Annotated in this window: 95 protein-coding genes, 4 pseudogenes and 1 riboswitch (1 of these 100 cut by a window edge); of the genes and pseudogenes, 51 read left to right on the forward strand and 48 right to left on the reverse strand. The window is 58.5% G+C overall.

Translation table 11 applies throughout. From position 1 onward, the window contains the following. Positions 1-324, forward strand: partial view of a metal ABC transporter ATP-binding protein gene (locus tag ACVWZF_RS01170; RefSeq protein WP_011431817.1) — the final stretch only. 477 nt of this gene lie to the left of the window's left edge; only the last 324 of its 801 coding nucleotides appear in the window; the start codon falls outside the window, past its left edge; it ends in the stop codon at positions 322-324. Positions 325-334: 10 nt separating this feature from the next. Further along, positions 335-1171, forward strand: coding sequence for a metal ABC transporter permease (locus tag ACVWZF_RS01175; protein WP_011431818.1), 837 nt, complete (start codon positions 335-337; stop codon positions 1169-1171). Here the strand turns inward: ACVWZF_RS01175 and ACVWZF_RS01180 are convergent. Beyond that, complete coding sequence (locus tag ACVWZF_RS01180) at positions 1140-1991, reverse strand: hypothetical protein (protein WP_011431819.1); 852 nt, start codon at positions 1989-1991, stop codon at positions 1140-1142. The two genes, ACVWZF_RS01175 and ACVWZF_RS01180, sit on opposite strands and share 32 nt — an antisense overlap. A gap of 110 nt (positions 1992-2101) precedes the next feature. Continuing rightward, positions 2102-2338: pseudogene (locus ACVWZF_RS01185) on the reverse strand (RNA-guided endonuclease InsQ/TnpB family protein); the annotation flags it as partial. A 173-nt stretch (positions 2339-2511) separates the two neighbouring features. On the opposite strand from ACVWZF_RS01185, the gene ACVWZF_RS01190 reads away from it, so the two are divergent. The 4 genes from ACVWZF_RS01190 to gloB all read left to right on the forward strand — a co-directional run bounded on the left by ACVWZF_RS01190 (position 2512) and on the right by gloB (position 4376). Continuing rightward, positions 2512-2691: a 50S ribosomal protein L32 gene (locus ACVWZF_RS01190; protein WP_011431820.1), complete on the forward strand. Its 180-nt coding sequence runs from the start codon at positions 2512-2514 to the stop codon at positions 2689-2691. A gap of 111 nt (positions 2692-2802) precedes the next feature. Further along, the gene (locus ACVWZF_RS01195; RefSeq protein WP_011431821.1) at positions 2803-3219 is read left to right on the forward strand and encodes a J domain-containing protein; all 417 of its coding nucleotides are present in this window, start codon (positions 2803-2805) and stop codon (positions 3217-3219) included. Positions 3220-3346: 127 nt separating this feature from the next. Beyond that, a complete protein-coding gene (locus ACVWZF_RS01200; protein WP_011431822.1) occupies positions 3347-3610 on the forward strand; it encodes a DUF3143 domain-containing protein in 264 nt (87 codons plus the stop codon). 7 nt (positions 3611-3617) lie between these two features. Then, positions 3618-4376, forward strand: coding sequence for a hydroxyacylglutathione hydrolase (gloB, locus tag ACVWZF_RS01205; protein ID WP_011431823.1), 759 nt, complete (start codon positions 3618-3620; stop codon positions 4374-4376). Positions 4377-4498: 122 nt separating this feature from the next. On the opposite strand, the gene ACVWZF_RS01210 is transcribed toward gloB, so the two are convergent. The 6 genes from ACVWZF_RS01210 to hisIE form a co-directional block, all read right to left on the reverse strand. After that, a complete protein-coding gene (locus ACVWZF_RS01210; protein ID WP_011431824.1) occupies positions 4499-5692 on the reverse strand; it encodes an MFS transporter in 1194 nt (397 codons plus the stop codon). 42 nt (positions 5693-5734) lie between these two features. Then, positions 5735-6079, reverse strand: a complete 345-nt coding sequence (locus tag ACVWZF_RS01215; protein WP_011431825.1) for a DUF190 domain-containing protein — start codon at positions 6077-6079, stop codon at positions 5735-5737. Between the two features lie 309 nt (positions 6080-6388). Beyond that, positions 6389-6820 (reverse strand): fluoride efflux transporter CrcB, encoded by a 432-nt coding sequence (gene crcB / locus ACVWZF_RS01220; protein ID WP_414351171.1) that lies wholly within the window; start codon positions 6818-6820, stop codon positions 6389-6391. A gap of 52 nt (positions 6821-6872) precedes the next feature. Next, positions 6873-8522: a cation:proton antiporter domain-containing protein gene (locus tag ACVWZF_RS01225; protein ID WP_457410663.1), complete on the reverse strand. Its 1650-nt coding sequence runs from the start codon at positions 8520-8522 to the stop codon at positions 6873-6875. Positions 8523-8625: 103 nt separating this feature from the next. Further along, positions 8626-8730, reverse strand: a riboswitch (Fluoride riboswitch). A 46-nt stretch (positions 8731-8776) separates the two neighbouring features. After that, on the reverse strand, positions 8777-9418 hold the full coding sequence (locus tag ACVWZF_RS01230) for a DUF1997 domain-containing protein (protein WP_457410623.1): 642 nt from the start codon (positions 9416-9418) through the stop codon (positions 8777-8779). A 7-nt stretch (positions 9419-9425) separates the two neighbouring features. Next, positions 9426-10049, reverse strand: coding sequence for a bifunctional phosphoribosyl-AMP cyclohydrolase/phosphoribosyl-ATP diphosphatase HisIE (gene hisIE, locus ACVWZF_RS01235; RefSeq protein ID WP_457410625.1), 624 nt, complete (start codon positions 10047-10049; stop codon positions 9426-9428). A gap of 278 nt (positions 10050-10327) precedes the next feature. On the opposite strand from hisIE, the gene ACVWZF_RS01240 reads away from it, so the two are divergent. Genes ACVWZF_RS01240 through ACVWZF_RS01285 form a run of 10 tightly spaced genes read left to right on the forward strand, consistent with a single transcriptional unit; the run spans position 10328 to position 18329 of the window. Then, complete coding sequence (locus tag ACVWZF_RS01240; protein ID WP_011431831.1) at positions 10328-11119, forward strand: phosphonate ABC transporter ATP-binding protein; 792 nt, start codon at positions 10328-10330, stop codon at positions 11117-11119. Between the two features lie 46 nt (positions 11120-11165). Beyond that, positions 11166-12062, forward strand: a complete 897-nt coding sequence (gene phnD / locus ACVWZF_RS01245) for a phosphonate ABC transporter substrate-binding protein (RefSeq protein ID WP_457384687.1) — start codon at positions 11166-11168, stop codon at positions 12060-12062. After that, positions 12031-12849, forward strand: coding sequence for a phosphonate ABC transporter, permease protein PhnE (gene phnE / locus ACVWZF_RS01250; RefSeq protein WP_457410626.1), 819 nt, complete (start codon positions 12031-12033; stop codon positions 12847-12849). The genes phnD and phnE overlap by 32 nt, the downstream gene beginning before the upstream one ends. A 9-nt stretch (positions 12850-12858) precedes the next feature. Further along, positions 12859-13278 carry a phosphonate C-P lyase system protein PhnG gene (gene phnG / locus ACVWZF_RS01255; protein WP_011431834.1) on the forward strand — a complete coding sequence of 140 codons (420 nt, stop codon included), beginning with the start codon at positions 12859-12861 and terminating at the stop codon, positions 13276-13278. 8 nt (positions 13279-13286) lie between these two features. Next, the gene (gene phnH / locus ACVWZF_RS01260) at positions 13287-13856 is read left to right on the forward strand and encodes a phosphonate C-P lyase system protein PhnH (RefSeq protein WP_011431835.1); all 570 of its coding nucleotides are present in this window, start codon (positions 13287-13289) and stop codon (positions 13854-13856) included. Continuing rightward, positions 13841-14893, forward strand: coding sequence for a carbon-phosphorus lyase complex subunit PhnI (locus ACVWZF_RS01265; protein ID WP_457410627.1), 1053 nt, complete (start codon positions 13841-13843; stop codon positions 14891-14893). The genes phnH and ACVWZF_RS01265 overlap by 16 nt, the downstream gene beginning before the upstream one ends. Further along, entirely contained in the window at positions 14877-15743 is an 867-nt protein-coding gene (locus tag ACVWZF_RS01270; protein WP_011431837.1) for an alpha-D-ribose 1-methylphosphonate 5-phosphate C-P-lyase PhnJ, read from the forward strand. Before ACVWZF_RS01265 ends, ACVWZF_RS01270 begins: the two co-directional genes overlap by 17 nt. Then, positions 15736-16503: an ATP-binding cassette domain-containing protein gene (locus ACVWZF_RS01275; protein WP_011431838.1), complete on the forward strand. Its 768-nt coding sequence runs from the start codon at positions 15736-15738 to the stop codon at positions 16501-16503. Before ACVWZF_RS01270 ends, ACVWZF_RS01275 begins: the two co-directional genes overlap by 8 nt. A gap of 10 nt (positions 16504-16513) precedes the next feature. Next, on the forward strand, positions 16514-17209 hold the full coding sequence (locus ACVWZF_RS01280; RefSeq protein ID WP_011431839.1) for an ATP-binding cassette domain-containing protein: 696 nt from the start codon (positions 16514-16516) through the stop codon (positions 17207-17209). Continuing rightward, positions 17190-18329: an alpha-D-ribose 1-methylphosphonate 5-triphosphate diphosphatase gene (locus ACVWZF_RS01285; RefSeq protein ID WP_011431840.1), complete on the forward strand. Its 1140-nt coding sequence runs from the start codon at positions 17190-17192 to the stop codon at positions 18327-18329. The genes ACVWZF_RS01280 and ACVWZF_RS01285 overlap by 20 nt, the downstream gene beginning before the upstream one ends. 40 nt (positions 18330-18369) lie before the next feature. Here ACVWZF_RS01285 and ACVWZF_RS01290 read toward each other — a convergent pair whose 3' ends face one another. Both ACVWZF_RS01290 and ACVWZF_RS01295 read right to left on the reverse strand, forming a co-directional pair. After that, a complete protein-coding gene (locus tag ACVWZF_RS01290; RefSeq protein ID WP_457410628.1) occupies positions 18370-20724 on the reverse strand; it encodes a polysaccharide deacetylase family protein in 2355 nt (784 codons plus the stop codon). 266 nt (positions 20725-20990) lie between these two features. Continuing rightward, entirely contained in the window at positions 20991-21482 is a 492-nt protein-coding gene (locus tag ACVWZF_RS01295; RefSeq protein ID WP_071818135.1) for a phycobilisome linker polypeptide, read from the reverse strand. Between the two features lie 239 nt (positions 21483-21721). Here ACVWZF_RS01295 and ACVWZF_RS01300 point away from each other — a divergent pair, with 239 nt between their 5' ends. Beyond that, positions 21722-22276, forward strand: a complete 555-nt coding sequence (locus ACVWZF_RS01300; protein WP_011431843.1) for a DUF4079 domain-containing protein — start codon at positions 21722-21724, stop codon at positions 22274-22276. 33 nt (positions 22277-22309) lie between these two features. Here ACVWZF_RS01300 and ACVWZF_RS01305 read toward each other — a convergent pair whose 3' ends face one another. Then, positions 22310-23515 carry an E3 ubiquitin ligase family protein gene (locus ACVWZF_RS01305; protein ID WP_414416699.1) on the reverse strand — a complete coding sequence of 402 codons (1206 nt, stop codon included), beginning with the start codon at positions 23513-23515 and terminating at the stop codon, positions 22310-22312. Between the two features lie 497 nt (positions 23516-24012). On the opposite strand from ACVWZF_RS01305, the gene ACVWZF_RS01310 reads away from it, so the two are divergent. After that, entirely contained in the window at positions 24013-24162 is a 150-nt protein-coding gene (locus tag ACVWZF_RS01310; RefSeq protein ID WP_187147255.1) for a hypothetical protein, read from the forward strand. Positions 24163-24225: 63 nt separating this feature from the next. On the opposite strand, the gene ACVWZF_RS01315 is transcribed toward ACVWZF_RS01310, so the two are convergent. Then, positions 24226-24918: a response regulator transcription factor gene (locus tag ACVWZF_RS01315; RefSeq protein WP_011431845.1), complete on the reverse strand. Its 693-nt coding sequence runs from the start codon at positions 24916-24918 to the stop codon at positions 24226-24228. 207 nt (positions 24919-25125) lie between these two features. On the opposite strand from ACVWZF_RS01315, the gene ACVWZF_RS01320 reads away from it, so the two are divergent. Continuing rightward, positions 25126-25920, forward strand: coding sequence for a Uma2 family endonuclease (locus ACVWZF_RS01320; RefSeq protein ID WP_457410629.1), 795 nt, complete (start codon positions 25126-25128; stop codon positions 25918-25920). A gap of 8 nt (positions 25921-25928) precedes the next feature. On the opposite strand, the gene ACVWZF_RS01325 is transcribed toward ACVWZF_RS01320, so the two are convergent. Further along, entirely contained in the window at positions 25929-27110 is a 1182-nt protein-coding gene (locus ACVWZF_RS01325; RefSeq protein ID WP_011431847.1) for a glycosyltransferase, read from the reverse strand. Between the two features lie 153 nt (positions 27111-27263). On the opposite strand from ACVWZF_RS01325, the gene ACVWZF_RS01330 reads away from it, so the two are divergent. Further along, complete coding sequence (locus ACVWZF_RS01330) at positions 27264-27611, forward strand: STAS domain-containing protein (RefSeq protein WP_011431848.1); 348 nt, start codon at positions 27264-27266, stop codon at positions 27609-27611. Positions 27612-27690: 79 nt separating this feature from the next. On the opposite strand, the gene ACVWZF_RS01335 is transcribed toward ACVWZF_RS01330, so the two are convergent. Continuing rightward, complete coding sequence (locus tag ACVWZF_RS01335; RefSeq protein WP_457410631.1) at positions 27691-28515, reverse strand: tetratricopeptide repeat protein; 825 nt, start codon at positions 28513-28515, stop codon at positions 27691-27693. Positions 28516-28649: 134 nt separating this feature from the next. On the opposite strand from ACVWZF_RS01335, the gene ACVWZF_RS01340 reads away from it, so the two are divergent. Continuing rightward, complete coding sequence (locus tag ACVWZF_RS01340; protein WP_049749547.1) at positions 28650-29720, forward strand: adenylate/guanylate cyclase domain-containing protein; 1071 nt, start codon at positions 28650-28652, stop codon at positions 29718-29720. A 9-nt stretch (positions 29721-29729) separates the two neighbouring features. On the opposite strand, the gene ACVWZF_RS01345 is transcribed toward ACVWZF_RS01340, so the two are convergent. The 5 genes from ACVWZF_RS01345 to rpsO form a co-directional block, all read right to left on the reverse strand. Beyond that, complete coding sequence (locus ACVWZF_RS01345; RefSeq protein ID WP_011431851.1) at positions 29730-31511, reverse strand: NADPH-dependent assimilatory sulfite reductase hemoprotein subunit; 1782 nt, start codon at positions 31509-31511, stop codon at positions 29730-29732. Positions 31512-31664: 153 nt separating this feature from the next. Next, positions 31665-33692, reverse strand: a complete 2028-nt coding sequence (locus tag ACVWZF_RS01350; protein ID WP_011431852.1) for an ABC transporter ATP-binding protein/permease — start codon at positions 33690-33692, stop codon at positions 31665-31667. 83 nt (positions 33693-33775) lie between these two features. After that, complete coding sequence (gene larC / locus ACVWZF_RS01355; RefSeq protein ID WP_457394796.1) at positions 33776-34969, reverse strand: nickel pincer cofactor biosynthesis protein LarC; 1194 nt, start codon at positions 34967-34969, stop codon at positions 33776-33778. A 96-nt stretch (positions 34970-35065) separates the two neighbouring features. Next, positions 35066-35503, reverse strand: a complete 438-nt coding sequence (locus ACVWZF_RS01360; protein ID WP_457394793.1) for a PAM68 family protein — start codon at positions 35501-35503, stop codon at positions 35066-35068. A gap of 36 nt (positions 35504-35539) precedes the next feature. After that, positions 35540-35815 (reverse strand): 30S ribosomal protein S15, encoded by a 276-nt coding sequence (gene rpsO / locus ACVWZF_RS01365; protein ID WP_011431855.1) that lies wholly within the window; start codon positions 35813-35815, stop codon positions 35540-35542. Positions 35816-35907: 92 nt separating this feature from the next. Here rpsO and ACVWZF_RS01370 point away from each other — a divergent pair, with 92 nt between their 5' ends. Further along, positions 35908-36591 carry a HEAT repeat domain-containing protein gene (locus ACVWZF_RS01370; RefSeq protein ID WP_457394790.1) on the forward strand — a complete coding sequence of 228 codons (684 nt, stop codon included), beginning with the start codon at positions 35908-35910 and terminating at the stop codon, positions 36589-36591. Positions 36592-36595: 4 nt separating this feature from the next. Here ACVWZF_RS01370 and apcD read toward each other — a convergent pair whose 3' ends face one another. From apcD to ACVWZF_RS01390, 4 genes and pseudogenes are all read right to left on the reverse strand, one after another. Beyond that, entirely contained in the window at positions 36596-37081 is a 486-nt protein-coding gene (apcD, locus tag ACVWZF_RS01375) for an allophycocyanin subunit alpha-B (protein WP_011431857.1), read from the reverse strand. A 191-nt stretch (positions 37082-37272) separates the two neighbouring features. Beyond that, entirely contained in the window at positions 37273-38772 is a 1500-nt protein-coding gene (locus ACVWZF_RS01380) for a PilT/PilU family type 4a pilus ATPase (protein ID WP_457394787.1), read from the reverse strand. A gap of 101 nt (positions 38773-38873) precedes the next feature. After that, positions 38874-39443, reverse strand: a pseudogene (gene folE, locus ACVWZF_RS01385) (GTP cyclohydrolase I FolE); the annotation flags it as partial. Between the two features lie 232 nt (positions 39444-39675). Next, positions 39676-40407, reverse strand: a complete 732-nt coding sequence (locus tag ACVWZF_RS01390; protein WP_011431860.1) for an SDR family oxidoreductase — start codon at positions 40405-40407, stop codon at positions 39676-39678. Between the two features lie 242 nt (positions 40408-40649). Here ACVWZF_RS01390 and ACVWZF_RS01395 point away from each other — a divergent pair, with 242 nt between their 5' ends. From ACVWZF_RS01395 to ACVWZF_RS01415, 5 genes are all read left to right on the forward strand, one after another. Then, the gene (locus tag ACVWZF_RS01395) at positions 40650-41873 is read left to right on the forward strand and encodes an ABC transporter ATP-binding protein (RefSeq protein WP_011431861.1); all 1224 of its coding nucleotides are present in this window, start codon (positions 40650-40652) and stop codon (positions 41871-41873) included. A gap of 161 nt (positions 41874-42034) precedes the next feature. Next, the gene (locus ACVWZF_RS01400) at positions 42035-42778 is read left to right on the forward strand and encodes an NUDIX hydrolase (RefSeq protein ID WP_414417307.1); all 744 of its coding nucleotides are present in this window, start codon (positions 42035-42037) and stop codon (positions 42776-42778) included. 672 nt (positions 42779-43450) lie between these two features. Then, a complete protein-coding gene (gene trxA, locus ACVWZF_RS01405; protein WP_011431863.1) occupies positions 43451-43792 on the forward strand; it encodes a thioredoxin in 342 nt (113 codons plus the stop codon). 126 nt (positions 43793-43918) lie between these two features. Continuing rightward, positions 43919-44989, forward strand: a complete 1071-nt coding sequence (locus tag ACVWZF_RS01410; RefSeq protein WP_457410632.1) for an LOG family protein — start codon at positions 43919-43921, stop codon at positions 44987-44989. Between the two features lie 62 nt (positions 44990-45051). Next, entirely contained in the window at positions 45052-45753 is a 702-nt protein-coding gene (locus ACVWZF_RS01415; RefSeq protein WP_011431865.1) for a phosphoribosylanthranilate isomerase, read from the forward strand. Between the two features lie 16 nt (positions 45754-45769). On the opposite strand, the gene ACVWZF_RS01420 is transcribed toward ACVWZF_RS01415, so the two are convergent. The 5 genes and pseudogenes from ACVWZF_RS01420 to rbfA form a co-directional block, all read right to left on the reverse strand. Beyond that, positions 45770-46297, reverse strand: a complete 528-nt coding sequence (locus ACVWZF_RS01420) for a DUF4115 domain-containing protein (protein ID WP_369791766.1) — start codon at positions 46295-46297, stop codon at positions 45770-45772. Positions 46298-46429: 132 nt separating this feature from the next. Next, positions 46430-46642: pseudogene (locus ACVWZF_RS01425) on the reverse strand (helix-turn-helix domain-containing protein); the annotation flags it as partial. A 65-nt stretch (positions 46643-46707) separates the two neighbouring features. Beyond that, positions 46708-47532, reverse strand: coding sequence for a pseudouridine synthase (locus ACVWZF_RS01430; protein WP_457410635.1), 825 nt, complete (start codon positions 47530-47532; stop codon positions 46708-46710). Positions 47533-47573: 41 nt separating this feature from the next. Next, on the reverse strand, positions 47574-48107 hold the full coding sequence (locus tag ACVWZF_RS01435; RefSeq protein ID WP_457410636.1) for a hypothetical protein: 534 nt from the start codon (positions 48105-48107) through the stop codon (positions 47574-47576). Positions 48108-48458: 351 nt separating this feature from the next. Beyond that, positions 48459-48893 (reverse strand): 30S ribosome-binding factor RbfA, encoded by a 435-nt coding sequence (rbfA, locus tag ACVWZF_RS01440; protein WP_457410637.1) that lies wholly within the window; start codon positions 48891-48893, stop codon positions 48459-48461. Positions 48894-49080: 187 nt separating this feature from the next. Here rbfA and ACVWZF_RS01445 point away from each other — a divergent pair, with 187 nt between their 5' ends. The 3 genes and pseudogenes from ACVWZF_RS01445 (at position 49081) to ACVWZF_RS01455 (ending at position 51958) form a co-directional block, all read left to right on the forward strand. Beyond that, positions 49081-49296, forward strand: coding sequence for a hypothetical protein (locus tag ACVWZF_RS01445; protein ID WP_414341860.1), 216 nt, complete (start codon positions 49081-49083; stop codon positions 49294-49296). 127 nt (positions 49297-49423) lie between these two features. Further along, positions 49424-50887, forward strand: coding sequence for a cryptochrome/photolyase family protein (locus ACVWZF_RS01450; protein ID WP_457410638.1), 1464 nt, complete (start codon positions 49424-49426; stop codon positions 50885-50887). A gap of 166 nt (positions 50888-51053) precedes the next feature. After that, positions 51054-51958 (forward strand): annotated as a pseudogene (locus tag ACVWZF_RS01455) (IS630 transposase-related protein). Positions 51959-52026: 68 nt separating this feature from the next. Here the strand turns inward: ACVWZF_RS01455 and ACVWZF_RS01460 are convergent. Next, positions 52027-53286, reverse strand: coding sequence for a molybdopterin molybdotransferase MoeA (locus ACVWZF_RS01460; protein WP_457410639.1), 1260 nt, complete (start codon positions 53284-53286; stop codon positions 52027-52029). Between the two features lie 331 nt (positions 53287-53617). Here ACVWZF_RS01460 and ACVWZF_RS01465 point away from each other — a divergent pair, with 331 nt between their 5' ends. From ACVWZF_RS01465 to ACVWZF_RS01495, 7 genes are read left to right on the forward strand one after another with little or no spacing between them, the layout of a single operon-like run. Further along, positions 53618-53980 carry a cation:proton antiporter subunit C gene (locus ACVWZF_RS01465; protein WP_457394871.1) on the forward strand — a complete coding sequence of 121 codons (363 nt, stop codon included), beginning with the start codon at positions 53618-53620 and terminating at the stop codon, positions 53978-53980. Continuing rightward, the gene (locus tag ACVWZF_RS01470) at positions 53973-55445 is read left to right on the forward strand and encodes a cation:proton antiporter (protein ID WP_457410641.1); all 1473 of its coding nucleotides are present in this window, start codon (positions 53973-53975) and stop codon (positions 55443-55445) included. Before ACVWZF_RS01465 ends, ACVWZF_RS01470 begins: the two co-directional genes overlap by 8 nt. Then, positions 55429-55833, forward strand: coding sequence for a Na+/H+ antiporter subunit E (locus tag ACVWZF_RS01475; protein ID WP_041436089.1), 405 nt, complete (start codon positions 55429-55431; stop codon positions 55831-55833). The genes ACVWZF_RS01470 and ACVWZF_RS01475 overlap by 17 nt, the downstream gene beginning before the upstream one ends. Then, entirely contained in the window at positions 55830-56081 is a 252-nt protein-coding gene (locus ACVWZF_RS01480; RefSeq protein ID WP_011431878.1) for a hypothetical protein, read from the forward strand. Before ACVWZF_RS01475 ends, ACVWZF_RS01480 begins: the two co-directional genes overlap by 4 nt. A gap of 19 nt (positions 56082-56100) precedes the next feature. Beyond that, positions 56101-56382 (forward strand): monovalent cation/H(+) antiporter subunit G, encoded by a 282-nt coding sequence (locus ACVWZF_RS01485; RefSeq protein WP_457410642.1) that lies wholly within the window; start codon positions 56101-56103, stop codon positions 56380-56382. Between the two features lie 9 nt (positions 56383-56391). Then, positions 56392-56913, forward strand: a complete 522-nt coding sequence (locus tag ACVWZF_RS01490; protein WP_414357736.1) for a DUF4040 domain-containing protein — start codon at positions 56392-56394, stop codon at positions 56911-56913. Continuing rightward, positions 56910-57590, forward strand: a complete 681-nt coding sequence (locus ACVWZF_RS01495) for a Na(+)/H(+) antiporter subunit B (RefSeq protein ID WP_457410643.1) — start codon at positions 56910-56912, stop codon at positions 57588-57590. The genes ACVWZF_RS01490 and ACVWZF_RS01495 overlap by 4 nt, the downstream gene beginning before the upstream one ends. On the opposite strand, the gene ACVWZF_RS01500 is transcribed toward ACVWZF_RS01495, so the two are convergent. Beyond that, positions 57585-57851 carry a PIN domain-containing protein gene (locus ACVWZF_RS01500; protein ID WP_238376844.1) on the reverse strand — a complete coding sequence of 89 codons (267 nt, stop codon included), beginning with the start codon at positions 57849-57851 and terminating at the stop codon, positions 57585-57587. The genes ACVWZF_RS01495 and ACVWZF_RS01500 overlap by 6 nt on opposite strands. 157 nt (positions 57852-58008) lie before the next feature. Continuing rightward, on the reverse strand, positions 58009-58242 hold the full coding sequence (locus ACVWZF_RS01505) for a FitA-like ribbon-helix-helix domain-containing protein (protein ID WP_071818136.1): 234 nt from the start codon (positions 58240-58242) through the stop codon (positions 58009-58011). A gap of 279 nt (positions 58243-58521) precedes the next feature. Between ACVWZF_RS01505 and carB the strand changes: the two genes are divergently transcribed. Together carB and psbA are read left to right on the forward strand one after the other, a co-directional pair. After that, positions 58522-61770 (forward strand): carbamoyl-phosphate synthase large subunit, encoded by a 3249-nt coding sequence (gene carB / locus ACVWZF_RS01510; protein WP_011431882.1) that lies wholly within the window; start codon positions 58522-58524, stop codon positions 61768-61770. 356 nt (positions 61771-62126) lie between these two features. Then, a complete protein-coding gene (gene psbA, locus ACVWZF_RS01515; protein ID WP_011431883.1) occupies positions 62127-63182 on the forward strand; it encodes a photosystem II q(b) protein in 1056 nt (351 codons plus the stop codon). 6 nt (positions 63183-63188) lie between these two features. Here psbA and ACVWZF_RS01520 read toward each other — a convergent pair whose 3' ends face one another. The 3 genes from ACVWZF_RS01520 to ACVWZF_RS01530 all read right to left on the reverse strand — a co-directional run bounded on the left by ACVWZF_RS01520 (position 63189) and on the right by ACVWZF_RS01530 (position 67140). Next, on the reverse strand, positions 63189-65039 hold the full coding sequence (locus ACVWZF_RS01520; protein ID WP_457410646.1) for an aspartate kinase: 1851 nt from the start codon (positions 65037-65039) through the stop codon (positions 63189-63191). Positions 65040-65083: 44 nt separating this feature from the next. Next, positions 65084-66619: a site-2 protease family protein gene (locus tag ACVWZF_RS01525; RefSeq protein ID WP_457410647.1), complete on the reverse strand. Its 1536-nt coding sequence runs from the start codon at positions 66617-66619 to the stop codon at positions 65084-65086. A 278-nt stretch (positions 66620-66897) separates the two neighbouring features. Continuing rightward, a complete protein-coding gene (locus ACVWZF_RS01530) occupies positions 66898-67140 on the reverse strand; it encodes a DUF751 family protein (protein ID WP_041436092.1) in 243 nt (80 codons plus the stop codon). Positions 67141-67664: 524 nt separating this feature from the next. Between ACVWZF_RS01530 and ACVWZF_RS01535 the strand changes: the two genes are divergently transcribed. Further along, the gene (locus tag ACVWZF_RS01535; RefSeq protein WP_414380997.1) at positions 67665-68204 is read left to right on the forward strand and encodes an ATP synthase subunit B family protein; all 540 of its coding nucleotides are present in this window, start codon (positions 67665-67667) and stop codon (positions 68202-68204) included. A gap of 166 nt (positions 68205-68370) precedes the next feature. Then, positions 68371-69018 (forward strand): flavin prenyltransferase UbiX, encoded by a 648-nt coding sequence (locus ACVWZF_RS01540; protein ID WP_011431889.1) that lies wholly within the window; start codon positions 68371-68373, stop codon positions 69016-69018. A gap of 126 nt (positions 69019-69144) precedes the next feature. Here ACVWZF_RS01540 and ACVWZF_RS01545 read toward each other — a convergent pair whose 3' ends face one another. Continuing rightward, positions 69145-70251, reverse strand: a complete 1107-nt coding sequence (locus ACVWZF_RS01545; RefSeq protein WP_457410649.1) for an alpha/beta fold hydrolase — start codon at positions 70249-70251, stop codon at positions 69145-69147. Positions 70252-70350: 99 nt separating this feature from the next. Between ACVWZF_RS01545 and ACVWZF_RS01550 the strand changes: the two genes are divergently transcribed. The 3 genes from ACVWZF_RS01550 to cbiE are packed head-to-tail and all read left to right on the forward strand — an operon-like array spanning position 70351 to position 73077. Further along, entirely contained in the window at positions 70351-71004 is a 654-nt protein-coding gene (locus ACVWZF_RS01550) for a cobalt-precorrin-8X methylmutase (protein WP_369791760.1), read from the forward strand. A gap of 33 nt (positions 71005-71037) precedes the next feature. Then, positions 71038-71817 (forward strand): hypothetical protein, encoded by a 780-nt coding sequence (locus ACVWZF_RS01555; protein WP_457410650.1) that lies wholly within the window; start codon positions 71038-71040, stop codon positions 71815-71817. After that, the gene (cbiE, locus tag ACVWZF_RS01560) at positions 71818-73077 is read left to right on the forward strand and encodes a precorrin-6y C5,15-methyltransferase (decarboxylating) subunit CbiE (protein WP_457410651.1); all 1260 of its coding nucleotides are present in this window, start codon (positions 71818-71820) and stop codon (positions 73075-73077) included. Positions 73078-73123: 46 nt separating this feature from the next. Here the strand turns inward: cbiE and ACVWZF_RS01565 are convergent, their stop codons facing one another. Next, positions 73124-73726: a LabA-like NYN domain-containing protein gene (locus tag ACVWZF_RS01565; RefSeq protein ID WP_414332504.1), complete on the reverse strand. Its 603-nt coding sequence runs from the start codon at positions 73724-73726 to the stop codon at positions 73124-73126. Between the two features lie 304 nt (positions 73727-74030). Between ACVWZF_RS01565 and sfsA the strand changes: the two genes are divergently transcribed. From sfsA to ACVWZF_RS01585, 4 genes are all read left to right on the forward strand, one after another. Beyond that, complete coding sequence (gene sfsA / locus ACVWZF_RS01570) at positions 74031-74750, forward strand: DNA/RNA nuclease SfsA (RefSeq protein WP_457410652.1); 720 nt, start codon at positions 74031-74033, stop codon at positions 74748-74750. Between the two features lie 98 nt (positions 74751-74848). Further along, a complete protein-coding gene (locus ACVWZF_RS01575) occupies positions 74849-76108 on the forward strand; it encodes a GTP cyclohydrolase II (protein ID WP_457410653.1) in 1260 nt (419 codons plus the stop codon). Between the two features lie 12 nt (positions 76109-76120). Then, entirely contained in the window at positions 76121-76906 is a 786-nt protein-coding gene (gene xth / locus ACVWZF_RS01580) for an exodeoxyribonuclease III (protein ID WP_457410654.1), read from the forward strand. A gap of 264 nt (positions 76907-77170) precedes the next feature. Further along, complete coding sequence (locus tag ACVWZF_RS01585; RefSeq protein WP_457410656.1) at positions 77171-78364, forward strand: RNA-guided endonuclease InsQ/TnpB family protein; 1194 nt, start codon at positions 77171-77173, stop codon at positions 78362-78364. Here ACVWZF_RS01585 and ACVWZF_RS01590 read toward each other — a convergent pair. Further along, positions 78319-78780 carry a sigma-70 family RNA polymerase sigma factor gene (locus ACVWZF_RS01590; protein WP_011431900.1) on the reverse strand — a complete coding sequence of 154 codons (462 nt, stop codon included), beginning with the start codon at positions 78778-78780 and terminating at the stop codon, positions 78319-78321. The two genes, ACVWZF_RS01585 and ACVWZF_RS01590, sit on opposite strands and share 46 nt — an antisense overlap. Positions 78781-79223: 443 nt before the next feature. Between ACVWZF_RS01590 and ACVWZF_RS01595 the strand changes: the two genes are divergently transcribed. Beyond that, entirely contained in the window at positions 79224-80156 is a 933-nt protein-coding gene (locus ACVWZF_RS01595; RefSeq protein WP_457410657.1) for an ABC transporter permease, read from the forward strand. Positions 80157-80237: 81 nt separating this feature from the next. Beyond that, positions 80238-80906: a peptide-methionine (S)-S-oxide reductase MsrA gene (gene msrA / locus ACVWZF_RS01600; protein ID WP_011431902.1), complete on the forward strand. Its 669-nt coding sequence runs from the start codon at positions 80238-80240 to the stop codon at positions 80904-80906. A 14-nt stretch (positions 80907-80920) separates the two neighbouring features. On the opposite strand, the gene cysW is transcribed toward msrA, so the two are convergent. From cysW to pflB, 10 genes are all read right to left on the reverse strand, one after another. Next, on the reverse strand, positions 80921-81748 hold the full coding sequence (gene cysW / locus ACVWZF_RS01605) for a sulfate ABC transporter permease subunit CysW (protein ID WP_011431903.1): 828 nt from the start codon (positions 81746-81748) through the stop codon (positions 80921-80923). Further along, complete coding sequence (gene cysT, locus ACVWZF_RS01610; RefSeq protein WP_011431904.1) at positions 81738-82550, reverse strand: sulfate ABC transporter permease subunit CysT; 813 nt, start codon at positions 82548-82550, stop codon at positions 81738-81740. Before cysT ends, cysW begins: the two co-directional genes overlap by 11 nt. 6 nt (positions 82551-82556) lie before the next feature. After that, on the reverse strand, positions 82557-83600 hold the full coding sequence (locus ACVWZF_RS01615) for a sulfate/molybdate ABC transporter ATP-binding protein (protein WP_011431905.1): 1044 nt from the start codon (positions 83598-83600) through the stop codon (positions 82557-82559). Positions 83601-83774: 174 nt separating this feature from the next. Continuing rightward, a complete protein-coding gene (locus ACVWZF_RS01620) occupies positions 83775-84779 on the reverse strand; it encodes a sulfate ABC transporter substrate-binding protein (RefSeq protein WP_011431906.1) in 1005 nt (334 codons plus the stop codon). Positions 84780-85037: 258 nt separating this feature from the next. Further along, positions 85038-87824, reverse strand: a complete 2787-nt coding sequence (locus tag ACVWZF_RS01625) for a bifunctional acetate--CoA ligase family protein/GNAT family N-acetyltransferase (RefSeq protein WP_011431907.1) — start codon at positions 87822-87824, stop codon at positions 85038-85040. Positions 87825-87834: 10 nt separating this feature from the next. Then, entirely contained in the window at positions 87835-90465 is a 2631-nt protein-coding gene (adhE, locus tag ACVWZF_RS01630) for a bifunctional acetaldehyde-CoA/alcohol dehydrogenase (RefSeq protein WP_457410659.1), read from the reverse strand. 92 nt (positions 90466-90557) lie between these two features. Then, positions 90558-90968 carry an OsmC family protein gene (locus ACVWZF_RS01635; protein ID WP_414343934.1) on the reverse strand — a complete coding sequence of 137 codons (411 nt, stop codon included), beginning with the start codon at positions 90966-90968 and terminating at the stop codon, positions 90558-90560. Positions 90969-91150: 182 nt separating this feature from the next. After that, a complete protein-coding gene (gene pflA / locus ACVWZF_RS01640) occupies positions 91151-91900 on the reverse strand; it encodes a pyruvate formate-lyase-activating protein (protein WP_414374996.1) in 750 nt (249 codons plus the stop codon). Positions 91901-92125: 225 nt separating this feature from the next. Beyond that, a complete protein-coding gene (locus tag ACVWZF_RS01645) occupies positions 92126-92536 on the reverse strand; it encodes a pentapeptide repeat-containing protein (RefSeq protein ID WP_457388059.1) in 411 nt (136 codons plus the stop codon). A gap of 81 nt (positions 92537-92617) precedes the next feature. After that, entirely contained in the window at positions 92618-94924 is a 2307-nt protein-coding gene (gene pflB / locus ACVWZF_RS01650) for a formate C-acetyltransferase (RefSeq protein WP_011431912.1), read from the reverse strand. 413 nt (positions 94925-95337) lie between these two features. Here pflB and ACVWZF_RS01655 point away from each other — a divergent pair, with 413 nt between their 5' ends. After that, entirely contained in the window at positions 95338-96417 is a 1080-nt protein-coding gene (locus tag ACVWZF_RS01655; RefSeq protein WP_011431913.1) for a VOC family protein, read from the forward strand. Here ACVWZF_RS01655 and ACVWZF_RS01660 read toward each other — a convergent pair. Further along, entirely contained in the window at positions 96414-96575 is a 162-nt protein-coding gene (locus tag ACVWZF_RS01660; protein ID WP_457410661.1) for a hypothetical protein, read from the reverse strand. The two genes, ACVWZF_RS01655 and ACVWZF_RS01660, sit on opposite strands and share 4 nt — an antisense overlap. Positions 96576-96665 lie beyond the last annotated feature (90 nt).

The raw sequence follows: 96665 nt of genomic DNA on the forward strand, positions 1-96665 counted from the left end.
CTGTTGGCCTATTGCTTGGCTTGGCCGCGGCGGCTGCTTATCCTCGACGAGGCACCGGCAGGCTTAGATACGCTCAGCGAGGGGGAGTTTTACCGGCTCCTGGAAGAGCTGCGCCAATCTCTGGGCTGGACCATTTTGCAGATCTCCCATGATCTGGAAATGGTGTCTTGCTATTGCGACCGCGTGCTGTGCCTCAACCAATCCCTCATCTGCCAGGGATCCCCCCAGGTGGCTTTGGCACCAGAAGTGCTGAGCCGGGTTTATGGGCCTGTTCGCGACAGCGGTGCGGAGCACCATTTTGTCCGCTACATCCACCGTCACTGAGGGGAAGGCGATGTTGGAGGGCTGGGTGCGGGTAGTGGAGCTGTTGCAGTTGCCCTTTATGCAGCGGGCCATGCTGGGTGGGATCCTCACCGGCATGACAGGTGGGCTGCTGGGCAGTTTTGTTATTCTGCGGCAACTGTCGTTTTTTAGCGATGCCCTGGGGCATTCGGCTCTGCTGGGGATTGTTTTGGGAGTGCTGCTGGGGCTGAATCCCACCGTGGTGTTGATGGTGTTTGGGGTGGGATTTGCTTTGGGCGTCACCTTTGTCTTGGAGCGCACTCAACTGTCGGCGGATGCGGTGCTGAACATCATCTACTCTTCCTCTTTGGCGCTGGCCGTTATCGCCCTCAGCTTGCTGCCCGGCTATCGGGGCAACCTCAACCAGTTGTTGTTTGGGGAGATTTTGGGGATCAGCCCGGCAGCCCTGTGGACGAGCGGGATCCTCTTGCTGATCAGCTCGGCCTATGTGGGATTGACTTTGCCCTCCCAAATGTTGCTGACCCTGGATGAGCCGCTGGCGCGGGCGCGGGGGGTTCAGGTGGGCTGGCAGAAGCTGGCTTTTGTGGTGTTGCTGGCTGTGGTGGTGGCCCTGGCGATTCGCTCGGTGGGGGTGTTGCTGGTGAGCGCTTTTGTGGTCATCCCGGCCTCGACAGCACGGATGTTGGGATCCCGCTTTACAACCTATGTGCTGCTGGCCATAGGTATTGGGGGACTGAGCGCGGTGCTGGGGATGATCGCCTCGGCAACCTTCAACCTGCCCTCCGGCCCCAGCATTGTTGCCACCCAGTTGCTCTTTTTTCTCCTAGCTATGGCGCTCAAGGGGGTGTCGCAACTCCTGCAGCTCTAGCTAGCGGCAATCCAAGAGCTCTCTCGGGCAGCGGCTTTTCCTGCAGAAGCTGGCCAAACAGGCGGCGATAGCTCTCTGGAAAGACCTGCCCGCTGAGGGTGGGCTGCTCGTAGACGCGCTTGAGGGTGTTGAGATCCCGCTTGGTAATGTTGGGCACCCGCAACACCCGCCGATTGCCGGTAGCCGCCGCATGGTGTCCGCCATACATCAGATCCCGCAGGTTCGGGCTATGGCCCCACAGCCCCAGCCCATGCCCGATCTCGTGTCGGGCCACCGCCGTTATTTCGGCCAACCCCTGTCCTTCTGCAATGACGATGCGCACCCGCTGCTGCAAAGAGCCATCGGAGGCGAAGAAAAACTCCGGGCGGGCCGCCCCAGCCACCCCGCCGCCAATAGGAGGAACGCGGTAAATGCTCATCCCGTAGAAAGCCTCCTCCTCTTTGGCCACCACCTTGAGCGGGATGTAGGCCGACCACTCCTTCACCGCTTGCTCCACGGAGGCCTTCCACTGGGGGTGATCCCCTTGGATGTAGATAGGGACGGGATAGAAGGCCCACTGGGCATAGGCTCCACCTGGCAAAAGCGGCTCGATTTCCTCAAAGTAGTCTCCCACCGCCTTGTCGTAGGCGTAGCGATCCAGGCCGGGGGGAAGTTTGAGCCGCATCGGCTGCGGCAGTTCTCCGGCTTGAGTTTGAGCCTGGGCTTGCAGGGCTTCAATGCCAAAAAAGTGGGGAACCGGCAGGGATCCCCTGCCCCCCACTGCCAGGACGAGGAGCATCGTCCAGCCGAGGATGCAAAGCTGTAGAATGCGCCGCCGCATCAAAGCCGCCCTTTCGCCCTTGTCTTTCTACAAGGTTAGTGGCTCAGAAAGCAAGTGTCGTTCGTTTGACATCCTCCCCGGCCTGAAGGCTGGAGATTCCTACCACGCTGCGCATGGATGGCTCCTTGCGCAGTCGTCTCGGCGGGTTCCTGCTTCCGACCGCCCGTGCAGTTCGATCCACAGGCCATCCGGGCTGACACGGGTGGTTCACCCACCCGCATCCCGACCGCAGCGTCGGCCGTGTCCTGCCCTTCGTCTCGCAACAGCTGTATCCCGCGAGCAAGGATGTTGATGGCACCGACCAGAAAGGCCTCCGGCCCGCTGCCGCGATCGGCGTTATTCTCATAACTGCGTTTTTAAAGGGCGTCGGCTACGGTCGGCGCTATCCTTCCCTGCCCTGAAGGACGGGGCTTGCCGCGCCTTTTGGTCAACCACTGATAGGCTACTTGCCTGAATAAAGCTGGGATCGGCAGCGCAGCCTCAATGCTAGCCTAGTAAGGCTGTGTTTTTGTGCGAAGCCATGCCTGTTCCTAAGAAGAAAACTTCTAAAGCCCGCAGTCGCAGGCGCTACGCCGTCTGGCTGGGCAAAGCTAAGCTCCAGGCCCAGCGAGCCATGACCATTGGGCGCGCCATTCTCAGCGGTCGCAACACCGGTTTCTACTATCCCAAAGCTAAGTCTGAAGAGGATGAGGAAGAATAGAGGCTTGCTGCAGGGATCCCGGTGTCTGCGCGAGTGATTACACTGGACTAGAGCTGTGCTCCCCTGAAAGCGGTTTTGCTGCCCCTGTAGTCTTGCTCCTCCATAGGTTGCATGCGCTCCTTGACTTCCCTCACCTACTACCAACGGCTGGGTCTGTCTCCAGGGGCATCTCCTGAGGCCATCCGGCGGGCTTATCGGCAGTTGAGCAAACGCTACCATCCCGATACTTCTCCCCTGGCCCCGGAAGTGGCCATTCGCTGCTTTCAAGAGTTGCAGGAGGCCTACCTTGTCCTCAGCAACCCGACGAAACGGGCCATCTACGATGCCAGCTTACGGGCGGTGACTGCCAACACGGGATCTCTGAGCATGACGGGATCCCTTGGTGCCGATTCTCTAGAGCTGCGTATGGAAACCCGCCCACTTTCGGCTGGCGAGCTGTGTGCCCTGCTGCTGATGGGATCCACCCTGGTTGTGTGTTTGGTGTTGGCAGGTGTCCTCGCTTGGCTGCGAGAGAGTGGGGCAAGCTGATTCTGCGAGCATTTCCTGCCCTCTTCGGTAGGACATTGGGATCGAGTTTTCGGATTCTGGATCAGGAGTGCTTGAATGAACATAGCCCGTTGACTCTAGGGTTTGATTGCTTTTCTTGAATCTCGCCATGCCTTTGCCTCCTGCAACCACGCCCCTGTACAATCACCCGCTCCACACCATCGAACGCTGGCTGGAGGATCAGGGCTGCACCCGCGATCCGCAGGATGTGGAGCAGTGGTTTTGCGAACGGCCTGGCTGGAAAGCCATTTTGCGCCTGGAAGAAACCAGCATTTGGGTGCGATACACCTACCCAGACGGCAACACGAAAACTTTATCTTTTCCCTATTCCCTCAGCCGGCAAGACGTAGAACAGGCCATTTTTGAGAGTTAGCCGAGCCATGCGCGTTCTCCAGTTGCCTGCCCTGCGCGATAACTACATCTACCTGCTCCACAATCCCGACACTGCAACAGCAGCCGTGGTGGATCCGGCAGTGGCTGAGCCCGTGTTGGAAAAGCTGGCCGAGCTGGGGGCGGAGTTGGTGGCCATTTTCAACACCCACCACCACCACGACCACGTGGGGGGCAACCGACAGCTTTTGGAGCGCTATCCCCGTGCCAGAGTCTATGGCAGCCAGGTGGATCGGGGGCGGATCCCTGGCCAGACGGTGGAGCTCAAGGCAGGGGAAACAGTGGAGTTTGCGGGTCGGCTAGCAAAGGTGCTGTTTGTGCCCGGCCATACCCGCGGCCATATTGCCTACTACTTTTCCGAGAGTGGGGATCTCTTCTGTGGCGATACCCTGTTTGCCGGGGGATGCGGGCGGCTGTTTGAAGGCACGCCGGAGCAGATGGTGGGATCCCTGGATCAACTGCGGCAGTTGCCGGAAGCCACACGGGTGTGGTGTGCCCACGAATACACCTTGAACAATCTCAGGTTTGCCCTGACAGTGGATGGAGACAACCCCGACCTGCAGGCGCGTTATCAGCAGGTGGCTGCCCTGCGCCAGACGGGATCCCCGACTGTCCCCAGCACCATTGGCGAGGAACGCCGCACCAATCCCTTCTTGCGTTGGGATCAGCCGGCTTTGCAGGCAGCCACCGGGCTCCAGGATCCGGTGCGGGTCTTCGCTCGCCTGCGCGGTATGAAGGATCAGTTCTGAAAATCGGGTTCTGACAAAAGCTCCTGGAGGTGGCCCAAAACCTGAGGGGATGGTGCTCCTCACCACTAGCACAAACGAAACCCCCGAAGAGCTGCACCGTAATCTGGTGCAGGGGCTTTTCATCAGCCCACCTCGGCCTGCCTCCTGGACACTAGAGCCAGCAGGATAGCCGCCCCCAGCCCTTGAGTGACTACCGAAAAGAGCACTAAGCCAGTCAGGGAGAAATCGTAAAGCACCCCCATCAGGGCGCTGCCCACAAACCAAGCCAATCCATAGACACTGGTAAACAGGCCAAAGGCAAAGCCCCTCGTCTCGGGAGCTACCATACCGGCCACCGCCGCCTTCATGATGGATTCTTGGGCCCCCAAGCCAATGCCCCAGAGCACCATGCCCAGCACCGTCAGAGCATAGGTACCGGAAAAGGCCAGCGGCGCAAATCCAGCCGATACCGCCACCGCTCCCAGCAAGCTCCACAGCCCCACGCGGTCAAACAGCCAGCCACATCCCAGGGCGGCCAGGGCATCCACCCCCATGGCCAGGGCATAGAGCAAAGGGATCCCTGCCCCATCGCTCCCTGACTGTTGTTGCAGATGCAGGGCAATGAGGGGAAAATCCGCAAACCCCATAGCCACACAGGCTGCTGCCAAAAGATACAGCCAGAAAACTCTGGGCAAGCCTTTTGCCGAGGTCATCTCCGGCTCCGGCTCGAAGTCTCGTGGGCTGGGATAGAGCCATTGCGCCAGCCCCAAAACCCCCAGTCCTATTGCCGCCGGGATCCCCAAGGCCAAAAACGCGCCCCGGAAGCCATATCCCGCTCCTAGCATGGCTGCCACCAGCAGCGGCCCTGCCACTGCCCCAATTTGATCTAGGGTCTCATGCAGGCCAAACCCCAAGCCCCGTCCCACCTGCAGGGCTGCATGAGAAAGCAACACGTCCCGCGGCGGGGTGCGGATCCCTTTGCCGGTCCGCTCGGCCAAGAGCAGCACGGCGGCCCAAGGCCAACTGCCCACCCAGGCCAAAGCCGGGATCACCGCCGTGTTGATGACATAGCCCAAGGTGGTGAGCTGCCAGTGCCCCCGACTGCGGTGCAAGGGATCCCTGCCCAGCTGGTCGCTCCAATAGCCCACCCCCAACCGCAAGCCATAGGCCAATAGCTCCCCCCCGCCGGCCACCAGGCCCACCACCGTGCCGCTGGCCCCTAGGGATCCCAAAAAAGCTCCAGAAATGCTGCGTGCCCCTTCGTAGGTGGCATCGGCGCAGAGGCTGACGATCCCCAGCAAAACAATAAAGCGCAGGGCAGAAGGGGAATCGGGCATAACCAGCTCCTTGGCAATGGGGAATCTATTTTCAGATCTGGACTATTGTTGTTGATGAGGAACATGATGGAATACTTGTACCCTATGGCAAGTAACTAGACCGTCATGCATCAGAGTTTTTACTTCCGGTAGAAAGGCTTTGATTTTTTCCGGCGTGTCGATGAAAGTTACCAAAATGGGCAGATCTGTGGAAAGCTCTAGAAGGTTACTGCTGCGAATATGACTGTTTCGACCAAAGCCAGCAATAGCTCGCACCACAGTACCACCAGCTAGCCCACGCTGACGACCTAGCTCCAGCAGAGCCAGGTAGAGAGGCTTCCCTTGCCAACGGTCTGACTCGCCGATGTAAATATCCAATTTATAAACTTCTGGTTCATCATCTAGCATACTTGTATCCCTTTTGTTTTTGGGCTGTTGCGATTGTCATGGTTACAGATTTTTCCGCTTCACATAAGGTCTACAGTGAAGTGGGATCCTTGTCAGGCAAGAGATTGGCTGGCATTGGCTGTAGTGAGTAACGCTGGAAAAACTGTATATTGCTTTGGTGAAGAGTGCTCCTTAAGATAAGAAATTCCAGGGGGTTGACTAGTGGGGATCCCGGTGCTTTTAAGAAAAAAGTTATTGCCCAAAATGACCAGTTGCTGCACCTGGCTTTTGGATGGATAGATTGCTGATTGATAGGGGTTACGTTAAACGTTATCGCCACAATCGTGCCAACAGGATCCCAAGCTCCATAGCCAAGGCTCCAAATAGGCAAGAACCGAGCCAATAGACAAGCCCAGTAGCAAAGCGATGTTGCTGCCAGAGGCTAAAGGTATCCAGTTCATAGGTAGAAAAGGTGGTGTAGGAACCCAGGAATCCCACCCCGAACAGCAGGCGAATTTCCGGTGAGATCTCAGGGCGTTCCATAGCCACGGTCATGAACCAACCCATGACCACACAACCCGATAAGTTGATGAACAGGGTTCCGTAGGGAAAGCTAGGGCCAAATCGCTCCGCAAACCAGAGGGATAGATAGTAGCGACTCAGGGATCCGCCAATAGCCCCCAACGCAACCGCAAACGGAACTCTCAAACTGGGAGAGACCAAGCCATGGTTTAGGTAAGCCCACACCGATTGCAAGCGCATCTATTCTCCTTGAACTGTGTTCCCAGAACTTCCTACGGAAAAGGTGGGATCCTTAGCTTTTTCTGCCCTCAGAGATAGGGATCCTGCTTCTCTTGAAGTCCTCTTCCTCTACCAAAATTACCGGAATCGGGCTGGTTTCCAACACCGCTTGGGAAGTGGATCCCACCAAAACCTGCTCCCAGCCGCGGTGGCCCCGCTTGCCCATGACGATGTCGGTTACCTGCCGCTCCTGAGCTAGGGTTACGATGGTCTCTGCCAAGGGCCCCGAGGCCAAGCAAAACTGGTGGCGAATATCCGCCAAAAGACGCTGGGTGAGTTGCCGCAACAGTTCTACCCCTTTCCCCTGCGGCTTATCGGTAACATGCAACACAATCACTTCCCCATCCACCCGCCGCGCCAAATCGGCCACCTTGCGCAGCACGGCTTCGGCCAAAGGGGAGGTGTCCACCGCTGCCAAAAAGCTCACCTTGCCCTGGCTGCCTACCTTGGTGGGATCCACCTCTCCTTTTTCCAAAAGCCGGGGAGCACACACCTGGGTCAGCCAAGCACCCAGGGGGGCCGTGACCAAAATCGACAGAGCCGCCAAAGCCAAAATGATCTCCCCACCGGGGATCCCTTGGGCCAAAGGGATCCCACCAATAGCCGCCTGCACCGTCGCCTTGGCCATGTTGCCCGGTAGCAAAAACAGCCGCTCCCGCCCGTTCCAATTGCTTCCCAGAGTGGAAAGCCACCAACCCAGGCCCCGCCCCAGCAGCAGACTCAGGGTTAAGAGCAGCAAGCCCGGCCAGAACACGGATCCCAGCACCCCCAGATCCAGCGACGCTCCCAGTAGCACAAACAACACGATCTCCGCCACCGTCCAGAGGGCATCGAACCCACCCCGCAGCCGCCGCGCCAAAGGGGCATCCAGCTCAATCAGAAAAAACCCCATGGCCATCACCGCCAGATAGCCGGAAAAATAGGGCCACACCTGCGGCGCCAGCACCAAGCCCAAGGCCATGCAGGCAGCCAGCAGCACTTCCTGCACGCTGTTGCGAGTCCAGTTTTGTTGGGTTAGCAGCGACACCAGAACCCGCGCCCCCAGGTAGCCTATGGCTATGCCCAGCAGGATCTCCATCCCCACTTGGAACGGCAGCCACTGCAGCGGCGATAGCTCCAGCCCCAGCAGGCGAACGCTCTCTGCAGAGCCCTGGCCCAAAAAGCTGAGCAACAGGCTAAACCCTAAGAGCAGCAGCACATCGGAAAGGGCGCTGCCGGTCAAAATAGCATCCGGGATCCCCTTGGCCACCCCCCAGCCCAGGCTTTTGAGGCGCAACATCTCCGGCACGATCACGGCTGGCGACTCCGCCCCAATCACGCAGCCCAACAGCAAACCGGTAGGCCAGTCCAACCCCAGGATCCAGGTGCTCAACAGGGCCACCGCCACCGCCTCGCAGGCTGCCGGCAAAAACCCCAGCCGCAACGCCACGGATCCCTGCTGGGCCAGCTTCTCCCGATCCATCCCCAGGCCCGCCTTCATCAAAATGATCATCACCGCCACCACCCGCAGATCCCCCGCCGCTGCCAGCACCTCCGGGGATAGGACATCTCCCAGCAAGATCCCCACGAGGATCATCCCCAGCAGGGGGGGCATCCCCAACCGACCCACGATCTGGCCGACAAAAAAGCCCATGACCAGGATCCACAGCCAACTGCCCAGCATCAACAGATCCTCTCTCCTTGCCGTGTTGAAGGGCAACTCAGGGGGGAGAGCCTCTGGGGAGTGCGGACGCAAAGCCAAAAACTCCTACCCCCTGGATACCCCCAGAAGTGTAGGAGTCATCAGCCTCAGCCTTGGATGTCAGAACAATCCCAGAAGAATTCTGAATCGGTGCGAGGCGGTTGCGGTGAACTCCATCACCGGTTGCCGGAGCAAGGCTCAAAAGCCGACCGGCAACTGATCCCGCTTGCAGGGTATCATGCTTTCTCTTCCACAACAACTAGGCGATAGGGGCAATCTGGACGGCCAATGGAGCGGTAGAAATCCCGGCAGACATTGTCGGTAAAGCGATCGCTGAGGCCGCGGGTTACCTGCTGCACCACTTGACGGGCCACCCGATAAACCAACTTGCGGGGCAGAACCTGCAAAAACCTGGGCAAAGCCAGCCAGATCTCCAGATGAAGAGCCCAGTGAACACGGGTGGTGGGCAGGTCTTTCAGGGATCCCTGTAGCTCCTCCAGCCGGAAATCGGCTTGGCAGTTAACCCGGTAAGGCATTCCCTCATCGCCGGGCAACTCAATCGAGGTCAGACAAAACCGGTAATCTTTATCCGGCCAGATCTTGACCCCAAAACTGGGCTCCAGCTCAAACCCCAGCCCGCCCATGCGGAAAAACTGCAACCTGTAAGTCTCGGCAGACAAAGCTTCCACCTGCAATGGCCTGAAGCACCGCTGGATCCACTGGGCATGGCCTCTCAGGTAACGGGCCAAGGTCTCCCGATCGGTTTCCAGATCCACTTGGCCACAGCGCGCGGCTCGTAAATCCAGGTGGGCTTTGTCCAGGGAGGGATCCCAAGAGGACGGAGAGGGATCTGCGGGAGCACCGCCTTCGGGGGACATGGCCCTTTCACTTGGCGGAACGGCGGGCTTGGAGCTGGCGATAGACATCCCTAACATCTACCTGATAGTGAGCAAGGGCCACGAGGCAGTGGTACCAGAGGTCGGCCATCTCACGGGCCAAAGCCACGCGGTCTTGATCCTTAGCCGCCATCACCACCTCAGCCGTCTCCTCGCCAAGTTTCTTCAAAATGGCATTTTCCCCCTTGGCTAGCAAGCTGCTGGTGTAGGAATCGGGACGGGGATCCGCCTGGCGGGCCTTGACCACGGCAAACACCTGCGACAGGGTATCGGCTGCCGGGATGGGATCCCTTTGCAAAGGGCGAAAGAAACAGCTCCGCGCTCCTGTGTGGCACGCTGCATCCCCCACCTGCTCCACCAGGATGACCAGGGCGTCGCCGTCGCAGTCGTAGCGGATTTGTTTGACCCACTGCACATGGCCAGAAGTTTCCCCCTTGGGCCACAACGCCTGCCGCGAGCGGCTCCAAAACCAGGTGCGGCCTGTTTCCAGGGTTTTTTGCAGCGATTCCCGGTTCATCCAGGCCATCATCAGCACTGTTCCGTCCAGGTAGTCCTGCACGATGGCCGGGATCAGGCCCTGCTCATTGTAGGTGAGGCTGCCTAACCAAGCCATCTCCTCCGGTGAAAGGGCTCTGGGGGACTGCCAAGAGAGGCCCGAGATCACAGCAGCAGCCATAAGGGTTTGGCAGAAAATCAATCGAGATTATTAGCAGGATAGCAGAGCAAGCTCTCCCAGGGGTACCTCCAAGAGCGCCCTCCAGGCCAAAGCCAGTTTCGAGAAGCCATTGAGAAGTCCTGCTGCCCAGGCCAGCAAAGCTTAACTTGGTTTTAACTTCAGTATCAGGCCAATCTGCTAAGTTTGTTACCGGTTTTCCCGCCGTGAGGTAGCTTATGCGCATCCAAGTCGAGAACCTTTGGGTTGCCTTCAAAAACAAGGTTGCCCTAAGGGAGGTTTACCTTGACCTATTTGGCGATGGAGCGCAGGTTGTGGCCTTGATCGGACCTTCGGGAGCAGGAAAGTCGACCTTTCTTAGGCTTTTGAAAGGGATGGTCAAGCTCAGCGGCGGAAAAGTTTGGGTTGATTCTCTTCCTCTCCATGAAGGCCAAAGGGATGCCCTGCAACAGCTGCGCAGGCGCACGGCCATGGTCTACCAGACCTTTCAACTCATCGGGCGCCTGACGGTTCTGGAAAACGTTCTTGTTGGGCGTCTGCCTCACATGAGTCCCATTCGGGGTCTTTTCAAGCACTTTTCTGTTCAGGATTTGGCCAAGGCGGAAAAGCTGCTGGAAGAGGTAGGGTTGCTAGAGCATGCCTGGCAAAGGGCCGACGCTCTCTCAGGGGGGCAGCAGCAGCGAGTGGGTATTGCTCGCGCCTTGATCCAGGAGCCAGCCCTGATTCTGGCCGACGAGCCCATTTCGGCTTTGGATCCTAAAAATGCAAAGGTAATTATGGAGCTGCTGCTGGGAGCGGTGCGCCGCCAGGGGATTCCGTTGCTGGTTACCCTGCACCACCTAGAAATGGTGCGCCATTACGCCGATCGAGTCGTTGCTTTCAAGGAGGGCCAGGTTTTCTTCAATGGGCCGCTTTCCGATTTTACCTCTGAAAAGGAAAAGGAGCTCTACTTTGGGGAGAAGGAAACCCACGAGGCAAGCGAATGGTTTTCCTCAACCTTGATGGTCTAACAAGATCCACCTTCAACCGCAAGTTAACTGCAAAGGAGAAAACCTTATGCGGAGAAGAAAAATTCTGTTCCTTGCTGCCTTCCTCATGGGAATTTCCAGCTGGGTTCCAGGGCTGGCTCAGAAGCAAAACTGGCCCAAGGAGCTGGTGATTGCTGAAGTACCGGTGGAGAGTGCTGCCGATTACGAAGCTCGCTATGCTCCCTTTTTGGATTATCTCAAACAAAAACTGGGGATCCCCGTCCGCCTGTTTGTGGCCGGTGACTACACGGCGGTGATGGTCTCCCAGGCACAAGGCCAAACTCACGTAGCTTTCTACGGCCCTGGCTCCTACGTAGATGCCATTGAAAAGGCCAACGCTCCCATTGAAGCGTTCGTGAAAGAGGACTCGCTGCGCTCGGGTACCGTTTATCACTCCTTGATACTTTCCAAGAAAGGCAGTGGCATCAAAACTCTAGAAGACGCCAAGGGCAAAGATTTTGCTTTCGTCGACCCAGAGAGCACCTCTGGCTTCAAGGTGCCCATGGCCCACTTCTGTCTTGAGGCCAAAATCAAGCCCAAGGAGTATTTCAAGCGGGTGGTTTTTGCTGGCAACCACGAGTCGGTCATCTTGGGGATAGCTCAGGGAACCATTCCCGTTGGTGTAACCTGGGATACCGGGATCAGCCTTGCCACCAACAAGGGGCAGATCAAAGGCATAGAGGACTTTGAGGTCATCTGGAGATCGGATCCCATTCCTTCCTCTCCCTGGGCCTACCGTAAAGATCTGCCAGAGGATCTCAAGGAGGCCTTGCGCACGGTCTATCTGGAGTACGAAAACACGCCGGAGGGTCAGAAATGGCTGGAGGCTCGTGGGCTGAAGGGCTTTGAGCCGGCTAGCGACGCAGATTACGATCCCTTCCGCAAGGTCAACGATGCTCTTAAGAAACCTGAGTGCCAACTCTAGGAGACTTCCCCCCCTGCCAGCAGAGCTTAAGCGCAGGGAGCTGAGCACGGTTGTGCTGTATGGGGGGGTTTTTCTCGCTCTCTTGCTGACGGCGGAGCCTGCCGAGATCTCGCCAGGAAAGTTGTTAGCTGGCTTGGGGAGGAGTGCGGCCTTCTTGGCTCGCTTCTTTCCTCCCAGCTTTTACTTCTTGCCCAACTTCCTTTACTCCCTGTTGCAAACCCTGATGATGGCCCTCTGGGGCACCTTCCTGGCCACTTTTCTCACGGTTCCCTTGGCCTTCCTGGGATCCAGAAATGTCATGCGTTCCCCTGCGGTTTACCTGCTTGTGCGCGGGCTCATGGATGTCCTCAGGGGGCTCAATGAACTGGTCTTGGCATTGGTTTTTGTGGCCGCAATTGGCCTAGGACCCTTGCCAGGGATCCTAGCTTTGACCCTGCACACGGCGGGTGTGGCAGGCAAGCTCCTCTCAGAGGCCATCGAGACAGTAGATATGAAGCAGGTGGAGGCGGTAGAGGCTACAGGTTCCCACCCTCTCCTGGTTATCGCCTATGGCTTCTGGCCACAAGTGGCTCCTGCCTTTTACTCCAGTACTCTCTACCTTTTTGAGGTTAACGTGCGCTCGGCAACGGTCTTGGGCTTGGTGGGGGCAGGGGGCATTGGGTTTGATTTGATGCAGACCATACGAGCCTTTCGCTTTCAAGATGCGGCCACGGTTGTTCTGCTGATTCTGCTGGCTGTATTTACAATTGACAAAGTTTCGGCGCGGATCCGCCAGACCCTGATTTAGGAGGCTGGGATGCAGCCCCTAGAGATGCTAGAGCTGTTGCAGGAGGCCCCCGAGAAGGAGGTGCTGGCTTTGGCGCGGGAGGTCAGGCCTGCTCTGGGATCCAGCCAAAAGCTCAGGGAAGGGGCAGGGCTGCTGGCGCTCCCCTTTGAGGACTCCCGCACGGGGACGCCCTTCTACGTGGGAGAAGTGCTGGTCTACGAGGTCTGGCTGCGCTTTCCAAAAAAGGGAGTAGAAGGATACGGGATGGTGCTGGGGGAAAAGCCGCGTCTGGCGCGCGCCCTGGCCTACCTAGACGCCGCTCTGCAGGCGGGAATTGCTGTGGAGAAGATCCAGGCTTTGGCGCTAGCGGCCCAGAAGGATCTTCAAGAAGAAGACGAGCGCCTCTGGCGCAAGGTAGCTGCAACTCGCCTGGAGGTGGAGACTCTGTGAGCCTGGGGATGTCCAAAGCCTACGGCCCCACACCGGGACTGGCAGAAAAGCAAAGCCAGCAGGTCTTCCGGGCGTTGGTTAGGGCGTTGAGCTACCCTGGCCGTCTGGAGAGCTTTCCCGCTCGCTCCCTTCGCCAAGCCTTTCGCCTCATTGGGCTGACGCTGGTGGATGGCAATGTAGGGGTTTGGGCGCCAAGCTGGCTGCTGTCGGATTTGCGTGGGCAGGATCCCCGGCCTGTGGCTTTGGAGGCTGCTGACTTTGTCTTTGCCGAGCAGCTGGAGAGTTTGCCCGCTGGCCCAGACAGCCTTTTGGCTCTCAAAAGAGGCACCCACCTTGAGCCTGAAGCGGGAGCGACCCTTATCCTGGGGGCCCCCTTGGGCCGGGGATCCCCTGTGTTGCTCAGAGGGCCCGGCATAGCTGGGGAGATCCAGTTGGCTGTAGGCTTGCCCTCTCTGTTTTGGCAGCTGCGCTCCCAGATCCTGGCCTACCCGCTGGGAGTAGACATCCTGTTAACTGACGGCCCCCAAGTGGTAGGCTTACCCCGAAGCGTGGAGGTGGGTGGATGGGCTATGTCGTAGCGCGGGGCAGCCAAGAGGCCATTCTCAATGCCGAGGCCCTTTTTCGCGAGCTGTTGTCAGCGGCAGAAGCCAAAAGCAGGCGAGGCCGGACAAAGCAGCTGGCTGGGCTGCCCTATCTCCTGGATCATGTGATGGCAGAGGCGGGGCTGTGGGCTCCGGAGCTGGCGGCCACTGCCCTTGTGCAGACAGGGGGGGACCTCTACGAGGCCCTGCTGCTTCTGAGAGCACACCGGACTACTCTCCCCCGCCTAGGGAAAGCCCAGCTGCAGAAAAAGGAAGATCTCCTGCTGGTGCGTCGGCTTTCCTCGGCTTTCAAGAGCATTCCCGGCGGCCAGGTCTTGGGGCCCACCCTAGACTACAGCCTGCGTCTTTTGGGCTTTTCTGAAAGCCCCCCGCTAGAGCCGGCGGCCGTAGCTGCTGCCCAGCACTATCCTTCTGTGCGCAGCTGGCTGAGGGAGCAAGGTCTGCTGGAAGAAGATCCCACGGCAGAGCAGCAAGCCAGTAGCCCTGCTCCAGGGGAAGAGATTCCCGACTTGACGCGGCAGCCACTGCTGTTTCCAGCGCCGCGGACCCACCGCCTGCAAGCTTTGGCCAGGGGAGATACGGGGGGACTTCTGGCTCTGGCCTACAGCGCCATGCGCGCCTACAACGTCCACACCCACCCAACGGTTGCCGAGTTGGGCGTGGGCTATCTCGAGGTACGCGCCTTTCATCCTGTGCGGGGGGGAAGCTTTCGCCTGGGGCGGATCCGCCTGGTCTTTACTGAGGTGGTGGGACACGGAGAAAAAGGATACCGCTTGGGCTTTGCCGCTAGCCTGGGTTGGAACGAGGGGCGGGCCATCGCTGGCGCCATGCTGGATTTGGAAATGGATCGCCCCAGCCATCCGGCTCGCAGCGAGGAGTTTGTCCTGGTGCATACGGATCCCGTGGAGGCCTCCGGCTTTGCCCTCCACTACAAGCTACCCCACTACGTAACCTTTCTCAGCAACTGGATGAGCCACTTCCAAAAGGAGGACTCCCTTGAAACCCAAGCATAGCTATGCCTACCTGGATCTGGAGGCCAAGCGAGAAATTCGGCGCAAGGTTCTCAAGGCCCTGGCCATACCGGGCCATCAAGTTCCCTTTGCTAGCCGGGAAATGCCGCTGGCTCGCGGCTGGGGCACAGGGGGATTGCAGCTTACGCTCAGCCTGGTGGGGCCGCAGGACGTGGTGAAGGTCATTGACCAGGGGGCCGATGACTCTGTCAATGCCGCCAACTTGCGCCGCTTCATTGCCCAGGTCAGCGGCGCTCGAACAACCACCGACACGCTGGAGGCCACCCTCATCCAAAGCCGCCACCGCATCCCCGAGGAGCGGCTCCAAGAAGGTCAAATCCTAATCCTGCAAGTTCCCATCCCTGAGCCTCTGCGCTATGTGGAGCCCTCTGACGCCAGGGCGCGGGAGCTACATGCCCTGGGCGACTATAGCCTGCTGTGGGTGGATCTTTTTGAGGAGCACCTACGCCACGGCCAGAGCCGCAAGGGAGCGGCCTACCCAGTTCTGGTCCATGGGCGCTATGGAATGGATCCCAGCCCTCTGCCCCGCTGGGATCTGCCCAAGCTGCATCTGGCAGCCCATATCACCCTCTTTGGGGCCGGGCGGGAGAAGCGGCTCTATGCCGTCCCTCCCTACACCCGGGTGGAGCCCTTGGCCTTTGTGGATCGGCCCTTCCAGCCGGAGCCCATTTTGGGATCCTGCCGTCGCAGCGGTTGCCGCCACGTCTTCCTCAACGCCATTCCCCAAGAAGATGGCAGCTTGGCCTATGAAATCTCCGACCAGGGCTATATGGAAAAGCTGCTGGCCGGGAAAACGAGCGGTCCTCTATTTGTGGAGAAAGAGCATGGCTGAGGAGACCCCCCTTCTGGAGCTGGTCAAGGTTTGCAAAGCCTACGGGGATCGCTGGGCGCTTAAGAACGTCAGCCTCAAGCTCTATCCCCAAGAGGTGCTGGGGGTGGTGGGAGCTTCCGGCAGTGGCAAGACTACTCTTCTGAAGATCCTTTACCTTCAGGAGACAGCCCAGGGGGAGTATCGGCTAAACGTGCCGGGTTGGGAGGGACGTAACCTGCTGTTGCTCTCTCGCTACGAGCAGCCTGCGGCGCGGCACTACCTGGCCATGGTCTATCAGGATGCCGCCCAGGCCCTGCGCATGGGCTTTGCGGCCCTGACTAATGTTGCGGAGCCCCTTGTCCTTAGAGGAGAACGGCGGTTTGGAGTGCTGGAAGCGGAGGCGCAGGAGGCTTTGGAGCGAGCCGATTTTCCTTTAGAGCGAGCCGGGGATCCCCCAGCTTCTCTTTCGGGAGGAGAGCGCCAGCGGGTACAGATTGCCAAAGCTTTAGTCCAAAAGCCTCTGGCTGTTCTTTTGGACGAGCCCACCACCGGTTTGGATTTGCTGGTGCAGGCCACCTTTCTGGATACTCTGCGCCGCCTCAAGCGGCAGTTGGGGATGAGCCTCATCCTGGTAAGCCACGATCTCTCGGTCGTGAGGGCTGTGGCGGATCGAATTGTGGTGTTGTACCAGGGGGAGGTAGTGGAGGAGGGATTGGCCGACCAAGTGCTGGAGGATCCTCGCCACCCCTTTACCCAGGATCTGGTTGCCGCAAGACTTTAGGAAGGGCAAGGTGTTGCAGGTCGTTAACTTAGAAAAGCGGTTCTTTCTTCACCGACTGGGGCGAGAGGTTCTGGCCTTCCAGCAGGTGAGCTTTTCCCTGCAAGCCGGAGAGTTTTTGCTGCTGGAGGGCCCCAACGGCTCTGGCAAGTCTTCTCTACTGCGAACCCTCTACCGCAGCTATTGGCCTACGGCAGGACAAGCCCTCCTGCAGACCCCTCTGGGAACGGTGGATCTGGCCCGCTTAGGGGATCGCGAGGTGTTAGCAATCCGCCGCGAGCGCATCGGCTACGTCAGCCAGTTTCTGGATCCCAGGCCCCGCACCACGGCCTTGGAGCTGGTTGCGGAGCCCTTGCTGTGGCAGGGAGTAGCGGAAAACCAAGCGCGACATCGAGCAGCAGAGCTGCTCCTGGAGCTGGGTCTGAAGCCAGAGTTGCTGGAGACTTTTCCAACCAGCTTCTCGGGGGGCGAGAAACAGAAAGTCAACTTGGCTCGCTCTCTCATCCACCCCTATCCGCTGCTGCTTCTGGACGAGCCCACCGCCAGCTTGGATACTGCAGCCAAGTTGGCCTTGCGAGAACGCCTACGAGCCTTGAAGCAGCAGGGAACAGCTATCATTGGCGTTTTTCACTCCTTAGACGATGTGTCGGGTTTGGTTGACAAAACCTATTCCCTGGAGGTGAGGGCAAATGTGGCTAGCAGGGCCTAAGCTAGTTCTCCCCGATGGTGTCCTCCCGGTGGGATCCCTGCGGCTGGAGGAGGAGCGGATTGCCGAGATTCGGCAGGGGCAAGTGGGGGAAGGGATCCCTTTGCGAGGACTTACCCTGGTGCCCGGCGTAGTCGACCTCCATACCGATAGCCTGGAGCCCGAGCTGGAGCCGCGCCCAGGGGTACAGCTGGCGGTGGACATGGCCTTGGGGATTTGGGAAAACCGAGCTTTGGCGGCGGGGATTACCACTGCCTTTGTAACTCTGTCCTTTTGGGAAGGCCTGCCTGGCTGGCGCAGCCCAGAAACGGCCTTGGCTATGGCAGAGCAGTTGGTGGCGCTGCGTTCCCAGCTGGCTCTGGACTTGAGGATCCACGCTCGCTATGAACTCTCGCGCCCCTTGGGAGCAGCAGCTGTTCGCCAAGCTCTCAGCCAAGGCTGGGTGGATCTCCTTTCCTTCATGGACCACACCCCCGGCCAAGGCCAATTCCGGACGCCGGAGGACTACATCCGCTACATGGCTCGCCATCTGGCCCGGCCTTCCGAGGAGGTTGCCGCTAGTTTGGCGGCCAAGGCGGGGGAGGAGACCTTGCAGAGCTTTGCCCAATTGGCTCAGCAAGCGCAAGCTTTGGGGGTACCTTTGGCTTCCCACGACGACGACTGCCCCGCCAAGGTTCAGTTAATGGCCAAGATGGGCCTGAAAATTAGCGAGTTTCCGGTTACCCTAGCAGCAGCTTTGGAAGCGCGGAAACTGGGCCTGCTGGTGGTCATGGGGGCTCCCAATGCCCTGAGGGGATCCTCCCATGTCGGCAATCTCTCCGCTTCGGAGGCTCTACAAGTAGGAGCCCTAGGCGCCTTGGCCACTGACTACTCCCCCGCTTCAGCCTTGAGGGCTGCCTTTGCCTTGGCGGAGAAGCAGCTGCTGGATCTGCCCCAAGCCATAGCTTTGGTCACTCACAACCCTGCCCAGGCGGTTGGTCTGCAGGATCGGGGAGCCCTTCGCCCAGGCCTAAGAGCCGATCTAGTGGTGCTGCGGGAGAAACCCTTCCAGGTTATGGGTGTATTCGTTGCCGGCAGGCCCGTCTTTCTCAGAGATAGCCTCTGTTGGAGGGGGGTCTTCTAGGCTTCCCGCCAAGGCCTAGGTTGGAAGGCGAAGACAAGACTTAGTCCTGCCCGAAGGCAACCCTGGGCAGCAGTTTCCGGGTTGGCTTGCGCTCCAGGGACAGGGCAGGCCGTTCCAAGCGCGTATCCACCAGTACCGAGGGAGAGGCCAAGTTAACGCGCTCCAGCAGACGCCGCAGCAGTTGAGCATCGATGATGTCCACCCCTTGGCGGGCTGTCGCCGTTCCGGCCACCAGGGGGGTAGGGGTGGCTGGAAGGGGGGATCCCATCTCACTGCGCTCAGGTGCAGCCAGCACCAATTCCGCCATTGCCTGGGCCAGCTCTTGACCATACACCCCATCAGGGCCCGAAGGGAGTAGATCCAGCCGTCCCTGCTGAGTGGCCAGGTGGCTCAACCCCAGTTGCACCGCCACCACCGCCGCCCCCCGATCCCCCCGCCTCAAAGTGCGTTGGCTGGCCAAGACGCTCTCTAGCTGGGCTTTGGCTGCATCTTGGTCGCTAGCTGGCAAAAGTTGCACTAGCCCTTCCAGCTGATCTCCCTCAGAGCCAGCCTTGGCCTCGGGATGGGGATCCTCCCGCCAAAGGCGAGTCAGGTCGTAGAGCAAGATGGCATGGGGCACAGGACGGCTGGGCTGGTTGGGACCGGCATGGCCGGTGGCGAGGATCTCCCCTTGGTAGACCAGGGAGGTGCTAAAGCCAGAGTCCAGCAGCACGGCTTCCCGGATCCCGGTTTTGGGCAGCAGACTGGCCAGGATGGCGGCGTTGACGTGGGTTTTGGTAACTCCGATCACCACCCGCTCCTGGTCATCTACCCCAAAGAAAGCTCTGGGGCGAAACTCAGCAGCGCTGGCAAGGCGGAACGAGTTGATCTCCGCCGGAGAGAGGGCATGGCCATCCTTAACCAGCCACAGACCGGCCACAAACAGATCCGTGACATCCGGCATCAACTGGCGGATGTTCTCCAAGTGGGTCATGGTGTCGGGATCAAAGGGCACAAAGCGGAGGCGATCCCTGCCCAGCAGCACCAGCGGCCGGCCGCGGATTGCCTGGTCATCTTCGGGACGACCGGGGATGAAGGTCTTGTGGTTGGCAGCCATCGCCGGCCCCACCATGACATTGCTGGCAGAGTTGATCCAAGGGATGGAGAAAAAGCTGCCATTGATGCCGGCATCGGCCTGGTAGCGCTGGGCCAGGGTGCTGACCTCGTAGCGCCGCTCCGCATGCACCGTAGCCGCCCGCCCGCCGCGAAGGGTGAGAACACGCACCTGGTTGATCACTTCGTCGGTCAAGGCCAACGGTTGGGTCACATCCAGCCAGTAGTCGAGGCTGCGGCTGAGGCTAAAGGTGCGGGCGCCAAGAATGGCCTCGGTGAGGCGAAACTGGTTAAAGCGCCGCACCTCCAGCAGGTTGGGCGATTGTCCTGTAAAGCCAGGATCCATCGTAAAAGCCATCCAGTAACCCGCCTCGGCCAGGTATTGCTTCACCCGCTCGTCCCGGTTGCCTTCGGGATAGGCGAAGTAGTGGATGGGGTGGCCCAGCTCCTGCTCCAACTTGGCCTTGCAGTCAAACACCTCTCGCCGTAGGCGGGCATCGTCTAGCACCCGCAGATCAGGAGGATGGTTGACGGTATGGGCGGCAAAGTCGATCAGCCCGCTGGCATCCATCTCCCGCATCTGATCCCAGGTGAAGTGATCCTTGCTGGTGGGCACGCCGACAAAGCCGGTTTGCACAAAGTAGGTGGCGGGGTAGTTGTACTCCTTCAAAAGGGGGTAGGCGTTCTCGTACAGGCCCAGGTAGGCGTCGTCAAAAGTGAGCAAAATGGCTTTTTCGGGCAAGGGATCCCCGTCCCGCAGGTGTTTGTACAGTTGGTCGATGTGGATGGGGGTCAACCCCGCCTGCTTAATGGCCTCAAAGTGTTGCCGCAGCTCCGCCGCCGTAGTGTCGAACCAGACCTGCTTGCGGCCAGCCACCACATCGTGATACATGATGGCGGGCACATAAGAAAGGCTGGCCAAGGGATCCAAAGCAAAGGGATCCCGCTCCAGTTGGGTCTCTAAGGAGATGGGCAAGCGCTGTTGAGCCGCTTTAGCGTGGGCGCGGGGGGCAGGGATCTCCGCTAGAGGTGGCGAGAGCCCCGGCAGGCGGCTGACCCAGTCGGGATGAGCAGTTGCCCAGGCCACCAGGGCCCCAGCCCCAAATCCCAGCAGGATCACCAGCAAGCTTAAGAAGGGGAGTAACCTCGGTCGAGACTTGGCCAGCGGACGTCGAGAGGAAGAGGAAAAGCTTTGTCGTGGAGTGGGCGAGGGGTACGGCTGGGATCCCCTTGCTGACCCAAAGCCTGCATGGCCTTGGGGCATCGACCCTCCCAAGCGCGTCGGCTGTCGTCGAGATGTCATGGCCTCACTCCCCACTCCCAATTGCAAAAGCTCAGCCCTCGCCGGAACGCCTTTTCCTACCCAAAGCCCACCCCCAGGACAGCAGGAAAAGGCAGCCTTCCAGGCAACGGCAAAACCAACGCCAGCCTACCACCCCATCCTCAGGTTGGGGATAGGGGAGAAATCGCCGCATGCTTTCTACAGGGATCCCTCGTTGAAATTGTTTGAACCAGAACGGCCTGGACGGGTGGCCTGAAAGAACCCAGAACCTCCCAGGAAGCCGCCCGCTACTCAAGGGTGCTTAGCAGATTGGACTCGGCAATGCTGACGATCTTGCCTCCCATTTGGGTGATCCGTTTCACTTCTTGGGAAAGGCGGCTGAAGGGCACTTTGTACTCGACAACACTTCTGCGCACACCTCCTCCCACGAGGCCGGATACCTTGATGGCGAAGATTTTATCGCTATTGGGCAGCCCTCCTTCTGAGCTGCTGGCCTGAGCAACCTCTGGTTCTGGAGCCGATGCCACCTGAGGCGCCGTGGCGACGCTCTCCCGCTCCAGGAGTAGCCGCCAGCTGCGGGGATAGGCAGGCGCCAAACGATAGACCACCTTATAGGAGCCGGCTATGTGGTCATCCTCGGCCTCCACCTTCACCACAGTTCCCGCTGGAATGTCCAGCTTGGCCCCCTTAGACATGACTTTAATTCCCGGCCAATTGGTGGGCACATCCGTCAGCAGCTCGACCTCAAAGGCTTGATCCCCCAACAACAACTTGGCCATCTCAACAACTCCGTTTTGCTCAGCACTCAGTGGCGAGAGAGCCGCTCACAGCCACAGCTTTACCGTCAGACATTCTACCGCTGCCAGGTGCCCACCAGAAGCTTCCCGCTGGCATGGGTCAGCTGACGTCCTCCCTTCAACGAATTGAGGGAGATCACTGATGTCCTCCCATTCTAGAATTGGGGTGTTGTAGATTTGTTAAGCAGCTGTAGATTTATTGCGGAGGTAGAGGGAGCGCCATGAACCTGTTGAGCTTGGCCTTGCCGGATCTGTCGGCAGCTTCGGATGGGTTAGCCGCCACCTTGCAGCCCGTAGCCCAGTTTTTTGCCGGCCTTAACTTGCCCCAACCCATTGTGCAATGGGGTCACCCCTTGATGATGGGGATCGTGGTGGTGGTGATGGGCAGCTTTGTCGGCCTGACTGGGTGGCGAGGACGGGCCTTGCGTCTGGCAGCCGCCTCCACAGCGCCAGAGGGATCCCTGCCGGAAGCGGCCCAGAAGCCTCTGCTTGACCACCGCAAATTGGCCCCCTGGATGGCCACCTTCATTGCCTTGGGCTACACTGGCGGCCTTCTTTCTCTGGTGATGCAAGGGAAGCCCCTGTTGAGCAGCCCCCATTTTTGGACGGGATCCCTGGTGTTGCTGTTGTTGGCGGTGAATGGAGCTTTGTCCCTCAGCGGCTTTGGGGGCAACCGCGCTGCTTTGCGCACCACCCATGCCTATGTGGGCAGCCTCATTCTATGTGTACTGTTTGCCCATGCCCTGCTTGGGCTCAAGCTGGGTTTGTCGTTGTGAGTGGCAGTAGGCTTCCCTCTGCCTGGGCAGGAACTAGCGATAAGGCTGCAGGGATTGCAGCAGGTGGAGCACGGTGAAAATGCCGATACCCAGCAGGACGACGGATCCCACCAGGTAGCTGCTGGCATTGGAGCGCTGCTCTTCCAAGAGGGCTTCAGGGGATTTGGGGGCAATCATAAACCTTTCCCCAGAAAGGGGTTTTCGGATCACGGGATCCCCTGCCTCAAAACGCACCTGCCCCATGGTAAACGCCATCGCATCCACCGGAATCACCCATTCCTTATAGATAAAAGCTCGGGTGGAGCGATTTTCTGTTCTCACTCCGGAAAGGTAGCGCTTGAGATTGAAGTTGAACCGGCTGGGCCCTTTTCCTGGAAAAATATGCTCATCCACAACCGACATAGCCTCTATCTCCGCACCTGTGGGATCCACCCTCACCCTTCCAGTTTCGTCTTCGATGAAAAAAGGGATCTGGCGAACCACCGAGTGAAGGGTTTCGTCTCTCGTTCTCGTCTCTCTTTCAAGGAGATATTCCCGACCTGTGCTCGGATCGTAATACACGTTGGCGTAGTGTTTTTGGGGAGAGCTTACTTCGGAAAACGGCGATTTTTGAGGATAGCCTGGAGAGCCAAGCTGCTGGGGGTAGTCGGGGTAACCAGGCTTTTTCTGGAAAGAACCGGAACCGGGGTAGCCAGGGTTGGGCTTTTGTGGAAAAGAATTAGAGTAGTCGGGATCAACCCTTTTCTGAAAAGAACCGGAGTCAGAGTAGCCCAAGCCGGGCTTTTTCCCGACCATCTCCCCCGGATAGGATTTTGCTCGGGATCCCAAGCGTAGAGCGTTCTGATATTCGCCTTCGCTGATCCGTTCGCTATACGCTACATCGCCTTGGCTATTCAAATACCTTCGATAGCATTCAATCTCGTCATACTCCCAAGAGATCTCAGACTTGTAGTAGACGCAAGGCTGTCGCGAAAGTTCCGATACCAAAGGCCGATCGCACACAACCCTGCCGTAAACTTGAGCCAAGTTTGCTCCTTTTGCCTGGGGGTTGGTCTGACCGAGATGGCGAAGCTCGGCTATCTTGAGCAACCGAGTTGCAGAGAGCTGTTGAACCAACCTTTGGGAGCGCAAATACTCAACAAACGAAAACAGAGAGGCAGGAAGACAAAGCAGACCAAGCAGCATCAGCCAGTTCATAAAGGCCTTCCTTTCCGGGGGTGGGAGTGAAGTTGGCCTCATGCTAGCAGTTACCTGTGAAACAGGATTTAAGAGAAGTTTAAGGCAATCCCGAATGCGGGCAGTTCCAAACTTTACCAAGAAGCTAGGCCTGAAGCCCCGCCCTTCCAGGACGGCTTTTGCCCTGTTAGACCTGCGATAAGATACACCCACGCTGGTCAGAGAAGCCAAACTCCTCAACGCCACTCCAGCGCAGTACCAAGCCTTGGATGACAGAGTACACCGGCCAGGTGGTGGGGCTGGATGTGGGCGACAGCAGTGGGCAAGCTGTGCCGTGTCTCCAGTTTTTGCGTCGTGCCGAAAGGAGATTGAAGCAACAGCAAAGAAGACTGAGCAGAAAGTTAGGCCCACGGCCCGCTGGCGTGAATAGGAAGGGGGTAAAACCTCAATACAGCAACTACCACAAGTAGAGGAAGCGGCTTGGCGAGGTACACTTCAACCAAATCAAAGTCTGGCGCCAGCGTAGAGACCGGGTTATTGAGCTAGCCCAGTGTGTGGGAATGTCTCACGACATTGTGGTTTATGAGGACTTGCAGGTGCAGAACTTGGTGAGAAATCACCACTTGGCCAAGTCTTTCACGCTAGCGGCGCGGAGCGCTTGGGGGAACGACTGGGGAGATAGGCACCGCCGTCGTGGAGGGGAAACCTGATACAGCTAAGTGCTGTCGCAGAACCAGGAACCAGAATCCTTGCTCTTTGGGGCGGGGGGCATGTCAATCGCGCAACACGTAGCCCACCCCACGCACGGTCTGGATGAGGCGCTTTTCCCCTGGGCCTTCGATCTTGAGGCGCAAGTAGCGAATATAGACCTCGATGATATTGGAGTCGCCCGTGAAGTCGCAGCCCCACACATGCTCTAAGATCTGTTGGCGGGTGAGCACCTGACGGGGGTGTTCCATCAAGTAGCGCAACAGGTCGTATTCTTTGGCCGTCAGCTCCACCTGTCGCTCTCCCCGGGTTACCTCCCGCGTTACGGGATCCAGAATCAGATCCATGAACACCAACTGGCCGTCGCGGGATCGCCTTGGCTGCCGCAAATAGATCCGTATCCGAGACAGCAGCTCCTGAATGCTGAAGGGTTTGACCACGTAATCATCCGCCCCGGCATCCAACCCCGCTGCTCGATCCGACACCTCATCTCTGGCGGTCATCAACACCACCGGCACGCGGTTGCCCGTTGAGCGCAGTCGCCGACAAATTTCCAAACCTGAGATGCCGGGCAACATCCAGTCCAACAGCACCAAGTCGGGGTTTTGGTCGCAGGCTGCCCTCAACCCGGCCATGCCATCGCTGGCTACGCTGACTCGATATCCCTCACAGGTCAGCTCCGTTTCCACAAAACGAGCCAGCTTAGCTTCATCTTCGATCACCAGAATGTGGGCAGAAGAGGGTTCAGGCTCTGGCATACGCTCTCTTGCTGAATCCAAGGAAGACGCCGAAAAACTTGCTCATTGCCCCCAAGCATATCTCAACCGTATGGATTGGCAGTCGAGATGACTGAATCCGTCCCAGCCTGCAACAGCCTTGTGGAATTGCCTGGGGTTGATATCAGCAAGTGCTTTGAGTTATTCAAAAGGCATTCATGTACCTTATCACCATGAGTATCCTCAGCCATGACCCTCTCTCCTGTTCGGCTCACCCCGCCCCTACCTCCCATTCGATGGGAAAAACTGCCGGAAGACTTTCCCTTGCCGGATGAGCCTGTGGAAAGCACCTTACAGCCCCTTTTGGCTGCTGCTCTGCGTGAGGCATTGGAACTCGCTCAGATGATCCCTGCCCAGGCTTTGATCGCCTCCAACTTTGGCCTTTGCAGCACTGTCGGGGACAAGGTGGTGGTGAAAGCCCCCGACTGGGTTTATGTGCCCGCAGTACAGCCGATTCCCGAAGGAGAGATCCGCCGCAGCTATACCCCCCACCTAGAAGGGGATCCCCCGGCGATTGTGATGGAATTCATCTCCGAAACCGAGGGCGGCGAGTACTCCATCAATCCCCACTATCCCTATGGAAAATGGTATTTCTACGAGCGCATTTTGCAGGTGCCTGTCTATGTAATCTTTCATCCCAAAACCGGTGAGCTGGATGTCTACCGCCTGGAGAATGGCCGCTATACCCCTGTATCGGCGGATGAAAACCGTCGCTACTGGATCCCGGAGATTGGCTTGTTTTTGGGGGTGTGGCGGGGACAAAAAGCCGAGACCAAAGCCAACTGGTTGCGGTGGTGGACTGCCGATGGGAATTTGCTCCTATGGGGAATCGAACAGGTAGAGCAGGAGCGGCAGCGGGCCGAACAGGAGCGGCAGCGGGCTGAGGCGGCAGAAGCAGCCCTCGAACAGGCCCGTCTGGAACAGCAGCGCCTAGCCGCGAAATTGCGGGAGTTGGGCGTGGATCCCGAGGCAATAGCCGATTGAGGGCTCTCCTAGTAGGTGCGCCCGCGCCAAGAGCGGGGCCGGCTGAGGGCAGATAGGATTATCCGCAGAACGGCCAAGGGATCCGCCAGAGGCGACATCCAGAACGTCCAAGGGGGATCCTGATAGGAGCCGCGAATGCCCAGTAGTACACCTAAGCGCAGAATCAGTAAGCCTAGGTTAAGCCCCAGCAGCACCTGCTCCGTCAGGGAAAAGGGAAACCCCATCCCGGCTTTGCCCAACAGCCCTACAACCACCGGCCCAGGGATCCCTTGGGTGAGGACGAGGAGAGCTATATCCCCCCACAACTGGGCCACAGGGGTGGCATCTTTCAAATCGAGGGATCGGCCCCACTCTCGCCAAGTTTCGCCAAAAGAAGTGTACATGCGCACCTTGAGCAGGTGCCGACCGTCGTAAAAAGCTACTTTAAAGCCGGCTGCCGCAATCTGCCGCACCAGGGTCACATCGTCACAAAATGAAGCCCGCGCCACTGTGTAGCCATTCATCGCTTCCAGCACCGACCGGCGCACTAGCATACATTGCCCATTGGCCATCGTCCGTTCCGGCAGGGTGGCGGTGTCTCCGGCGGCCCCGTAGCGGTAGATCAGGGTCACCAAAAGAGCCGGCTGCAGCCAGCCTTCCCCCCAGTGCTGCAGGATAAACTGCGGTGCCAGGGTGATCAGATCCAGACCTTGGGCCTGGGCAGTTTCCAGCAGGCGCTCCACCAATCCTGGCTGGGGACGGGTATCGGCATCAATGCCCAGGATCCACTCAGAGGCCGGATCCGACTGGAGAAATCCATAGTGCAAGGCCCAGGGGCGCCCCACCCATCCGTTGGGCAAGGGATCGTCGGTTACCAGACGGAAGCGCGGATCCCGCTTGGCCATCTGCAGCACTTTTTCGGGGGTGCCATCTTGAGAGCGGCTGTCCACCACCAGCACCTCCCGCAGGACGGAGCTCTGTTGGTGCAATCCTTCCAGGCAGGGATCGATGCGCTCGGCTTCGTTGAGGGTGGGCAACAACACGCTGACCAAGCCCGGCTGCAAAGGGATCCCAGGCTGACCGGGAGGCAGAGGGGAAGGGCGCCGCAAAGAGGGCAGCAGCCGCGCCAGCAGCACCGCCAGCATCGGCACTTGCATAACCAATAGGCTCAGGGCGGCAGCATCTCCAGCCCAGGCAGGGATCCCGTTCATGCCAGTTCTAACCTGTAAGGGAAAAGTGTCCAAGAATGCTTGCAAGAGAAGCCCAGGGAGGACAAACTCATACTCATGGTGATTTAGCAATTCAAAATCAGTCTGGTTGCATCGTGCCTGTGCCCATCCCCCCTCAAACCTGACGGGCTTTTCATGGATGTCTTCATCCGGCTCAGCCACAAGGGATCCCCTGTTACGGTTGTGAAATTGCACAGTGAAAGGCTCAACGCCGCGATTGCCCGCGAGGTACGGAAAGAGCTAAGCCAAATTCTCACCGAGAAACCGGGGCATTTCTTGTTGGATCTTAGTCAGGTTAGCCTGATCGACAGCATGGGGTTGTCGGTTCTGGTTTGGGCGCATCGCCATTGCCGCACTTTAGGCTATCAACTCAAGTTCTGCAGCCTGCAGGAGCAAGTCAAGCTGCTCTTCTCCATCACCGGCTTGGATGCCATTTACGAGATCTACCCCTCTGTAGAAAAGGCACTTGAGTCTTTTCCGTAGCTCTCCCTATCGGGTCAACTGAGAACCGTCAGGGATCAGCTTCTCAACACCTGGATTAGCCTAACGGTTGAAAACCCGCTCAGGGAGTGGGGTTATCGTTTTGCCTCTCGACCGTCTGGGGCCGGTTCACCTGAGCATAAATCTCTGCTTGCTGCTGGATTTGCTCCCGAACTTGGGGCGGGGCCAGCCGGGCTGCTTGCTCAAACAGCTCAGGCGCTTTTGCCCGTAGGTTTTCATCGGTGGCGGAGCTGAGGGCTATGGCTTTGCCCAACACGGGGGTGAAATCACTGGGATCCGCCGCAATCAACTTGTCGTAGAGGACTACAGCTTTCTCAGTCTGGTTGTTGCGGGCGTAGACAAAGGCCAAGCGCAAACGCACATCATTATCTTCCGGCGCTTCTTCAAGATGCTTCTCCAGCAGGGCAATGGCCTCAGAGGTGCGGCCCAGGGTTAGCTGCACATCCACCAACTGCTGCAGCACCTGGCGATCTTTGGGATCCCCCTCGTAAAGGATCTGGAGCTGTTCTAATGCCCCTTCAAAATCCCCCGTATCCTGCTGGATTTCGGCCAAAAAGGCTCTCAGTTGCCGATTTTCGGGCTCCAGTTGTACCAGCTTCTTCAGCGGCTCAATGGCCCCTTGCGGCTCGTTCAATTGCAGTTGGGTGTCGATCAACCCCCGCAGGGCAATGGGGTTATCCGGCTCCCGCTCCAGCACGACGCGATAGCCGTCTGCCTGGGCCCGCAGTTGCTCGGTTACCAGGCTGGCCTCTGGAGATTCGGAAGGCCCGAGGGCCTGGAATAGCGGGCCAAAGGAGAAGCCCAAGAAAGTTACCGTGCCCACCACCAGCAGCAAAATGTTGAGGAGCTTGCGGGCTGGGGATTCTTGGGGTTTGGACTGAGGCATAAAGGGCTCGCGCAGAAGACTCCTCTGTACTCTATCATCGGCGCCGGGGCAGGCTGCGGGGTGAGGTTACCCAATACCCAAAACTTTTGAAAACAGCATCCAAGGGGAGGGCAATGCCGTACTGAATTTAGGTAGTGCTGAATCTTTTTGCCACCCCTCACTCCCTCTTAACCATGCGGATCACCTGTTACCCCGACAACCTCACCTTGGAAGCCAATCCCCTGCTCACGGTTCTGGAAAATCTGCTCAAGGCGGGGGTGCGCCATGTCCATGCCTGTGGGGGCAATGCCGCCTGTTCCACCTGTCGCATTCTGATTTTGGAAGGCAGCCAAAACTGCCGCAGCATGACCCCTGCCGAGAAGAGGTTGGCCCAACGGCTGGATCTTCCCGTGCATATTCGCCTGGCCTGTCAAACCCGCATCACCGGAGATGTCACCCTGCAGCGGCTGGTGATCGATAAAGCAGATGTGGAAGTAGCTCAACATCAATTGCAGGCCCATTCGGTCGGCAGCCAAGTCACCGCCGCCATTCTCAGCGCTTCCCTGCGGGGGACGGCCAACTTCGACGAGGAGAACTTTCCCTACGATGTTGTCTACACCTTGGGTCGCTACTTCGCCCAAATGGGGGCCTTGGTGCAGCAATATGGGGGAGTACTGGCCAACCAGAGCGGGCTGAGAAGTCTGGCTTTGTTTGGTCTCAAACAACCCGAGCTGGCCGTACAGCAGGCACTGCAGGCGGGATTGGCGCTTGGACAGTCGGTGGCGGAGTTGAACAGGTGTTTGCGGCAACTCTCCTACCCGCAGGTTAAGCTCACCCTCGGGATCCACTACGGCCCAGTCCTTTTGCTGCCCCTCGATCCCCAAGATCCGCAGCGGTTGTCCGCCTTCGGGAAGTCGGTTCAGTTTGCCACCTGGCTGGAGTCGGTTGAGGATGTTTCGCAAGGGGGGGAACAGTCTGAGGAACAGAGCTCCCGGTTGCTCATCTCGGCAGCCGTGTATCGAGCCGTGGAAGGGCAACTCCTGCAGGTGGAGCCTCTTTCGGTGAAACCTTTTCCCAACGCCAAACCCATCCGAGTCTATAGGGTGCATCCCAACCCCGTCAGCTTGCCGACTGGCGAGGAGCAAGCTCCAGAAGCAACCAAGCCTGAACCGCTTGGATGGCTGGAAGCGCTCCGGGAATGGCTACAGGCTTGGTCTCGTTTTTGAGGGATCCCTTCAGGCAAAAACGCCATCCCTTTGCTGAACTTGGGCCTGCAAATAGGGGATCCCCATCCGGTGGCAGTAGTCGCCGAAGCTCTCGCCAGGACGGCGCTCCTGCTTGTAGACCTGCAGGAGAACTCTCATCAGCGGCACGATCTGGCTGATGTGTACCCGATCCTGAAACACTTGCGCCAGGCGATCCCCCTGCGGGCTGGCTCCCAGCCAAATCTGGTAGTAGCCATTGGGGGCGGATCCCACCAATCCCAGTTCCGCCAAGTAGGGTCGGGCACAGCCGTTGGGGCAGCCGGTCATGCGCACCAAAAAGGGCGAATCCTGCAGATCCAGCTCCTGCAACAGCCGATCCAACTGGCGAACCAGCCCCGGCAAAGCCCGCTCCGACTCGGTAATCGCCAACCCACAGGTGGGCAGGGCAGGGCAGGCCATCGACAGCCGCACCAGTTGGGGGATCTCTTCCTTGGAAAGCACCCCGTGGGATTTGAGGATCTGGTTGATGGCATCCCGCTGCTGCTCCGCAATGTCGATGAAAAGTAAATCCTGAGTGGGGGTCAGCCGCACGTGCAGAGAAAAGGCTTCCACAATCCGGCGCAGCGCCGTTTTGAGCTGCCGCTCTGGGGTGTCCTGGATGCGGCCATTTTCAATGGAGATGCCCAAAAACCAACGGCCATCCCCCTGCTCGTGCCAGCCTAGGTAGTCGTCGCTGTTGGGGACAAACTTGGGCATGCGCCGGAAGGGCAACAACTTCTCCCCCAGGTACTGCTCGACCACACGGCGAAACTTGCGGATCCCCCAGTCTCTCACCAAGTATTTCAACCGCGCCTGCTTGCGGTCGTGCCGGTTGCCGTAGTCCCGCTGTACCGCCAAAACCGCTTGGCAAACCCGATACACCGATTCCGGCGGGGCAAAGCAGAGCTTTTGGGCCAAAAGGGGCTGGGTTTCTTCCTTGCCGTGGGTACGCCCCATGCCCCCACCCACCACAATGTTGAAGCCCTTCAAGTTGCCCTTGCGATCCGTGAGCACAATCAAGCCCAAGTCCTGGGAGTACACATCTACCGTGTTTTCCCCGGCTACGGCGATGGCGGTTTTAAACTTGCGGGGCAAATAGACGGGGCCATACAGGGGTTCTGGGCCCTCTAACCTCACCCCGTTGCCGACAAACTTCTCGGCTTCCACCACTTCCTCATCCACCGGTGGGATGGGAACCGGCTCCCCATCCACCCAGATCTCGTAGTAGGCAGAGGTCTTCGGAGCCAACAGATCCGCCAGCTTGCGGGCATACTCTTGGGCATAGCGATAGGCAGGGCGATTTTTGTAGGGGGCAACCGGTGCCATCACGTTGCGGTTGACATCGCCGCAGGCGGCCAGGGTGGATCCCATCTGTTTGAGAATGCTGGCTATGGTGGCCTTGAGGTTTTTCTTGAGGATCCCATGCAACTGAAAGGTTTGCCGCGTTGTGGCTCGCAGGGTGCCATTGCCGTACTCATCGGCCAGCCGATCCAGGGTCAAGTAAAGCTGGGGGGGCACGTGTCCCCCTGGGATGCGGGTGCGCAACATGATGGAATAGGCCCGCTCCAATCCTTCCTGCTTCCGTTGCTGCCGCCGATCCCGGTCATCCTGCTGGTAGGCGCCATGGAACTTGAGCACCTGCACCGCCGCCTCGCTGAAATGGGTGGTGTCTTGGGCCAGCTCCTGCTGAAGGGGATCCCGTAGAAAGTGGCTGTCTGCCTTGATCTGCTCCACCTTGGAACGCTTGGCCTCGGATGGGATCATGGGGGGCATTGATAATCTCCAGTAAACCGGTCGGAATACTTGTGAATAACAGGCTATCACCTCCTTTGAAGAGCGTCCAGTTGGAAAAGTCAGCCTCTTATCCGGGTTTTGTCCCAAACCCGCAAAGCTTGTCATTTGAGTCAGCTGGAGATGTCGGCGCTGCTAGCTGGCCAGGGCTAGGCGGGCACCGTACTCCTGCACCGACCACAGTTGCCAGGCACAATTCCCCTGCAGCTCCAAGACCAAGTCGTGGTAGGCCAGGAGGGTGGGGCGATGCCCAACGCTGATGTAGGTGGTGTTCAGGTGTTGCAGTTGCAGGTAGAGCAGTTTTTCGTTGGCCACATCCAGGGCGCTGGTGGCCTCGTCCAAAATGGCGTAGCGGGGCTGGGTGATCAAAATGCGGGCAAAGGCAAGACGCTGCTGTTCCCCTAGGGAGAGAGTGCTGGCCCAGTCTTTCTCCACATCAAAGCCGCCCACCCGCTCCGGCAAGTCTCCCAGGTTCACCTGGGCCAAGACTCGGATGAGATCTTCATCGGTGAGGTCTCGGCGGCGTTTGGGATAGAGCAGTTGATCCCGCAGGGATCCCAGCAGCATGTAGGGCTTCTGGGGCAAAAAGAGCATCTCCTGAGTATCTGGGCGGGCGATGGATCCCTGGCCGTTGGTCCATAGGCCGGCAATGGCCCGTAACAGGGAACTTTTGCCGCTGCCGCTAACACCGACAATCAAAAGCCGTTGGTCGGCTTCCAAGGCGAAGGAGAGATCCCGAACCAGGGTTCGTTCTGAATTGGGGGTGAGCAAAGTGACGTGGTGCAGCGCCAATTGCTGGGCAATGCGAGTTTGAATGTTGCTTTCCCGAGCGCTGGTGTGGCGCAGCGCCGGATCTTCCAGAGACTCGTGAAAGGAGCCTAAGCGGTTGATCCCGGCGGCAAAACTGGAAATGCTTTGAATCTGGTTGGCCACAATGGAGAGGGCGCTCAACACCTGGCTGAAGGCAATGGTGGCTTGGGTAATGGTGCCGAAATCTCGCACGCCGCTGAAGTAAAGGGGGGCGACGATGACATAGGGCACAATGCGGGTGAAATAGTTGTAGGCGTATTGGAAAATATCGATGATGGCCTGCCAGATGATCAGCAAATTAAAATTGCGCAAGGCCGCACCAAAGCGATGCAAAATTTGCCTGAGTTCTTGATCCTCTCCCTGGTAAAAGGCGATGGACTCGGCGTTGTCGCGCACATGCACCAAGCTGTAGCGGAAATCGGCTTCATAGCGCAGTTGATCGAAGTTAATTTTGATCAGCTTGCGACCAGCCAAAATGGCAATGGCGGTACCAATGGTGGCATAGACCACCAGACCCAACGCCAACGGACGAGAAATGCCATAGAGAATGCCGGTGAAGGCGTAGAGGGTGAGAATCGAGTCGAGAATGTCCAACAGGAAGGAGAGGGTGGTGCCGGTAAAGGAGCGGACATCCTCTGATATACGCTGGTCGGGGTTGTCGATTTCGGTGTTGGCGGCGTTGGAATCCAGCTCGTAGTAAGCCCGCTGATTGAAGTAGCGATCCAGAAAATGATCGGTCAGCCATTCTCGCCAAAACAGCCCTAGCTTGAGGCGAGTGTAGCGGTAGATCACCAAAATCGGAATGGCTGAGATAATCAGCACTCCATAAATAATCAAAAATTGCCAGAAAGTGGGCTCTTCTTTTTGCTGCAGAGCTGTGTCGATAAACCGAAAGATAAAGCTGATCATCACGTTCAGCCGGTTTACCGTCAGCGACAGAAACAGCAAAAAGGTGAGCAGCGCCCACTGCAACCAGCGCTGGCGAAGCTGCCGCCACACTGCCCCAAAACAAAGGCTGCTCAGAGCCAAGCTGACCGAGGCCACCCACAGCACTGGCGAGGACAAGTTTCTCTTCGTTTGCGCCACCAATCCGGCTGCCACATTGGTGAAAAACTCCGGGAACAGGGCTTGACCGACCAAAGTCACCCCAATCTCCACAAAGAACATCAGGGCAACCACAAACACCATGGCCGCTGCCAGCAAGCCCAAAAAGATCCAGCCCCCATAGCGTACTCTGGGGTAAAAGTAGGGCTGGGCCACCGTGATAAACCGATCCCACAGTTTGCGGTCAAAGTTAAATTGAGAGGCTTGGGATTCCATTTTTGCGGTCGGCGGAGAGAGCAAGATCGACATCTCTCAGGCTAGCAGGCCACGGCTGCCAATCTGTGTTCAATAGGAGCAAATTCCATTGGGGGTGGAACAGGTTCGGTGTCTCTTCAACCTTGCAACCGGTTTTGCCAAGCCGATTGGGCCGCCAGCCACACCGTCTGAACCGGCACGTGAAACTCCTGGGCGCGGGCCACACAGTCGCGAAACTCCGGCTGAGCGTTGACGATGCGGCCATGGTGGCGGGCCACTTTGATGTCGACCAAGCCGTAAGGGGTTTCCACCCGCTCAATGACCCGCTCCAGTAGGGTGCGCTGCTGTTGGAAGTGGCGAATGCCCAGGGTGGTGGTCTCCCGGAAGATGAGATCTTGACACTCCGGCACCCGATCCGGCGGACAGATGACGGTAAGCAGGATCCCCGGCCGCCCCTGTTTCATGGTGATCGGCTGGGTAAACACGTCCCAGGCCCCGAGGGCCAACAACTGCTCGCAGGTGTAGGCAACCACTTGGGGGTTGAGATCGTCAATTTGGGTCTGCAACACCGATACCGTTTCCGTTAGCTCTCCCCCATCGGCTTCCCCAATCCAGAGACGAAACACGTTGGGAATGGGCAGCTCTTGGGCACCGGCCCCACGCCCCACTTTTTCCACCCGCATCGGCGGACAGGGGCCAAACTCTTCCGCCAACGCCACAGCCAAGGCTGCTCCTGTGGGGGTCACCAGCTCGGCTTCCACCCCGTTGCTGAACACCGGCACGCGGCCCATTTCCCACAACTCGATCACCGCCGGCACCGGCACGGCCAATTTGCCATGCTCTGTGCTCACCCAGCCGCCCCCAACAGGATGGGGGGATGACAACACCCGCTCCACCTGCAGCCAATCCAGGCCAATGCAAGTGCCGACAATATCCACCAAAGCATCCACTGCCCCCACTTCGTGAAAGTGCACTTTTTCCACAGGCATCTGATGGACTTTTGCTTCCGCCTGCGCCAACTTTTCAAACACCGCCAAGCTGCGGGCCTTAATGGCTGGGGAAAGCTGGGATCCCGCGATCAAAGCCTGAATCTCTGCCCAATGCCGAGCAAGGGATCCCCCACTCTGGGATCCCAGTACCTCTACCACAGCTTGCAGAGCAGGCTGCCCACACCGCTGCACCCGGCTCACCTGCAAGCCATATTCCCCCTCGATGCCCAACGCCTGGAGCTGACGGTTGAGGTACTCCAAAGGCACCCCGCAATCCAGCAGGGCTCCTAGACACATATCGCCGGCAATGCCCGCCGCACAGTCGAAGTAGGCTATTTTCATGCTGGAGAACTGGGGGTAGCCGCTGCCGCCAGAATGGACTTGGATCCCTCTTGATTGTAGGCAGCAACCGGCCTGGAAAAGGCGATGGGAGAAGAATCAAGCTTCTCCAGAGTCGGAAGATTCAGAAGATCGGGCAGCAGATTCCCGCCACTGTTGGATGACGTTGCCCAAATTGCGCCGGAATTCTCCAATGCCCAGCAGGGATCCGGGCTGGGGATCCCAGGAAGCTGAGAACACACCGTAGCTGATGCCCAAAAAACCAAGGCCAAACAAGGTCAGCGACTCTGCCAAGGTGAAGTAGGGGGGCAGAGCGACCACATGGTTGGTCAAGAGATAGTAATTCACAAAAAAGCTGCTCAGGCCCAGCCCAGAAGGGATCCCAGAAAACACCAGAATCCGCCGCACCATCCGCCGGCTGACCTCAGGGGGAATCACGGCAACAGGCTCCTTCTTGGCCGGCTTCTTCTCCACCTCAACAGAGGCGGAGGGGGAGCGACGGCGAAAGGTTTTGGACTGGCGGCTGGATTTGCCCACGAAGACAGATCTCCGATAGCGTTTTGGATGGGCTGCCTACTTTTTCACCCGGATGTTCAGCCGTTCGGCCAGCTCCCGGAAGCGGTCAGGAGAATGCTTGGCGATGTAGTTGAGCAAACGCTTGCGACGACCGATCATCATCAGCAGGCCGCGGCGGGAGTTGAAATCCTTCGGGTTTCTCTGAAGGTGCTGAGAGAGCTGGTTGATGCGACTGGTGAGCAGAGCCACCTGAACCTCGGCAGAACCGGTGTCGGTGTCGTGCAGTCGATAGCTCTCAATGATCTGCTGCTTCTCTTGTTGCAATAAGGCCATAAGATCAAGGGACTGGATGCACTGCTTCAAGATAATAACATCGGCTTTTCCTCCCTCGCTATGGCCGAGGAGGGTTATGGAGAGAATGGGATATGACAACAACCTCTGGGGATCCTCCGGCACTGCCCGCTTTGCTGGAGCTGTTGAACTCACAAGACTTGGGAAATCGGCTGCGCGCTGTTAACAAAGCCAGAGAACTGCCTGGGCCAGAAGCCCTGACATTGCTGCAGCGAGCGATTCACGACGAGAATGCCCGCGTCCGTTATGCTGCCATCAGCCAGATGGGCACCCTGTCTGGCGTCGATCCGAACCTACTGTTGCCCATTTTGCAGCGCTCTTTGCGAGAGGATCCGGAGTTCGATGTGCGGGCTGCTGCCGCCGCTGCCCTGGGGGATCTCAAGCAGCCACAGGCCCTGGCCGATCTCCTGGAAGCTTATCGGCGAGAAACGGAGTGGCTGGTACAGTTTAGCATCATCGCTGCCCTGGGAGAGCTGGGGAACCCTGCCGCCTTCGACACTCTGGTGGAAGCTTTGCAGGACAAGAGCGAGCTGATCACCACAGCCGCTGCCGCTGCCTTGGGCGATCTGGGGGATCCGCGGGCCATCCCCTACCTGGATCCCCTCATTGATTCCGACGACTGGCAACTGCGCTACCGCGTCTGCATTGCCCTGGCCAAGTTGGGAACAGAAGCCGCTCGCGCCGGACTGACCCGGCTGGCCCAGGATTCCCAAGAACAGGTGGCCGTACATGCCCGGGCTGCCTTGGGATCCCTGTAGTTCCCTAGCTCATGGCATTGATGATGTAGTCAAAGTAAGGGGCGGCTTCAGCGGCTGCCGCCGGCTCCAACAAGCTGAGGGCAGCTTCCTTCAAAAAGACAATCGCATCGATCATGCCGGCGATGGGTACGTTGAGGGCATTGTACATTTCCCGCACCCCTATCAGGCCAATAGACTCAATCGGCTCTTTGCTGCCGGCAATAATGCCATAGGTCACCAGACGCAGATACCAGTCGTAATCTCGCAAACATTGGTTGTAGCGCTTGTCACCGTAGGCATTGCCACCGGGTTGCACGTACTCGGGCCGCTTGGCGAATAGCTGCTTCTGGGCCTGGTCAATGATGCGCTTTTTGTTTTCTGCTAACACCTGAGCGATTTGCAAGCGCCTCTCGCCGGTGGTCATGTAATTCCTGATGGCTTCCAGTTCGCTAACTGAGAGGTAACGCAGCTGGTCATCCGCGGTCTCGATGATCTGGTTGATCACGCTCACGGTAGGGATTCTCCTGTTTTCTAACTTGCTTTCAATTCGGTTCATCAATTCGCAACCCATCCCCCCAGCCCAAGGTCGGCCCAAGAGATGAGCAGGTAGCTCGGCAAGCCAGCGCCGCCGGCTGCTCCCAGTTTAGGATAGGGCAAACCTTCCCTCAAGCACTTTGGCGTGACTCCATCTCGAGACTGGCCCTAGATCCGGCCTCGCAGCCATTGGGCCATCTCATTGCGGCGTGGGGCAGCCTCCAGACACACCTCTTCGGTAATCCGCCCCTCTTGGTAAAGCCTAAACAGGGATTGATTCATGGTACACATGCCCTCATAGGAGCCGTCGGCGATCAGCTCCTCAATTTCGTCCACCGCCCCCCGCTTGATGTAGTCCCGAATGGCATCGGTGTTGCGCATGATCTCGTGGGCCGCAGCTCGCTTGCCATCGGTGGTGCGCACCAGGGTTTGAGCGATGATCGCCACCAGGGTTTCTGCCAGCTGCAGACGCATCGGCTCCTGTTCTTCCGGCTTGTAAATCCCCAGCAGACGCTCGATGGTGCGGACGGCGCTGTTGGTGTGCAGGGTTCCAAAGACCAAGTGGCCCGTCTGGCCGGCCTTCAGGGCAATATCCACTGTCTCTCGATCCCGCATCTCCCCAATCAGGATGATGTCCGGATCTTCCCGCAGAGAGGCTTTCAGGGCATTGGCAAATTCCAGGGTGTGGATCCCGACCTCCCGCTGCCGCACCATCGATTTCTTGCTCTGGTGGACGAACTCGATGGGATCCTCAATGGAAATGATGTGTTTGGGAAAGTTGGAATTGATGTAGTCCACCATCGCTGCCAAGGTTGTGGACTTACCGGATCCGGTGGGGCCGGTCACCAAAACCAAGCCTTTGTGCTCTTCGGCAATGCGCTTCAAGACTTCCGGCGCCCGCAACTGCTCCAGCGTCAAAATTTTCAACGGGATCAGACGCATCACCATAGCCGGGCCAAGAAGGGAAACAAAGCAGTTGACCCGACACCGCACCAAACCCTCGTACTGGATGGCAGTATCCAGTTCCAAACATTCCTCAAACTGGCGAATTTGGCTCTCCGGCAGGCTTTCCCGCAGCCAGCCATAGAACATCTCGGTGGTGGTGACCGGGTAGTTGGTCAAAAGCATTTGCCCCCGATCCCGAAAGCGGGGCACTTCTCCTACCCCCAAATGAATATCTGAGTAGCCTTTGTCATAGGCTTCCTGCACCAGTTGGCGCAGGGTCAGGCCCGCAGGAGCAGCTGGAGCCACTGGGATCCGACCGGCAGCCGTTGGGCGAGCTGGTGGCGCAAAAGGCGGGGCAGCAGGAGTGGGGACAGGTGGCGACACTGGAGGCCGAGCAGCAGCAGCCGGAGCCGGAGTGGGCGGGGGCATTCGAGGGGGAGCGACAGGATCGGGCACAGGCACAGGCACCTGAGGGGGAGCGACAGCCACACCAGGAGGAAGGGGCCGACCCAGAATGGGGTTGGGGGGGCTTTTGGCGTTGACAGGCCGGGATCCCATCCCTTGGGAAGCTGAACCCAGCACCGGATCCAGTTGCGTTGGGGGCTCCACCGGGGGCGTTTGAGCAGCCGGACGAGGCGGACGCTGCATGACCGGCGGAGCCGGGGGCTGCCAATTGGAGTCCAAATCGGTGGGAAACTGGTTTTCGGGGCTGACCTCGCTCATGACAAGCCTCGCTTCTGGCAGGGTTTGCGTCGATCTTAGGCTAGCATTCCCCGCCTGAGCAGAGGCTTAACCCACTCACCGACAAAGCTCCGGGAAGCTCCCTAAAAATTGGACGGATGGCGAATGAGACTCAGAAACTCTTCGCGGGTACGGGGATCCTCCTGAAACACCCCCACCATCGAGCTGGTGACCGTCCAGGAGCCGGCCTTTTGTACCCCCCGCATCACCATGCACATGTGGGTAGCCTCGATAACCACCCCCACCCCGTAGGGATCCAGCACCTCCATCAAGGCCTCAGCAATTTGCCGTGTCAGGCGTTCCTGAACCTGCAGGCGGCGGGAGTACATCTCGACGATACGGGCAATTTTGCTTAGGCCCACCACCTTTTGCTTGGGGATGTAGGCCACATGGGCTTTGCCGATAAAGGGCAGCAGATGGTGCTCGCACAGGCTAAACAGAGACACATCCCGCAACAGCACCATCTCGTCATGGCCCTCATCAAAGATGGCACTGTTCAGTAGCTCCTCCAAAGACTGCCGATACCCACTGGTCAAAAACTTCAAAGCCGCAACCACTCGTTCCGGGGTTTTTCGCAGCCCCTCCCGTTGGGGATCCTCCCCGATCCCCCGCAGCAGCGTCTCCACCGCCGCCACCATAGCCGGATCTGAGACATCCGAGCTACCCAATTCTTCTTCCGCAAAAGTGGCTCGATCTCGAATCACCCGAGACTTGAAATGGGCTTTGTCATCCATTCGAGATTGCGAGCCAGATCCGGGTTTCGCAAGGGTCATAGCAGGATATTCCTTGTTGAACGAAAGGCTAAGAGAACTCAGTGCAACTCAGCTCAAGGGGCATCCAGTCAAAAGCTGCGATAGCCAAGACCATCCTCAGTCAGGGGCAAGCCTAAAAGGCTCCCACCGCAGGCATGAAGGTGAGATCTTCCACCACCGCGCCTGTGGGCAACCGAACAATATAGGTAATCAAATCGGCTACCCATTCCGGCGAGAGCATTTTGGAACGGTCGAAGTTGACCCCTACCGTGCCCGTATCCCAGAGGGACGTGTCCACGGCACCAGGGCACAGGCTGGTGACCCGAATGCCATGCTGTCGTTCCTCTTCGGCCAAAGCTTGAGAAAAGCCCATTAGGCCGAACTTGCTGGCACAGTAAGCTCCCCAGTTGGGAAAAGCTCGCTTGCCCGCAATCGAGATGACGTTGACAATCGTGCCGCAGCGCTGCCGGCGCATTCCGGGAAGTACGGCTTGGGCACACAGAAAAGCTGCCGTCAAGTTCAAGTCGATCACTCGCTGCCAATCCGACAAAGGTAAGGTGGCCAAAGGGCCAACGTGGGCCATGCCCGCATTATTGACCAAGACATCGCAGACGCCAAATCGATCCAGGAGAGCCTGCAACTGCTGGGGCAGAGCTGCTAAGTCGGCCAAGTCCATGGGAAAAACCGCTGCCTTGCCGCCCTGGGCTTGGATTTGGGCTTGCACCGCCAGCAGATCAGGTTGGGAACGGGCCACCAGAGCTACTGCTATCCCTTGTCGGGCTAGGGCTAGGGCTACAGCTCTGCCGATCCCTCGACTGGCCCCTGTAATCAGAGCACGTTCGGGAAACTTTGTCTCAAAACTCATTTACAACAAGCCTCTGGAGTGCGCCACACAAGCAAGCGCCGCCCAGGCCTGAGAAACTTCGTTAACTAAGTTTAACACTGATTTTCCGCTGCTTCGCTTGGAATCAGGGCGAGGCGTAGAAACCTTATTCTGTCCTGCTCAAGATCTGGCTGCTGGCTGTTGGATCTCGATCCGGTTGGACGGGATCCGGGGACATGGTAGTGTGGTAAAAATAGTGAAAATCTTTTGCAACAACAACCGTCATGGCTGAGTCTTTGTTTTCTCCAAGCCCCACTGCCGCGCGGGAGGATCCCTCCTACATCCTTCAGCTTGAGGGCATCAGCAAGGGGTTTCCCGGCCAGCGGCAGTTGGTTTTGCGGGAAGTCGAGTTTCGCCTGCCCCAAGGAGACATCCTCAGCATTGTGGGCCCATCAGGTTGTGGGAAAACCACCTTATTGCGCACCATTGCCGGATTTGAGCAGCCGGATAGCGGGCGGATCCTGCTGGGGGGGCAGGTTGTGGCTGGGGAGGGGCAGTGGATCCCACCGGAGCGACGGGGAGTGGGGCTGGTGTTTCAGGATTTTGCCCTGTTTCCCCACTTGAACGTGTTGGCCAATGTGATGTTTGGCCTCCGACCCACTACCCCGTTTGCGTCGGCGGCAGGGGGTGGCAATCGCTCCTCCTCAACTGAGTTGCGAGCTGAGTTGCAAGGCGCTGCCCAACAGGCGCGGGAACGCGCTTACGAGGTGTTGCGGTTGGTGGGCCTGGAAGACTACACCCATCGTTATCCCCACGAGCTTTCGGGTGGGCAACAGCAGCGAGTGGCTTTGGCGCGGGCTTTGGCCCCCAAGCCCAGCTTAATTCTGTTGGATGAGCCGCTGAGCAATTTGGATGTGCAGGTGCGCTACTATCTGCGGGAAGAAATCCGCAAAATCCTCAAGCAAACCCAGACCTCGGCCATTTTTGTCACCCACGACCAAGAGGAGGCTCTCTGCCTTTCCGACTGGGTGGCGGTGATGCGGGAAGGCCGTATTGAGCAATGGGGATCCCCGGAGGAGGTTTACCGGGAGCCGGCTACTCGCTTCGTGGCAGAGTTTATTACCCAGGCCAACTTTCTGCGCTGTGAGCGGCGGGAGTTTGGTTGGCAGGCTGAAGAGCTGCTGCACATCCCATTCCAGGCTTTGAGGGATCAGCCCGACCCCAGCTTGCGCTGCGCAGAGTTGATGGTTCGACAGGAGGAGTTGCATTTGCATCCTGATCCTCAGGGCGGCATTGTCATTCGGGATCGACAGTTTTTGGGGCGAGAGTACCGCTATTCCCTGATCACAGCAGCCGGCAAAGAATTGCACGCCCTAGCCCGGGAAGCCCTGCCTGTGGGCGCGCGGGTTCACATTGCTGTTGGGCAAGGTCGGCTGTTCCCCCTCGCTGAGGGGTCCTCCGTGGCTGAAAAAGAGCCAAATCGCGCAAAAAGTAAAAGTGTTGCCTGAGTCGGGGTTCTTTTGCACACCTTTAGCAACCCATCTTCCCCGCGACACGAAAGCCTTCGCCCCAGATAGGGCTTAGACTGGCAAGACGGTGGTCCAGGCTGGTAGCTCCCTCTGGAGGGACAAACTGGGTAGGCTGTTGGTGGAGGATTCAGTGCCAAGCTATGCAGGGATCCCGCATCGTGGCAGGCCCATCGGAGAACCGGATCGCCTTGGCGGAGTTCCGGGTGGGCGTGGATGCGGTCATTTTCTCCATCGACACTGAGCAGAATCGCCTCCTGGTGCTGCTGGTGCGGCGGCGGGAGGATCCCTTCCGCGGTTGCTGGGCCCTGCCAGGAACACTGGTGCGGCGCTCAGAATCCCTAGAAGCAGCGGCCTACCGCATCTTGGCGGAGAAAATTCGTGTTAAAAACCTCTATCTGGAGCAGCTCTACACCTTCGGGGGGCCGGAGCGGGATCCCCGCGAGGCCGAGGATGGCTATGGAGTGCGCTACCTGTCGGTCAGCTACTTTGCCCTGGTGCGGTTCCAGGATGCTGAATTGCTGGCAGACGGAGTGGAGGGCATTGCCTGGTATCCCGCCGACCAAATTCCCTCTTTAGCCTTTGACCACGAAGAGATTTGCCGCTATGCCCGCCGTCGCCTCTGCGCCAAGTTGGAGTACAGCCCGATTGCCTTTGACATTTTGCCCGCCACCTTCACGCTAGGGGAGGTCTATCAGCTCTACGGCACCGTTTTGGGCGAGGGGTTCTCCGACTACTCCAATTTTCGCGCCCGCCTACTGAAACTGGGTATCTTGCAAGATACCGGCCAGAAAAGTTCCCAAGGAACAGGCAGACCGGCAACCCTCTACCGTTTTGATGCGGCTGCTTTCGAGAAAATCCGTCATAAGCCGATGGTGTTTGTCTGAAGGCCGTCTGAGGGATCCCGGCTCGCCAAGGCCAAGCTGGCCAGATCGGTTGGTATAGATTGGCTTTTATTCAAAGGGAGTTCCATTACATGACCACCTAGACAAAGGTTTATGCCTTGATCATGGTCATTTCAAGTTAGGCTGAGACACTTCCCAACTACTCCGCGTCGCTTCCACAACTATCCTCAACCCCTCTTCCAATGGAACAGTTTCATTCCTCGTTAAAATGACTACAGTCGTTTCAGGTTAGGGTGAGACGCCTAGGCTACTGAGAAAAGCTTTCTAGCCCTTTGCATTATTGCTCCGCAACGCTGACGCGACCAAGGTTTTAGGTGTGGGTGCAGTGTCCTAGTTTGAATCAAAGTGACCATATAGGATAGGAGCAGCCTGGTCATGACGCACTCAACTATCCCGGGAACCTTGCCAAGACAAATCTTTTGATGGATGCCGTAGAAGCCTGCTTCAGCACGGCTCAGATGCTTTCGGTGCCGTCCCCAAACTGCCTAGCGCTGCGGTTGGCTGAGCGAAGGTCTCAGGCCGGGATCCCAAGGGACAGTTCCTTTGGCGAACGCTCCGTGTAGTAGCAATGGAACAGGCTGAGGTCACCAGCAGCCTGGGGGCTGTGCTAAGATCAGAGACCGTGACAGGTGTTGTTTCAGGAGTTATCCAGGCATGTCTGCAGCAATAGATATCGCTGATGCCACCTTTGAGGCAGAGGTGCTGCGCAGCGATATTCCAGTTCTGGTTGATTTTTGGGCACCTTGGTGTGGCCCCTGTCGGATGGTGGCTCCTGTGGTTCAGGAGATAGCTGAGCAGTATGTTGGCAAAGTTAAGGTTGTAAAAATCAACACCGACGAGAACCCTCAAACTGCCAGCCAGTACGGTATTCGCAGCATTCCCACCCTGATGTTGTTCAAGGGCGGCCAGAAAGTGGATGTGGTGGTTGGCGCCGTACCCAAGGCAACTCTGACCACGATCCTGGAAAAGCACTTCGACACACCTGCCGAAGCCTGAGGACAGCCCTGAGGCCAGGAGCCTGGATGTTTCAGAATGTAACTTTTGGGTTCTGGATTAGAACCCAGCTGCCATTTTGTGCCGAGAACTGATTAAAGTAATTCCAGAGAACTTTAGGATCCCAGCTTGACCGATTCTGTTTCTTCCCTTCTGCGAGAGGTTTTTTCCAACGCTGAGACTCGCCTAAAGCAGTTGGAGCATCACCCCAACCGGACAGCCTGGCTGCGTATTTTGCAGTCGCTGCAGCGCATGGGATCCCTAGAGCTGAGCCGTTTGGATGCCAAGATCTTGGCGGCCACTCTTGAGGATCTGGAGCAGGGGTTTGCCGCCTTCCAAAACTACGCTCATCAACGCAAGATCACCGTTTTCGGGTCGGCACGGCTAGGGCCAGAAAGTCCCGAATATCGCCAGGCCCAGTTGTTCGCCCACTGCATCAGTCAACGGGGGTTCATGGTGATGACGGGGGGCGGCAGCGGCATCATGGAAGCCGGCAATCGAGGGGCAGGGCTGGAGAACTCTTTTGGGCTCAATATCCAGCTTCCCTTCGAGCAAATGGCCAATCCCGTCATTGCTGCCAGCGATCGGGTTATCAACTTCAAGTATTTCTTTTCGCGCAAGCTCTTTTTTGTTAAAGAAACTGACGCGCTGGTGCTTTTTCCCGGCGGTTTCGGCACTCAGGATGAAGCCTTTGAATGCCTAACCCTGATGCAAACCGGCAAAACCAAGCTCATGCCCTTGGTGCTGGTGGACAGAACAGGTGGCTGCTACTGGAAAGAATGGGACGAATACGTGCGGGAGCACCTGCTTGGTCGCGGCTTGATCAGCCCAGAAGATCTCTTCCTCTACACCCTAACCGACGACGTGGAAGATGCCTGCCAGCAGATTGTCGATTTTTATCGCGTCTTTCACAGCAATCGCTACGTGCGGGAGCTCCTGGTTTTGCGCTTGAACACCAGACTCTCACCGGAAGCCCTAGACATCTTAAACGAAGAGTTTGCCGATATTCTCGATTCGGGCCGGATCGAGCAAACTGGGGCCTTGCCGGAGGAAGCCGAGGAAGATATTGCCCATCTGCCACGGCTGGTGATGCACTTCAACCAGCGCAACTTCGGACGGCTGTGGCAAATGGTGCGCCGGATCAACAAGCTTCACCCGGAACAGCCGGATCCTCTGCAAATGCGCCCTGAACAAAAGTAGATGTATCAGCGCTCTCAGAACCATCCAAGAACCAGCAGCCAATTGTTTTGGTGGTGCTCCCAATGGGCCGGTTGTTTGTCAAAATCTGCGGCATCACCCGTCAGGATCAGGCGGAGGCCATCGCCGCGCTGGGGGTGAGTGCCCTTGGGTTCATCGCGGTGCCCAATACCCCCCGCTATTTGCCCCTCTCGGAAATGGCTCGTTGGGTGGGATCCCTGCCCGGCCCTGTGGAAAAGGTGGGGGTCTTCCTGGATCAGGATCCCCGCGCCATCGCCGCCTGGGTGGAAACGGTGGGCCTCACGGCTGTCCAGTTGCATGGCCAAGAATCCCCGCAGGATTGTCAGCAATTGGGGGAATGGCTTCCCGGGATCCGCCGCATCAAGGCCCTGCGCGTCCGCCAGCCGCAAGATCTGGAAGTGGCCAATCTCTACCGAGACTGTGTGGAGATGCTGCTTTTGGATGCTTATCACCCCCAACAGGCGGGGGGAACGGGGCGAACCCTGAATTGGCCAGAACTTGCTCGCCTTTCGCGTGAGCGGGCTCTGCCCTTGCCTTGGCTACTGGCCGGTGGTCTGAACCCGGACAATGTTCTGCAGGCGCTCAGCCACCTGCAGCCAAGCGGCATCGACCTCTCCAGTGGTGTGGAACGTCGGCCAGGCGATAAAGACATCGACAAAGTCCGGCACCTGCTGCAGCAGCTTGGCTCCCAAGGGTGGGAGATTGCTCCTACTCTGCCGCCGATAACGCCAAGCGCAACGGGATGATCATTTGGCTGGGTTCCTACTGCAGCGACTGAATATCCAACCCCGGCTCGAACATCAGCTCTTTCACTTCCCCAAATCGGCCCATCACTCCAAGCTCCCGGTCGTTAAAGGTCACCAACACACCGCCCGCATTGCCGGTACGCAACACGATTGACTGCTCCGCTTCCCAATTCAACTCGGCCCCTGGCTGTAAGGTGGCCTCAAAAACCGTTTGCCCATCGGCGATGACCCGCAACCAGGAAGGGCGCTCCACAACGCGAATATCCAGACGCACCGGCTTGCGCCCCGCCCCCCCTGAGTGAGCATCCAAGACCTCGGGGAAGACGCCCTGAATGCGCGTCCATTGGTCGAGGGTGGGAAACAGTTGGCGGGCCGTGGGCTGAACTGCCGACAGAGTGGGATCCGGGGAGTTGGCAGCAGGCGGTTGCTGGCCGGATCCCTCCCGACTGACCGTTGACAGGCTCACCAGCCAACGCCCAAAGGGATTGCCTGTGCCTTCCAAAAGAGCCGACAATCCCCCCACCGTCAGCACAATCAGCACCACATAAGCGGCCCAAAGGTGGAGAGGACGCAGGGCAAAGGTAGGTTGCTGGCCGACAACGGCAAGAGGAGCTGGCGCGTGGGGCGTTTTGGCCGATAAAAGCGGAGAAGCACGCCGAGAGAGGGTTTCGCCATCCAACCCCAAATAGTCGGCATAGCGCTTGAGAAACCCTTGCACATACACCGGCTCCGGTAACCGGCTCAAGTCAGCTTCCTCCAGCGCCTGCAGATATTGGCAGCGAATGAAGGTATCGTTAGCTACTTCTGTCAACGTCAGTCCCCGTGCCTCCCGTGTTTGCCGCAACAGGGATCCCAGGGCTTCTAAAGAGTGTGCTGGCTCTTGCATCATTTGGCCACCTGCGGAAGAAAGGAGGCTACTGTGAGAGTTTGCACTCAGTTAGAGGCTCTGACGAGCTAATCGCGTGAGCGGGCCGGAGGCCTTAGAGGGCGCTTCCCGAGCGAGGATGAGCTGCTGTGCCCGGTGAGAGGGGCCAGCAAAGCTTGGAGCTCATGGGGATCCAACTGGCGGAACTGGCCTGCTTTCAGGTTGCCCAAGCCCAGTGGGCCAATGGCCTCCCGATGTAAGCTGAGCACCGGATGCCCAAGACGCTCCGCCACCCGCCGAATTTGCCGGTTGCGTCCCTCAAACAACACCACCCTCAGCCAGGAGCAATTGGGATGCTCCCTTTGCCGGAAATCCGGGGCAGGACAAAACTCCACCTCCGCCGGCAGAGTGGTGTACCCCTCTAAGTCTACTCCGTCTCGCCAATGTTGCAGAGTGGCCTGACTCGGATGCCCTTGTACCTGTACCCGGTAGGTTTTGGGCAGATGATAGCGCGGATGGGTCAGCTTCAAGGTCAAGTCGCCATCATTGGTGAGCAGCAAAGCGCCACTGCTGTCCGCATCCAGCCGGCCCACCGGGTAGAGGCGGGTTTGCCGTTTCCAAGATGGGGGGAGCAGATCCAGCACCGTCTTGCGTCCCCAAGGATCTGCACAGGTTGACAAAACCCCCACTGGCTTGTGCAGGAGCAAAACATAGCGCGCCGGATCCTTGGCCAAAGGGATCACTTGCCCATTCACCTCGATGCGATCCCGCTCTGGGTCGGCTTTGGAGCCCAGCTCAGTGACCACCTTCCCATTGACCCGAACGCGCCCGGCCAGGATCCAGGCTTCCACCTGGCGACGCGAGGCCAATCCCTGCTGAGCCAAGAGCTTCTGTAGCCGTTGGGGTTCTGCCATGGGGATTTGAACAGCAAAAGCAGCAACCGAAGCTGGGGGTGCTAGGCGGCAGAGCCTGAGGCGTCTGGCCCGCTTGCGCGAACGGGGTTGGAGAGCCGGTCGGACAAATCAGCAGAATTGGAGGGCAACAGCAGCATCTCCGACTGAGACTCTGAGTTTCCTCCTAGAGAATAGCTGAGGCCACAGTCGAACTCTTCTGCCAGCCGACAGACTTCCTTGAGATCTCCCACCGACCAAATGCTCCAACTGCTGCGAATTTGGTTATCCACCCACACTTCCACGCGATTGCCTTCGATGTGCATGATGCGCTTGGGCTTGGCTTCTGAAGGGCAACCTGCAGGCTCGGCCAAGGCCTCCGGCCCGCTCACGCGAAGGGAAGATTTTTGCCTCAAGGCCCCCAGAGCCGCCATGAGCTGCGGCAGAGCCAGCAAAAGGTGCTGAGTGGCCTGTTGGGGTTGCCCTTTCAAGCAGGAAACCAAAGCTTCGGCAACACTCTGGTTTAGGGCCTGCAGAGCTTGGAGTGGAGTAGCACCCCCTAGAGAGGGATCCGGTTGCAGTGGGCTTTGAACATCCATGAAAAGGCAGGAAAGGCATGGACAGCAACCTTACAGCCCTTTCGCAGGTTGACCACAACAACGCTGCTGCCCTTTGGAGCAGAGCGCTCTGGTTTGCGCAAGTGTGCCGCAGACATGGAGTCCTGTACGGATAGACGATCGGGGGAAGGGCTGTATAGCTCCCTTAAGCCTAACAAATCCAAAAACTTCAGGGCCCGCTTACGCGACACGAACGGTAAAAAATCTTTCTTTCATGTTGTCCGCATTGCTGCAAAGCAAAGGCCCCTCTATCTAGTGGCCATCAAGGCAGATCCTTTGCTCTCTCGTGCAAAGCAGGCTGAGCTCCAGCGCGGATCCCTCGAAATGGTGCAACTATTCGCCGCTCGATTCGTTTTCTTCGCCCTCGGCGGTGTCCTCTAGCGGTTCCTCAACCCCAGTCTGGGCCTTGGCCTCAAAGGTCGGTCTCAGTTGGTTAAGCAGAGCCAAAACGCGGGATCCCCGCTCCAAAGAGCGATCCTGCAAAAACACCACCGTTGGCACCCGTCGCAGGCTGAGGCGCTGGCCGATTTCCCGCCGCACAAAGGGTGTGGCCGCTGCTAGCCCTTCCATAGCTCGGTGTTGAGCTGTCTCATCCCCATAAATGCTGACGAAGATGCGGGCGTTTTGCAGATCATTGGAAACCTCGACATCCACAATGCTGACCATCCCTGCCCCAACCCGGTCATCTTTGATCTCCGAGAGCAGGATTTGGCTGACCTCTCGTTTGATCAGCTCTGCTACCCGTGCCACCCGTCGCGCTGTCGCCATTTTTGGATACCTAGGCTAACATCATCCGCAAGCCTGCTCTGGCTGGTGTGGAGCTCAGCCCTTGCCGGCTCGATCCCAAGAACAGTAGCCAATGCTACGAGCATCTCTTCCTTCCACCTTTATCCTGAGTCCATGTCCATCTTGCCTTGAGTATGAATACCTAAAGCCATCGATGGATGGAGACGTGATGATCAAGACGCCAGAGGCGCTGCGGCGCTCCATTGAGCAGTTCATGCTGAATGTGACGGAGCCGCTTGACCCGTTGCTCTCGCTGAAGCTGACTCAGCTGGTGGTGATGTTGGGGGATACAGCTTACGCGATGGGATACAGCGATGGCCAGCAAAAGCCGGATGAGCGCTGCCGCTATTGTCCCAGTCGGGTGTTCGACAGTCTAGAGCTTTGATAGGGTTCTTCAAGGTTCTTTACAACGCAGTGTAGCTTCTGGCTGCCCAGGATCCCGGCCTTGGGGGGGGTGAGTTGAAAGAGGCGGTGGAAACCGGCCAAGATGGGATCCCATTGCTTGGTAGCCTATGACTTCCCCCGTTTTGCTTTGGCATCGTCGCGATCTGCGGTTAGGGGACAACACAGCTCTTCATGAGGCAGCCCAGCGCAGCGCTCAGGTGGTGCCTGTCTTCATTTTCGACCCGCAGATGCTGAGACGGTCGGACATGGCCCCAGCTAGGGTGGCCTTTTTGCTTCAGGCTCTGCAAGAGCTCCAAGAGCGCTACGCCCAGATGGGGATCCCACTGATCTGGCGGCTGGGAGATCCCTCGGTGGAGTTGCGGTGCTTGGCCACAGACCTGGGAGCCAGGGCCGTGTTTTGGAATGCCGATGGGGAGCCGTTCGCCCTACAGCAAGAGAGTCGAGTGCAGGCCAGTTTGGCCGCAGCCGGGATCCAGTCCTTCTCCTACCAAGATATGCTGCTGCACGGGCCGGGGGAAGTGTTGACCCAGGCGGGGGAGCCCTATTCGGTCTTCACTCCCTTCTGGCGCAGGTGGGCGAGCTTGCCCAAGCGGGATCCCTACCCAACCCCCGAGGGTCTGCAGCCGGTATCGGGACTAAAAGCGCAGCCTCTACCGACTTTGGCAGATTTGGGCTTTGTCTGCGACCAGCGGATCCCAGCAGCGGGGGAAGCAGCGGCTCAAGCCCTTTTGGAAGACTTTTGTCAGGGTTTGCGCATTTTGGACTACGAGCGAGCCCGCAACTTCCCGGCTGAGCCGGGCACTTCTCTACTGAGCCCCCACTTGTGCTGGGGAACGATCGGCATTCGCCAGGTGTGGCAAGCCACGCGGGAGGTGGAAGCCGAGGTGCGCAGCCAAGAGGCCGAAAGCAGCTTGCAAACTTGGCGGCAGGAGCTGTGCTGGCGAGAGTTTTACAAGCATGTCTTGGCCCACTGGCCCCACGTGGAAACCGGAGCCTATCGACGAGCCTTCGACGCCCTGGAGTGGGACAATCGGCAGGACTGGTTTCAGGCCTGGTGCACCGGTCAGACGGGATACCCCATCGTGGATGCGGCCATGCGCCAACTGAACGAAACTGGCTGGATGCACAACCGCTGCCGCATGATTGTGGCCAGCTTCCTGACCAAGGATCTGCTCATCGATTGGCGCTGGGGGGAACGCTACTTTATGCAAAAGCTAGTGGATGGGGATCTGGCGGCCAATAACGGCGGTTGGCAGTGGAGCGCCAGTGTGGGCACGGATCCCAAGCCCCTGCGCATCTTCAACCCGGCCACGCAAGCAGCCCGCTATGACCCGGAAGGAGAGTACATCCGTCGCTATCTGCCGGAGCTGGCACGGCTGGATACGCCGGCTCTGCTGTGGGTGGGAGATGACCCCAAGGGAGCCTGGGCTTTGCGGGAACGGCGAAGTTGTGGCTATCCGGATCCCATTGTGGATCACAAGGTGCAGCAGCAGGCGTTCAAACGGCGCTACCAGGCGGTGCAGCAGGCCTACTCTAGGTCTGTTCGAGACGGTCTCCCCCCTCCTTCCTAGTCCTCTGTGCCGCTGCCCCCTCTCTCGACGACGGCAGACAAAAGGCAAGACAGGTGCCATTTGAAATGACCACAAAGCAGGTCTGTGTAGTTGTAGTCAATTCAGTTGACAATGAGACGGTGTTAAAGGCAAGATGACGTGGGGGTAGACCTCAGGAGGAAGCTTCATGACCTATAGCTTAGACCTGAGAGAGAGAGTCGTAGGGTATGTCCAGGAAGGGGGCAGCCCCACTGCAGCTGCACAGATGTACAAAGTCAGTCGTGCAACGGTTTATCGCTGGCTGAACCGAGAAGACCTGAGGCCGACAAAAGTCAAGACTCGGAAGCGAAAGATAGACTTGGTCGCTCTGCAGCAAGACGTAGAACAGTACCCAGAAGCTCGACTGAAGGATAGAGCCCAGAGGTTTGGCGTCCATCCCAGCGCTATTTACTATGCTCTTAGGAAGATGAAAACAACGCGAAAAAAAAGAGTTAAGGCACTGAGAGCGGGATTGGCAAGAGAGAATCCAAGAGAGAATCAACGACTCTAGGGTCTTGAGGGAGTTGGTTCAGAAGTATGGAAGTGAGAGTTTAGCTTACAATGGGCTCTGCACCGCTGACGCGAATGATGAGAGAATGACGAGACAGGGTTTGGGGAGATACGCACCTGTTTTATGCTTGGCCAAAGAGAGGGGAGAAAGTTTATGGGAAGAGAGAGAGCTGAGTAGCCGGTAGGAGGAAGGAGAGAGGGGGTTTGATAGCCCCGACGCTTTTTCAAGTAGCTCGAATGCGGAAGAATTTGAGGGACACTAAATGCCGAGTTTGGAGAGGACATCTGTATTGACTCTGGGCAATGGGCCGATTCAAAGGCCTAGGGCCTGCTCGGCGAACGGAAGGGAAGGATAAAGGATTTGATGAAAGCGGCAGGGCAGGAGGTGGTTTTTTGCTGAGGCCCTCGCCAGACTTGAATGAGATTGAGGGTGACTTTAGTGCTCTCAAGAGGGCAAGGATGCATGCTGATAGAGGAACTTCTGTGGATGAAGTGATAAGGCCTGCGGTCCGCTGTTGCAGACGGAACTGTTGTACTGGCTAGCGTCTCATTGTTATTTGGATTGACTATGGCGGCTATTCCAGCAGCAGCGAGAGGAGGGCTAGGGATCTTCAGGGCAGTTGCAGCACCTGAACGGGCGAACCAGCAGGGATCTGGGTTGTCCCTACTGGCAGCACAGCCAAGGCATTACAGCCGGCCAGACTGATGAGATTGCCGGAATTGAGGTTGGCGGCGGGCTGAAATTGGATCCCCTCAGGCCTGACCTGCAGCCGTCCCCAGAGGTAGTGTTCCCGCTGACCGTCGGCATGCAGATCCACCGGGCTGAAGGCGGAGAGGATCTGCCAGTAGGGGGGCAGGGATCCGCCCATTTTTCGCAGGGCCGGGTGCAAAAAGCGCCAGAAGGTCACCAGGGCAGAGGCAGGGTTGCCCGGCAGGCCAAAGTAGAGCTTGGGGGGGCCGTGGGGATTGGGAAAACGAGCCACCGTCAGGGGTTTGCCCGGCTTGATGGCCACGCTGCGGATGAAAATCTCGCCTCCCAACTCCTCCAGCACCTTTTCCACCAGGTCAAAATCCCCCACCGATACCCCTCCGGAAGAGATCACCCCATCGGCGGAGGCCAGGGCCTGCTGGACGACCTGCCGCAACACCTGGAGCCGATCCGGCACGATGCCCAACTGGATCGGGATCCCACCCGCTGCCTTGACCAGAGCCGCCAGGCCGTACTGGTTGGAATCCACGACCTGCCCCGGCCCCGGCACCTGCTGGATGGGCACTAGCTCATCCCCTGTCGAGAACAGGGCCACCCGAGGCTGACGAAACACCGGCACCATCGCCTGTCGGATGGCGGCCAAAACGGCTAGCTCCGCTCCGCCCAAAGCCTGCCCTGCCGGCAGGAGGGGATCCCCCTGGCGGGCAAAGTCTCCCTGAGGCCGGACAAATTGGCCCCGCTGCGGACGCTGCAAGAGGCGAACGGTTCCTGGCGAAGGTTGCTGCGTGTATTCCTGCATCACCACGGTGTCCGCACCGCTGGGCAAGAGGGAGCCGGTGTAGAGACGCACCGCTTGTCCAGGCTGGAGCTCTCGGGTGGGTGCCTTTCCGGCGGGGAGAGTCTCGATCACCTGCAGCTCACAAGGGATCCCCGCTTGCACATCTTCATGGCGCACGGCATAGCCATCCATACTGGAGGTGGGATGGGCCGGAAAATCCTGGGGGCTATACACAGTTTGGCTGAGAACGCGGCCTTGGGCGGATCCCAGCTCCACCCACTCTGTGCCCAGCGGCTGAACCGCCTGCAAAATCAGGGCTTCTGCTTCGGCCACCGGCAGCATCACGGCTTTTAAACCCCCTTCTCCAACACCTTTCTTCAGCATCCAGAAGTCGGTTCCGCCAAGGCCATTAAAAACAACTTAAACTGCGGACAGCGGCCATCAATTCCGACCTTGGCATGAGAAGTGTATGACCAGGATCCCACCAAGCCCCAGAGCTGGCAAGAAGTCGCAGCAAGTTGCCCATTGGGAGCTGCAGCTCTTTCGAATTCGGGATCCCGGTCTTGTTGGGGAGATGGGGATCCCGGCAGCGTTGCAGCCGGCCACAGGCTATCTGGCTGCCGCGGCTGCGGAAGCTGGATACTGGTCACGTAGCGGGCGTAGCCTTAGAACGACTGAGCCACCAGATAGCTCGAGCGCAGCAAGCGAGGTGTCCATGTTAAGTGCCGCCGTCATCCTCACGATCTTCCTTGGCTTCTGGGGAGTCGTGGTCAAGCGCAACCTATTATTGAAGATCCTATCTATGGATGTTATGAGCACCGGGGTCATCGCCTTCCTCGTGATCTGGGCAGCCCGGAGCGGTGTGTTCACCCCCATCTACAAACCCTGGCGCGAGCTGGACTATGCCGACCCGGTGCCTCAGGGGATCATCCTCACGGCTATCGTCATTGGCCTATCGGTACAAGCCTTGATGTTGGTGGGGGTGATGAAGCTCTCCCGCAATCATCCCACCCTCGAAGTCGAGAGCATCGAACAGGCACTCGCGTCAGGGGCGCGGAGCACTTTTACCGATGACTGAGCTGACGCTGGTGTGGGTGGCATTGCCCTTTCTGCTGGCCTTCACAACCTACTTGATGCCAGCCCTAACCCGTCCCAGCCTGGTGGGGATGGCCGCGCTGACGGTGGTCTATGCGGTGCAGCAGGGGGGCTTGCCCGGCACAACCGCCACACCCCTGGAGCTACAGCTTTTGGATCACTTCGGGGTGACGCTGCGGATCGATGCCAATGGAGCAGCGATGCTCTTGGCTCACGGCCTGGTCACGCTGGGGGTGGCGCTGTATTTGGATAGACGCTTTGCGGGCAGCCGCTTTCTGGCCATGCAGCTACTGATCGTGCACGGTAGCGCCAACGCCGTCATCATCAGTGCTGACCTGATCAGCGTCTACGTTTCCCTGGAGGTGCTCAGCATCGGCGTGTTTTTGCTGCTGACCTATGGGCGGCGGGCTGAGGGCCAACCCACAGTGGAAGAAAATGCTCCGCACCGCGATCGCCAGCTCTGGGTGGGGCTGCGCTACCTTTTCATGAGCAATGTGGCCATGCTCTTCTACCTGATGGGCGCAATCCTGGTCTATGTGCGCACGGGATCCCTGGCGATGAGCAGTTTGGCTATGGCCGACCCCACGGCCTTGGCGCTGATTGCTGTGGGTCTTTTGGCCAAGGGGGCGATCTTCGTTGCCGGCCTGTGGCTGCCCCTCACCTACGTTACCGCGGATCCCGTTGTTGCGGCGGTGCTCAGCGGTTTTACGACCAAAGCAGGAGCCATGGCTTTGGTGCGCTGCAGCGAGGCTTCGCCGGTCTTGGCCCAGGGGTTGCCCTACTTGAGCGCCGGTTCAGCCGTTTTCGGGATCCTACTGGCCCTGATGGCGAGCACGCCCCAGCACCTTCTCGCCTGGAGCTCGGTATCGCAGATGGGATTTGTGATTGCTGCCCCTCAATGGGCAGGTTTGTACGGTCTTGCCCATGGGTTGGCAAAGCCCTTGCTGTTTGTTGGAACAAGCGTGACCCATCCCTGGCGTTGGCCGATGCTGCTCTTGGGGACGGCTTCCCTGGCAGGGGTACCCGGCAGTTTGGGGTATGCGGCCAAGGCCCTCAGCTTGTCTGCTCTGGATCCCTGGCACGAGTGGCTGCTGGTGGGGGTTACCGTCGGCACCACTTGTTTAGGCGTGCGAGTGCTGCGGGCACCTGTTTCTCCAATGAAGGGGGCAACCACCTCTGCAACTACTTGGCAAGATAAAGTGGCACTGGTGCTTTGGGGTGGGGGCTTGCTCTGGGGCTGGCTACCGGCGGCCTATGGCGCTGACAATCTTCTCAAGGCGCTCCTCAGTTTGGGCGTTGGGATCCCCCTAGGCTGGTTTTGGGAGCGGATCCCTTTGAAGGGAGGGTCGGTGAACGAAGGGCTGGAAGCAGTGGTGGGCGGCTTGAGCATAGTGTTGGTGCTGGTTTGGGCTCTGTTAGCTGTGGGGAACTATGGGACGCTACCCTGAGTTGGGTCTATTGGAGATCGGCCTGCGGCTCTTGATTTGGTTTTTGCTGACGGGCAATCTGAGCTGGGACAATGTGGCCATCGGGGTGGCGGCAACGTTGCTGCTGCCGCGCCAGGCTTCCGCACCGGTGCAATGGCGGGATTGGGGGCGAGTGCTCCAGGAAATTCTTCTCGCCATCCCAAGAGCCTACTGGGAAGCCTTCGAGATGATCCTCAAGCCCCACACTGTTGAGGAAGTTGTATACAAACAAACCCTGCCCAACCGTTCAGCAGGGCTGGTGTTTCTGGATATCTTTTTAATTACCTTCACGCCCAAAACCATCGTGCTCAATTGCAATGCCCAAGGCACTTATGAAGTCCATGTGCTCAAGCCGCGGGAGGACGTGTGAACCTACTGCTGTTTCTCCTGACCCTAACGCTGTGCTTGCCCCTGTATGCCGCTTGGCTGAAGGAAGATATTTGGCAGACGATGCTCGCCTTTGCCAGCTTGGCCACAAAGACGGCCATCCTGATTTTGGTGGTGTCGGTGGTGCGGGATGATTGGATGATCGGGATTGTGGGGGTTTTGATTTTGTCGGTGGGCAATGCGGCCTTAATGCTCTTGGCCCATGTACTGAAGCGGCTGGAAATGCTCTAGAAACGCCCTGGGGGTAAGTATGGAAGTCTGGGTGGAAGGTCTGAGCTATCTGTTGTTTGGGGTTGGTGTGCTGTTTTGGCTGTGGGGAACGGCGCCGCTCCTTGGGGATCGCTCGATTTTGTTCAAGCTGCACAGCCTTTCCGTGTCGGATACCCTGGGCTCGATGAGCATCATGCTGGGGCTGCTGTTGCGGATCCCACGGGAATGGCCCCTGTTGGTGTTGGCACTGATCTCCCTGGCTATTTGGAATACCATTCTGGGCTATGTGCTGGCGTTTTGCTCGCAGCGCAAGTCCCTATAGGAGGGTAGGATGGAAGAGACCCTGTTGCTGGTGATGGCGTTACTCCTGCCCCTGACGGCAAGCTTGGTGGTGACTCAGACCAATCCCTACCACGCCTTGGTAATGCGAGGGATCCTGGGGACGATTGCCGCCCTGATCTATGCGCTGTTTGGGGCGGCGGATGTGGCCCTGACCGAGGCACTGGTGGGCACCATGCTTTCTATTACCCTCTACGCCATTGCGGTGCGCTCTTCGCTGAGTATGCGCCTGGGCGTTCTTGAAGGCAGCCCTGTGCTGGAGGCCAGTACCTCAGCAGCACGGCAGTTGTTACAGCAGATGCGCCAAGGGCTACAGCGGTATCACATGCGCTTGGAGTTGGCCGCCTATGGGAGTTCGGAGGCGTTGGTGGCTGCTCTTCGCAGCCGAGAGGTACACACCATTGCCCTTGAGCCCGGTGGAGAAGCAGCAGAGTATCGCCTGGTTACACGCGTACCCCGCCTGCAGGCCATTTTGGCGCAGCAAGCTCTGGCCGCTGAGGTGATGGCGACATGAAGTGGGTGTACGGGATAGCGGTGCTGCTGGCAGCCCTACAGCTCATTGTGGGCGAGGTGGGATCCGTGTCCCCCAATCCCACAGCGGGCGTGGCCTTAGTCGAGGCAGTGGAGATTCTGGCCAGCGAAAGCGGTGTGCCCAACGCGGTGACGGGTCTCATTCTGCGCAACCGCCTCTACGATACGGTCTTTGAAGTGGTGGTGTTTTCCACGGCGATTTTGGGCGCCCAATACCTGCTGGCGGATGAGCAGCCGACAGCCAATGTAGCTCAATTTACCGATATTCCCTCGATTGTGTTGGCGCGAGTGGGAGCCACCATTTCGGCTTTGATCGCGGTGGAGCTTGCCATTCGAGGGCACCTGACGCCGGGCGGAGGCTTTGCTGCCGGGGTGGCGGGGGGGACGGCCATTGGCTTGGTGGCGATCACCGCCTCTTCCACCTGGATGGAGGCCATCTACAAACGGTGGCGGGCTGCGATGTGGGAGAAGCTGTCGGTGGTGACGTTTATCGGGGTGGCCGTGGTGGCTCTGGCCGGCTGGGAATTGCCCAGAGGGGAGTTGGGAGCTCTGTTTAGCGGCGGCTGGATCCCGATTCTCAATATTCTGGTGGCGATCAAAGTGGCGCTGGGATCCTGGGCGGCAGTTTTGATCTTTATTCGCTACCGCGGCTTGTTATGAGGGTCTAAATGGGTTAATGAGAGGTACCCCTGTCCCGGCAAAATCACGGACATTGCGAGTAACCAGGGTAAGTCCGTAAACCAAGGCTGTAGCAGCCAGTTGTTTGTCAATCGCATTTTGAGAGTGAGGTACGCACAGGCTTCCCCATACCTGGGCTTCGGTAATTGTGAAATCAAGAATGTGATCGGCATAGTCATCGACAACCGTTTGCAGCCACCTCTCCAGAAGGTTGGCTTGCAGATGATCGCCGCGATGGCGCATGAGTTCAACGCCTCGGCGGAGTTCGCCCAGCGTGATCACCCTAGCGTGGTCACACTAAATGTAGAGGCGGGTCTCTTGCTCAATGGCAGTTTGAAGAAATTCTTGAACCCCGGAGTTGGTTTGACTGTGCTTGCGCAGCTCACTGATAGCGTTAGTGTCAAGCAAATACGTCATGGGCAGTGTTATCTTGCACCCGCTCAAAGTCTGAATCGTTGCCAACGTTAGGTATCGATCTGAGCACTTCGGCAAAGGACTGTTTCGCAGGCTGGAGTAAGACTTGCTCTAGGATTTTGCGGTGTTCGGCCTCTGCACTAACGCCGTGACGACTAGCCCTTTGTTTGAGAGCTTTGACAATGGCTTCGTCAACATTGCGAACAATTAACGTGGCCATAGAGCGTTTCCTCGATCGGCAGATCCCTGGGCGGCTTTGCTGCGACGATAGCATTGATATCATCTAAAGTTCAAGTTTTCCCGTCTATTGATACTGATGAAGAAGCTGCCCTTTTGCGGGTTGCCCCAGAGAACTCCTGCCTGCCAGGGATCCAAGCTCTGCCTGCTGTGCATAGCCTTTGAAAGCGCAACACTCAAAAAAGAGGGATCCCGATGAGCAACTTGACCTGCAGGTGACCTCTACAATAGAAGGCTGACTCTGCCACCTGGTGGGATCCCTATGCCGCGCCGCACCGATATCCACAAAATCTTGCTCATTGGAGCGGGGCCGATCGTCATTGGCCAAGCCTGCGAATTCGACTACTCGGGCACCCAAGCCTGCAAAGCCCTGCGGGAAGAGGGCTATGAGGTCGTTTTGGTCAACTCTAACCCCGCCACCATCATGACGGATCCCAGTATGGCGGAGCGCACCTACATCGAGCCGGTGACGGTGGACTTTGTGGCCAAAATTATCGAGCGGGAGCGCCCTGATGCTTTGCTGCCCACCATGGGCGGCCAGACGGCCCTCAACGTGGCGGTGCAACTGGCCCAGCAAGGGATCCTGGAGCAGTACGGGGTGGAGTTGATTGGGGCCAAGCGGGAGGCCATTGAAAAAGCCGAAGACCGGGATCTCTTCAAGCAAGCCATGCAGCGGATTGGCTTGGCCGTGCCCCGCTCTGGCCTGGCCCACACCCTGGAAGAAGCCAAGCAGATTGCCCAGGAGATCGGCTATCCCCTCATCATCCGCCCGGCCTATACCCTGGGGGGCACCGGTGGTGGGGTGGCTTACAACCAGGAGGAGTTTGAAGAGATCTGCGCTGCCGGCTTGGAGGCCAGCCCCGTTTCCCAAATCTTGGTGGAAGAATCGGTCATCGGCTGGAAGGAGTTTGAGCTGGAGGTGATGCGGGATCTGGCGGATAACGTGGTGATCATCTGCTCCATAGAAAACATGGACCCGATGGGGGTGCACACCGGCGACTCCATCACCGTGGCCCCGGCCCAAACCCTCACCGACAAAGAATACCAGCGGCTGCGGGACTACGCCATCGCCATCATGCGCGAAATTGGCGTAGAGACCGGGGGATCCAACGTGCAATTTGCCGTCAACCCTGCCAACGGCGAGGTGCGGGTGATCGAGATGAACCCGCGGGTCTCCCGCTCTTCTGCTTTGGCCAGCAAGGCCACCGGCTTTCCCATCGCCAAAATTGCCGCCAAATTGGCAGTGGGCTACACGCTGCCGGAGATCCCCAACGACATCACCCGCAAAACTCCGGCCAGCTTCGAGCCCACCATCGACTATGTGGTCACCAAGATCCCTCGCTTTGCTTTTGAAAAATTCCCCGGCGCAGAGCCGGTTCTCACCACCCAGATGAAATCGGTGGGGGAGGCGATGGCCATTGGCCGCACTTTTCAAGAATCCATCCAGAAGGCCCTGCGCTCTTTGGAAATCGACCGTCCCGGTTTTGGCAGCGATAGGCCGGAGGTTTTCCCCAAGCCGGAGGAAGTGCGGGCCAACCTGCGCACCCCCAACCCCTTCCGCCTGCTCACCATCCGCACCGCTCTGCTCATGGGCTTTTCTGCCCAGGAGATTGCCCAACTCACCCACATCGATCCCTGGTTTATCGACAAGCTACAGGAGTTGGTGGAGGTGGAGCAGGCCCTCAAGGGGCGGGAGCTGGGATCCCTGAGCGCTGACGACTTGAGACACCTCAAGCAAATGGGCTTCAGCGACCGACAAATTGCCCACCTAACCGGATCCACGGAACATCAGGTGCGGGCCTGCCGCAAAAGCCTGGGGGTGATCCCCACCTACAAAACTGTAGATACCTGCGCCGCCGAATTTGAGGCTGCTACCCCCTACCAGTACTCTACCTACGAGAGCGAGTCGGAGATTTTCCCGGCCCGCAAAGAGAAGGTGATGATCTTGGGAGGTGGCCCCAACCGCATCGGCCAGGGGATCGAATTCGACTACTGCTGTTGTCATGCTGCCTTTGCCCTCAGCCGCCTGGGTTACGAAGCGATCATGGTCAACTCCAACCCGGAAACCGTTTCCACCGACTACGACACCGCTGATCGCCTCTATTTTGAGCCGCTCACCCATGAAGAGGTGATGAACTTGGTGGATGCTGAGCAGCCGGTCGGCCTGATCGTGCAATTTGGCGGCCAAACCCCGCTCAAGCTGGCGCAGGGGCTGGCGGCAGCCCAGGCTCCCATCTGGGGAACTTCCCCCGACTCCATCGACATTGCTGAGGATCGGGGGCGCTTCGAGCGCATCTTGCGGGAGTTGGATATTCGCCAACCGGCCAACGGCATTGCCCGCAGCGTGGAAGAAAGCTTGGAAATTGCCCGCCGCATCGGCTATCCGGTGGTGGTGCGGCCCAGCTACGTCTTGGGGGGACGAGCCATGGAGATCGTCTATTCCGACCAAGACCTGCAGCGCTACATGCAACTGGCGGTGGCGGTGGATCCGGATCGTCCGGTGCTGGTGGATCAGTTCCTGGAAGAGGCGGTGGAGGTGGATGTGGATGCCATTGCCGACCGCACCGGCGCTGTTACCATCGGCGGCATTCTGGAGCACATCGAGCAGGCCGGGATCCACTCGGGCGATTCGGCCTGTGTATTGCCCAGCCGCACCCTCAGCCCCGAGGTGCTGCGGGTGATCCGCGAGTGGACGGTGAAGTTGGCCCAAGCTCTGAAGGTGGTGGGCCTGATCAACGTGCAATACGCCGTCCAAAAAGGCCAGGTCTATATCCTGGAGGCCAACCCGCGCGCCTCTCGCACCGTACCCTTCGTCAGCAAGGCTATCGGCCATCCGCTGGCGGACTACGCCGCTCAAGTGATGAGCGGCAAAACTCTGGAAGAGCTGGGCTTTACCCAGGAGGTGATCCCCTCCCACATTGCCGTCAAAGAAGCGGTTTTGCCCTTCCACAAGTTTCCCGGCACCGACACGCTGCTGGGGCCGGAGATGCGCTCCACCGGTGAGGTGATGGGCATTGACACGGACTTTGGCCGCGCTTACGCCAAAGCCCAACTGGCGGCGGGGCAGAATCTACCTCTCCAGGGGACGGTGTTCATCAGCGTCAGCGACCGGGATAAACAGGCGGTCATCCCGGTAGCCCGCGAGTTTGTGGGGCTGGGCTTTCGCCTGTTGGCCACCGAAGGAACCCAAAAAGTTTTAGCCGAACACGGGATCCCGGTGGACAAAGTCCTCAAGCTGCACGAGGGGCGGCCCCACGTCATCGACGCCATCAAAAACCATCAGATTCAGCTCATTATCAACACTCCTTCCGGTGTCGAGGCGCAGCAAGATGGCCAAAAGATCCGCCGCACTGCCCTGGCTTACAAGATCCCTCTGGTGACAACCCTGGCAGGAGCCAAAGCCACTGCGGCTGCCATCCGTGCTTTGCAGTCGGGATCCCTGCAGGTGAAGTGCTTGCAGGATTTTTTTCCACCCAGGAATGCCCCAAGCAAACTTCTGGAAGCCCCATGAAGAGCCCATAGGGTCTTGCCGGCAGGAGAAAAAGCGGATCCTGAACGACTTCTCTTTCTTGAACCCATCCTTAAGAAACGTCTGCTCAAGCTTGGCTGCCATCAACTGCCAGTGACCGACCTTCGCTGGGAAGCTCTCAAAGACCTCCAAATTGCAACATATCGGTGCTGATTTGTATCGACAAATCCATTTTTTTCACATTCCCGTTGCGGAAGTTAGGGATCCCTGTCGGCGTCCCTAAAACTGTCTAGCCTGAAAGAAGGAGACGCTTTTGGCGGTCGGCGCGGGAAGAGTTTTGCCCCGTTCAAGGAAGCCGACAAAGCAAAGAATGGTTTTGTCTCTTTAGGAGTTGGCCTATGAGTACGGTAATTCGCCGCTCCTTGGCTGCGCGGCAGCTCTGGAGTTGGAATGGCTTTTGTCAATGGATAACCAGCACCGAAAACCGGCTGTACATCGGCTGGTTTGGCGTGTTGATGATCCCGACGCTGTTGGCGGCTGCCTTTTGTTTTGTAATCGCTTTTATTGCTGCTCCGCCGGTGGATGTGGATGGGATCCGCGAGCCGGTGATCGGCTCTTTGATAGGGGGGAATAATCTCATCTCGGCGGCGGTGGTGCCCACCTCAGCGGCCATTGGCCTGCACTTCTACCCCATTTGGGAAGCCGCTTCTTTGGATGAATGGCTCTACAACGGCGGCCCCTACCAACTGATCGTGCTCCATTTTTTGATTGGGGTGTGGTGCTATCTGGGCCGGCAATGGGAGCTGAGCTATCGCTTGGGCATGCGTCCCTGGATTGCGGTGGCGTTTTCCGCTCCGGCGGCGGCGGCTACGGCAGTGCTCTTGGTTTACCCCATCGGCCAGGGCAGTTTCTCGGAGGGCTTGCCCCTGGGGATCGCCGGCACCTTCTACTTCATGCTGGCTTTCCAGGCGGAGCACAATATCCTCATGCACCCTGCTAGCTGGCTGGGGGTGGCCGGCGTCTTTGGCGGCGCTCTGCTGGCCTCCCTGCACGGCTCCCTGGTGATCTCCAGCCTAATCCGCGAGACCTCGGAAGAAGAGTCACAAAATGCCGGCTACCGCTTCGGGCAGGAGGAAGTCACCTACAACTTCCTGGCCGGGCACTACGCGTTCTTGGGGCGGCTGGGGTTCCCCGGCCTGGGCCTGAGAAACAGCCGTTCCGTCCACTTCTGGATGGCGGCCCTGCCCACAGTGGGGATTTGGGCGGCGGCAATAGGTATCGGCATAATGGCCTTTAACTTGAACGGCTTGAACTTCAACCAGTCCATCCTGGACAGCCAGGGCCGCTTCATCCCCACCTACGCCGATCTCCTCAACCGCGCCAATCTGGGGATCCAGGTGATGCACGCCCCCAACGCCCATCATTTTCCCTTGCTGCTGGCGGCTCAACCCTAAGGCAGGCTAGGGGCAGTCCAGCCGGAAAGCGCGGTGAATAGCTTGCAAGGCCGGGATCCCTCGATCCCGGCGCACTACACAGCTCACCTTGATCTCCGAGGTGGCGATCATCTCGATGTTGATTCCGGCTTCGGCTAGGGCTGCAAACAGGCGAGCAGCCACGCCAGGGTAGGTTTCCATCTCGGCGCCGACAATGCTGACCTTGGCAATGTCGTGATCCGCGTCAACTCCTGCCGCCTGGAGCTCTTCGGCCACCTGCCGGCAGACTGCCTCAGCAGCCATCGCTTGATCCTGAGGCACGGTAAAGGCAATGTCGGTACTGGGGATCCCGTTGTGGTAGCCCCGCTGGCTTTGGATGATGGTGTCCACGATGATCCCAGCAGCCGCCAAGCGCCCAAACAAATGGGCGGCAGTTCCCGGACGATCCGGCACTTTGCGAAGGCCCAGCCGCGATTGCTTCAAATCCAAGGCAACACCGCGTACCGGGTGGCTGTCTTGAGGAGCAGCCGGCATCTTTGCCCGATGCAAGTGGGGGATCACCTGGAACGACTCTCCCAGAGCCAAGGCGGCATCCCCGGCCCGCTCCGCAGCCACCACACAGCTCACCTTGATCTCGGACATGGAGATCATCTGCAAATTGATCCCGGCCTCGGCCAGCACCTGGAACATTTGCGCCGCGATCCCAGGTCGGCCCATCATCCCCACCCCGGCAATGCTGACTTTGGCCACCGCCTCATCCACAATCACCGCTGCACACTGCAGCTCTTGGCCAATCCGCCGGGCAACGGCTGCAGCCTCGGCCACCTGCGACCGACTGACCGTAAAGGCAATGTCATTGGTGGGCTGGGGCATGGATCCCTGCGGCAAGGAGTCCGTCCCGCTGGCGCAAGAGGCTGTGAACTGGAGGGACTGCAAAATCAAATCCACATTCACCCCTGCTGCCGCGATCCCCTGAAAGAGCTGGGCGGCAATGCCAGGGCGATCCGGCACCCCCACCAACACCAACTTGGCCTGATCCCGATCCAGCTCCACCGTATCCACCGCCAGGCCCAGCTCGATACTGCTGTCGGCAGCACGAGGACGGGGGGGAGGAGAAAGAATGAGAGTGCCCTCGCATCCCGCCTGCAACGGCTCCAAGCTGGAGCGCACCCGCAGCTTCACACCGTAGTTGCGGGCAATTTCCACCGAGCGGGGATGCAGCACCTGGGCCCCCAAGCTGGCCAGCTCCAACATTTCATCACTGGTGATCTCCGGCAACAGCCTGGCCTCAGGCACCTTACGCGGATCCGTGGTGAAGATCCCCGGCACATCGGTGTAGATCTCACACAGCTCTGCTCCCAAAGCCACTGCCAAGGCCACTGCCGTGGTGTCGGATCCCCCCCGACCTAGGGTGGTGATCTCCAGCTCCGCCAGGCTGGTAATCCCCTGGAACCCGGCCACCACCACCACCTCTTCCCGCTCCAGGTGCTGCCACAGGCGGTCGGTGTGGATGTGCAAAATGCGGGCCCGGCTGTGATCCCGAGTGGTGACAATGCCCACCTGGGCTGCCGTCATGGAAAGGGCAGGACACCCCAAGCGTTGCAGCGCCAAAGCCACCAGGGCAATGCTCACCTGCTCACCGGTGGAAAGGAGCATATCCCATTCCCGCAACTGGGCCGGTGTGGTCGGGGATCCCTGCAAGATCTGCTCCCCCAAGCCCACAAGGCGATCGGTTTCATCCCCCATCGCCGAGACCACCACCACCACCCGATGCCCTGCCTTCACCGTGTGGGCCACCCGTTGAGCCACGGCCTGGATACGCTCCACAGAGCCGACAGAGGTACCGCCGTACTTTTGAACAATTAAGCTGCGTTGCATGAGAGGAGAATGAGGTCAGGGGCGGTTTGGATCCTACCCCGGATCTAGGCCAAGCCCAGTCCATTTTGCAAAAACGGCGGTACCGGCAGCAGGATCAGCACCAGCAGCGTTAGCATCCCCAGCCCCAGCAGATCTCGGGCCTCGTCCAGTTCCGTCACATCGTTGAGGGCCGGCTCGTCGGCACTGGAAATCACAAACAGCAGCAGCGCCCAGAGCAACAACCAGGGCTGCACCGTCAAGGCCAGCAGCAGCACCAACCAGCGGGCTACCCGGCCTACATTCGCTCCCATCTGCTGTCCATACACCGCGTGGACAATGTGCCCCCCATCCAGTTGGCCCACCGGCATGAGGTTAAAGGCAATCACCACCAAGCCCAGCCAGCCGGCAAAGGCCAGCGGGTGCAGCTCGATCACCTGCCCCGGCTGCAACTGATCCCCCAGCACCATGCGGGCCAGAATTGCCAGCAGCACCGATAGGCGCGGGTCAATGCGATGAAAACTAATCGGGGTCGGCTGCCCCTCCGGCACCGCGGGAGGATCTGCAGGCGCTGAAAACACCAGCCCCAGCAACAACATGCCCAAAGCAACAAGGCTCCCTGCCAGCGGCCCAGCGGCGGCGATATCAAACAACACCTTGCGGTTGGGCACCGGCTCTTTCAACTGGATAAACGCCCCAAAAGTCCCTAGGACAAAAGGCACCGGGATGAAATAGGGCAGCGAGGTTTTGATGTGGTGGCGGCGGGCCACCCAGTAACGAGTCCACTCATGGGATCCCAAAATGGCAAGGATCCCGACCGCATAGGGCAACCCTTTCATCAGAGAGGGCAAATGCAGCAGCCGGTCAGGGCTAACCCCAGCCGCGTGGGCCCCAGCACTGAGGGTCGTCCAGAAGGTGAATAGCAACAGCCCCAAAGCCAGCAGCGGCAACTCTCGACTGTCCGCCGGGGAGCGCCGCGCCGCCGGGTTGGGCACCAAGGCAAAAAAGGGCTTACCGGCAAACCCCTCCTGCAGCACCACCAAAAAGCGTTTGCCGAAAGTGGTTTCCACGTTTTGCTGCACCCGCTCATAGGCTTCACTGGGATCCGCCCGCAAGTTGCCCCGGCAGATGATCGCCTGGGGGCGGTACTCCACATTTTGCAAATAAAAGACGTTCCAGGGGAAGCAATGGCTCAGCTTCTCCCGCGGCACTTCGGAGATGGGGGTGTGGGCAAGAGCCAGCGAGACCGGATCTGCGGCGCCGTCTTCCTCCTCTTCCTCTGGCTCAGGTTCCCCAGCCGGCGAGGGATCCGCTTCTGGAGAGGAGTTTTCCACCTCTGGCCGAGGGCCTCCGGTTGAGGGTCGAATACCCCCTCGTCTCACCAAGGTCATGCTGGTAAAGTAGGAGGTGAGAAACAGCAGCAACATCAGCAAGGGAGGCAATTCGTACTGAAACACCTGACGCCCCAGCACCCAAACCAAAGGGGGCAGCATCATCACCAGCCACAGGATCCGCCACGGCACCTTTGAGAGGCGGGCCACACTTTTTTGCAGCAGCAGGTAGGTTGCAGAACCCACCAGCGCCAACAGGATCCAATCTGCCATGAGTTCAAAAAACGGAGGAGAACACCTCTACCAAGCTAGCGGCAAATCCAATCCCCTCGCTACAGCTTGCAGCCGGGATCCCTGAAGAGCCAATTGAGGCTTGGCCTGCCCATAGACCGCCACCATTCCGGGGCAAACTTTTCATTCGCGCGAGCGGTGCGGAGCACTTTACTTCTTGTCAGCAGTGGGGCGAAAAAGAGGGATCCCCTTGAGGCGTGCTTATGCTGCCGGCGTCCACTGCACAGCTTCGCCCATGGGCCCCAACCTCAACCCAGTATCTATTCTGGCCAAAAGGTATTCCCTGTCATGCCTCGCAGGGTGAAATAAACAAATAGAAGCAACAAAAGGGATCCCAGCGTCACCATAGCCGCCGCTGTTGGACTTTTGCGATACAGGCCGACAAAAGGCTGGAGGCCAGCCCAGATCCCCCCCAGCAAAACGGTAATAAAGTAAGTGGGATAACGGGAGACATTCTCCACAAACTGGTCTTCCAGTCTTCTGGGGGGCTGCGGTTGTGGCATAAGAGGCTGGGGCTCCAACTCCTTTTTTCTCAGTGTGCCATAGGTAGCTGTCAACCATCTGGAGGCTGGCCATCTTCAGGGAACTGGCGGCAACTCAAAAAGTGTAGTCATCTCAAACTAGATTGAGACACTCCCCAAACGCTCCGCGCCGCTGCCGCGACCCCCCAGCTCATCTCTCTGGGAGAGGGGGGTTGGAGAGCAAGGCAACGGAAATGTTTTATTCCTATTCAAAATGACTATAAATCTCCTCCATTGGCGCTCTTTTGGCAGCCGAGCAACCTCGGCTCCCCAGCCGCTGTGGCACCAACCGACCGGTAAGCAGCCTCTCTGCCGCTTGGCTCACAGCCTCCGCGAGGGAGAAAGTCCATCGTCCCCTCATATCAAAAAGAACATCTACTTCACGAAGAGTGGTTGGAGCGAAGGGGAGACTGCGCAGATTCAGGAAACCGAGAACCTGATATGGTAGGCGTTATCCTGCCTGATCTGCTCTTTTGCTCAGTGCAGCCTCCCCTCTTCATAGACTGATGCGAGAATTGCCCTCTGATCCTTCCAATCGTGCCGGCGTACCCTTTGGGGATCAGACCCTGGCTCTGATGCGCGTCCAGGAGGCCCTGGATCAATTGGAGGCAGCCATTCTCAGTAGCCCTCGCCTGTTTTGGTCTCGCACCCTTATTGAAGAGGAAAAGATTCTGGAGCAGTTAGACTTTATCCGCCTGAACCTGCCGACAGCCCTGGAGGAAGCGGAGGAACTGCTGCGCCAGCGGGATCGGATCTTGGCAGAGGCCAATCGCTACGCCCAAGAAATTGTGGCCGCGGCCCAACGTAGGGCTGAGCAGCTCCTCAACGAATCGGCGATTCTGCGACAGGCCCAAGCTCAGGCGGAGCAGTTATTGCAACAAGCCTATCAACATAGTGAGGAGGTGCGGCGACAGACACTGCAGGAATCGGAGCGCCTGCAGCGGGAGGCCCACCGTTACGTGGATCAGGTGTTGCAAGACTTGGAGTTGCGGTTGGTGGAGTCCTTACGGGTGATCCGCAACGGGCGGCAAAATCTGCAGACCTAACAGAGAAGAGTCAGACTGGGGCTTGAGCGCTGCCTTCAACCTGTGCCAGGAGCATTTTTATCCCGCGTTGTGCAAGTCTTTTGGAGCGGTGGGTTAGGGATCTCCTGAGCAGGCGAGGGACGGCTCCCCTCGCTAGACTTGAGCAGAAGACGTTCCCCAGCGGCCCTTGACATCCTCTCTGCCCATCATCCTTGGCGTATCAGGCGCTTCAGGGATGCTCTATGCTGTGCGCGCTCTGCATGTTCTGCTCAGCCTGGACTACCGCGTCGAAGTGGTGGCCTCCAAAGCGGCCTATCAGGTGTGGCAGGGAGAACAAGGGGTGCTGCTGCCGACAGACCCCCGCAAGCAGGCCCACTTTTGGCGACAGCAAGCCGAGAGCAGCGGTGGATCCCTAGTTTGTCATCGCTGGCAGGATGTGGGGGCAACCATTGCCAGTGGCTCCTATCGCACGCAGGGGATGTTGGTGATCCCGTGCAGCATGGGTACAGTTGCCAAGTTGGCTGCCGGCTTGAGCTCGGATCTGCTGGAGCGGGCTGCTGATGTGCAGCTCAAGGAGGGACGACGCTTGGTGGTGGTGCCGCGGGAAACCCCCTTTAGCCTGATCCACCTGCGCAACTTGACCACTCTGGCAGAAGCGGGGGCGCGCATTGTTCCGGCCATTCCAGCTTGGTACCACCAGCCGCGTACCATCCTAGATTTGGTGGATTTTGTGGTGGTGAAGGCGTTGGATCAGTTCGGTATTGATGGCGATCTCATTCGCCGCTGGCAGGGGATGCGCCAGCATCAGATCCTCAAGCTGCCCCCTGATCTCTGAGCGGGATCCCTTTTCCCGGCGGCAGGCTGGGATTTGGCTTGGGGGTGTTCCAAGCTGGGGGGGGCCCTGTGCCGATAGCCCTCACTTGTGGCACCTTGCCGGGAATAGCTCAGATCACTTGCTGAGCTAGCCGACTCGGGGATCCCGCTGAAGGGGGGTGGGCAAGTCAGGGCAGGTCTCCAGACTGGCCGCCCATTCCCCGATGAGGGTGTTGACCCAGTGAGGCAGCTCGTCGTGGGCGCAGTGGCCTACTCCCGGCAGCTTCACCAAGGTGAGGGCAGGTTGCCAGCGCTTAAATTGGTCTGCCAAAAAACTGGGCACTGCCGGATCTTCTCGGCCCCAAAGTAGCAAGATAGGCATTTTTAGGGTGGGCAGCAGGCGTTTGGGGCTGTCGAAGCGGCGGCAGAGAATGGCCCTCAGACCGTCCAAAAACACGTGGGCTGCCCCCGGCTCAAAGGCCGGTCTCTGGAAGATCTGCACCAGCTCGTCATCCACCTGCTCATCCCGCTTGTAGACATTCTTGATCCAAGCTCGTAGCACCTCGGTTTGTCGCAGCCAGTTGAAGAGGTGGGGATAAGTGAGGGGGCACCCCAGCAACGACAGAATCCCTTCGCAGAGGGCTCGCACCAGAGCATCCCAGGGAGGGGGTAATTCTTCGGGGTGAGGCCCATCGGCACAACTGATCAAGCACAAGCCTTTCACCATTTGGGGATAGCGGGCGGCGGCAATGACTCCCACCAAGCCCCCGATGGAATGGCCCACCAGGATGCTGGGCTGCTGAATGTGAGTTTGCCAAAACTCGTGTACCTGCTCCACCCACAGATCAACGCTGTAGGCAATCTCCGGCTTGGCACTCTTGCCAAATCCCAGCAGGTCGAGGGCATAGACGGAGCGCTGGGATCCCAGAGGGAGAATGTTGTGGCGCCAATGACCCACTGACGCTCCAAATCCATGGATTAAAAGGGCCGGAGCTGCCGTCAAGTTGACGACACCGGCAGGGGTTTGGGCACGACTGGGGGTGTAGGTGAAATGGATGGGCCAGCCCCGCCAATGCCAGGTTTGGGAGTAGCCGTAGCGAGGCAAAGCCGACAAGGGATCCCTGTCGCTACCCGTTGGGGAAGAGGAGGGCGCATCAACAGAGGAGAAACCGGGATTGCCGACGGAATTGGCGCTGACCCGAGCAGAAGGGGAAGGATGGGAGTTGAGTCTGTGCAAGGGAGGAGTGGGTGACAACAATAGGCTCATCTCCAATTTAGGCTAGACCAATCTTAGTGGTTTTCTCGGCTCGCCCAAAGCTACTTTGCTACCGGTTCTTCTTTAGGACATGCCAGCATGACTGTGCCCCTGACTCCAGACCCAATGAATGAAGCCTTCCAGGTAGACCCAATCACTGCTGCCAGCTTCCGCCAGATCGATCAAGAGATTGGCCCCCACCCCTGGCAAGGGATCCCTTATGAGGTGGTGCGCCGCGCCATTCATGCCACTGCCGACTTTGAGCTACGGGATCGCTTTTTCTTCGGCCCCAACGCCGTCGAACAAGCCCTGGCAGCCCTGCGGCAAAAGCGGCCTGTCGTTGTCGATGTCAGGATGGTGGCAGCTGGGATCCAGTCAGGTCTGAAAGCCCAAGGGATCCCCCTCTACTGTGCTTTGGACTGGGTGGAGGAGCCCCGTTGGCCCGGTCAAACCCGCGCCGCCAATGGGATGGTGAACTTGGCACGCCGCTATCCAGAAGCCCTGTTTGTCGTTGGCAATGCCCCCACCGCGTTGCTGGCTTTGGTGGAGGAGATTCGGGCACAGCGGGTCAAGCCGGCTTTGGTGATCGGAGTGCCGGTGGGATTTGTGGCGGTGGAAGAGGCCAAGCAGGCGTTGGCGCAAACGGATGTTCCCCAGATTCGGGTGGAGGGCCGCAAAGGCGGATCCCCAGTTGCTGCTGCCATTGTCAATGCCCTTCTCTTGGCAGCTCAACGGGATCCCATCCCCAACTGACTAGAATTGAAGGGATATCTTCAGACCTTTCCCATGACCCCAGAACAAGAGGAGTGGCTGATTCGCAACCTTCAGCAACAACAAGAACAAATCCAAGAAATGCGGGCCGAGCAGCAGCGGTCGGCTGAGCGCTTTGAGGCTCAGATGGTTGAGATGCGGCAGGGCTTTGCAGCCCAAATCTCCGAGATCCGGGCTGAGCAGCAGCGGTCTGCCGAGCGCTTTGAGGCCCAGATGGCCGAAATGCGAGCCGAGCAGCAGCGGTCGGCTGAGCGCTTTGAGGCTCAGATGGTTGAGATGCGGCAGGCCTTTGCAGCCCAAATCTCCGAGATCCGGGCTGAACAGCAACGATCTGCCGAGCGCTTTGAGGCTCAGATGGTTGAGATGCGGCAGGGCTTTGCAGCCCAAATCTCCGAGATCCGGGCTGAACAGCAACGATCTGCCGAGCGCTTTGAGGCCCAGATGGCCGAAATGCGGGCCGAGCGGCAGGCTATGGAAGCCCAACTCCAGACCGAAATCCAGGAGATCAGGGCGTTGATCCAACAGAACCAGGAGCGGATTCGACAGAACGAAGAGCGGGGAGACGAGCTGGAGGTGGCCATACAGGAGTGCCGCCGAGATATGCAGGCTGGGTTTGCCGAACTGAGGGAAGCGCAAGCCATGATGATGGAGCAATTTCGGGAGCGCGATGGCCGCCTGATCGAGGCTCAACTCAGCTTTATTCGGGAGATGCGGGAAATGCAACGGGAAGTGGCGGAGCTGCGACTGGATTTTCTCAATCACATGCGCCAATACCACCCACCTGTCGAACGTTAAATGGCTACGGCAGCACCTGGGCGGTCACCTCAGCTTGCGGTCGTAGGGGTAGCGGGGGATGGCTCTGTGGCTTCCTGGGGGATCCCCCCCCTTTCCCAAGCCAGGGTTTTGGCAGGAGCCCCTCATCTGCTCCGGCACTTTACCGATCATCCGGCCCGCAAGATCCCGCTCACCGGGCCAGTGGAAAGTTGGATCCCACTTTTGCAGCAGGAGATGGCTCAGGGATCCCTAGTTTTGTTGGCCAGCGGGGATCCGCTTTTTTTCGGGATCGGGCGGCTGTTGACGGAGTATTTCCCAGCGGAGCGGTTGGCCTTCTATCCGCAGGTGAGCTCGGTGCAGCTGGCCCTGAACCGCCTGCAGATCCCCTGGCAGGAGGCGACCATCCTCAGCCTGCACGGGCGGGGAGTGGAGCGGTTGGAAGCCGTTCTCAAGCAGGGATCCCCTGTGATCGTGGTGCTCACCGATCCGGAGCATACACCGACCGTCTTGGCCCAGTTCATTGCCGACCTGCGGCTGCCGGTGCGTTACCAAGCCTGGGTCTGTAGTCAACTGGGATCCCCTCAAGAACAGGTCGTGCCCCTCCAAGAAGGGGAAGACGCCGTTTTCCCCAGCCCCAACGTGGTGGTGCTGCGACGGGTAGAACCGGAGCCAGATCCCCATCGCTGGCCTTTGGTCGGGATCCCGGACGACCAGTTCTACACCTTTCCCGACCAGCCCGGCTTGATCACCAAGCAGCCCATCCGCCTGCTCACCTTAGGATCCCTGCAGCTCCCCCAAGAGGGCGTGGTGTGGGATATCGGTGCCGGCACCGGCTCGGTGGCCATCGAAATAGCCCGTCTTTCCCCCCAACTTCAGGTGTACGCCGTTGAGCGGAATGCCGCCGGCATCTGCCTGATTCGGCGCAACCGGCAACGCTTTGGCCCAGAGAACCTGCAGGTGATCCCGGGGGCAGCCCCCCAAGTGTTGGCCAACTTGCCCGACCCAGATCGGGTGGTGCTGGGCGGCGGCGGCAAAGGGATCCGCGACCTGCTGCCGGTGGTGGAAGCCCGCCTGCGGCCTGGAGGGATCTTAGTGGCCAACTTCGCTACCCTAGAAACCTGCAGTGAAGCCCTGCAATGGCTGCGTTCTCGGGGCTGGCAAGTTCGAGTAGATCACGTTCAGATCTCCCGCTCTGCCGTCCTGGCCGAGGGCACCCGCTTTGCCCCCCTGAACCCGGTTTACCTGCTGCAAGGGATCCCTTCAAATTGGAAAGCCCAGTAAGCCCCCCGTTGCTCTGCTTTCCCTTCTCCCTGTGGGGGAGGGAAAGTCATCCCTCGTCCTCCTCATCGGCGGTGAACCCCGGTCGGTACAGGTAGGCGGAGGAGGGACGGTTGGTCTTCTTGATTTGGTCTTTGATGGATTCCAGGTCGATGTAGCGATCCGCCAAGTTGATCAGTTGATCGCTGGTCATGGAACGCAAGCTGACCACCTCCACTCGTGCCCCTTGGTAGCTGACGGCATTGACCGCGTAGGCCAAGTCCCCATCACCGCTCACCAGCACAGCCGTCTCATACCAGCGCACCAGCGACAGCATATCCACGGCAATTTCCACATCCAGGTTGGCTCTCTTGGATCCATCGGGCAACTGGGTTAGCTCTTTGGTAACCACGCGGTAGCCATTGCGGCGCATCCAGAGCAAAAACCCCTGCTGCTTTTCGTTGTTGCGATCGACGCCGGTGTAGAAAAAAGAGCGCAAAAGGGGCGACCGACCACTCAGCGTCTTCAGCAGACGGGTGTAGTCGATCTCAATGCCCAGTTGCAGAGCGGCATAGAACAGATTGGATCCGTCGATGAATATGGCCACACGCCCACGGTTGTCCTGCAAGGGATCCGCAGGCTGAAAGCCGGGATCAGGATCAAGACGCAGCATTCGGGTTTTCTTCTCCAAGTTTTGACAAAAGGGCAGAAAAAAGAGGTGTTAAATGGGTTTAATCGCCAATACAGCTCTTTCCGGCAGCACTGACTACAGCTAATGCAGACGCCTCTCTTGTGCGATAGGGATCTTACTGCTTCCCAGAGTGATCTGCAGAATTCCCATGAAGTCGGAAAAAGCCGTAAAAGGCTGCCCCAAGCCTTGGGACACATGATTCACCCTAGCGCAGGAGAGACGATCCACCGAGAAGATTTCCAAAATCCTAAAGAAAAAATACCTACGATAAGGAGAGGCTTTGCGGATGGAGTGCAGGGATGGGCCGGTGCCTTACCGCTTTTCGAGCCCCTTGCACAGAGGGGTGCTGCGCAGCCGCTACAAGCGGTTTTTGGCCGATGTGGAGCTGGAAAACGGGCAACAGATCATCGCCCATTGCCCCAACACAGGGCCGATGAGTGGGGTCTGTCAGGTGGGGGCACCTGTGTACCTCTCCCATCACCCAGAGCCGAAACGGAAACTGGCCTACACCTGGGAGATGATCCAGGTGGATGGAGTATGGGTGGGGATCAACACCAGCTTGCCCAATCGCCTGGTGGAATGGGGGCTGGAGCGAGGGTGGTTTCCCCAGTTGGCAGGATTTTCCCGCCGGCAACGGGAGGTGACCTGCGGCAAGAGCAAAATCGACTTTCTGCTGACAGGAGACGCTGGCTCGGCCTATCTGGAGGTGAAGAACACCACCTGGGCTGTGGGATCCCGTGCGCTGTTTCCCGATACGGTGACCACTCGCGGCCAAAAACACCTGGAAGATTTGATCGCGGTGCGCCAACAGGGGCAGCGGGCTCTGCTGCTGTACTGGATCAATCGCGCCGATTGCACCGAGTTTGCCCCCGGCGAAGAACGGGATCCCCGCTATGCCCGTCTGTTTCGTGAGGCCCTGCAAGCCGGAGTGGAGATGTTGCCCTATCGGGTCGAGGTTTCGCCGACAGGGATCCGCCCCTTGGGTTCGGCCAAAATCGTTGTCTAAGCACCCCAAAAGAAGGGGCAAGCTCTCTGGAAACGGCTGGGGATCGCCTATAATTCTGTTTTCTCCAGATTCTTCCATTTTCCAGGCATTTGAGGACCATGAGCGAACCTTCCTCCCGTCCTCATCACATTGTCCTGACTTCCCATCCCTCCCCTTATGGGACGCAAGCCCAGCCGATTCGCTGGGGATCCTTGGATCCACTGCAGCGGGGGCCGGTGGTGGGTAGCCTGACCAATCTTGCCCATCGCAATGTCATCGGCACCCATGCGGGAGCCTACGCTGTCTATCGGGCATTGGCTGTGGCCAGTGGCTCTTTGCAGGCGGATCACCGCGCCGATTTAACCAATACTGCCCCGGTGGTGTCGATTGGCCCTCACCCAAGCTGGGGAGATCCAGACCGGATTGTGTCCTTGGATCCCTGGGGAGCAGTTGTGGGGGAAGTCTTTGCCCCCCTCTATGCCCAGGGCTACGATATTCGCCCTACTATTGCCATTACTCAGGCCCACATCCACATGCCAGAACTGCAGGAGGCGGTCAACAAAGGGCGGTTACGGGTGGATGGCCGGATCCTCAAAGACAATGGCAGCCTGGTGGTCACCAAAGCCGCAATCGAGCCGGTCTGGTACCTGCCGGGGATCGCCAAACGATTGCAGGTGAGCGAAAGCCTGCTGCGCCGCACCCTCTTCGAGCAGACGGGAGGCATGTTTCCAGAATTGGTGACTCGCCCAGACCTATCGGTGTTTTTGCCGCCCATCGGTGGCCAGACGGTGTACATCATCGGGCAAGTGGCCGCCATCACCGACCCGGCTTTGCCCCTGGCGGTGCGGGTTCACGACGAATGCAATGGTTCCGATGTGTTTGGCTCGGATATTTGCACCTGCCGCCCCTACCTGGTGCATGGCATTGAAGAATGCGTTAAGACGGCCCAAGCCGGTGGAGCTGGGGTGATCGTGTACCTGCGCAAAGAAGGCCGCGCCTTGGGAGAGGTGACCAAGTTTTTGGTCTACAACGCCCGCAAGCGCCAGGAAGGAGGGGATCGGGCCGATGCCTACTTCGCCCGTACCGAGTGTGTGGCAGGGGTGCAAGACATCCGCTTCCAGGAGTTGATGCCGGATGTGCTCCATTGGCTGGGCATAACCCGAATCGATCGCCTGATTTCTATGAGCGACCTTAAGTATCGAGCCATCACCGACTCCGGCATTGAGGTCGTGCAGCGGGTGCCCATCCCAGAAGAGCTGATCCCGGCGGATGCCCGTGTGGAGATCGAGGCCAAAAAAGCTGCCGGCTACTACACTGAGGGTGAGGTACTGGATGCGGAGCGGCTGGCCCAAATCCGAGGAAGGGCCTTGGTGGAGTGAGCGGGATCCCTCATGCAAGTGGCTACCTGGAATGTCAACTCCATTCGCACCCGGCTGCCTCAGGTTTTGGCTTGGCTGGACAGCCAGGGATCCCTGGATGTGCTCTGCCTGCAGGAGACTAAGGTGGTGGATGAAGACTTTCCTCGGGCGGCCTTTCAGGAGCGGGGCTTTCATGTGGAGGTCTACGGGCAAAAGTCCTACAACGGTGTGGCTCTGATCAGCCGGGATCCCCCGGAAAAAGTAGAACGGGGGTTTGGTGCGCTGCTGCCTGCGGCGGCAGATTTGGATGAGCAAAAGCGGCTGATGAGCGCCATCTACCGCGGGATCCGTATTCTCAACCTTTATGTGCCCAACGGTTCTGAGGTGGGATTGGAAAAATACGCCTATAAATTGCGCTGGCTAGCCACGCTGAAGGATTACCTCGCCGTTGCCCTGAGCCAAGGGGATCCCATCCTGCTCTGCGGGGACTTTAACATTGCCCTGGAAGATCGGGATATTTACGATCCCCAAAAAGCGGGAGAAATCATGGCTTCCGAACCGGAGCGACAAGCCCTGCGGGAGATCCTGGCTTTAGGGTTTGAAGATGCGTTTCGCAGGTTCACCCCAGATCCCGGCCATTTTAGCTGGTGGGACTATCGCTCGGGGGGGTTTCAAAGGAATCGCGGCTGGCGCATTGATCATCATTATCTGTCTCGTGAGCTACAGGAGAAAGCCACCGCTTGCTGGATCGATGTTGAGCCACGGCGGGCCGAAAAACCCAGCGATCATGCCCCTGTCATTGTTGCCCTGGATATTTAAGCGCCTTGTTATAGTCATTTCAAGCTAGGTTGAGACACTCCCCAAACGCTCCCTGCCACTGCCTTCACCCCTTCTCTCAGAGGAAGAGGGGAGCCAGGCGGAAATGTTTCATTCCTGTTTAAATGACCATAACAGCTCATACCAACTAGCCATCCAATTAAAATGGAGCGGCCTCTTCGAGAATTTTCAGCTAGAAATCGCAGGAGCCCCGCACTGTACCCGTAGGGTCAGTGTCGGGAGGAATGCGGAAGTTATGATAGAACCATGACTCAAGTCCTGACCGTCCCCTGCAAGCTCAAGGTGTCCCAGTCGCAAGCCGCAAAGTTGGATGCGACAATGGATGCCTTTGTGCAGGCGTTGAACTGGGTCAACCAAAACACACCAGAAAAAGTAGTCAACGCAGTCAAACTCCAGTCCCTTTGCTATTACCAGATTCGCGCTCGGTTCGGCTTATCCAGTAACTTGGCTCAGCAGGTCTGCAGACGGCTGGCCGGTGCCCGTAAAGTTGCCCGACAGAAAAACCGTCCGGTCAAAGCGTTCAAGAGAGGCTTTGCGACCTACGATGCCCGTATCTTTTCGTTCCGCGAGAAAGACTGGACGGTGTCGCTGACCACGGTTGGGGGTCGAGAGCGCTTTGAGCTGGCCATTGGCCGCTACCAGAGAGAACGGCTGGCGGGCTCCAATCCCAAATCTGCCACTCTGGTCAAGCGTAAAGACGGCTCCTACTCTATTCAGATCTGTGTGGAAACGGAGCCATCCCCACCGCAACGCACGGGTAGAGTGCTGGGGGTGGACTTGGGAAGGACGGATATTGCCCATACGTCAGAGGGGGACAATTGGAATGGACAGCAGTTGAACAGAGTCCGAGACCACTACTCCCGGTTGAGGGCGGTACTCCAACGCAAAGCCAGTAAGGGCACCCGCAGTTCGCGGCGCAGATGCAGAGAACTGTTGCAACGGCTGTCTGGCAAGGAGAGGCGCTTTCAGGCGTGGGTCAATCATCGCATCTCCAAAGCTATTGTCTCTAGGGCAAAGGCGACAAACAGCGCTATTGCTCTGGAAGACTTGACAGGGATTCGGGAAAGGGTCAATCAACAGCCACGCAGCAAAGCCGAACGGCGCAGGGCCAACAGTTGGGCGTTTTATCAACTCCGTCAATTTTTGGAGTACAAGGCTCTGCGTGCGGGGGTTGCTCTGATTCTTGTTCCGCCTGCCTACACGTCGCAGACCTGCCACCGGTGTTTGCACATTCATCCCGACCCTGCGCAATCCTACCGCAGTGGAAAGAAGTTTAAGTGTGGACACTGTGGATGGGAAGGGGATGCGGATTTGAATGGTGCGAATGTGATTGCGCTTTTGGGGGCTGCTGTGAACCAGCCTAGAGGTTCGTGGTTGGCTTGCCAACTGCAGGGCTACCGAAAGCCCGCCCTGTACTGCGAAGCAGTCAGGGTCGGGTAGTTTACAACCATTCTGTGTTCGGGGCTGAGCTGAGCCATGCTTTGCTGTAGAGCCTGTTGGTAGTGCAAGTGCATCAGGTCGGGGCCAGGGTGAGCGATATCCGATCCGAGGGCCAGGTTTTGGGTTTGGGAGTGTTGCCGGGCGCAGCGCCGTCGCTGATCTGAGGCCACATTCCAGCAGATGCGATACAGCCAAGTGGAAAACTGGGCCGAGCCGCGAAACCGAGGCAACCCTTTCCAGGCACGAATAAACACTTCCTGTACCAGGTCATCCAAAAGATCGGCTCCACACAAGGGATAGAGGATATTCCGTACCGACTGCTGGTATTTGCGGTAGAGTTGGCGAAAGCTCTGGCTGTCGCCGTTGAGGCAGCGCTGGATCAGCTCCCAATCGGATGTATCCTTTGCCGCCTGCACGAGAGGACGCTCCCTTGTTCTCAACCTTGCTTTGTCTGACTCCCAATGCCCCCAAAAGGTTCAAAGGATCCCTGTCTACGATGGCCCTCCACTTCCCGCCAAGCAAGATATGGTCGTTTAGGCTAGAGTGAGACACCTGGGCTATACGAGAAAAGCCTTATGGCCCCATGCATTATTGCTCCGCAGCGCTGACGCGACGACGCGACCAATGTTTTAGGTGTGGGTGCAGTGTCCTAGTTTGAGTCGAAATGACCATACCGGCATCTTCTGATTGCCGTTTTCCCTCAAAGGATACCCGCCGGCAGGTGTAGACAAGCCAATCCCTCTTGCCTGTTCGCACTTTCTCAATCCCAATTCTGTTGAATTCTATTGGCTCGTCGACCTACAATTCCAATAACACCAAAAAGAGGGAATGAAAAGCTGATCTTCATGCCTGCCTGGCCATGGCCAAAACAACTCAGATAACCGATAAACCCGATCTGTTTGGATTCCTCTATCATCACCCGACGCTCATCCTTGCCATTCTGTTGGGGCCACCTCTCATTTGGTTACTGGTCTTTTACTTGGGGCCGCTGCTGGCGCTGCTGCTGCAAAGTTTTTATCATCTGGATCCCTTTACCGGCCTGATCCTGAGAAAGTTGACTTTGGCCACCTATCGGGAGCTGCTCACTCCTGCCAGCGTGGATATCTTTGTCCGCAGCTTGACTATGGCTTTGGCAGTGACCCTAGCTGCAATTGTGTTGGCTTTTCCTCTGGCTTATACCATGGTCAGACTGGCCTCTCCTCGCTGGAAGGACTTTTTGTACTTGTTGGTGCTCCTACCGCTTTGGTCTAGTTATTTGATTCGGGTTTATGCCTGGAAGTTGATCCTGGCCAAAGAAGGGATCCTCACCTACCTACTCGCCCATGTGGGCCTACAGGGATGGGTGGAAAAGATTTTGCAGTTGCCCGGGATCGGTGGGCCATCGCTGGCCGTATCCAACTTGGGTATTTTCTTGGTGTTTCTCTATGTTTGGCTGCCCTATATGATTCTGCCGATCCAGGCGGCTTTGGAGCGAGTACCTGATAGCTTAATTGAGGCTTCTGCAGATTTGGGAGCTCAGGGTTGGCAAACGTTCCGCCATGTTACTCTTCCCCTCGCGTTGCCAGGGATCCTGGCCGGGTCGGTCTTCACCTTTTCCTTAACGCTAGGAGATTTTGTGGTGCCTTATTCTCTGGGCAATTCCAGCTATTTCATCGGGCAGGCAGTTCTCGCCTTCCAGGGCACCTCTGGCAACATTCCCTTGGCGGCAGCCTTCACGGTTGTGCCGATGGGGATCATGATCGTTTATCTGCTGGTGGCCAAGCGGCTGGGGGCGTTTGAATCGGTGAGCTGACCCGATCAAGGATTTTTCCAACACATGAGGAGCCAACTGAGCTAGGCTGGTAAGTGTTAACGAATGTATCGGGCTGTCCCTATGGTGCTCTTTGGCTTTGGCAAACTTGGCAAGAAACTGTCCCTGCCCAAACCGGAAGAAGCCTTGCCGGGCCGGGCCGAGCCGATGGTGATCGTGAATCGGCATTTTGTCAATGGCCATCCGCTGCAGCCGCCTTTTCCCGAGGGCATGGAGCTGGCCATGTTCGGCATGGGCTGCTTCTGGGGGGCAGAGCGCAAGTTTTGGCAGGTGCCAGGGGTGTTCAGCACAGCGGTGGGCTACGCTGGCGGGTTTACCCCCAACCCCACCTATGAAGAGGTCTGTACTGGCCTGACTGGCCACAACGAGGTGGTGCGGGTGGTTTACGACCCAGCTCAGGTCAGCTATGCCCAACTGCTGAAGGTGTTTTGGGAAAATCACGACCCTACCCAGGGGATGCGCCAAGGCAATGATGTGGGCACCCAATACCGCTCCGGCATCTATGTGTATTCTCCGGCGCAGCGGGAGCTGGCGGAAAAAACCCGCGATCTCTATCAGCAGGCCCTGACCGCCCACGGCTACGGCCAGATCACCACCGAGATCTTAGACGCGCCTGAGTTTTACTACGCCGAAGACTACCACCAGCAATATCTGGCCAAGAATCCGCGCGGCTACTGCGGCCTGCGGGGCACTAGGGTTTGTCTGCCAGAGATCCTCACCGAGCCTGCCTAGCCCCAACCCAACCGTCAAAAGACTCGGCGGGAATGGGATCCCCGCTCAAGGAACTCCCTAGCCACTAGGGTTACCACCGCCAGCAAGGAGAGCACCACCGCCGCCGCATAGGCTGAGCCGGTGGCATAACTGCGGTAGGCATCTTCCACGAACAGGGGCAAGGTCTGGGTGCGGCCAATGATGTTGCCGGAAACCACAGCCACAGCGCCGAACTCCCCCATGGCGCGGGCATTGGTCAAGATGACGCCGTACAGAAGGCCCCAGCGGATGTTGGGCAGGGTGATTCTCCAGAAGATCTGCCAGGGGGTCGCCCCCAGCGTTTTGGCGGCTTCTTCCTGGTCGGTGCCTGCCTCCTCCAACACCGGCAACACTTCCCGCGCCACAAAAGGAAGGGTGATGAAAGCCGTTGCCAACACAATGCCCGGAAATGCAAAGATAACCCTCCAGGATCCCAGCCAACCCTGACGCCCGAAGATGAGCACCAGCATTAGGCCAGCCACCACCGGGGAAATGGAAAAGGGCAGATCGATCAGGCTCAGCAGCAGCGCCCGCCCCGGAAAACGCCGATGAGCAATGGCCAAGGCAGCACAGAGGCCGAAAAAGGTATTGAGGGGCACAACGACCAGGGCGGTTAGCACCGTCAATCGCAGGGCACTGAGCAACTCCCGCTCTGTCAGGCGATGGAGAAAGGCTGGGATCCCTTCTCGAAACGCCTGATAGAAGATGTTCACCACCGGGATCCCGAGCAGCAGCGCGATGTAAAGCCCGACGATCCCGATCAACAGGCCCGACAGCCATGTTGAGGGCTTCGGTTTGACACCTGCTACCTCGTCAGGTTTCATGGCGACTTCCCCAGGCTTGCAGAAGGTTAATTACCACCAGCGACAGGAAAGAGATCCCCAACATCACCGTTCCGATCACGGTTGCCCCAGCATAGTCGTGTTGTTCCAGCCGCTGAATCACCAGCACCGCCGCGATCAAGTCCCGAAAGGGAATGCTGGAAGCGATGATCACCACAGAGCCGTATTCCCCCACGGCGCGGGAAAACCCCAGGGCCACCCCGGTGAGCACTGCCGGCAGAATCTGGGGCAGCACCACGCGCCGGAAGGTCTGAAAGCGGGAAGCCCCCAAACTCCAGGCTGCCTCTTCCACATCTTTCTCCAGCTCCTGCAACACCGGCTGCACCGTCCGCACCACAAAGGGAAAAGAAATAAACAGCATCGCCACCCCCACCCCCAAGCGGGTAAAGGAGATGCGGATCCCCAAGGGGGCCAAAAGGGATCCAATCCAGCCGTTGCTGCTGTAAACCGTTGCCAGGGTGAGGCCGGCCACGGCGGTGGGCAAAGCAAACGGCAGATCGATCAACCCCTCGAGAAGCTTTTTGCCGGGGAAGGCGTAGCGCACCAGCACCCAGGCAGTCAGGGTGCCCATCACGCCGTTGATCAGAGCCGCCAGCAACGCGGTTACAAAAGTAACTTCATAGGCGGAGAGGGCCACGGGATCCGTCGCGATCCGCCAAAACTCCGCCCAGCCCACGCTGCTGGACTTGGCAATCAAGGCAGCCAGCGGCAGAATCAACATCAAGAAGAGATAGCCCAGGGTCAGCCGCCACGGCCAAGACAGTTGAGACAAAGCTTGCAGCAACGTTTCTCAAGCTCCCACCGGCATTGCGGTCATCTCGGTTTTTTTGACGGGAAAGGCTTTCACCACCTTGGGGCGCACATAGACCTGCTGCCCCACCTGCAGGGGTTGGTTGGCATATTGCTCGCGGCTGAGATGGGCCCACAGGGATCCGCCATCGCTAAGAATCAGCTCCGCCTGAATCTCCCGACCCAGGTGGATGATCTCCTTAACGCGGGCAGAAACACCACTGCTGCCGGGGTTGACCTCAATCTGCACATCGTGGGGGCGCAAAAAAAGCTGATGCGGGCCGGCCTGCACCTCGGGAAGCTGGCAAAAGAGTTGGGAGCGGGGAGAAAGCTCGTTGACCGGGCCGACAAAGCTCATCACAAAGGGTGTAGCTGGATGGTCATAGATTTCTGCCGGGGATCCCACCTGTTCGATCCGCCCCTGGTTCATCACCACGATCTGATCCGCCACCTCCATGGCTTCCTCTTGATCATGGGTTACAAATACCGTTGTCACATGCACCTCATCGTGCAGGCGCCGCAACCACTTGCGCAGCTCTTTGCGGACTTTGGCATCCAGGGCCCCAAAGGGCTCATCCAACAGCAACACCTGCGGCTCCACCGCCAAAGCGCGGGCTAGGGCCACCCGCTGCCGCTGCCCCCCAGAGAGTTGAGAGGGGTAGCGATCCCCGAACCCCGATAGCTGCACCAGCTCCAGCAGCTCATCCACCCGTGCCCGAATCTCGGCCCGTGAAGCCTTGCGGATCTCCAAGCCAAAGGCGATGTTCTGCCGCACCGTCATGTGCTTGAACAGGGCGTAGTGCTGAAAAACAAAACCAATGTTGCGCTCCTGGACGCTGGCATGGGTAGCATCCCGCCCGGTGAGGGAAATCCGCCCCGTATCCGGCTTTTCTAGGCCGGCAATCAGGCGCAGCAGGGTGGATTTGCCAGAACCGGATGGCCCCAAGAGGGCAACCAGGGATCCCGTGGGAATGGTGAGATCGGTGGGGTGAAGGGCCTGAAACTCGCCAAAACGCTTCGATACCCCTTCGATGGTGATACCCATAGGTTCTGCCTAGCTAGTGGTTTGCCTGAGAAGTTGCTGGATGGTTGCCGGCTGAGTCTTCTGGAGAGGGCGAGGGAAGTTAAACCCGCGGCTAATCTACGGTAAACCTGTCAACAAACCGTTGATACAGCTCCCAGAATAACTTGAACGGGGATCCAAAACAAGGGAGACTCCCTACAACTGAGCTTGGATGCGGTCAAACAAGGCCCCATCGGCAAAAAAGCGGCTTTGGACAACCTCCCAGCCTCCCAGGTCGGCGACGGTAACCCGCTTCTCAACAGGAGGGTACCGCCAGGCAAACTCTTGGGCCACCGTCGGCTCCACCGGGCGAAAGCCCACCTCGGCAAAGGCCCGCTGCGCTTCTGGGGTGAATAGGTAGTCCACAAAGGCTTCGGCCACGGCACGGGTGCCTTTGCGATCCACATTGGCATCCACCACGGCTACGGGGTTGTCGATGGAAATGTTGGGATCCGGCACCACATAGAACAGGGATTGGCCGCGCAGGCTGGCCAAGATCACCTCATGTTCGTAGGTGAGCAGGGCATCCCCTTGCCCTTTTTGGAAAAAAACATCGGTGGCCTCTCGTGAGTCCCGCGGCAAAATGCGGACATTCTTGTAGACCTGGGTGGTGAAGGCCAGAGCCTGGGGTTCAGGGACAGCGCTCCAGAGGGCTAAAAAGTTCCAGCGGGCGCCCCCTGAGGTCTTGGGGTTGGCGGTAACCACCTGCAAGCCGGGCCGAGCCAGATCTTGCCAAGAGCGGATCCCCTGGGGGTTGCCCTCCCGCGTTACAATTACTGCCACCGAACGGGTAACGATCCCTTGGTTGGGGGTACGGGCTTCCCATCCCGGCTGAATGAGACCGGCAGCCACGAGGCGCTCCACATCCAGGGCCAGAGCCAAGGCCACCACATCGGCATCCAGCCCGTCAATAACTGCCCGCGATTGCGTTGCCGAGCCGCCGTAGCTGCTTTCCACCCGCACCCGTTGCCCCGTTTTCGCCAGCCAATCGGCCTCAAAAGCAGGGATGATCTGCCGGTAGGCATCCCGCGTCACCGCAAAGGAGGCCAGGAGAATCGCTACTTCCTCTCTGGATCCCCCTGAGCCCATACCGCTGACACAACCACTGAGGCCAAGAAGAAGGCCAAAAATTAGGGATCCCATCCCCAGCCACCGCCCCATGCTCACCGGCAGCCTGCGGATCCCGGCCCCAACTCTCCCAGACCAGACCACCTCGATTGCTGAGGGGATCCCCCATTTGTTCGCAGGTGTCCCTTCAGTGTTCATAGCAATCCCCAAAAACTTCTCCTCCTCCTCAGAGGGAGTCCGCCCTCACCCCCAACCCCCCTCCCAAAAGGGGAGGGGACAAGCGCCAGGACTCTTCCCGTCTTATTCTACGGTAAGCCAGTCGGTAAACCGTTTTTAGTTCTCTGGGGATCTCTAGGGGGAGCAGGTGGCGAGGATTGGCGGATCGGAGATTAAAGCCAGAGCAGCCTTGAGGATCCCGGGATCCTCTGGAGAAGGGCGCAACTGAAACCCCAGCCGCTGACACAGGCGGCGCATGGCCTCGTTTTCGCAAAGAACCTCGCCGGTGAGGTGCTGGATCCCTTCGCAGCGGGCCACCTGAATGAGGCGGGTCAACAGCTCTGTGCCAATCCCTTGCCGTTGGTAGGGATCCGCCACCAGCATGGCAAACTCTGCTTCTTGGGGAAAGCCATGTTTTCTGGAGAGGCGGCTGATGCCGAGGATTAAGGACTTCGTCCCGCTGACGCGATTGGCCTCTGGCTCCTGTTTTTCTGCTACTAAGGCAATCTCGCGGTCGTAATCGTTAAAGCAAATGCGGGTAAGGCGCTCGTGGGCGATGCGGGCGCTGTATTTGATCGGGTGGAAGTAGCGCAGATAGACGCTGTAATCGGAGACGTGGCGGTGAAAATCGATCACCAAAGGCTCGTCTTCAGGGCGAATGGGGCGAATGGTGATGCCGTCCCGGAAGCTCCAGATGTACTGGGTGGGATAGGGGCGGATGGCCAAGGGCACCTGGGGATCCTGCTCGGTTCGCAAAATGACGCGGGCATCCAAAGCCAGCAGGCCCTCGCTGGAAGCCAGCAGCGGATTGATGTCGATCTCTTTAATCTCCCGCTGCTCGGCCACCAGTTGGCTAAAACGCACCAAGAGCTGTTCTAGGGCCTCCAGATCGACAGCTGGGCGTCCCCGCACCCCCCTGAGGGCCTTGTAGATGAGGGTGTTTTCCATCAGACGCCGGGCCAAGGTGGTGTTGAGGGGGGGAAGGCCAATGGAGCGATCTTGAAACACCTCCACCAGTTGTCCGCCACTGCCAAACAGCAACACCGGCCCAAACTGGGGATCCTGGCTGCTCCCCAGGATCAGCTCATAGCCATCCGTGTCCACCATCGGCTGCACCGTGACCCCCTGGAAGTGCTCCGGCCCCGCTTTCTCGCTGACGTTGCGGAGGATTTGCCCGAAGGCCCGGCGCACCGCCTCAGCATCGGGCAGGTTGAGCTGCACGCCGCCCACATCGGTTTTGTGGGTGAGGGTGTGGGAGTAGAGCTTCACCACCACCGGGTAGCCCATGGCCTCGGCAGCTTCCACTGCTGCTTCGGGGCTCTCGGCCACCCGCGTCGGCACCACGGGGATCCCGTAGGCGGCCAGGATTTCCTTAGATTCGACCTCCGTGAGAAGCGTGCGGCCTTCCCGCCTCGCCTGGGCAAGGGTTTGCTGCACTTTTTCCTGCTCCACTGGCCTGGTGGGAGCCAGGGTGGGGGTTTCGTAGAGGGCCTTGAGGTTGTCACTAAAGCGCCACAAATAGCCGAACACCCGCGCCGCTTGATCCGGGTAGCGATAGGTGGGGATCCCGGCTTGGTTGAGGATGTGCTCGCCCGCATCCACGCCAGCTCCCCCCATCCAACTGGCCAGGATAGGCTGCCGGGATCCACTGCGCCGCCAGGTCTCCACCACTTTCTCGGCAGTGGCCGTGGGATCCGTCATGGCTTGGGGGGTGAGGATGACCAGACAGCCCTGGCTGCCGGGATCTTGCAACACCACTTCCAAAACTTGGGCAAAGCGCTCCGGATCGGCATCCCCCAAAATGTCAATGGGATTGCCGTGGCTCCAGTGGGGGGGCAAGATCCGCTCAAGCTGCTCCAGGGTTTGGGGGGAGAGCTGGGCCAGGGATCCCCCGGCGCGAATGAGGGCATCGGTGGCCAGCACCCCTGGCCCGCCGGCATTGGTGAGGATGGTCAGGTGAGGGCCCTGAGGACGGGGCTGTTTGGCCAGCACCTCCGCCAGGTCGAAGAGATCTTCAATGTGATCCACCCGCAGCACGCCGCAACGGCGGAAGGCCGCATCCAACACTGCGTCGCTGCCGGTGAGGGAGCCCGTGTGGGAAGCGGCTGCTTGGGCTGCCGCCTGGGTGCGCCCCGCCTTGATGACAATGATGGGCTTGCTCAGGGCCACCTCTCGGGCCGCGGACAGAAAAGAGCGGGCATCCCCGATGGATTCCATGTACAAGACAATGCTGTGGGTATGGGGATCCTCGCCCAAGTAGTCGATTAAGTCTCCCCAGCCCACATCCAGCATCGATCCCAGAGAGATAAAGGCGCTGAAGCCCACATTTTCCTGCAGGCTCCAGTCCAGGATCGAGGTGCACAGGGCCCCACTTTGGCTGATGAAGCCCACATTGCCGGGCCGGGCCATCTGGGCAGCAAAGGTGGCGTTTAAGCCCGTGTGGGGGTTTTGGATCCCCAGGCAGTTGGGGCCAATCAAGCGCAGCTTCCTAAGGACTCCGTCCCGCTGACGCGATTGGATAGTCTGCTGAATTTGCTTCTCCAGCTCCCAGCCAGCAGGGCCCGTTTCCTTGAAGCCTGCTGAAAGAACAATGGCGCCCTTGACCCCGGCTTCTACGCACTCCTGCACCACCTTGGGCACCCCCGCTGCCGGAATGGCGATAATGGCCAGATCCACCGGCTCCGGCAGAGCGGACAGCCGCTCGTAGGCCCGGATCCCCAACACCTGGTGCCGCTTGGGATTGACCGGGTAAACCGTGCCGCCAAAGGGGTGGCTAATGAGGTTCCACAACACCGTCCGCCCCACGCTGCCCTCCCGCTCCGTGGCCCCCACCACCGCCACCGAACGGGGCAGAAAAATGGGATTCAGGGGATGGGATCGGGCCCTCCAGATATCCACACTGGGATCCAGTCGTTGCCACATACCCTACTCCTTAGGCCAACACTGGTTCCGGCTGGTGGTAGAGGGCAGAATCCACCCGGCAGCCCCGATAGGCCAAAACGTACAGCTCCTTCATGTCTTGAATGAGGGGATAGCGGGGGTTTGCGCCGGTGCATTGGTCGTCAAAGGCTTGCTCCGCCATCGCCTCCAGACGGTCGTAAAACTCCCGCTCTTTCTCGCCCAGGGCCTCGCGAATGGTGGCCGGGATCTCCAGTTTCCGCTTGAGCTCTTCGATGGCCTCAATCAGGCGCATGACCTTTTCATCGTCATCCGCCCCGCCCAACTGCAGGTAATCGGCAATTTCCGCGTAGCGGTGTTTGGCGTTGGGATAGCGGTATTGGGGAAAAATGGCCTGCTTAAAGGGGGCGTCGGTGGCGTTGTAGCGGATGACGTGGGTAATCATCAGGGCATTGGCCAGGCCGTGGGGCAGATGGAAGGTGGATCCCAGCTTGTGGGCCAGGGAGTGGCACACCCCCAAAAAGGCGTTGGCAAAGGCCATGCCGGCAATGGTGGCGGCGTAGTGAACTTTTTCTCGGGCTTCTGGATCTGCAGCACCTTTTTCATAGGCCCGCGGCAGGTAGGTCATGAGCAGCTTGATGGCTTGTAATGCCAGCCCATCGGTAAAGTCGCTGGCCATCACCGACACATAGGCTTCCAGAGCATGGGTGAGGGCATCGATGCCGCCGTAAGCTGTTAGCTTCTTGGGCATCTTTAAGGTGAGATCCGGATCCACAATGGCCATGGTGGGGGTGAGGGCGTAGTCCGCCAGGGGGTATTTGATCCCCACCCGGTCATCGGTCACTACGGCAAAGGGCGTCACCTCGGATCCCGTGCCGGAAGTGGTGGGGATGCAGATGAGCTGAGCTTTTTGCCCCAGTGGCGGCAGCTCGTAAACCCGCTTGCGGATGTCCATAAAGCGCATCGCCAAGCCTTCAAACTCCACCTGGGGCTGCTCGTACATCAGCCACATCACCTTGGCCGCATCCATCGGGGATCCCCCACCGACCGCAATAATCACATCCGGTTGAAACTGGCGCAACTGCTCCAGACCGCGATTGACGTTGCTGAGGGTGGGATCCGGCTCTACATCGTGGTACACATCCCAGCTCACGCGAATCTCATCCAAAACCTGGGTGATGGGATGCAATATGCCCAACTCAAAGAGCGGCTTATCGGTCACCAAAAAGGCGCGTTTTTTGCCGGCCAATTCCCGCAGAGCAATAGGCAGACATCCGGGCTTGAAGTAAACCTTGGGCGGGATCCGAAACCAGAGCATGTTTTCCCGACGTTGGGTTACCGTTTTAATGTTGAGCAGGTGGCGCGGCCCCACATTCTCGGAGATCGAATTGCCTCCCCAAGTGCCACAGCCCAAAGTCAGAGAGGGATCTAGCTTGAAGTTGTAGAGATCCCCAATGGCCCCTTGTGAAGAGGGAGTGTTGATCAAGACTCGACCGGTTTGCAGGGCATTTTCAAAGTAGGCAATATCGTCCCGATTGGCGGGATCTGTATACAAAACAGAGGTGTGTCCCCGCCCGCCGAAATTGACCAGTTGAACGGCCACTTCCACAGCAGCGTGAAAATCCTTGGCTCGGTAGAGGGCCAGAACAGGGGCCAATTTTTCGTAGGAGAAGGGCTCCTCCGGCCCCACCTTCTCCACTTCCCCAATCAGCAGTTTGGTGCCTTCGGGTACCTGGATACCGGCCAGGGCAGCGATGGTCTGCACCGACTGGCCCACAATGGCCGGATTGAGGCGACCGTCTTTGAGAAGGATGCGGCGCACGGCTTCGATTTGTTCCGGATCCAAAATGTAGGCCCCCCGATGGCCGAACTCGGCCTTGACCTGCTCGTAGATGGCATCCACCACCACCACTGCCTGTTCTGAGGCACAGATCATGCCGTTGTCGAAGGTCTTGCTCAACAAAATCGAGCTGACAGCCATGGGAATATCGGCACTGGCATCGATCACTGCCGGGGTATTGCCCGCTCCCACCCCCAAAGACGGGTGGCCCGAAGAGTAGGCCGCTTTAACCATGCCAGGCCCGCCGGTAGCCAAGATCAGCTTCACCTCAGGATGCTGCATCAAAGCCTGGGACAGCTCGATGGTGGGCTCGTCGATCCAGCCGATCAACCCCACAGGAGCGCCCGCTGCCTCGGCAGCTTCTCTGACCACTTTGGCCGCGGCAATGGTGCATTGTTTAGCCCGCGGGTGGGGAGAAAAGATAATGCCGTTGCGGGTTTTGAGGGTGATCAGAGCCTTGAAAATGGTCGTCGAGGTAGGGTTGGTTACCGGCACAATACCTGCCAAAAGCCCTACTGGTTCAGCAATGCGCTCGTAGCCAAAGCTCTCATCCCGCTCGATAACCCCGCAGGTTTTCTCGTGTTTGTATTTGTTGTAAATGTATTCCGAGGCAAAGTGATTTTTGATCACCTTGTCCTCCACAATACCCATGCCGGTTTCCTGTACCGCCAGCTTGGCCAGCGGGATCCGTTCGTTGTTGGCAGCCAGAGCGGCTCTGTGAAAAATCCGGTCTACCTGTTCTTGGGTGAAAGTTGCATATTCAGCTTGGGCAGCCTTCACCTGTTGGATCAGGGTTTCCAACTCGGCTAGATGGGTCACTGGCATCGGTGGATCCCTCCAAAACTCATCAAGACTTAGACGATAGGAACAATTGACAATCGGATAGTTGGAAATAGTCGAATAACCCGAATGGCAATCTAGGCGCCAACAGGAGCAGGAACTTGGATTTCGGTGGTCAGGGTGGGGGGATGGGTGAGCGTATTGTGAATGATGCAGGCATCAACTGCTTTTTCCAGCCCCTTTTGATGCCTTCCGTCCAGCGGGATCCCAGTTTTTACACGAATGTGAATGTTGTCTAGGCGAGCCGGATGCTCAACTTTCTCCGCCGTGACCACCACCTCTAGTCCACTGGGATCCAACTGCCGAGCTTCCAGATATTTGACGGCATAAAAACCAACACAGGCGCCCAGAGAAGCCAGAAACCATTCCGGCGGCGTCATTCCCTGATCTCGACCGTGATTGTCCAAAGGCTGGTCGCTGAGAATGCGGTGCCCTCGGCTTTCCGCTTGGAACTGAACACCATCGCGGTAGGTGACGCAAACTTCCATTGGGGATCCCTCCTCTTGGGGTATTCTTCAGTTCACATAGAGTCCGTAAAGTTAGCCTGGGGATCAACTTGGATTCCAGTCAGCTCAGGGCCAATCTGGAGACGGTGCAGAGATTAACTGTGAATCACTTCGGATCTAAGCGTGACCTGGCTATGCTGACCCAAGCCGCAACTGCAGAATTGTCAAATAGCCACCAGTCCTTGATCCCGAAAGATTTGTAAGGCGTGATTCACCTGTTCGGGTGTGGGTGGATCGACATCGGCAAGGGTGTAAGGCAATCCCAATTGCTGCCATTTGTATTCCCCCATCTTGTGAAAGGGCAAAACTTCCACTCGCTCCACGTTGGATAAGGTGGCCACAAACTCGGCCAGACCCTTAATGTTTTCCTCGGGATCCGTCAAGCCGGGAACCAGCACAAAACGAATCCAGGTAGGCTTGTGGATCTGGTCTAAATAGCGGGCCAGATTAAGAGTGGGTTCTAGCGAAACGCCGGTAACCTTTCGATACAGCTCCGGCAGATAAGACTTGATATCCAGCAACACCAAATCTGTATGCTCCAACACAGGCTTGGCTGCTTCCAGTTGCCCATAGCCAGAAGTATCCAAAGCCGTGTGCAAGCCCAACTCATGACAGCGACGGAAGATCTCAGCTACAAAGGTGGGTTGCAGCAAAGGCTCTCCCCCGGTAGCCGTAACTCCCCCCCCTCGCAAGTAATTCTTGTAACGTTGGATCTCGGCAATTAAAGACTCAACCGTAACAAGCTGTCCCGCCTCCGGATCCCGACAGTCAGGGTTGTGGCAATACAAACAGCGAAGTGGACAACCCTGTGTAAAAATTACGAAGCGGATTCCTGGCCCATCGACGGTGCCACAGGTTTCCACCGAGTGAATGCGCCCAGCAATTGGTGTCAGGGGGTTCATAACGGTATCCATACTTTTATCCTGGATGACTTTTGCAAAATATCAATCAATCTTGAGGTTTTCTTCCAGATTGCTAACTCAGGTTAAATAGAACACAGTTTCCATTTCTCTTTGGATTAGGTTGGAACTAGATTTTTTTAGATCCCTAGGGTCTTTTAGCTAGACCGCTGCTATCCTGGCTGGAAGGGAGAAAGGGGGATAAAAAGCCGAAAGGGCAGCTTGGGGATCCCACCCAGCTCAGACCGATGGGTCGTGTGGGCTAGGCACGGAGGTATCCACCGTGATGCCGTGCAGGCGGTGGGCCTTGGGATCGAAATCCTTCGGGAAATGGGTATAGGCATCGAAATCTGCGTGATCCAACAAGGCTCCTTCTAAGAGCGCCCCTCGGAAATTGCTGCCAAAGAGGAGACATCCCCGCAAATCGGCTCCCGATAGGTTAGCTCCGCTGAAGTCGGCAAAACTGAGATCGCACCCCCGCAAATTAGCCCCCGCCAAGTTGGCCCCACTGAAATCGGCATAGCTGAGATCGGCACCGGCCAAATGGATCCCCTGCAGCTCAGCCCCCTGCAAATCGATCTCCCGAAAATCGCGCCGTCCTGAGGCATACTGGCTGACCAGATCCGCAGCGCTACAAACAGTCATGATCATCGGGCCTCCTCGGTTATCGATGGGGGATCCCTTCCATCGACCCCGGTATGGGCGGACTTCAGGGATCCCCAGGCTGGTCTTTTAGCAGTGTTGATGGAACGTGCGGTTAATGACATCCAGTTGCTGCTCGCGGGTGAGCTTGATGAAGTTCACCGCATAGCCGGAAACCCGGATGGTGAGCTGTGGGTAGAGCTCCGGGTGCTCCATGGCATGCAGCAGGGTCTCGCGGTTGAGAACATTGACGTTGAGGTGGAAACCGCCATCCCGCATGTAGCCATCCAGCAGCCCCACTAGATTGGCAACCCGCTCCTCCGCTGTGCGACCTAGGGCCGCCGGCACAATCGAGAAGGTGTTGGAGATCCCATCCAGAGCGTCGTCGTAGGGCAGCTTGGCCACCGAAGCCAGCGACGCCACCGCCCCCTTGGTGTCCCGGCCGTGCATGGGGTTGGCCCCTGGGGCAAAGGGCTCGCCCGCTCGCCGCCCATCGGGAGTATTGCCGGTTTTCTTGCCGTAGACCACGTTGGAGGTGATGGTGAGGATGGACTGGGTGGGGATGGCATTGCGGTAGGTCTTGTGCTTGCGCAGCTCGGCCATGAAGGTCTGCACCAGTTGCACCGCAATGGAGTCAACTCGGTCGTCGTTGTTGCCGTATTTGGGGAAGTCGCCCTCCACCGCGTAATCCACCACTAGGCCCCGCTCATCCCGGATGGCCCGTACCCGCGCGTATTTGATGGCGGATAGGGAGTCGGCTGTTACCGACAGGCCGGCCAACCCAAAGGCCATGGTGCGCAGCACGTCCCGGTCGTGCAGGGCCATCTCCAGGCGCTCGTAGCAGTACTTGTCGTGCATGTAGTGGATGATGTTCATGGTGTTGACGTAGGTTTTGGCCAGCCAGGCCATCATCTGCGCCATGCGCGGCCACACCTCGTCGTAGTCCAGGACATCGGCGGTGATGGGGGCGAAAGCAGGAGCCACCTGCTCGCCGGAGATCTCATCCCGACCGCCGTTGATGGCATAGAGCAGGCACTTGGCCAAGTTCACCCGCGCCCCAAAGAACTGCATTTGCTTGCCGATGCGCATGGCCGACACACAGCAGGCGATGCCGTAGTCATCCCCCCAGTAGGGGCGCATCAAGTCGTCGTTTTCGTACTGGATGGAGCTGGTTTCAATGGAGACCTTGGCGCAGTAGCGCTTGAAGGCTTCCGGCAGCCGCTCCGACCAGAGCACGGTCAAGTTGGGCTCGGGCGCTGGGCCAAGGTTGTAGAGGGTATGCAGCATGCGGAAGCTGGTTTTGGTAACCAAAGGCCGCCCATCCAGGCCCATGCCGCCGATGCACTCGGTAACCCAGGTGGGATCCCCGCTGAATAGCTCGTTGTACTCGGGCGTGCGCAAAAACCTGACCATGCGCAGCTTCATAACAAAGTGGTCAATGAGCTCCTGGGCCTCTTCCTCGGTGAGGATCCCGGCCTGCAGATCCCGCTCGATGTAGATGTCCAGGAAGGTGGACACCCGCCCCAAGGACATGGCCGCCCCGTTTTGCTCCTTGACGGCTGCCAGGTAGGCCAGGTACAGCCATTGGATGGCTTCGCGGGCGTTGGCTGCCGGACGGCCCAGGTCAAACCCGTAGCGGGATCCCATCTCTTTCAGCTCTTGTAGGGCCTTAATCTGCTCGGAGAGCTCCTCCCGCAGGCGGATGGTCTCTTCGTCCATCGTGTCCAGGTCTAGACTGGCTTTTTGGGCCTGCTTGTCTTCGATGAGCCGATCCACCCCGTAGAGGGCCACCCGCCGGTAGTCCCCAATGATGCGACCCCGACCGTAGGCATCGGGCAGGCCGGTGATGATCCCGGAGCGGCGGCAGCGGCGCATCTCTTCGGTATAGGCGTCAAAAACGCCGTCGTTGTGGGTTTTGCGGTACTGGGTAAAAATTTCCTTGGTGCGGGGATCCAGCTCGTAGCCATAGGCTTTGAGGGAAGACTCCACCACGCGGATGCCGCCAAAGGGCATGATGGCCCGCTTCAGAGGTTTGTCCGTCTGCAGCCCCACAATCTGTTCCAGCTCTGGGTCGATATAGCCAGGGGCGTGGCTGGTGATGGTAGAGGGAACAGCGGTATCGGCATCTAGGATCCCTCGCTCTCGCTCCAGAGCCATCAAATCCTTGACCTTGGCCCACAGCCGCTGGGTGCGCTCGGTGGCTGCAGCTAAGAAGGTTTCATCACCGGTGTAGGGGGTGTAATTGCGCTGAATAAAGTCTCTGACGTCGATGCAGCGCTGCCAGGCTCCCGTTGCAAAATCGCTCAAAACTTTTTGACCGGCTGCGTTGGATCCTGTCCTTGGTTCCGCCTTCAATTCTGTAGGTGATGCTACAGAACGCTGCACACTGGCAACCATAACAATCCTCCCGGCTATTACGCCTGATAATCTATCGACAGGGCGAGGCAGCACCCCGGCCTTTGCCCCACGTAGGCTCTAAAAGAGAGCTAAAGAACCAATAGATCTCTGCAAGGCTTATAGGGATCCTACGAAGGGCTTTTAGCAACTCTTCTGTTTCTTTTTTAGGCGTTCTAAATACACCTCGCCTGATTTAATTTTAGTCCCTTGCGCTCTGAGGATATTTTCGGTTGCGTGATTTTTTAATCTTATTTTCATCCTATTTTTTAATGCTGTTTTAATATCTTCTTAACGTTGTTTTACGCTTTTCCATCGGCAAATGGCGGGCCTATGCTGAGGTAGGACGGCCCAGGTCGTCTGTTGCCGTGAGAACGTCAGGATACTCGGCCTTTGCCTTAGCAGTGCCTTGCTCTATGAACCAGTCCAATCGAATCGTCCAAGGGATCCATCACCTGCACTTCTATCTTTGGGATCTGCCCCGTTGGCAGGAACACTTTTGTCAAGTTTGGGGCTTCCGAATGGAAGGACAGCTCGGCAGTACCCTCTGTCTGCGTCAGGGATCCCTGCGCTTGCGCCTATCTCAGCCGGCTCACGCCGGGGATGAGGTGGATCGCTATTTGCAGCAACATTCGCCTGGCGTGGTGGATGTGGCCTTAGCGGTGGTGGAGCAAGAGCTGTTGGGCTTGGCAGAGCTTCTGCAGAGGCGAGGAGCCCAAGTGGAGTGGATCCCGGCAGAAGAGGAAGGCGGCCCCACTCTGCGCCTGCGCACCCCCTATGGACTTCGGCATTCTTTGCTCCCCGGCTCAGGGATCCCCGATTCAGCCCCTGCTGAGGAGAACCTGTTTTCCCACTGGGATCACCTGGTATTGAACGTGGAGCAGGGATCCCTGCAGGCAGCGGCGGATTGGTATGAGCAGGTGCTGGGTTGGCGGTCTCTGTATCGCTATAGCATCCGCACCAACACCTCTGGCCTAGAAAGTGTGGTGGTGGGAGATCCTGAAGCCGGGATCCAGTTGGCCATCAACGAGCCCACCTGTGCCGCTTCCCAGATCCAGGAGTTTTTGGATGCCCATCATGGCCCTGGCCTGCAACATGCGGCGTTGCACAGCTCAGATGTCTTCGCCAGTGTGCGCCGGCTGCGACAGGGAGGCGTAAACTTTCTGCAGGTGCCACCGGAGTACTACACAAACCTGGCAAGGGAGCTGGCTTCTGGAGCAATACTCCGTTCTGGTGGGTTGCCCCCCGCCATCTCCTGGCACGACTTGGTGGAGCAGCAGCTCCTTTTGGATGCCACCTTGCCTGCTTCTGATTCCCCACACCCCCCCCTGTTGTTGCAAACCTTCACTCAGCCTCTGTTTGGTCGGCCCACGTTTTTTTTCGAGGTCATCCAACGATTGGGTGGAGCCACAGGCTTTGGCGAAGCCAACTTTCAAGCCCTGTTTGAAGCTCTAGAACGCCAACAGCGACAACGGCAGCAAGCCCTGGTCTGCTAACACCCTTGTTCTAGGGATCCAGTGGGAGCACCAGGGGAATGTCTCCAGTTAATCAACACGATTGATTGCCCCTGAGTTTCCAGCCGATATTCGGGTATGCGGAAGGCGTTGACATCCTCCCCGGCCTGAAGGCCGGAGATTCCTACCACGCTACGCATGGATGGCTCCTTGCGCAGTCGTCTCGGCGGGTTCCTGCTTCCGACCGCCCGTGCAGTTCGATCCACAGGCCATCCGGGCTGACACGGGTG

The sequence above is a fragment of the Thermostichus sp. OS-CIW-30 genome (genome assembly GCF_054060215.1).

Bases quoted from the DNA above. Each gene is read 5' to 3' on its own strand.
- sfsA (WP_457410652.1), top strand. From the start codon at position 74,031: ATGGAGTGCAGGGATGGGCCGGTGCCTTACCGCTTTTCGAGCCCCTTG.
- crcB (WP_414351171.1), bottom strand. From the start codon at position 6,820: ATGCGCTTGCAATCGGTGTGGGCTTACCTAAACCATGGCTTGGTCTCT.
- ACVWZF_RS01390 (WP_011431860.1), bottom strand. From the start codon at position 40,407: ATGAGTTTTGAGACAAAGTTTCCCGAACGTGCTCTGATTACAGGGGCC.
- ACVWZF_RS01310 (WP_187147255.1), top strand. From the start codon at position 24,013: ATGTCTCACGACATTGTGGTTTATGAGGACTTGCAGGTGCAGAACTTG.
- ACVWZF_RS01620 (WP_011431906.1), bottom strand. From the start codon at position 84,779: ATGGGGCGGTGGCTGGGGATGGGATCCCTAATTTTTGGCCTTCTTCTT.
- ACVWZF_RS01500 (WP_238376844.1), bottom strand. From the start codon at position 57,851: ATGCGCCATCGCGGCGATCATCTGCAAGCCAACCTTCTGGAGAGGTGG.
- ACVWZF_RS01370 (WP_457394790.1), top strand. From the start codon at position 35,908: ATGACAACAACCTCTGGGGATCCTCCGGCACTGCCCGCTTTGCTGGAG.
- ACVWZF_RS01660 (WP_457410661.1), bottom strand. From the start codon at position 96,575: ATGCGTAGCGTGGTAGGAATCTCCGGCCTTCAGGCCGGGGAGGATGTC.
- ACVWZF_RS01575 (WP_457410653.1), top strand. From the start codon at position 74,849: ATGAGCGAACCTTCCTCCCGTCCTCATCACATTGTCCTGACTTCCCAT.
- ACVWZF_RS01240 (WP_011431831.1), top strand. From the start codon at position 10,328: ATGCGCATCCAAGTCGAGAACCTTTGGGTTGCCTTCAAAAACAAGGTT.
- ACVWZF_RS01195 (WP_011431821.1), top strand. From the start codon at position 2,803: ATGCGCTCCTTGACTTCCCTCACCTACTACCAACGGCTGGGTCTGTCT.
- ACVWZF_RS01210 (WP_011431824.1), bottom strand. From the start codon at position 5,692: ATGCCCGATTCCCCTTCTGCCCTGCGCTTTATTGTTTTGCTGGGGATC.
- msrA (WP_011431902.1), top strand. From the start codon at position 80,238: ATGGTGCTCTTTGGCTTTGGCAAACTTGGCAAGAAACTGTCCCTGCCC.
- rbfA (WP_457410637.1), bottom strand. From the start codon at position 48,893: ATGGCGACAGCGCGACGGGTGGCACGGGTAGCAGAGCTGATCAAACGA.
- cbiE (WP_457410651.1), top strand. From the start codon at position 71,818: ATGGCTACGGCAGCACCTGGGCGGTCACCTCAGCTTGCGGTCGTAGGG.
- trxA (WP_011431863.1), top strand. From the start codon at position 43,451: ATGTCTGCAGCAATAGATATCGCTGATGCCACCTTTGAGGCAGAGGTG.
- ACVWZF_RS01230 (WP_457410623.1), bottom strand. From the start codon at position 9,418: ATGTCCCCCGAAGGCGGTGCTCCCGCAGATCCCTCTCCGTCCTCTTGG.
- ACVWZF_RS01525 (WP_457410647.1), bottom strand. From the start codon at position 66,619: ATGGCAGATTGGATCCTGTTGGCGCTGGTGGGTTCTGCAACCTACCTG.
- gloB (WP_011431823.1), top strand. From the start codon at position 3,618: ATGCGCGTTCTCCAGTTGCCTGCCCTGCGCGATAACTACATCTACCTG.
- ACVWZF_RS01215 (WP_011431825.1), bottom strand. From the start codon at position 6,079: ATGCTAGATGATGAACCAGAAGTTTATAAATTGGATATTTACATCGGC.
- ACVWZF_RS01395 (WP_011431861.1), top strand. From the start codon at position 40,650: ATGGCTGAGTCTTTGTTTTCTCCAAGCCCCACTGCCGCGCGGGAGGAT.
- ACVWZF_RS01450 (WP_457410638.1), top strand. From the start codon at position 49,424: ATGACTTCCCCCGTTTTGCTTTGGCATCGTCGCGATCTGCGGTTAGGG.
- hisIE (WP_457410625.1), bottom strand. From the start codon at position 10,049: ATGGCTTGGTTAGGCAGCCTCACCTACAATGAGCAGGGCCTGATCCCG.
- ACVWZF_RS01535 (WP_414380997.1), top strand. From the start codon at position 67,665: ATGCGAGAATTGCCCTCTGATCCTTCCAATCGTGCCGGCGTACCCTTT.
- larC (WP_457394796.1), bottom strand. From the start codon at position 34,969: ATGAAAATAGCCTACTTCGACTGTGCGGCGGGCATTGCCGGCGATATG.
- ACVWZF_RS01505 (WP_071818136.1), bottom strand. From the start codon at position 58,242: ATGGCCACGTTAATTGTTCGCAATGTTGACGAAGCCATTGTCAAAGCT.
- ACVWZF_RS01445 (WP_414341860.1), top strand. From the start codon at position 49,081: ATGATCAAGACGCCAGAGGCGCTGCGGCGCTCCATTGAGCAGTTCATG.
- ACVWZF_RS01635 (WP_414343934.1), bottom strand. From the start codon at position 90,968: ATGGAAGTTTGCGTCACCTACCGCGATGGTGTTCAGTTCCAAGCGGAA.
- ACVWZF_RS01345 (WP_011431851.1), bottom strand. From the start codon at position 31,511: ATGCCCCCCATGATCCCATCCGAGGCCAAGCGTTCCAAGGTGGAGCAG.
- ACVWZF_RS01430 (WP_457410635.1), bottom strand. From the start codon at position 47,532: ATGGCAGAACCCCAACGGCTACAGAAGCTCTTGGCTCAGCAGGGATTG.
- ACVWZF_RS01485 (WP_457410642.1), top strand. From the start codon at position 56,101: ATGGAAGTCTGGGTGGAAGGTCTGAGCTATCTGTTGTTTGGGGTTGGT.
- ACVWZF_RS01180 (WP_011431819.1), bottom strand. From the start codon at position 1,991: ATGCGGCGGCGCATTCTACAGCTTTGCATCCTCGGCTGGACGATGCTC.
- phnG (WP_011431834.1), top strand. From the start codon at position 12,859: ATGCAGCCCCTAGAGATGCTAGAGCTGTTGCAGGAGGCCCCCGAGAAG.
- ACVWZF_RS01625 (WP_011431907.1), bottom strand. From the start codon at position 87,824: ATGTGGCAACGACTGGATCCCAGTGTGGATATCTGGAGGGCCCGATCC.
- ACVWZF_RS01285 (WP_011431840.1), top strand. From the start codon at position 17,190: ATGTGGCTAGCAGGGCCTAAGCTAGTTCTCCCCGATGGTGTCCTCCCG.
- phnH (WP_011431835.1), top strand. From the start codon at position 13,287: ATGTCCAAAGCCTACGGCCCCACACCGGGACTGGCAGAAAAGCAAAGC.
- ACVWZF_RS01555 (WP_457410650.1), top strand. From the start codon at position 71,038: ATGACCCCAGAACAAGAGGAGTGGCTGATTCGCAACCTTCAGCAACAA.
- ACVWZF_RS01520 (WP_457410646.1), bottom strand. From the start codon at position 65,039: ATGCAACGCAGCTTAATTGTTCAAAAGTACGGCGGTACCTCTGTCGGC.
- ACVWZF_RS01315 (WP_011431845.1), bottom strand. From the start codon at position 24,918: ATGCCAGAGCCTGAACCCTCTTCTGCCCACATTCTGGTGATCGAAGAT.
- ACVWZF_RS01435 (WP_457410636.1), bottom strand. From the start codon at position 48,107: ATGGATGTTCAAAGCCCACTGCAACCGGATCCCTCTCTAGGGGGTGCT.
- ACVWZF_RS01325 (WP_011431847.1), bottom strand. From the start codon at position 27,110: ATGAACGGGATCCCTGCCTGGGCTGGAGATGCTGCCGCCCTGAGCCTA.
- ACVWZF_RS01655 (WP_011431913.1), top strand. From the start codon at position 95,338: ATGAACCAGTCCAATCGAATCGTCCAAGGGATCCATCACCTGCACTTC.
- ACVWZF_RS01190 (WP_011431820.1), top strand. From the start codon at position 2,512: ATGCCTGTTCCTAAGAAGAAAACTTCTAAAGCCCGCAGTCGCAGGCGC.
- ACVWZF_RS01295 (WP_071818135.1), bottom strand. From the start codon at position 21,482: ATGGCCAAGTTGTTGTTGGGGGATCAAGCCTTTGAGGTCGAGCTGCTG.
- ACVWZF_RS01530 (WP_041436092.1), bottom strand. From the start codon at position 67,140: ATGCCACAACCGCAGCCCCCCAGAAGACTGGAAGACCAGTTTGTGGAG.
- ACVWZF_RS01585 (WP_457410656.1), top strand. From the start codon at position 77,171: ATGACTCAAGTCCTGACCGTCCCCTGCAAGCTCAAGGTGTCCCAGTCG.
- ACVWZF_RS01490 (WP_414357736.1), top strand. From the start codon at position 56,392: ATGGAAGAGACCCTGTTGCTGGTGATGGCGTTACTCCTGCCCCTGACG.
- ACVWZF_RS01460 (WP_457410639.1), bottom strand. From the start codon at position 53,286: ATGCTGAAGAAAGGTGTTGGAGAAGGGGGTTTAAAAGCCGTGATGCTG.
- ACVWZF_RS01200 (WP_011431822.1), top strand. From the start codon at position 3,347: ATGCCTTTGCCTCCTGCAACCACGCCCCTGTACAATCACCCGCTCCAC.
- ACVWZF_RS01300 (WP_011431843.1), top strand. From the start codon at position 21,722: ATGAACCTGTTGAGCTTGGCCTTGCCGGATCTGTCGGCAGCTTCGGAT.
- ACVWZF_RS01330 (WP_011431848.1), top strand. From the start codon at position 27,264: ATGGATGTCTTCATCCGGCTCAGCCACAAGGGATCCCCTGTTACGGTT.
- ACVWZF_RS01550 (WP_369791760.1), top strand. From the start codon at position 70,351: ATGACTGTGCCCCTGACTCCAGACCCAATGAATGAAGCCTTCCAGGTA.
- carB (WP_011431882.1), top strand. From the start codon at position 58,522: ATGCCGCGCCGCACCGATATCCACAAAATCTTGCTCATTGGAGCGGGG.
- ACVWZF_RS01415 (WP_011431865.1), top strand. From the start codon at position 45,052: ATGGGCCGGTTGTTTGTCAAAATCTGCGGCATCACCCGTCAGGATCAG.
- cysW (WP_011431903.1), bottom strand. From the start codon at position 81,748: ATGAAACCTGACGAGGTAGCAGGTGTCAAACCGAAGCCCTCAACATGG.
- ACVWZF_RS01475 (WP_041436089.1), top strand. From the start codon at position 55,429: ATGGGACGCTACCCTGAGTTGGGTCTATTGGAGATCGGCCTGCGGCTC.
- phnE (WP_457410626.1), top strand. From the start codon at position 12,031: ATGCTCTTAAGAAACCTGAGTGCCAACTCTAGGAGACTTCCCCCCCTG.
- ACVWZF_RS01350 (WP_011431852.1), bottom strand. From the start codon at position 33,692: ATGTCGATCTTGCTCTCTCCGCCGACCGCAAAAATGGAATCCCAAGCC.
- adhE (WP_457410659.1), bottom strand. From the start codon at position 90,465: ATGCCAGTGACCCATCTAGCCGAGTTGGAAACCCTGATCCAACAGGTG.
- ACVWZF_RS01615 (WP_011431905.1), bottom strand. From the start codon at position 83,600: ATGGGTATCACCATCGAAGGGGTATCGAAGCGTTTTGGCGAGTTTCAG.
- ACVWZF_RS01465 (WP_457394871.1), top strand. From the start codon at position 53,618: ATGTTAAGTGCCGCCGTCATCCTCACGATCTTCCTTGGCTTCTGGGGA.
- ACVWZF_RS01565 (WP_414332504.1), bottom strand. From the start codon at position 73,726: ATGCTGCGTCTTGATCCTGATCCCGGCTTTCAGCCTGCGGATCCCTTG.
- ACVWZF_RS01645 (WP_457388059.1), bottom strand. From the start codon at position 92,536: ATGATCATGACTGTTTGTAGCGCTGCGGATCTGGTCAGCCAGTATGCC.
- ACVWZF_RS01225 (WP_457410663.1), bottom strand. From the start codon at position 8,522: ATGCTGGGCAGTTGGCTGTGGATCCTGGTCATGGGCTTTTTTGTCGGC.
- rpsO (WP_011431855.1), bottom strand. From the start codon at position 35,815: ATGGCCTTATTGCAACAAGAGAAGCAGCAGATCATTGAGAGCTATCGA.
- ACVWZF_RS01595 (WP_457410657.1), top strand. From the start codon at position 79,224: ATGGCCAAAACAACTCAGATAACCGATAAACCCGATCTGTTTGGATTC.
- ACVWZF_RS01290 (WP_457410628.1), bottom strand. From the start codon at position 20,724: ATGACATCTCGACGACAGCCGACGCGCTTGGGAGGGTCGATGCCCCAA.
- pflB (WP_011431912.1), bottom strand. From the start codon at position 94,924: ATGGTTGCCAGTGTGCAGCGTTCTGTAGCATCACCTACAGAATTGAAG.
- ACVWZF_RS01380 (WP_457394787.1), bottom strand. From the start codon at position 38,772: ATGAGCGAGGTCAGCCCCGAAAACCAGTTTCCCACCGATTTGGACTCC.
- ACVWZF_RS01400 (WP_414417307.1), top strand. From the start codon at position 42,035: ATGCAGGGATCCCGCATCGTGGCAGGCCCATCGGAGAACCGGATCGCC.
- pflA (WP_414374996.1), bottom strand. From the start codon at position 91,900: ATGGATACCGTTATGAACCCCCTGACACCAATTGCTGGGCGCATTCAC.
- ACVWZF_RS01320 (WP_457410629.1), top strand. From the start codon at position 25,126: ATGACCCTCTCTCCTGTTCGGCTCACCCCGCCCCTACCTCCCATTCGA.
- ACVWZF_RS01470 (WP_457410641.1), top strand. From the start codon at position 53,973: ATGACTGAGCTGACGCTGGTGTGGGTGGCATTGCCCTTTCTGCTGGCC.
- ACVWZF_RS01265 (WP_457410627.1), top strand. From the start codon at position 13,841: ATGGGCTATGTCGTAGCGCGGGGCAGCCAAGAGGCCATTCTCAATGCC.
- ACVWZF_RS01275 (WP_011431838.1), top strand. From the start codon at position 15,736: ATGGCTGAGGAGACCCCCCTTCTGGAGCTGGTCAAGGTTTGCAAAGCC.
- ACVWZF_RS01305 (WP_414416699.1), bottom strand. From the start codon at position 23,515: ATGAGGCCAACTTCACTCCCACCCCCGGAAAGGAAGGCCTTTATGAAC.
- phnD (WP_457384687.1), top strand. From the start codon at position 11,166: ATGCGGAGAAGAAAAATTCTGTTCCTTGCTGCCTTCCTCATGGGAATT.
- ACVWZF_RS01175 (WP_011431818.1), top strand. From the start codon at position 335: ATGTTGGAGGGCTGGGTGCGGGTAGTGGAGCTGTTGCAGTTGCCCTTT.
- psbA (WP_011431883.1), top strand. From the start codon at position 62,127: ATGAGTACGGTAATTCGCCGCTCCTTGGCTGCGCGGCAGCTCTGGAGT.
- ACVWZF_RS01495 (WP_457410643.1), top strand. From the start codon at position 56,910: ATGAAGTGGGTGTACGGGATAGCGGTGCTGCTGGCAGCCCTACAGCTC.
- xth (WP_457410654.1), top strand. From the start codon at position 76,121: ATGCAAGTGGCTACCTGGAATGTCAACTCCATTCGCACCCGGCTGCCT.
- ACVWZF_RS01335 (WP_457410631.1), bottom strand. From the start codon at position 28,515: ATGCCTCAGTCCAAACCCCAAGAATCCCCAGCCCGCAAGCTCCTCAAC.